The sequence below is a fragment of the Streptomyces sp. NPDC039462 genome (assembly GCF_055639375.1).
Genome location: NZ_JBVKAO010000002.1, coordinates 687,084 through 800,473, shown reverse-complemented (window position 1 = coordinate 800,473; position 113,390 = coordinate 687,084). Strand labels below are relative to the sequence as shown.

97 protein-coding genes (1 of these 97 only partly in view) are annotated in these 113,390 nt (G+C 70.9%); 59 read left to right on the top strand and 38 right to left on the bottom strand.

Annotation, left to right across the window (positions count from 1 at the left end; all coding sequences use genetic code 11):
• Window positions 1-63 precede the first annotated feature (63 nt).
• From ACZ7LU_RS14125 to ACZ7LU_RS14115, 3 genes are all read left to right on the top strand, one after another.
• Window positions 64-462, top strand: a complete 399-nt coding sequence (locus ACZ7LU_RS14125) for a (deoxy)nucleoside triphosphate pyrophosphohydrolase (protein WP_468087538.1) — start codon at window positions 64-66, stop codon at window positions 460-462.
• A gap of 151 nt (window positions 463-613) precedes the next feature.
• Complete coding sequence (locus tag ACZ7LU_RS14120) at window positions 614-1,030, top strand: ATP-binding protein (protein WP_398300787.1); 417 nt, start codon at window positions 614-616, stop codon at window positions 1,028-1,030.
• A 173-nt stretch (window positions 1,031-1,203) separates the two neighbouring features.
• The gene (locus ACZ7LU_RS14115; RefSeq protein WP_471916803.1) at window positions 1,204-3,837 is read left to right on the top strand and encodes a SpoIIE family protein phosphatase; all 2,634 of its coding nucleotides are present in this window, start codon (window positions 1,204-1,206) and stop codon (window positions 3,835-3,837) included.
• A 21-nt stretch (window positions 3,838-3,858) separates the two neighbouring features.
• Here the strand turns inward: ACZ7LU_RS14115 and ACZ7LU_RS14110 are convergent, their stop codons facing one another.
• The 6 genes from ACZ7LU_RS14110 to ACZ7LU_RS14085 all read right to left on the bottom strand — a co-directional run bounded on the left by ACZ7LU_RS14110 (window position 3,859) and on the right by ACZ7LU_RS14085 (window position 10,874).
• A complete protein-coding gene (locus tag ACZ7LU_RS14110; RefSeq protein WP_468087534.1) occupies window positions 3,859-4,572 on the bottom strand; it encodes a PspA/IM30 family protein in 714 nt (237 codons plus the stop codon).
• 56 nt (window positions 4,573-4,628) lie between these two features.
• The gene (locus tag ACZ7LU_RS14105; protein WP_471917073.1) at window positions 4,629-6,737 is read right to left on the bottom strand and encodes a TPM domain-containing protein; all 2,109 of its coding nucleotides are present in this window, start codon (window positions 6,735-6,737) and stop codon (window positions 4,629-4,631) included.
• Between the two features lie 141 nt (window positions 6,738-6,878).
• Complete coding sequence (locus ACZ7LU_RS14100) at window positions 6,879-7,652, bottom strand: succinate dehydrogenase/fumarate reductase iron-sulfur subunit (protein WP_470985422.1); 774 nt, start codon at window positions 7,650-7,652, stop codon at window positions 6,879-6,881.
• On the bottom strand, window positions 7,649-9,598 hold the full coding sequence (locus ACZ7LU_RS14095) for a fumarate reductase/succinate dehydrogenase flavoprotein subunit (RefSeq protein ID WP_398300798.1): 1,950 nt from the start codon (window positions 9,596-9,598) through the stop codon (window positions 7,649-7,651). Before ACZ7LU_RS14095 ends, ACZ7LU_RS14100 begins: the two co-directional genes overlap by 4 nt.
• Window positions 9,599-9,614: 16 nt before the next feature.
• Window positions 9,615-10,451 (bottom strand): hypothetical protein, encoded by an 837-nt coding sequence (locus ACZ7LU_RS14090; protein WP_471916802.1) that lies wholly within the window; start codon window positions 10,449-10,451, stop codon window positions 9,615-9,617.
• Window positions 10,452-10,556: 105 nt separating this feature from the next.
• Window positions 10,557-10,874, bottom strand: coding sequence for a hypothetical protein (locus tag ACZ7LU_RS14085; RefSeq protein WP_398300802.1), 318 nt, complete (start codon window positions 10,872-10,874; stop codon window positions 10,557-10,559).
• Window positions 10,875-11,196: 322 nt separating this feature from the next.
• Here ACZ7LU_RS14085 and ACZ7LU_RS14080 point away from each other — a divergent pair, with 322 nt between their 5' ends.
• The 7 genes from ACZ7LU_RS14080 (at window position 11,197) to ACZ7LU_RS14050 (ending at window position 21,983) form a co-directional block, all read left to right on the top strand.
• On the top strand, window positions 11,197-13,542 hold the full coding sequence (locus tag ACZ7LU_RS14080; protein WP_471916801.1) for an ABC transporter family substrate-binding protein: 2,346 nt from the start codon (window positions 11,197-11,199) through the stop codon (window positions 13,540-13,542).
• A gap of 245 nt (window positions 13,543-13,787) precedes the next feature.
• Complete coding sequence (gene typA / locus ACZ7LU_RS14075; protein WP_398300806.1) at window positions 13,788-15,695, top strand: translational GTPase TypA; 1,908 nt, start codon at window positions 13,788-13,790, stop codon at window positions 15,693-15,695.
• Window positions 15,696-16,174: 479 nt separating this feature from the next.
• Window positions 16,175-17,800, top strand: a complete 1,626-nt coding sequence (locus ACZ7LU_RS14070; protein WP_468087519.1) for a peptide ABC transporter substrate-binding protein — start codon at window positions 16,175-16,177, stop codon at window positions 17,798-17,800.
• 81 nt (window positions 17,801-17,881) lie between these two features.
• The gene (locus tag ACZ7LU_RS14065; RefSeq protein ID WP_468087517.1) at window positions 17,882-18,811 is read left to right on the top strand and encodes an ABC transporter permease; all 930 of its coding nucleotides are present in this window, start codon (window positions 17,882-17,884) and stop codon (window positions 18,809-18,811) included.
• Entirely contained in the window at window positions 18,804-19,766 is a 963-nt protein-coding gene (locus ACZ7LU_RS14060; protein ID WP_468087515.1) for an ABC transporter permease, read from the top strand. Before ACZ7LU_RS14065 ends, ACZ7LU_RS14060 begins: the two co-directional genes overlap by 8 nt.
• Before the next feature lie 11 nt (window positions 19,767-19,777).
• Entirely contained in the window at window positions 19,778-20,839 is a 1,062-nt protein-coding gene (locus tag ACZ7LU_RS14055; protein WP_471916800.1) for an ABC transporter ATP-binding protein, read from the top strand.
• Window positions 20,832-21,983: an ABC transporter ATP-binding protein gene (locus tag ACZ7LU_RS14050; RefSeq protein ID WP_471916799.1), complete on the top strand. Its 1,152-nt coding sequence runs from the start codon at window positions 20,832-20,834 to the stop codon at window positions 21,981-21,983. Before ACZ7LU_RS14055 ends, ACZ7LU_RS14050 begins: the two co-directional genes overlap by 8 nt.
• A 76-nt stretch (window positions 21,984-22,059) precedes the next feature.
• Here the strand turns inward: ACZ7LU_RS14050 and ACZ7LU_RS14045 are convergent, their stop codons facing one another.
• From ACZ7LU_RS14045 to ACZ7LU_RS14015, 7 genes are all read right to left on the bottom strand, one after another.
• Window positions 22,060-22,641 carry a hypothetical protein gene (locus ACZ7LU_RS14045; protein WP_468092126.1) on the bottom strand — a complete coding sequence of 194 codons (582 nt, stop codon included), beginning with the start codon at window positions 22,639-22,641 and terminating at the stop codon, window positions 22,060-22,062.
• Between the two features lie 329 nt (window positions 22,642-22,970).
• Window positions 22,971-23,507: a GNAT family N-acetyltransferase gene (locus tag ACZ7LU_RS14040; RefSeq protein ID WP_471916798.1), complete on the bottom strand. Its 537-nt coding sequence runs from the start codon at window positions 23,505-23,507 to the stop codon at window positions 22,971-22,973.
• 137 nt (window positions 23,508-23,644) lie between these two features.
• Window positions 23,645-24,685, bottom strand: coding sequence for an ABC transporter ATP-binding protein (locus tag ACZ7LU_RS14035; RefSeq protein WP_471916797.1), 1,041 nt, complete (start codon window positions 24,683-24,685; stop codon window positions 23,645-23,647).
• Between the two features lie 26 nt (window positions 24,686-24,711).
• Window positions 24,712-25,758, bottom strand: coding sequence for an ABC transporter ATP-binding protein (locus ACZ7LU_RS14030; RefSeq protein ID WP_471916796.1), 1,047 nt, complete (start codon window positions 25,756-25,758; stop codon window positions 24,712-24,714).
• An 18-nt stretch (window positions 25,759-25,776) separates the two neighbouring features.
• On the bottom strand, window positions 25,777-26,757 hold the full coding sequence (locus tag ACZ7LU_RS14025; RefSeq protein ID WP_471916795.1) for an ABC transporter permease: 981 nt from the start codon (window positions 26,755-26,757) through the stop codon (window positions 25,777-25,779).
• Window positions 26,758-26,842: 85 nt separating this feature from the next.
• Entirely contained in the window at window positions 26,843-28,627 is a 1,785-nt protein-coding gene (locus tag ACZ7LU_RS14020; RefSeq protein WP_471152151.1) for an ABC transporter substrate-binding protein, read from the bottom strand.
• 81 nt (window positions 28,628-28,708) lie between these two features.
• The gene (locus ACZ7LU_RS14015) at window positions 28,709-29,734 is read right to left on the bottom strand and encodes an ABC transporter permease (protein ID WP_471916794.1); all 1,026 of its coding nucleotides are present in this window, start codon (window positions 29,732-29,734) and stop codon (window positions 28,709-28,711) included.
• A gap of 370 nt (window positions 29,735-30,104) precedes the next feature.
• Here ACZ7LU_RS14015 and ACZ7LU_RS14010 point away from each other — a divergent pair, with 370 nt between their 5' ends.
• From ACZ7LU_RS14010 to ACZ7LU_RS13990, 5 genes are read left to right on the top strand one after another with little or no spacing between them, the layout of a single operon-like run.
• Window positions 30,105-31,742: a peptide ABC transporter substrate-binding protein gene (locus ACZ7LU_RS14010; protein WP_471916793.1), complete on the top strand. Its 1,638-nt coding sequence runs from the start codon at window positions 30,105-30,107 to the stop codon at window positions 31,740-31,742.
• An 18-nt stretch (window positions 31,743-31,760) separates the two neighbouring features.
• Window positions 31,761-32,684: an ABC transporter permease gene (locus tag ACZ7LU_RS14005; RefSeq protein WP_398300839.1), complete on the top strand. Its 924-nt coding sequence runs from the start codon at window positions 31,761-31,763 to the stop codon at window positions 32,682-32,684.
• Window positions 32,677-33,657: an ABC transporter permease gene (locus tag ACZ7LU_RS14000; RefSeq protein ID WP_398300841.1), complete on the top strand. Its 981-nt coding sequence runs from the start codon at window positions 32,677-32,679 to the stop codon at window positions 33,655-33,657. The genes ACZ7LU_RS14005 and ACZ7LU_RS14000 overlap by 8 nt, the downstream gene beginning before the upstream one ends.
• Window positions 33,658-33,663: 6 nt before the next feature.
• Window positions 33,664-34,710, top strand: coding sequence for an ABC transporter ATP-binding protein (locus tag ACZ7LU_RS13995; RefSeq protein ID WP_471916792.1), 1,047 nt, complete (start codon window positions 33,664-33,666; stop codon window positions 34,708-34,710).
• Window positions 34,697-35,734, top strand: a complete 1,038-nt coding sequence (locus ACZ7LU_RS13990; protein ID WP_468311396.1) for an ABC transporter ATP-binding protein — start codon at window positions 34,697-34,699, stop codon at window positions 35,732-35,734. Before ACZ7LU_RS13995 ends, ACZ7LU_RS13990 begins: the two co-directional genes overlap by 14 nt.
• A 33-nt stretch (window positions 35,735-35,767) precedes the next feature.
• Here ACZ7LU_RS13990 and ACZ7LU_RS13985 read toward each other — a convergent pair whose 3' ends face one another.
• Window positions 35,768-37,945 carry a S9 family peptidase gene (locus ACZ7LU_RS13985; RefSeq protein ID WP_471916791.1) on the bottom strand — a complete coding sequence of 726 codons (2,178 nt, stop codon included), beginning with the start codon at window positions 37,943-37,945 and terminating at the stop codon, window positions 35,768-35,770.
• 147 nt (window positions 37,946-38,092) lie between these two features.
• Here ACZ7LU_RS13985 and ACZ7LU_RS13980 point away from each other — a divergent pair, with 147 nt between their 5' ends.
• The 8 genes from ACZ7LU_RS13980 to ACZ7LU_RS13945 all read left to right on the top strand — a co-directional run bounded on the left by ACZ7LU_RS13980 (window position 38,093) and on the right by ACZ7LU_RS13945 (window position 45,751).
• Window positions 38,093-38,287 carry a hypothetical protein gene (locus ACZ7LU_RS13980; RefSeq protein WP_055569071.1) on the top strand — a complete coding sequence of 65 codons (195 nt, stop codon included), beginning with the start codon at window positions 38,093-38,095 and terminating at the stop codon, window positions 38,285-38,287.
• A gap of 22 nt (window positions 38,288-38,309) precedes the next feature.
• Complete coding sequence (gene mshB, locus ACZ7LU_RS13975) at window positions 38,310-39,290, top strand: N-acetyl-1-D-myo-inositol-2-amino-2-deoxy-alpha-D-glucopyranoside deacetylase (RefSeq protein WP_471916790.1); 981 nt, start codon at window positions 38,310-38,312, stop codon at window positions 39,288-39,290.
• Entirely contained in the window at window positions 39,287-39,769 is a 483-nt protein-coding gene (locus ACZ7LU_RS13970) for a DUF6113 family protein (protein ID WP_468311392.1), read from the top strand. The genes mshB and ACZ7LU_RS13970 overlap by 4 nt, the downstream gene beginning before the upstream one ends.
• A gap of 165 nt (window positions 39,770-39,934) precedes the next feature.
• Window positions 39,935-42,058, top strand: a complete 2,124-nt coding sequence (locus ACZ7LU_RS13965; RefSeq protein WP_471916789.1) for a hypothetical protein — start codon at window positions 39,935-39,937, stop codon at window positions 42,056-42,058.
• Window positions 42,059-42,190: 132 nt separating this feature from the next.
• Window positions 42,191-43,123, top strand: a complete 933-nt coding sequence (locus ACZ7LU_RS13960) for an ABC transporter ATP-binding protein (protein WP_398300855.1) — start codon at window positions 42,191-42,193, stop codon at window positions 43,121-43,123.
• Window positions 43,124-43,137: 14 nt separating this feature from the next.
• Complete coding sequence (locus ACZ7LU_RS13955; RefSeq protein ID WP_398301431.1) at window positions 43,138-43,878, top strand: ABC transporter permease; 741 nt, start codon at window positions 43,138-43,140, stop codon at window positions 43,876-43,878.
• A 59-nt stretch (window positions 43,879-43,937) separates the two neighbouring features.
• On the top strand, window positions 43,938-45,095 hold the full coding sequence (locus ACZ7LU_RS13950; RefSeq protein WP_471917072.1) for a sensor histidine kinase: 1,158 nt from the start codon (window positions 43,938-43,940) through the stop codon (window positions 45,093-45,095).
• A complete protein-coding gene (locus ACZ7LU_RS13945; RefSeq protein WP_471916788.1) occupies window positions 45,092-45,751 on the top strand; it encodes a response regulator transcription factor in 660 nt (219 codons plus the stop codon). The genes ACZ7LU_RS13950 and ACZ7LU_RS13945 overlap by 4 nt, the downstream gene beginning before the upstream one ends.
• 5 nt (window positions 45,752-45,756) lie before the next feature.
• Here the strand turns inward: ACZ7LU_RS13945 and ACZ7LU_RS13940 are convergent, their stop codons facing one another.
• The 3 genes from ACZ7LU_RS13940 to ACZ7LU_RS13930 all read right to left on the bottom strand — a co-directional run bounded on the left by ACZ7LU_RS13940 (window position 45,757) and on the right by ACZ7LU_RS13930 (window position 48,608).
• A complete protein-coding gene (locus tag ACZ7LU_RS13940; RefSeq protein WP_471916787.1) occupies window positions 45,757-46,611 on the bottom strand; it encodes a transglutaminase family protein in 855 nt (284 codons plus the stop codon).
• A gap of 66 nt (window positions 46,612-46,677) precedes the next feature.
• The gene (locus ACZ7LU_RS13935; RefSeq protein WP_398300861.1) at window positions 46,678-47,508 is read right to left on the bottom strand and encodes a transglutaminase family protein; all 831 of its coding nucleotides are present in this window, start codon (window positions 47,506-47,508) and stop codon (window positions 46,678-46,680) included.
• A 98-nt stretch (window positions 47,509-47,606) separates the two neighbouring features.
• Window positions 47,607-48,608, bottom strand: coding sequence for a GNAT family N-acetyltransferase (locus tag ACZ7LU_RS13930; RefSeq protein WP_468311380.1), 1,002 nt, complete (start codon window positions 48,606-48,608; stop codon window positions 47,607-47,609).
• 143 nt (window positions 48,609-48,751) lie between these two features.
• Between ACZ7LU_RS13930 and fdxA the strand changes: the two genes are divergently transcribed.
• Together fdxA and ACZ7LU_RS13920 are read left to right on the top strand one after the other, a co-directional pair.
• A complete protein-coding gene (gene fdxA, locus ACZ7LU_RS13925; protein ID WP_362917932.1) occupies window positions 48,752-49,072 on the top strand; it encodes a ferredoxin in 321 nt (106 codons plus the stop codon).
• Window positions 49,073-49,166: 94 nt separating this feature from the next.
• The gene (locus tag ACZ7LU_RS13920) at window positions 49,167-50,261 is read left to right on the top strand and encodes a bifunctional succinyldiaminopimelate transaminase/glutamate-prephenate aminotransferase (protein ID WP_471916786.1); all 1,095 of its coding nucleotides are present in this window, start codon (window positions 49,167-49,169) and stop codon (window positions 50,259-50,261) included.
• 114 nt (window positions 50,262-50,375) lie between these two features.
• Here the strand turns inward: ACZ7LU_RS13920 and ACZ7LU_RS13915 are convergent, their stop codons facing one another.
• Together ACZ7LU_RS13915 and ACZ7LU_RS13910 are read right to left on the bottom strand one after the other, a co-directional pair.
• Window positions 50,376-50,849 (bottom strand): ATP-binding protein, encoded by a 474-nt coding sequence (locus tag ACZ7LU_RS13915; protein ID WP_398300866.1) that lies wholly within the window; start codon window positions 50,847-50,849, stop codon window positions 50,376-50,378.
• Window positions 50,850-51,174: 325 nt separating this feature from the next.
• Entirely contained in the window at window positions 51,175-52,083 is a 909-nt protein-coding gene (locus ACZ7LU_RS13910) for a heavy metal transporter (protein ID WP_471916785.1), read from the bottom strand.
• A 62-nt stretch (window positions 52,084-52,145) separates the two neighbouring features.
• Here ACZ7LU_RS13910 and dapE point away from each other — a divergent pair, with 62 nt between their 5' ends.
• Window positions 52,146-53,225, top strand: coding sequence for a succinyl-diaminopimelate desuccinylase (dapE, locus tag ACZ7LU_RS13905; protein WP_468564101.1), 1,080 nt, complete (start codon window positions 52,146-52,148; stop codon window positions 53,223-53,225).
• A 109-nt stretch (window positions 53,226-53,334) separates the two neighbouring features.
• The gene (locus tag ACZ7LU_RS13900; protein WP_398300872.1) at window positions 53,335-54,111 is read left to right on the top strand and encodes an LOG family protein; all 777 of its coding nucleotides are present in this window, start codon (window positions 53,335-53,337) and stop codon (window positions 54,109-54,111) included.
• Window positions 54,112-54,154: 43 nt separating this feature from the next.
• On the opposite strand, the gene folP is transcribed toward ACZ7LU_RS13900, so the two are convergent.
• Window positions 54,155-55,015 (bottom strand): dihydropteroate synthase, encoded by an 861-nt coding sequence (gene folP, locus ACZ7LU_RS13895; RefSeq protein ID WP_398300874.1) that lies wholly within the window; start codon window positions 55,013-55,015, stop codon window positions 54,155-54,157.
• Between the two features lie 125 nt (window positions 55,016-55,140).
• Here folP and ACZ7LU_RS13890 point away from each other — a divergent pair, with 125 nt between their 5' ends.
• Together ACZ7LU_RS13890 and ACZ7LU_RS13885 are read left to right on the top strand one after the other, a co-directional pair.
• The gene (locus tag ACZ7LU_RS13890; protein ID WP_398300876.1) at window positions 55,141-55,521 is read left to right on the top strand and encodes a DivIVA domain-containing protein; all 381 of its coding nucleotides are present in this window, start codon (window positions 55,141-55,143) and stop codon (window positions 55,519-55,521) included.
• Window positions 55,518-56,108 carry a DNA-3-methyladenine glycosylase I gene (locus tag ACZ7LU_RS13885; protein ID WP_468564103.1) on the top strand — a complete coding sequence of 197 codons (591 nt, stop codon included), beginning with the start codon at window positions 55,518-55,520 and terminating at the stop codon, window positions 56,106-56,108. Before ACZ7LU_RS13890 ends, ACZ7LU_RS13885 begins: the two co-directional genes overlap by 4 nt.
• A 25-nt stretch (window positions 56,109-56,133) precedes the next feature.
• On the opposite strand, the gene chcB is transcribed toward ACZ7LU_RS13885, so the two are convergent.
• Window positions 56,134-56,934: a 2-cyclohexenylcarbonyl CoA isomerase gene (chcB, locus tag ACZ7LU_RS13880; protein WP_471916784.1), complete on the bottom strand. Its 801-nt coding sequence runs from the start codon at window positions 56,932-56,934 to the stop codon at window positions 56,134-56,136.
• Window positions 56,935-57,242: 308 nt separating this feature from the next.
• Here chcB and ACZ7LU_RS13875 point away from each other — a divergent pair, with 308 nt between their 5' ends.
• Window positions 57,243-57,410 carry a DUF3117 domain-containing protein gene (locus ACZ7LU_RS13875; protein WP_003966491.1) on the top strand — a complete coding sequence of 56 codons (168 nt, stop codon included), beginning with the start codon at window positions 57,243-57,245 and terminating at the stop codon, window positions 57,408-57,410.
• 223 nt (window positions 57,411-57,633) lie between these two features.
• Here the strand turns inward: ACZ7LU_RS13875 and ACZ7LU_RS13870 are convergent, their stop codons facing one another.
• Window positions 57,634-58,332, bottom strand: coding sequence for an O-methyltransferase (locus tag ACZ7LU_RS13870; RefSeq protein ID WP_398301434.1), 699 nt, complete (start codon window positions 58,330-58,332; stop codon window positions 57,634-57,636).
• A gap of 153 nt (window positions 58,333-58,485) precedes the next feature.
• On the opposite strand from ACZ7LU_RS13870, the gene sigE reads away from it, so the two are divergent.
• The 5 genes from sigE to ACZ7LU_RS13845 all read left to right on the top strand — a co-directional run bounded on the left by sigE (window position 58,486) and on the right by ACZ7LU_RS13845 (window position 64,065).
• Window positions 58,486-59,259 carry an RNA polymerase sigma factor SigE gene (gene sigE, locus ACZ7LU_RS13865; RefSeq protein WP_365358898.1) on the top strand — a complete coding sequence of 258 codons (774 nt, stop codon included), beginning with the start codon at window positions 58,486-58,488 and terminating at the stop codon, window positions 59,257-59,259.
• Complete coding sequence (locus ACZ7LU_RS13860; RefSeq protein WP_468311366.1) at window positions 59,256-60,230, top strand: anti-sigma factor family protein; 975 nt, start codon at window positions 59,256-59,258, stop codon at window positions 60,228-60,230. Before sigE ends, ACZ7LU_RS13860 begins: the two co-directional genes overlap by 4 nt.
• A gap of 601 nt (window positions 60,231-60,831) precedes the next feature.
• Window positions 60,832-62,700 (top strand): S1C family serine protease, encoded by a 1,869-nt coding sequence (locus tag ACZ7LU_RS13855; RefSeq protein WP_471917071.1) that lies wholly within the window; start codon window positions 60,832-60,834, stop codon window positions 62,698-62,700.
• Window positions 62,701-62,814: 114 nt separating this feature from the next.
• Window positions 62,815-63,276, top strand: coding sequence for a sec-independent translocase (locus ACZ7LU_RS13850; RefSeq protein ID WP_468092170.1), 462 nt, complete (start codon window positions 62,815-62,817; stop codon window positions 63,274-63,276).
• Window positions 63,277-63,396: 120 nt separating this feature from the next.
• On the top strand, window positions 63,397-64,065 hold the full coding sequence (locus tag ACZ7LU_RS13845) for a hypothetical protein (RefSeq protein ID WP_398300889.1): 669 nt from the start codon (window positions 63,397-63,399) through the stop codon (window positions 64,063-64,065).
• Window positions 64,066-64,172: 107 nt separating this feature from the next.
• Here ACZ7LU_RS13845 and ACZ7LU_RS13840 read toward each other — a convergent pair whose 3' ends face one another.
• The 3 genes from ACZ7LU_RS13840 to ACZ7LU_RS13830 are packed head-to-tail and all read right to left on the bottom strand — an operon-like array spanning window position 64,173 to window position 67,175.
• Window positions 64,173-65,306, bottom strand: a complete 1,134-nt coding sequence (locus tag ACZ7LU_RS13840) for an Mrp/NBP35 family ATP-binding protein (RefSeq protein ID WP_471916783.1) — start codon at window positions 65,304-65,306, stop codon at window positions 64,173-64,175.
• A gap of 44 nt (window positions 65,307-65,350) precedes the next feature.
• Window positions 65,351-65,908 (bottom strand): DUF1003 domain-containing protein, encoded by a 558-nt coding sequence (locus tag ACZ7LU_RS13835; RefSeq protein ID WP_398300893.1) that lies wholly within the window; start codon window positions 65,906-65,908, stop codon window positions 65,351-65,353.
• A complete protein-coding gene (locus ACZ7LU_RS13830) occupies window positions 65,898-67,175 on the bottom strand; it encodes a magnesium transporter MgtE N-terminal domain-containing protein (RefSeq protein WP_398300895.1) in 1,278 nt (425 codons plus the stop codon). Before ACZ7LU_RS13830 ends, ACZ7LU_RS13835 begins: the two co-directional genes overlap by 11 nt.
• Before the next feature lie 193 nt (window positions 67,176-67,368).
• Between ACZ7LU_RS13830 and ACZ7LU_RS13825 the strand changes: the two genes are divergently transcribed.
• Window positions 67,369-68,142 (top strand): hypothetical protein, encoded by a 774-nt coding sequence (locus tag ACZ7LU_RS13825; RefSeq protein ID WP_398300897.1) that lies wholly within the window; start codon window positions 67,369-67,371, stop codon window positions 68,140-68,142.
• Window positions 68,143-68,242: 100 nt separating this feature from the next.
• On the opposite strand, the gene ACZ7LU_RS13820 is transcribed toward ACZ7LU_RS13825, so the two are convergent.
• Both ACZ7LU_RS13820 and ACZ7LU_RS13815 read right to left on the bottom strand, forming a co-directional pair.
• On the bottom strand, window positions 68,243-68,755 hold the full coding sequence (locus ACZ7LU_RS13820) for a hypothetical protein (RefSeq protein ID WP_468092176.1): 513 nt from the start codon (window positions 68,753-68,755) through the stop codon (window positions 68,243-68,245).
• Between the two features lie 24 nt (window positions 68,756-68,779).
• Window positions 68,780-69,916 (bottom strand): magnesium and cobalt transport protein CorA, encoded by a 1,137-nt coding sequence (locus ACZ7LU_RS13815; protein WP_398300901.1) that lies wholly within the window; start codon window positions 69,914-69,916, stop codon window positions 68,780-68,782.
• Window positions 69,917-70,416: 500 nt separating this feature from the next.
• Between ACZ7LU_RS13815 and ACZ7LU_RS13810 the strand changes: the two genes are divergently transcribed.
• A complete protein-coding gene (locus tag ACZ7LU_RS13810; RefSeq protein ID WP_398300903.1) occupies window positions 70,417-71,001 on the top strand; it encodes a suppressor of fused domain protein in 585 nt (194 codons plus the stop codon).
• A gap of 18 nt (window positions 71,002-71,019) precedes the next feature.
• Here ACZ7LU_RS13810 and ACZ7LU_RS13805 read toward each other — a convergent pair whose 3' ends face one another.
• Window positions 71,020-72,273 (bottom strand): MFS transporter, encoded by a 1,254-nt coding sequence (locus ACZ7LU_RS13805; protein ID WP_471916782.1) that lies wholly within the window; start codon window positions 72,271-72,273, stop codon window positions 71,020-71,022.
• 173 nt (window positions 72,274-72,446) lie between these two features.
• On the opposite strand from ACZ7LU_RS13805, the gene ACZ7LU_RS13800 reads away from it, so the two are divergent.
• The 3 genes from ACZ7LU_RS13800 (at window position 72,447) to ACZ7LU_RS13790 (ending at window position 74,907) form a co-directional block, all read left to right on the top strand.
• Window positions 72,447-73,088, top strand: a complete 642-nt coding sequence (locus tag ACZ7LU_RS13800) for a DUF6758 family protein (protein ID WP_398300906.1) — start codon at window positions 72,447-72,449, stop codon at window positions 73,086-73,088.
• A 174-nt stretch (window positions 73,089-73,262) separates the two neighbouring features.
• Complete coding sequence (locus tag ACZ7LU_RS13795) at window positions 73,263-74,138, top strand: PHP domain-containing protein (RefSeq protein WP_468092182.1); 876 nt, start codon at window positions 73,263-73,265, stop codon at window positions 74,136-74,138.
• A gap of 163 nt (window positions 74,139-74,301) precedes the next feature.
• On the top strand, window positions 74,302-74,907 hold the full coding sequence (locus tag ACZ7LU_RS13790) for a MarC family protein (RefSeq protein ID WP_398300908.1): 606 nt from the start codon (window positions 74,302-74,304) through the stop codon (window positions 74,905-74,907).
• Window positions 74,908-74,992: 85 nt separating this feature from the next.
• Here ACZ7LU_RS13790 and ACZ7LU_RS13785 read toward each other — a convergent pair whose 3' ends face one another.
• Window positions 74,993-75,145: a hypothetical protein gene (locus ACZ7LU_RS13785; RefSeq protein WP_167359504.1), complete on the bottom strand. Its 153-nt coding sequence runs from the start codon at window positions 75,143-75,145 to the stop codon at window positions 74,993-74,995.
• A 195-nt stretch (window positions 75,146-75,340) separates the two neighbouring features.
• Here ACZ7LU_RS13785 and ACZ7LU_RS13780 point away from each other — a divergent pair, with 195 nt between their 5' ends.
• Window positions 75,341-76,282 carry an NYN domain-containing protein gene (locus ACZ7LU_RS13780; RefSeq protein ID WP_468092186.1) on the top strand — a complete coding sequence of 314 codons (942 nt, stop codon included), beginning with the start codon at window positions 75,341-75,343 and terminating at the stop codon, window positions 76,280-76,282.
• A 28-nt stretch (window positions 76,283-76,310) separates the two neighbouring features.
• Here ACZ7LU_RS13780 and ACZ7LU_RS13775 read toward each other — a convergent pair whose 3' ends face one another.
• Together ACZ7LU_RS13775 and ACZ7LU_RS13770 are read right to left on the bottom strand one after the other, a co-directional pair.
• Complete coding sequence (locus tag ACZ7LU_RS13775) at window positions 76,311-77,264, bottom strand: alpha/beta fold hydrolase (protein ID WP_471916781.1); 954 nt, start codon at window positions 77,262-77,264, stop codon at window positions 76,311-76,313.
• 538 nt (window positions 77,265-77,802) lie between these two features.
• Complete coding sequence (locus ACZ7LU_RS13770) at window positions 77,803-80,091, bottom strand: DEAD/DEAH box helicase (RefSeq protein ID WP_471916780.1); 2,289 nt, start codon at window positions 80,089-80,091, stop codon at window positions 77,803-77,805.
• A 464-nt stretch (window positions 80,092-80,555) separates the two neighbouring features.
• Between ACZ7LU_RS13770 and ACZ7LU_RS13765 the strand changes: the two genes are divergently transcribed.
• Entirely contained in the window at window positions 80,556-81,293 is a 738-nt protein-coding gene (locus ACZ7LU_RS13765) for a ferritin-like fold-containing protein (RefSeq protein WP_398300916.1), read from the top strand.
• A gap of 44 nt (window positions 81,294-81,337) precedes the next feature.
• Here ACZ7LU_RS13765 and ACZ7LU_RS13760 read toward each other — a convergent pair whose 3' ends face one another.
• The 4 genes from ACZ7LU_RS13760 to ACZ7LU_RS13745 all read right to left on the bottom strand — a co-directional run bounded on the left by ACZ7LU_RS13760 (window position 81,338) and on the right by ACZ7LU_RS13745 (window position 83,240).
• Complete coding sequence (locus ACZ7LU_RS13760) at window positions 81,338-81,607, bottom strand: hypothetical protein (protein ID WP_398300918.1); 270 nt, start codon at window positions 81,605-81,607, stop codon at window positions 81,338-81,340.
• Between the two features lie 216 nt (window positions 81,608-81,823).
• Window positions 81,824-82,051, bottom strand: coding sequence for a DUF3107 domain-containing protein (locus tag ACZ7LU_RS13755; protein ID WP_055565193.1), 228 nt, complete (start codon window positions 82,049-82,051; stop codon window positions 81,824-81,826).
• 139 nt (window positions 82,052-82,190) lie between these two features.
• Window positions 82,191-82,832, bottom strand: a complete 642-nt coding sequence (locus ACZ7LU_RS13750) for a TetR/AcrR family transcriptional regulator (protein ID WP_362999487.1) — start codon at window positions 82,830-82,832, stop codon at window positions 82,191-82,193.
• A gap of 189 nt (window positions 82,833-83,021) precedes the next feature.
• Entirely contained in the window at window positions 83,022-83,240 is a 219-nt protein-coding gene (locus ACZ7LU_RS13745; protein WP_398300920.1) for a hypothetical protein, read from the bottom strand.
• Window positions 83,241-83,432: 192 nt separating this feature from the next.
• Between ACZ7LU_RS13745 and ACZ7LU_RS13740 the strand changes: the two genes are divergently transcribed.
• From ACZ7LU_RS13740 to moeZ, 12 genes are all read left to right on the top strand, one after another.
• Complete coding sequence (locus tag ACZ7LU_RS13740) at window positions 83,433-84,434, top strand: alpha/beta fold hydrolase (RefSeq protein WP_398300922.1); 1,002 nt, start codon at window positions 83,433-83,435, stop codon at window positions 84,432-84,434.
• 86 nt (window positions 84,435-84,520) lie between these two features.
• A complete protein-coding gene (locus ACZ7LU_RS13735; RefSeq protein ID WP_471916779.1) occupies window positions 84,521-85,798 on the top strand; it encodes a DUF3152 domain-containing protein in 1,278 nt (425 codons plus the stop codon).
• An 82-nt stretch (window positions 85,799-85,880) separates the two neighbouring features.
• Complete coding sequence (locus ACZ7LU_RS13730; protein ID WP_317987152.1) at window positions 85,881-85,973, top strand: Ms4533A family Cys-rich leader peptide; 93 nt, start codon at window positions 85,881-85,883, stop codon at window positions 85,971-85,973.
• Between the two features lie 146 nt (window positions 85,974-86,119).
• Entirely contained in the window at window positions 86,120-87,844 is a 1,725-nt protein-coding gene (locus ACZ7LU_RS13725) for an ABC transporter substrate-binding protein (RefSeq protein ID WP_471916778.1), read from the top strand.
• Window positions 87,841-88,776: an ABC transporter permease gene (locus ACZ7LU_RS13720; protein WP_398300926.1), complete on the top strand. Its 936-nt coding sequence runs from the start codon at window positions 87,841-87,843 to the stop codon at window positions 88,774-88,776. The genes ACZ7LU_RS13725 and ACZ7LU_RS13720 overlap by 4 nt, the downstream gene beginning before the upstream one ends.
• Window positions 88,773-89,825, top strand: a complete 1,053-nt coding sequence (locus ACZ7LU_RS13715) for an ABC transporter permease (protein WP_471916777.1) — start codon at window positions 88,773-88,775, stop codon at window positions 89,823-89,825. Before ACZ7LU_RS13720 ends, ACZ7LU_RS13715 begins: the two co-directional genes overlap by 4 nt.
• Window positions 89,822-91,465, top strand: a complete 1,644-nt coding sequence (locus tag ACZ7LU_RS13710; RefSeq protein WP_471916776.1) for a dipeptide ABC transporter ATP-binding protein — start codon at window positions 89,822-89,824, stop codon at window positions 91,463-91,465. Before ACZ7LU_RS13715 ends, ACZ7LU_RS13710 begins: the two co-directional genes overlap by 4 nt.
• 201 nt (window positions 91,466-91,666) lie before the next feature.
• Window positions 91,667-93,421 carry a DUF3492 domain-containing protein gene (locus ACZ7LU_RS13705; protein ID WP_471916775.1) on the top strand — a complete coding sequence of 585 codons (1,755 nt, stop codon included), beginning with the start codon at window positions 91,667-91,669 and terminating at the stop codon, window positions 93,419-93,421.
• Window positions 93,418-94,782, top strand: a complete 1,365-nt coding sequence (locus ACZ7LU_RS13700) for a hypothetical protein (protein WP_471916774.1) — start codon at window positions 93,418-93,420, stop codon at window positions 94,780-94,782. The genes ACZ7LU_RS13705 and ACZ7LU_RS13700 overlap by 4 nt, the downstream gene beginning before the upstream one ends.
• 232 nt (window positions 94,783-95,014) lie before the next feature.
• Window positions 95,015-95,974, top strand: a complete 960-nt coding sequence (locus tag ACZ7LU_RS13695; RefSeq protein WP_398300936.1) for an NAD-dependent epimerase/dehydratase family protein — start codon at window positions 95,015-95,017, stop codon at window positions 95,972-95,974.
• Window positions 95,962-96,711 (top strand): spherulation-specific family 4 protein, encoded by a 750-nt coding sequence (locus ACZ7LU_RS13690; protein ID WP_471916773.1) that lies wholly within the window; start codon window positions 95,962-95,964, stop codon window positions 96,709-96,711. Before ACZ7LU_RS13695 ends, ACZ7LU_RS13690 begins: the two co-directional genes overlap by 13 nt.
• A gap of 63 nt (window positions 96,712-96,774) precedes the next feature.
• Window positions 96,775-97,953, top strand: coding sequence for an adenylyltransferase/sulfurtransferase MoeZ (gene moeZ, locus ACZ7LU_RS13685; protein WP_471916772.1), 1,179 nt, complete (start codon window positions 96,775-96,777; stop codon window positions 97,951-97,953).
• A 45-nt stretch (window positions 97,954-97,998) separates the two neighbouring features.
• Here the strand turns inward: moeZ and ACZ7LU_RS13680 are convergent, their stop codons facing one another.
• From ACZ7LU_RS13680 to ACZ7LU_RS13670, 3 genes are all read right to left on the bottom strand, one after another.
• Window positions 97,999-99,576, bottom strand: a complete 1,578-nt coding sequence (locus ACZ7LU_RS13680; RefSeq protein WP_471916771.1) for an alpha/beta hydrolase — start codon at window positions 99,574-99,576, stop codon at window positions 97,999-98,001.
• 71 nt (window positions 99,577-99,647) lie between these two features.
• Window positions 99,648-101,195 (bottom strand): alpha/beta hydrolase, encoded by a 1,548-nt coding sequence (locus ACZ7LU_RS13675; RefSeq protein ID WP_471916770.1) that lies wholly within the window; start codon window positions 101,193-101,195, stop codon window positions 99,648-99,650.
• 125 nt (window positions 101,196-101,320) lie between these two features.
• Window positions 101,321-104,116, bottom strand: coding sequence for a lysylphosphatidylglycerol synthase domain-containing protein (locus ACZ7LU_RS13670; protein WP_471916769.1), 2,796 nt, complete (start codon window positions 104,114-104,116; stop codon window positions 101,321-101,323).
• Between the two features lie 164 nt (window positions 104,117-104,280).
• On the opposite strand from ACZ7LU_RS13670, the gene ACZ7LU_RS13665 reads away from it, so the two are divergent.
• From ACZ7LU_RS13665 to ACZ7LU_RS13645, 5 genes are all read left to right on the top strand, one after another.
• On the top strand, window positions 104,281-104,703 hold the full coding sequence (locus ACZ7LU_RS13665; RefSeq protein ID WP_398301436.1) for an MGMT family protein: 423 nt from the start codon (window positions 104,281-104,283) through the stop codon (window positions 104,701-104,703).
• Window positions 104,704-104,870: 167 nt separating this feature from the next.
• Window positions 104,871-108,305, top strand: a complete 3,435-nt coding sequence (locus ACZ7LU_RS13660) for an ATP-dependent helicase (protein WP_471916768.1) — start codon at window positions 104,871-104,873, stop codon at window positions 108,303-108,305.
• A 135-nt stretch (window positions 108,306-108,440) separates the two neighbouring features.
• Window positions 108,441-109,136, top strand: coding sequence for a hypothetical protein (locus ACZ7LU_RS13655; RefSeq protein ID WP_471916767.1), 696 nt, complete (start codon window positions 108,441-108,443; stop codon window positions 109,134-109,136).
• Between the two features lie 82 nt (window positions 109,137-109,218).
• Window positions 109,219-112,806, top strand: a complete 3,588-nt coding sequence (locus ACZ7LU_RS13650) for a UvrD-helicase domain-containing protein (protein WP_471916766.1) — start codon at window positions 109,219-109,221, stop codon at window positions 112,804-112,806.
• 10 nt (window positions 112,807-112,816) lie between these two features.
• On the top strand, window positions 112,817-113,390 hold the beginning of the coding sequence (locus ACZ7LU_RS13645; RefSeq protein ID WP_398300951.1) for a dipeptidase. The gene runs 830 nt beyond the window's last position; 574 of the gene's 1,404 nt are visible here — the first part of the coding sequence; the start codon lies at window positions 112,817-112,819; its stop codon lies beyond the right edge, outside the window.

Sequence of the window (113,390 nt, the reverse complement as noted above, 5' to 3'; positions counted from 1 at the left end):
AGCGGTAGCGGCGGAGGACAGCGGACGGCGGGCGGCAGTGGACGCCCCATTAGGCTCCGCGGCATGAACGAACGCATTGTGGTGGGTGCCGCCCTGTACGACGACGGACGCCTGCTCGCCGCGCGGCGCAGCGCGCCCCCCGAACTCGCGGGCGGCTGGGAGCTGCCCGGCGGCAAGGTCGAGCCCGGCGAGCGGTGCGAGGACGCGCTGGTGCGCGAGCTCCGCGAGGAACTGGGCGTCGAGGCCGAACCGACCGGCCGGGTGCCGGGGGAGTGGCCGCTCGCCAAGGGGTACGTCCTGCGGGTGTGGACCGCCCGGCTTCTCTCCGGTGAGCCCCGGCCCCTGGAGGACCACGACGAGCTGCGCTGGCTCGCCCCCGACCAGGTCTGGTCCGTGGACTGGCTGACCGCGGACGTGCCCGCCGTCACGGCGACCCTCGCCCACGCGCACGCCGCCTCCTGAACCCCGCCATCTGAAGCTCGCCCACGACCCGCCTACGCCGTTCGAGCCGTTCGTGCCACAGTGCGCCCCGGTGCGCGGTAAATGAGCCCCGATATCGGGTATATGCCCACTATTCCCATGAAACCGGACGGGTTCAGCTACTGGTCTGGAAGTGATCGGCGTGATCGACACCGAAGGCGACTGCGCCGAGTGGGCCTTCCCCGCTGATCCCGGCGCCGTCCGCACCGCGCGCACCGTCGTCCGCGCACAGCTCGCCGACTGGGGCCTCGGATCCCTCGGCGACGTCACCGTGTTGCTCGTGAGCGAGCTGGTGACCAACTCCCTGCGCCATGCCTCCGGGCCCATCGGCGTACGTCTCGTACGTCCCGTGGACCCCCTCGGCACCCTCCTGGTCGAGGTGTCCGACCCGCTCCCCGACCCGCCCCTGGAGCGCATCGCCGCCCTCGACGACGAAGGCGGCCGCGGCCTCCAGCTGGTCTCCCGCTCGTCGCGGCGCTGGGGGACACGCCCGGGTCGTACGGGCAGAACGGGGAAGACGGTGTGGTTCGAGCTGGCGTTGCCGGGTTAGAAGACTGGCAGTGTGCGACAGACGTCCTGCACAAGGGCGGCACGGGCCAAAAAGCGTCGAGTCCGTGCTGTGATCGTGAACGCCGTGTGGCGCGGCACCGTAGTGCTGGATACTGCGGTCAGCCGTATGCGGTGACCGGTGCCGGACGCGGTGAGCTGGAGGGGACGGTTCGCGTGAGCGAGATACCAGCGAAGGCGACGGAGAGCGACGGTCCGTCGACCGACGAGACGTGGCAGAGCGACCCACCCGGTTCGATCTACGACTACATCAAGGTCGCCTCGTTCTCGATCGGCGCTGACGGGCTTGTCGACCAGTGGAGCGTGCGCGCCGAGCGGCTGTTCGGCGTGGCCGCGCGGGACGCGGTCGGCAAGGACCCCATCGAGGCCTTCGTGCCGCCCGAGCTGCGCGCCGGCGGTCACCGCAAGATGGCGGAGATCCTCGACGGACGGGAGTGGACGGGCGTCGTCCCCTTCCGGGTGCCCGACGGGGACGGCGCCGAAGGACGCGGCGCGGCACCTGGCACGGCATCCCGCACGGCACCCGGCACGGCATCCCGCATGGCACCCGGCACGGAGGGCATCGCCGAGGTCTACGTCATGCCGACCGAGACCGAGGAGGGCGAGCGGGCCGCGGTCTGCATCGTCGTCGACGTCCGGGTGCTGCGGCAGATCGAGACCGACCTCGCCGCCTCGCAGGCCATTTTCGGCCAATCTCCCTTCGGCTTCCTGCTCTTCGGCACGGATTTGAAGGTGCAGCGCGCCAACCGCCGGTTCGCCGACGTCTTCGGCGGCGGCGTCGAGGACCACCGCGGCCGCACCGTCCACGACTACCTGCCGCGCCACGAGGCCGACCGCATGTCCGCCGCCATGAAGCGGGTCCTGGAAACCGGCGATTCCGTGACGGACATGCAGATAGTGGGACCCGCGCCCGGCAGCAGCGACCGCAGGCACTGGTCCATCAACCTCTACCGCGTCCACAGCGGCTCGGGCCGCCCCATCGGCGTCGCGGGACTCGGCACCGACGTCACCCGGCGGCACGCCGCCGCCCGCGAGGCCGCCCACGCGCGGCGCAATCTGGCTCTCCTGAACGAGGCCGGGGCCCGCATCGGCAACTCCCTCGACCTGGAGACCACCGCGAGGGAACTGCTCGACGTCGCAGTCCCCGGCTTCTGCGACCTCGCCTCCGTCGACCTGTACCAAGGCCTCCTGGACGGCGACGAGACACCCCCGGGACTCGCCGACGGCAGCGCGGAACTGCGCCGGGTGGCCTTCGCGAGCGCCGTCGCCGACGCCCCGTTCCCGACCGGTGCCGGGCCCATGGACGTCGGTGCCGTACACCGGTTCGGATTCGCGTCGCCCTGCGCCGACGCCCTGCGCACCGCCCGCCCCCGGCTGATCACCGGGGAGGACGACGACTCCGCGAGCCGCCTCACCCGGGGCCTCGTCCAGTCGACGCTCGCCGTGCCGATGGTCGCCCACGACACCGTGGTCGGCCTCGCCCAGTTCTCCCGTACGAAGGGCAGCGAACCCTTCGGCGAGCGCGACCGGGCACTCGCCGTCGAACTGGCTGCCCGCGCCGCCGTCTGCATCGACAACGCCCGCCTCTACCGCCGCGAGCACGAGCGCGCGCTGATACTGCAACGATCCCTGCTGCCGCCCGGTGACCCCGAGGCGTCCGGCCTCGACATCGCCTGCCGCTATCTGCCGGGCAACGCCGCGACGGAGGTCGGCGGCGACTGGTTCGACGTCATCGAACTGCCGGGCCACCGCACCGCCCTCGTCGTCGGCGACGTCATGGGCCGCGGCCTGCGCGCCGCCGTCGCCATGGGGGAGCTGCGCACCGCCGTCCGCACCCTGGCGCTCCTCGACCTGGAACCCGCCGAGGTGCTCTCCGCCCTCGACGAGATCGCGCGCGGCCTCGGCAACCCCGCGGGACCCCAGCAGTCCAGCCGCGTGGCCCGCAAGGCGGCGGACGCGGACCTCAGCGAGGTCTACCTCGCCACCTGTGTCTACGCGGTCTACGACGCCGTCACGCGCCGCTGCACCTTCGCCAACGCGGGCCACCTGCCGCCCGTCCTCGTCGAACCCGGCGAGTCCGCGCTCATGCTCGACGTACCTCCGGGCCTGCCGCTCGGCGTCGGCGGCGAGCCCTTCGAGGACGTCGAGGTCGAGCTTCCCGAGGGCGCCCTCCTCGCGCTCTACACCGACGGCCTCGTCGAATCCCGCGACCACTCCCTGGACGAGGGCCTGAACGCGTTCGTACGCGCACTCAACGACGCCCCGCCCGCCCTGGAGGACGTCTGCGACCACGTCCTGAACACCCTCGACACCCACCACGGAGAGGACGACATCGCCCTCCTGATGGCGCGCGTCCAGGGGCTGCCCGCCGAGCATGTCGGCGACTGGACGCTGCCGCGCGACCTCAAATCCGTCGGCCGCGCCCGCGAACTGGCCTGCGACCAGCTGCGCGACTGGGACCTGGAGCGGCTCTGCGACACGGCGGAACTGCTGGTCAGCGAGCTCGTCACCAACGCCCTGCGGTACGGCGACGGCGACATCAGGCTGCGCCTCCTGCTGGACCGCACGCTGGTCTGCGAGGTGTGGGACGCCAGCTTCGTCCAGCCGCGCCGGCGCCGGGCGCGGGACACCGACGAGGGCGGGCGCGGACTCCAGCTCGTGGGGTTGCTCAGCGCCGCGTGGGGCTCGCGCAGGACGCCGCGCGGCAAGACGGTGTGGTTCGAACTGGCCCTGCCCGACGGTGACGCGGAGCCGATGGACGCGGCGGAGGCGCTGCTCAGCCTGTTCTGACGCGGCGACCTCGGGAAGGGGTCACGTGGTCGCTTTGAGAGCGGCGAGGCGGGCGGTGACCTCCGCCTCGTCGCCCAGGCTGTCCAGCTCCTCGAACTGCGCGTCGAGCGAGGACGCGGCCAGCTCCTGCTTGCCGAGCGCCCGCGCCTCCTCGCGCCGCACCTTGTCCTCGAAGCGGCTCAACTCGCTCGTCGGATCCAGGACGTCGATGTTCCTGGCCGCGTCCAGCATCTGGTTCTGCGCCTGCGCGGTCTTGGCGCGCGCCACCAACTGATCGCGCCGCGACTCCAGGTCGGACAGCTTCGTCTTCATCCGGTCGAGCCCGGACTTCAGCTTCTCCACGACCTCGGTCTGCGAGGCGATCGTCGGCTCGGCGTCCTTCGCCTCCCGCTCGGACCGCAGCTGCCGCCCGAGCGCCACCTTGGCGAGCCGGTCGAACGTGTCGGCCTCCGCGGCACTCCCGGCCGCCCGCAGCTCGTCCGCCTTCCTGCTCGCCGCGAGGGCCTTGCCGCCCCACTCGACGGCCGCGTCCTGGTCGGCCTTGTGGTCCTGCTCCAGCATCCGCAAATTGCCGATGGTGGTCGCGACCGCCTCCTCGGCCTCCCTGATGTTGTTCGAGTAGTCGCGGATCAGCTGGTCGATCATCTTCTGCGGGTCCTCGGCCTCGTCGAGGAGCGCGTTGATGTTCGCCTTGGCGAGCTGCGCGACGCGGCCGAGGATGGTCTGCTTCGTCATGGCCTTGAACTCCTGGATCTCGTACGTACGGAAGTTGCCGCTGATTGCCGACGGGTTCAGAACCTGCCGCCCCCGCCCCTGCGCCCCCGCGTGCCGCCGCCGCCGAAGCTGCCGGGACCACCGCCTCCGTAGCCACCGCCGCCGAAACCGCCCCCTCCGTAGCCGCCGCCTCGGCGGCCGCCCCCTCCGAAGAGCTCGCCCAGGATGATCCCGCCGAGCACCGCGCCGCCCACGCCGCCGCCCCGGCCGCCGGCCCCGCCCGAGCCGCCTCCGTAAGAGCCGCCGTAGGGATTGCCGTAGGGGTTGCCGTAGCCCCGCACGTCGCGCTCGGCGAGCTGCTGCGCCTGCCGGGCAAGACCGTCCGCCCGCTGGGCCGCGGCGAGCGCGGCGGTGGCGTTCTCGTCCTGGCCGGCCTCCGCCTCGGCGAGATGCCGTGCCGCCTCCGCGAGGCGGGTCCTCGCCTCGCTGCCGACGGCGCCGCGGTGCGTGGTGACGAAGTCCGTCGCCGCCCCGACGGCGCTGCGCGCGGTGAGCAGCGCCTGGGAGAGCAGGGTCCGGGAGCGGCGGTCGGTGACCTCGCGCTCACGGGCCCCCGCGAGCGCCTCGTCGAGTGCGGTGTCGGCCTCCTCGACGCGGCGCAGGGCGTCGATCGGGTCGTGGGGCCCCGCGGACATCCGGCCGCGCACGTCCGCGGCGACCGACTCCGCGCGGGCCACGCGGCCCCGCAGATCCGCTGTGGAGACCCCTTCCCCGGTGCCGGCCAGGAGGCCGCGCGCGTCGGCGAGGTCCGCCTCGGACTCCGCGAGGGCGCCGGGCAGCTTCTCGGCCGCCAGCGCGAGCTCGTCGGCCAGCCGGCCGACGGCATCCACGAACGTACCGGCCTGGTCCACGGCCCCCTCGGCGGCCCGCAGGTGGACGGCGGCCGCGCCGTTCTCGCCGCCCTCGACGCTCTGCCGGGCCTGCGCGAGCTGGGTGGCGGCGAAGGCCAGACGGTCCTTGGCCTGCTCGACGTGGCCGAGCACGGCGGCGGAGGCGGTCGCCGCGTACTTCCGGCGGAGGTCTTCGAGCGTGTCCTTCGCGGCGCCGGTACGCTCCTCGACCTGCCGGAAGGCCCTCTCCGCGTGCTCCAAGGCCTGCGGGGCGTTCTTCTCCAGGGCGCGCAGCTCGTCGAAGCCCGCGGTCTCGGCGTCCAGCCTGCGGCCCGCCTCCGTGCAGCGCGCGACGATCTCGTCCAGCATGCGGCGCCTGGTGGGGTCGTCCTCCGGGTGGGCGTCGTCGAGCTCCTGGCGCAGCCGGAACGCCGCGGTCAGCTCGGCCTGCGCGTACGCGAGGGCCGCACCGAAGGGCTTGGCCGCCTCCTCACCGAACTGCGCGGTGGCGAAGCCGAGCTCTTCGGTGCTGGTGCGGATCGCGTCGTCGGTCTCGACGAGAAGGAGCTGGCTCTGCTTCTCGAGCTCGGAGAGCGACGCGAGCTCCTTGCCCTTGTCGCGGGGCCCGCCCCCGCCAGGCGTGGTGCGGGTGGTGGCGCGCTTCCTGCGCCGCTTGTACGCGACCGTGGCCGCGATCCCGGCCGCGCAGGCCGCCGCGACGGGCAGCACGAGGTCGCCGGTCGTGGAGCCGGCGCCGCCCGGGTCGGCCGTGCCCGGTGTGACCGAAGGGGTGGGCACGGGTCGCCCCGCGAGCACCGCGCGGTAGCCCTCCGCCGCGCCGATGGCCGCCCCGGCCCAGTCGTTCTCGCGCAGGGCGGGCCGGATCGCGGTGGTCGCCACGTCCTGGAGCTGCGCGTCGGTGAGCCGCGAAGCCTCGTCCACGGAGTACGCGAACTGGCGGTCGTGCGTGGCCACGGCGAGCAGTACGTCATCGAGCCCGAGGCCGTTGCGGTCGGCGGTGGCGTCGGCCCAGCTCTGCGGGGAGCGGCCGGAGAAGTCACGTACGTAAACGACGAAGAGCTGCACGCCACGGTCGTCATAGAGCCGGTCCAGGGCCTGCTCGGCCGCGTCCTCACGCCCTTCGAGCGCGTTCGTACGGTCGGTGAGCTGACCCGTGCGGGAGAGCGTGACCGGGTCTTCGGCGAGCGCGGGCGACGGACTCAGCAAAGAGAACCAGCCGAGCAGCACGGCCACCGCGGCCGCTGCTGCCCGCACGGCCATCGGCGAGGGCGGCATCACATTTCGGAGCGTATGGGCGCATCACCCCCACCGCGACCCGGAAGCCGCCGCCGCCCTCCGCCCCGAGCCGGTCAACGCCCCCACACCAGCACCCCCGGCCCGTCCGCACGCCCCGGTACGTCACCCCTGGTCCGCCGCCTACTCCCCCTGCCGTCGCCGGATCTTGTTGCCCAGCCACACCAGCGGGTCGTACTTGCGGTCAACGGCGCGTTCCTTCAGGGGGATGAGCGCGTTGTCCGTGATCTTGATGCCCTCGGGGCACACCTCCGTGCAGCACTTGGTGATGTTGCAGTAGCCGAGGCCGTGGTCCTCCTGTGCGGTTCGTTTCCGGTCGAGGCCGGAGTCGGCCGCCGCGTCCAGCGGGTGCATGTCCAGTTCGGCGACGCGCATCAGGAAGCGGGGGCCCGCGAAGGCCTCCTTGTTCTCCTCGTGGTCGCGCACCACGTGGCACGTGTCCTGGCACAGGAAGCACTCGATGCACTTGCGGAACTCCTGTGGGCGGTCCACGTCCGTCTGCTGCATGCGGTACTCGCCGGGGCCGAGACCCGGGGGCGGCACGAAGGCCGGGACCTCGCGCGCCTTCGTGTAGTTGAAGCCGACGTCCGTCACCAGGTCGCGCACCACGGGGAAGGCGCGCAGCGGCGTCACCGTGATGACCTCGTCGCGGCCGAAGACCGACATGCGCGTCATGCACAGCAGCCGGGGCCTGCCGTTGATCTCCGCGGAGCACGAACCGCACTTGCCCGCCTTGCAGTTCCAGCGCACCGCGAGATCGGGTGCCTGGGTGGCCTGGAGCCGGTGGATGATGTCGAGGACGACCTCGCCCTCGTTGACCTCGACCTTGAAGTCCTCCAGGCCGCCGCCGCCGAGATCCCCGCGCCAGACCTTGAATCGCGCGTCGTACGAACTCACTCGTACAGCTCCTCTTCCGTCAGGTACTTGACCAGCTCCTCCTTCTCGAAGAGGGCGAGCAGGTCCGGGCGGATCGGTTCGGTGGACTCGCGGACGAGGTCGATCTGGCCGCGTACGGGATCGGTGGCCGCCAACCCGTCGCTCGGATCGGCCAGTCGGCAGAGCAGGTTGGCGCGGCGCCACTCGCGGTTCATCGTCGGGTGGTCCTCGCGGGTGTGGCCGCCGCGGCTCTCCGTGCGCTCCAGGGCGGCCCGCGCGACGCACTCGCTGACCAGGAGCATGTTCCGCAGGTCGAGGGCGAGGTGCCAGCCCGGGTTGAACTGGCGGTGGCCCTCGACGCCGGCCCGCCGTGCCCGCACCCGGAGTTCGGCGAGCTTCTCCAGGGCCTGCTCCATCTCCGCCTCCCGGCGGATGATGCCGACCAGGTCGTTCATGGTCTGCTGGAGCTCCTGATGGAGGGTGTACGGATTCTCAGGGGTCGCCCCGTCCTCCAGGCCCTCGGCGCTGAACGGCCGCAGCGCCTCCGCGGCCGCCGTGTCGATCTGCACCTCGTCCACCTCGGGCCGGACGGCGAGCCCCGCGGCGTACCGGGCCGCGTGCAGCCCGGCGCGCCGCCCGAAGACGAGCAGGTCGGAGAGCGAGTTGCCGCCGAGCCGGTTGGAGCCGTGCATGCCGCCCGCGACCTCACCCGCGGCGTAGAGCCCCGTCACCCGGCGCGCCGCCGCGGTGTCGGAGTCGACCGCGATGCCGCCCATCACGTAGTGACAGGTCGGCCCGACCTCCATGGCCTCCGCGGTGATGTCGACGTCAGCGAGCTCCTTGAACTGGTGGTACATGGACGGCAGCCGGCGCTTGATGACCTCGGCGGGCATGCGCGTCGACACGTCGAGGAAGACCCCGCCGTGCGGCGAGCCGCGGCCCGCCTTGACCTCGGAGTTGATGGCCCGGGCCACCTCGTCGCGGGGCAGCAGTTCGGGAGGACGGCGGTTGTGGTCCGGGTCCTCGTACCAGCGGTCGCCCTCCTCCTCCGACTGCGCGTACTTCTCCTTGAAGACGTCGGGAACGTAGTCGAACATGAACCGCTTGCCCTCGGAGTTCCTGAGCACCCCGCCGTCACCGCGCACGGACTCGGTGACGAGGATGCCCTTGACCGACGGCGGCCAGACCATGCCGGTCGGATGGAACTGCACGAACTCCATGTTGAGCAGCGGCGCCCCGGCGAGCAGCGCGAGCGCGTGCCCGTCACCCGTGTACTCCCACGAGTTCGACGTCACCTTGAAGGACTTGCCGATGCCGCCCGTCGCGAGGACCACGCTCGGCGCCTCGAGGACGAAGAAGCGGCCGGACTCGCGGTCGTAGCAGAAGGCGCCGCTGACCCGGCCGCCCTCACCGAAGCCCGCGCCCTCGTCCTTGAGCACCCGCGTGACCGTGCACTCCTGGAAGACCTTCAACCGGGCCTCGTAGTCCCCGTGTTCGCGGAAGTCCTCCTGCTGGAGGGAGACGATCTTCTGCTGGAGCGTGCGGATCAGTTCGAGGCCGGTGCGGTCGCCCACATGCGCGAGCCGCGGGTACTCGTGGCCGCCGAAGTTGCGCTGCGAGATGCGGCCGTCCGGCGTGCGGTCGAACAGGGCGCCCCAGGTCTCCAGCTCCCACACGCGGTCCGGCGCCTCGCGCGCGTGCAGCTCGGCCATGCGCCACTGGTTGAGGAACTTGCCGCCGCGCAGGGTGTCGCGGAAGTGGACCTGCCAGTTGTCGCCGGAGTTCACATTGCCCATGGACGCGGCGATGCCGCCCTCGGCCATCACCGTGTGGGCCTTGCCGAACAGCGACTTGCAGATCACGGCCGTGCGGGCGCCCTGCTCGCGCGCCTCGATCGCGGCCCGCAGCCCCGCGCCCCCGGCCCCCACCACGACGACGTCCCACTGCTGCCGTTCCACTTGTGACATCAGAAGGTCCTGTCCGTTAGAAGAAGCGCGGATCGTCGAAGGCACCGCTTGCGACCAGGTAGACGTAGAGGTCGGCGAGCGCCACGCTCGCCAACGACGTCCACGCGAGCAGCATGTGACGGTCCGTCAGCTTGCCCGTCCACTGCCACAGGCGGTACCGCACCGGATGCTTGGAGAAGTGCTTGAGCCTGCCGCCGATGACGTGCCGGCAGGAGTGGCAGGAGAGGGTGTAGATCCAGATCAGTACGACGTTGACGAGCAGGACGAGCGTGCCGAGCCCCATGTGGCCCCACTCGTAGTGCTCGTCGCGGAAGGCGAGGACGGTGTCGTACGTGAGGATGCCCGCGACCGGCACGGCGGCGTAGAAGAAGTACCGGTGGATGTTCTGCAGGATCAGCGGGAAGCGCGTCTCGCCCGTGTACTTCTTGTGCGGCTCGGCGACGGCGCAGGCGGGCGGTGACGCCCAGAAGCCGCGGTAGTAGGCCTTGCGGTAGTAGTAGCAGGTCAGCCGGAAGCCCAGCGGGAAGATCAGGATGAGCACCGAGGGGGACAGGCCCCACCAGCTGCCGAAGATCTCCCAGTTGGGTCCCGAGCGCATCGGCTCGCAGTTCTCGGCCAGGCACGGCGAGTAGAACGGCGAGACGTAGGGCGCCGCGTAGTAGTCGGCGTTCGCGAAGGCCCGCCAGGTCGAGTAGACGATGAAGGCGAGCAGCCCCGCGACGGATCCCGCGGGCGCCAGCCACCAGCGGTCGGTCCGCAGATGGGCAGCGGTGATCGCGGCGCGCGTACCGTCACGTACGCCGCCGCCGGGGGCCGGTCCGCTCTTCGGTTGGGGTTCCGTGCCGGTGGCCAACGAGGCTCCACTCCTTCGTCCTCGGGTCGGGGAGGCTCTGCGAGTGCGTGCTTGTCCGCGTGTGTGCGGCGTACGGCGTACGGCGTACGGCGTGCGGCGTACGGATCAGGGCGCGTGGCGGTCGCGGCCACCGAGGCCCTCGTCGTCGAGGTCTCCGGTGTTCGTCCACAGCGAGCTGTCGTACGGCGTATCGGGAATGGTCACGAAGTCGGGAGCGGGCGGCTCGGGGCGGGGCGAGGGCGGCGGCGAGGCCGCGGCGCGCAGCAGGGCCACGCTCTCGCGCAGATGGTCGGTGTCCGTACGCACCCGGCGTACGTCGACCCCCGCTATCTCGGTGCCGGCCTGCTGTTCCAGTCGGCCGACGGTCCGGACGAGGTCGTCCACGCATCGTTGAACAGCCGTCAATTCGTCGTGCAGAGCCATTACTTGCCCTCACTTCGGGGGTGCGGTGGCAACGCTCATGCGCCTGCGAGTGTCGCGCCTCACATCCCGGCTTGTGAAGAGATCTGCACCGATTGCCGGATCAGGAGGCGTGAATGCGCCGGATCACGCGCCGTCCCGCCCGTTGGGCCGCACGAGTGGGATATGAGCGCCACCGCGTCGTGTCGCCCCCGGGGCGCACGTCCCGTCACCTTCAGTGGGGCCATAGATGTGATCAGCTCCATATACCGCCAAACGTGATCAAACCCGGCCCGGTCCTGGTAGCGGGCGGCCGGGCGAGCCCCGGACCCCGGAGGTACCAGTCATGTCCCACGACCGCGCCAGAGTCAGATCTGTCGTGTTCCTCGCGACGGGGGTGCTGGCTCTGCCCGCCCTCGCCGGCTGCAGCTCGAACGACGAGGCCGGCCGGCCGACCGCGGGCCAGGACATCGCTCCCGCCGCCAGGGACCTGGTCGCCGACGGAGGGGCCATGAACTGGGCGGTCGACGCCCGCCCCGAGACGTTCAACACCTTCCAGGCCGACGCCGACGAGGCCACCGCACGGGTCGCCGGCGCGGTCCTGCCGTCCCTCTTCCGCCTCGACGCGCAGGGCAGGGCACAGCGCAACGCCGACTTCCTCGAATCGGCGGAGGTCGTCGAACGCGAGCCCCAGCAGGTCGTCCTGTACAAGCTGAACCAGCAGGCGGTCTGGAGCGACGGCCGGGAGATCGGCGCCGACGACTTCCTCGCCCAGTGGCGGGCCCTGTCCGGAAAGGACACCGCGTACTGGACGGCGCGCAACGCCGGCTACGACCGCATCGCGAAGATCGAGCGCGGCGCGAACAACCTGGAGGTGCGGGTCACCTTCGCCAAGCCGTACGCCGACTGGCGCTCCCTCTTCTCGCCGCTGTATCCGAAGCAGGTCATGGGCACCCCTGACTCCTTCAACGACGGCGCGCGCCGCAAGCTGAAGGTGACGGCGGGCCCCTTCGCGCTCGGGGCCGTCGACCGCAAGGCCGGTGACGTCACGCTGGAGCGCAATCCGCGCTGGTGGGGCCGCCCGGCCAAGCTCGACAGGATCGTGCTGCGCGAGGTGGCCCGCGCCGAGCGGACCGAGGCGCTCACCAAGGGCAAGGTCGACCTCGCCACGATCGACTCGGCGGAGGCCGGGCGGATCACCCGGGCCGCCCGGGAGGAGGGGGCAGGGGGCCCGTCGGCCCACGGCCCCGGCGCCGGGCTCACCCCCGGCAAGGCGCTGCGCTCCTGGGCGGTCGCCCACGGCTCCGACGAGGAGGCGGCCGACGCGGAGATCGAGGCCCGCGCCAGGACCGCCAAGGCGGTCAAGGAGTACGCCACCGAACAGGCGGGCCTGCGCGGCTACGTGGTCCGCAAGTCCCTGGAGCCGGCCTACACCCAGCTCGCGCTGAACGGCTCCGAGGGCCCGCTCGCGGACGACCGGGTGCGCCGCGCGGTCGCCCGCGCCCTGGACCGCAAGGAGCTGGCGAAGACCGTCCTCAAGCCGCTCGGCCTGCCCGCCGTGCCGGTCGGCAGCCACCTCGCCCTCGCGGGGCAGCAGGCGTACGCGGACAACAGTGGGGCCCTCGGCGAGCAGGACACCGCCGAGGCGCGGGCGCTGCTCGCGGACGCCGGCTGGACCCCGGGCGCCCTGCTCAAGGGCAAGAAGGACGAGACGGAGAAGGAGAAGGGCGAGAAGGGGGAGAAGGCGGCGGGCGGCGAGGCCGACGAGAAGGACGCCAAGAAGGCGGAGAAGGCCGACAAGGGCGACAAGGGGGCGAAGCCGGAGAAGGGGGAGAAGGGGAAGGCCGAGTCCTCGGACGACGGCACCTACATCGTCGGCGAGGAGGACGGCAAGCCCAGCGAGAACGGCACCTCCGTGCTCGCCCCCGCCCCCGCGGCGGCCTACCAGCGGGCCGTCCTGAACCGCCAGGCCGACGTCGTCGCCCTGCCCCGCGAGGCCGACAAGGAGAAGAAGCGGGAACCGGGCGACCACTCCAGGCAGCACGCCAAGGGCGGCGCCCCCGGCGCGTACGCCCCGAAGGGCACCGCCGCGCCCAAGGGGGCGGCGAAGGCCGCGGCCGGCCCGCTGGCCAAGGACGGCAAGCCCCTCACCCTCCGCTTCGTGCTGCCCTCAGGGGAGGGCTCGGAGTCGCTGCGCGCGGTGGCCGACCGGATCTCCCGGATGCTGCAGAAGATCGGCGTCCGCACGGAGACGGCGAAGGTCGCCGACGACAGCTACTTCAAGGACCACATCGCGTCCGGCCAGTACGACCTGGCCCTGTACTCGTGGCCCGCGTCCGCCTTCCCCGCCACCGACGCCCGCCCGATCTTCGCCAAGCCGGTGCCCGCCGCGGACGGCTCGCTGAACGTCGAGCAGAACTACACGCGCGTCGGCACGGACCACATCGACCAGCTCTTCGAGCAGGCCGTCGGCGAGCTGGACGAGGACGAGGCGCGCTCCCTGGTCAGGAAGGCGGACGCCCGCATCTGGGCCGAGGCGGGCTCCATCCCCCTCTACCAGCGCCCCCAGCTGCTGGCCGCCCGCCCGAACCTCGCGAACGCCGGAGCGTTCGGCTTCCAGGCCCCGCACTACGAGGACATCGGCTTCCTCAAGCCGGGCGCGAAGGCCTCCGCGCCGCCGTCCAAGAAGTAACGGCTCAGATTACGCTCAACTCTCTTGCCCGCCGGCCACCCCGGCGGGCAAGCTCGTTCTACCCATTGACCTGCAGTTTCCCCAGAGTTCCCAAGGCTTTCCCCACCCCTGCCAAGCCCCCGCGGAGGCTGCCTCCGCGAGGGACACGTAGACTGGGGTGAGGCCGTGGCGTGTCCAGCCCGGCAGGGTTCGCGTACTTCAGAGGTGCGTGTGACCATCCACTCACTCCAGGAGTACGCCGCACTATGGCCACGCGCCACGACATCCGTAACGTCGCCATCGTCGCTCACGTCGACCACGGCAAGACGACCATCGTCGACGCCATGCTCAAGCAGGCCGGTTCCTTCGCCGCGCACGCCGCAGAGTCCCTCGACGACCGCATGATGGACTCGAACGACCTGGAGCGTGAGAAGGGCATCACGATCCTCGCCAAGAACACGGCGGTGAAGTATCACCCCAAGGACGGCGGGGACCCGATCACGATCAACATCATCGACACCCCCGGCCACGCCGACTTCGGTGGCGAGGTCGAGCGCGGCCTGTCGATGGTGGACGCGGTCGTCCTGCTGGTCGACGCCTCCGAGGGCCCGCTCCCGCAGACCCGCTTCGTGCTGCGCAAGGCGCTGCAGCAGCGGCTGCCCGTGATCCTCTGCATCAACAAGACGGACCGCCCCGACTCCCGGATCGACGAGGTCGTCAACGAGACGTACGACCTCTTCCTCGACCTGGACGCGGACGAGGACCAGATCGAGTTCCCGATCGTCTACGCCTGTGGCCGTGACGGCGTCGCCTCGCTGACCAAGCCGGAGGACGGCACGGTCCCGGCGGACTCCACCAACCTGGAGCCGTTCTTCTCCACGATCCTGGAGCACGTCCCGGCCCCGACGTACGACGAGAGCGCCCCGCTCCAGGCGCACGTCACCAACCTGGACGCCGACAACTTCCTCGGCCGCATCGCGCTGCTCCGCGTCGAGCAGGGCGAGCTGCGCAAGGGCCAGACGGTCGCGTGGATCAAGCGCGACGGCACCATCTCGAACGTCCGCATCACCGAGCTGATGATGACCGAGGCGCTCACCCGCAAGCCGGCCGAGATGGCGGGCCCGGGTGACATCTGCGCGGTCGCCGGTATCCCCGACATCATGATCGGCGAGACCCTGGCCGACCCGGAGAACCCGATCGCGCTGCCGCTGATCACGGTCGACGAGCCGGCGATCTCCATGACCATCGGTACGAACACCTCGCCGCTGGTCGGCCGCGGCGGCACCGGCAAGGGCGCGGACGCCAAGTCCGCGGTCAAGGACCGCAAGGTCACCGCCCGCCAGGTCAAGGACCGCCTGGAGCGCGAGCTGATCGGTAACGTCTCGCTGCGCGTCCTCGACACCGAGCGCCCCGACGCCTGGGAGGTGCAGGGCCGCGGTGAGCTGGCGCTCGCCATCCTGGTCGAGCAGATGCGCCGCGAGGGCTTCGAGATGACCATCGGCAAGCCGCAGGTGGTCACCCGGCAGATCGACGGCAAGACCCACGAGCCGGTCGAGCGCATGACGATCGACGTGCCCGAGGAGCACATGGGCGCCGTCACGCAGCTCATGGGCGTCCGCAAGGGCCGCATGGACAACATGTCGAACCACGGCTCCGGCTGGGTCCGTCTGGAGTTCGTCGTGCCGTCCCGCGGCCTCATCGGCTTCCGTACGGAGTTCCTGACGCAGACCCGCGGCACGGGCATCGCGCACTCCATCCACGAGGGCCACGAGCCGTGGTTCGGCGAGCTGAAGACCCGTAACAACGGCTCTCTGGTCGCCGACCGCGCCGGCGCCGTCACCGCCTTCGCGATGACGAACCTCCAGGAGCGCGGCGTGCTGTTCACCGAGCCCGGCACCGAGGTGTACGAGGGCATGATCGTCGGCGAGAACTCCCGCGCCGACGACATGGACGTGAACATCACCAAGGAGAAGAAGCTCACCAACATGCGCTCCGCCTCCGCCGACTCCTTCGAGGCGATCGTGCCGCCGCGCAAGCTGTCGCTCGAGCAGTCCCTGGAGTTCTGCCGCGACGACGAGTGCGTCGAGGTGACCCCGGAGGCCGTGCGTATCCGCAAGGTCGTCCTGGACCAGAAGGAGCGCGGCCGCTCGGCGTCCCGCGCCAAGCACAGCTGACCCGCTGACGTAGGCGGTTGGCGGCACACAGCCGCTCACGAGGCCGATTTTCGCCGCTCCCGAGGGAGTTGGGCGGAAGTCGGCCTCGTGCGTTTCCGCTGACGGGTACGGTGTGGCCGATGCCGAGCGAGGGTCTCCCGGCAACCGGTTTTTGACCACGGAGCGTCCGCTATTCGGACGTCACTGACCGTTAGATGTGTAACACGTCCGTTTCGCAACCATCTATCTCGGATCGGTTTGTCCGGATTTTGGAAGTTGTACGTGCCAGGTGTGATTGAACCGAGACCAAAAGAGTGTGGTCGACCGGTACCGCATGGCTAATAGTTGACCGCGTATAGCTCGGGTCAATGGGTCACGCGCTGTGGGGAGCGCCGACTCACGAGCACACTGGGGTACTCGATCTTCGCCGTCAGGGGTGTCGGCGCGGTTGCACGTACCCCCTCTTGTAGTGAACAAGTGGACTCATGAGGAGGAACCCCATGCGTGGTGCCAAGAGCGCCAAGTGGGTCGCGATAGCCGGTGTTGTGGCGCTGACCGCCACCGCTTGTGGCGGCGGCGACAGTGACAGCAATGGCAGCGGAAAGGTCGACCCCAAGGGGATCGTCAGCTACGCCAATGGTGAGCCGCAGAACGCTCTGCAGCCGTCCAACACCATGGAGGCGTACGGCAGCGTCGTCATCGACTCGCTCTTCACGGGCCTGGTCCACTACGACAAGCAGGGCGAGATCACCTACGAGAACGCCGAGTCGGTCACCCCCGACAAGGCGAACAAGGTGTGGACCGTCAAGCTGAAGCCGGGCTGGAAGTTCCACAACGGCGAGGCCGTCACCGCCAAGTCGTACGTGGACGCCTGGAACTGGGCCGCCGACCCCGCCAACGCCCAGCAGAACAGCTCCTGGTACCGCGACATCGTCGGTTACGAGGACGTGCACCCGGAGAAGGGCAAGGCCAAGAAGAAGGCCATGTCCGGCCTGAAGGTCGTCGACGAGAACACCTTCACCATCACGCTGAAGAACGGCATCCCGTACTACGCGTACAAGCTGGTCTACAAGCCCTTCTTCCCGCTGCCCTCGGCCGCCCTGAAGGACCCGAAGAAGTACGGCGAGGCGCCGGTCGGCAACGGCCCCTACAAGTTCAAGAGCTGGGAGCACAAGAAGTCGATCCAGGTCACCGCCTGGTCCGGCTACAAGGGCGAGGACAAGCCCAAGAACGGCGGCATCAACTTCAAGGCGTACACGACGCCGCAGGCCGCGTACAACGACCTGCGCTCGGACAACGTCGACACGATGCCGCTGATCCCGGACAGCGAGCTCGCCAACTTCAAGCAGGACTTCGGCGACCGCGCCATCGAGCAGGACTTCTCGGCGATCAACACGGTCAACCCGGCGTTCTACAGCAAGACGTTCAAGGACATGGACGTCAAGGTCATCCAGGGCCTGTCGATGGCCATCGACCGCGAGACGATCGCCAAGCAGACGTTCGCCGGTACGCGTGAGCCCGCCAGCGGCTGGGTCGCCAAGGGCGTCAAGGGCTACAAGGCCGGCGCCTGTGGCGAGTACTGCAAGTTCAACCCGAAGAAAGCCAAGCAGTTCGTCAAGGACGGCGGCGGCGTTCCGGGCAACAAGCTCTCCATCCAGTACAACGCCGACCAGCCGCACGAGGGCTGGGTCACGGCGGTGTGCAACAGCATCACCAAGTCGACCGGCGTGAAGTGCGTCGGCGACCCGAAGACCGACTTCCAGGCCGACACCGAGGTGCGGGACAAGAAGCAGGTCAAGGCCATGTACCGGTCGGGCTGGGTGCTCGACTACCCGTTCAACGGCAACTTCCTCGCCGACCTCTACGGCACCGGCGTCGACGGCAACAAGGGCGGCTTCTCGGACAAGAAGTTCGACGCGCTGACCAAGAAGGCCGACGCGGCGAAGACGATCGACGAGTCCGCGAAGCTGTACCAGGAGGCCGAGAAGGAGCTGCAGAACAGCTTCCCGGGCATCCCGCTCTGGTACAACAAGACGCTCTCCGCGCACTCCAAGAACGTGAAGAACGTCGTCTTCGACCAGGCGGGCGACCCCATCCTGGCCGACATCGAGGTCTTCGAGAAGTAGTCGACGGAGGTCCGCTCCCGAAGCGACGCCCGGTCACCCCGGGCGTCGCTTCGGGCGGCTCCGGATTGGACGGAGGCACCAATGGGGCGCTACGTCGCGCGGCGACTGCTCCAGATGATCCCGGTCTTCATCGGGACAACCCTGCTTATCTTCCTCATGGTCAACGTGCTCCCCGGTGACCCCGTACGGGCGCTCTGGGGCGACAAGCCGCCGGACCCCGCACAGGTGGCGCAGCTGAAGCACGACCGTGGGCTGGACCTGCCGCTGTGGGAGCAGTATCTGCACTACATGCGCGGTCTGCTGCAGGGCGATTTCGGTAACACCATCGCGGGCAACCGGCCCGTGCTCGACGAGATTTCGCAGGCCTTCCCGGTCTCCATGAGGCTGGCCTCGATGGCCTGGACGTTCGAGCTCATCGTGGGCATCACCCTCGGTGTCCTGGCCGGTGTACGTCGTGGACGGTTCGTCGACAACACGGTGACGCTGTTCACTCTGCTGGTGATCTCCGTCCCGATCTTCGTGATCGGCCTGCTCTGCCAGCTGTTCTTCGGCAACGAACTGGGCTGGATCACACCAACGGTTCAGGACTCCGAGAACATGGGCCAGCTGATGGTGCCGGCCATCGTGCTCGGCATGGTCGGCCTCGCCTATGTGGCCCGCCTGACCAGGACGTCCATCGCCGAGAACCGGTCCGCCGACTACATGCGGACCGCGGTGGCCAAGGGCCTGCCGCGCCAGCGCATCGTCACCCGGCACCTGCTGCGCAACTCGCTGATCCCGGTCGTCACCTACCTCGGTACGGACATCGGCACCCTGATGGGCGGCGCGGTCATCACCGAGGGCATCTTCAACGTGACGGGTGTCGGCAACCTGCTGTTCACGGCGCTCGCCCACCGAGAGGGCTCGGTCATCGTCGGTGTCGTCACCGTCCTGGTGCTCGTGTACCTCGCAGCCAGCCTGATCGTCGACCTGCTTTACGCGGTCCTGGACCCGAGGATCCGTTATGCCTGACCTCACCAAGACCTCGACCACGGACGAGAAGGCCGCGGCCCAGGACGAAGTCGTGGCGGGTTCCGCGGTCTCCGCCACGCCGGCGCCGGGCAAGCCCCGCAGCCTCGGGGCGGACGCCTGGCGGGATCTGCGCCGCAATCCGCTCTTCATGGTCTCCGCGGTGCTGATCACGATTCTGCTCGTGGTGGCGGTCTTCCCGGGCCTGTTCACCAGCGTCGACCCGAAGAGCGCCGACCTGGCGAACGACTTCCTGAAGAAGCCCAACTACGGCCACCTCTTCCAGGCCGACTGGTTCGGATACGACCGGCAGGGCCGCAGCATCTACTCCCGCGTGGTCTACGGCACGCGCAACTCCATCACCGTCGGCCTCGGCGTGACCATCCTGGTCACCCTCTTCGGTGGTCTGATGGGCATGCTCGCCGGCTACTTCGGCGGCTTCTGGGACAGCCTCATCTCGCGTCTCACCGACGTGTTCTTCGGCATCCCGTTCCTGCTCGGCGCCATGGTCGTGCTGAACGCCTTCACCGACCGCACCGTGTGGGTCGTGATGGGCGCCCTGGCCTTCCTGGGCTGGACACAGATCACCCGTGTGATGCGCGGCGCGGTCATCACGACCAAGCACGCCGACTACGTGGTGGCGGCGCGGGCGCTCGGCGCCGGGACGAAGCGGATCCTGGTCCGCCACATCCTGCCGAACGCACTCGCTCCGGTGATCGTCGTGGCGACCATCTCGCTCGGCACGTACATCGTGGCGGAGTCGACGCTCTCGTATCTGGGTCTCGGCCTCGCCGACGACGCCATTTCCTGGGGCGGCGACATCTCCAAGGCGACGCAGGACATCCGGAACAACCCGCACACGCTGTTCTTCCCGGCAGGAATGCTGAGTATCACGGTGCTGGCGTTCATCATGATGGGTGACGCCGTACGCGAAGCCCTCGACCCGAAGCTGCGCTGAGGGAGGCGTACATGACCAGCATCGATCTCAAGACAGGCTCTCTCCCCGCCCCCCGCTCGGGCGAGGAGAAGAGCGGCCGCCTCCTCGACGTGCAGGACCTCCATGTCGAGTTCCACACCCGTGAGGGCGTGGTGAAGGCCGTCAACGGCGTCAACTACAGCGTGGACGCGGGTGAAACGCTCGCGGTCCTCGGCGAGTCGGGCTCCGGCAAGTCGGTGACGGCCCAGGCCATCATGGGCATCCTCGACATGCCGCCGGGCAAGATCCCGCAGGGCGAGATCCTCTTCCGCGGGCAGGACATGCTGAAGATGTCCGCCGAGGAGCGCCGGAAGATCCGCGGCCGGAAGATCGCGATGATCTTCCAGGACGCGCTGTCCTCGCTCAACCCGGTCCTCTCGGTGGGCTATCAGCTCGGCGAGATGTTCCGGGTGCACGAGGGCATGGGCCGCAAGGAAGCCAAGGCCAAGGCCATCGAGCTGATGGAGAAGGTCAAGATCCCGGCGGCCAAGGAGCGGGTGAACGACTATCCGCACCAGTTCTCCGGCGGGATGCGCCAGCGCATCATGATCGCGATGGCGCTCGCCCTGGAGCCGGATCTGATCATCGCGGACGAGCCGACCACGGCGCTGGATGTGACGGTGCAGGCCCAGGTGATGGACCTGCTCGCGGAGCTGCAGCGCGAGTACAACATGGGTCTGATCCTGATCACCCACGACCTGGGTGTCGTCGCCGATGTCGCGGACAAGATCGCGGTGATGTATGCGGGCCGGATCGTGGAGACGGCGCCGGTGCACGAGCTGTACAAGCGCCCCGCGCACCCCTACACCCGTGGCCTGCTGGACTCGATCCCGCGCCTGGACCAGAAGGGCCAGGAGCTCTACGCGATCAAGGGTCTGCCGCCCAACCTGCTGAAGATCCCCGGGGGGTGTGCGTTCAACCCGCGCTGTCCCAAGGCGCAGGACATCTGCCGCACGGAGATCCCGGCGCTGGTGCCGGTCACCGAGCAGGACGGCGCCCAGCTGCCGGGCCGCGGCAGCGCGTGCCATTTCTGGAAGGAGACGATCCATGGCTGAGCCGCTCAAGAAGTCCGGGGGGCCTCAGGACGAGACGCCGAACGTCTCCGCGGTGGAAACCGTCGAGGTGAGCTCCGCCGAGGAGGCCGTGGCGGCCATTGAGGCGCCGGTGGAGCGCGGTGAGCCGATTCTGCAGGTCCGCAATCTGGTCAAGCACTTCCCGCTGACCCAGGGCATCTTGATCAAGAAGCAGATCGGTGCGGTCAAGGCGGTCGACGGGATCTCCTTCGACCTGTACCAGGGCGAGACGCTGGGCATCGTGGGCGAGTCGGGGTGTGGCAAGTCCACGGTCGCCAAGCTGTTGATGACCCTGGAGCGGGCCACGGCCGGCGAGGTCTTCTACAAGGGCCAGGACATCACCAAGCTGTCCGGGCGGGCGCTGAAGGCGGTCCGCCGCAACATCCAGATGGTGTTCCAGGACCCCTACACCTCCCTGAACCCGCGGATGACGGTGGGCGACATCATCGGGGAGCCCTTCGAGATCCACCCCGAGGTGGCCCCGAAGGGCTCACGCCGCCAAAAGGTCCAGGACCTGCTGGACGTGGTGGGCCTGAACCCGGAGTACATCAACCGCTACCCGCACCAGTTCTCCGGCGGGCAGCGCCAGCGCATCGGCATCGCCCGCGGCCTGGCCCTGAACCCCGAGATCATCATCTGCGACGAGCCGGTCTCGGCCCTGGACGTCTCGGTCCAGGCCCAGGTCATCAACCTGATGGAGAAGCTCCAGGACGAGTTCAACCTCTCCTACCTCTTCATCGCGCACGACCTGTCCATCGTCCGGCACATCTCGGACCGGGTGGGCGTGATGTATCTCGGCAAGATGGCCGAGATCGGCTCGGACGAGCAGATCTACGAACACCCCACCCACCCCTACACCCAGGCCCTGCTCTCCGCGGTCCCCGTCCCGGACCCCGAGGCCCGCGAGGGCCGCGAGCGGATCATTCTGACGGGCGACGTGCCGTCCCCCGCGAACCCGCCCTCGGGCTGCCGCTTCCGCACCCGCTGCTGGAAGGCGGAGGACAAGTGCGCGAAGGAAGTCCCCCTGCTCGCGATCCCGGAGCGCTTCAAGGGCCAGGACACTCCGGCCGCCCATGAGTCGGCTTGCCACTTCGCGGAGGAGAAGAACGTCGTGCACGCGGCGTAATCGCTCGAGCATGGGCATGCCCCGCCGTGTACGAAACATGGCGGGGCATTCCCATAACCCCGGGGCGCGCCGGCTCCTACCGGTTGGGCTTGAGGTAGAACCAGAGCTTCGCCTTGGGGTGGCACCACGTGGGCTCGTTGGCGCCCGCGAGCTGGACGTGCAGCATGAAGTGCAAAGGCTTGTTCTTCGCGAACTTCACTGTCTTATTGATCTTGTACGTGCGCCACTCCTCCACACCCTTGGGGATGTACCACCCGTTCGCCTTGCGCCAGCGCTCGTGCTTGTAGCCGTCGTCCAGGTAGGCCGAGCCGACGTGCAGCTCGCGCTCGTTGTAGTAGCGGACGCGAATGCTCTTGATGCGCGCGGACTTCCGGGTCACCTTGCCGAGGTTCCAGACCACCTTTTCCATGGTGGAGGCGCCCGACTTGCACTCGCTCCAAGACTCCCTGTTGTAGCCGATGTTGGCCGAGTAGACCTTCTGGCTGCCGTTCTTGACCTTGGCCTTACTCGTCGTCGACTGAGGCATCTCGTCGCGGACGGACACGCCGTCGGCTGCCTTCTGTGGCTCTTCCGTGGCGGTCGCGGGGCCGGCGGCGGCCACTGTTCCGGCCAGTAGGGCCGCTGTGACCGTCAGGGCCGCAGTGGTGGGGGTGCGCATAAGTCAGCCACATCCTGTCGCTCATTGTGCGGAGTGATCAGCTTTCTGTGACCAACTTATGGATCCGTGGTATCTGAAGCTAGTGATTTGAGCGAGATATGAGGGTGTTTTGGCGCATGTGTCGCGGCGGGCCTGAGCGACGTGGAGCTGCACGCGAGGTTGGCGACGGACCGCTGTTGTGCGGGTCGGCTCGACGTGGCGCGCTCGGGGGAGGATCTACTTTGGCGAAGTTGTGAATCTGGTCCGCGTGCGCCCCGCTGTCGCGCCCCGAGCGCCTGGCCGCCCGGGACGTAGCGCGAGCACTTCTGTCGCTTGTCGCACCTCGCTTGTCACATGGGGAGTGACCGCAGTCGTACCGGCCCGTCGGGCCACCGCGCGTCCTCATGCAGGGGTGTCACCATCGTGCGTAGGGGCATGGTCACCACCCGGTCGCCGGGCTGTTCGACCTGTACCTCGGTGTCGAGTGCGTGCCAGCCCAGCTTCTCGTACAGGCTGACGAGCGGAGGGCGGCAGAAGAGCAGGGCGTGGGGTGGGCCCAGGGTGCGGGCGTGGGACAGGGCCGTCGTGAGGACCTCGCGAGCCAGGCCCCGGCCGCGTACGTCGGGGGCGACCGCCACGCCGCCGACCCCGATGACCTCCAGGTCGGTCCCGTCGACCGACAGGGGCAGGCGTCGCAGGCCCGCGTGGGCCACGAGTCGGCCCTCGTGACGTATGCCGAAGTGTTCCTCCTTCGGCAGCCAGGCCAGGCCGGTCTCAGCGACGCCGAAGGGGTCGTCGCCGGCGCCCAGGATCTCGTCCTGCTCGGTCCTCGTGTACTGGGCGAGCCGGACCGCGCCCGGCCGGTCGGACGTGTGGTGTGTGCTCATCTCCGCATGATCGCAGGCCCGGAACCGGCCCCGCCCCGCTCGGGTCAAGGGGGAGGGCGGGCCGGTTCCGGTGAGCGGGGCCCTGCCCGGAGGGGGAGGACTGTGGGCAGGGCCCCGGTCCGTTGAGTGCGGGGCGGTCAGAGCGACTTGCGGGCCGCGGGGACCGCAAGTTCCGTCGAGTCCTCCGGGTAGTGGCACGCCGTCAGGTGGCCTTCCCGGTTGCCGTCGATCTGGACCAGTGGCGGGTCCTCCGACGCGCACTTGTCCGTCGCCTTCCAGCAGCGAGTGCGGAAACGGCAGCCCGAGGGCGGGTTGACCGGGGAGGGGACGTCGCCCTTCAGCAGGATGCGCTCGCGGCGCGGCACGTCGTCCGCCGTCGCCTCCGGCACCGCCGACAGGAGCGCCTTCGTGTAGGGGTGGCGCGGGTTCCCGTACAGGCTCTCGCGGTCGGCGATCTCCACGATCCGGCCCAGGTACATGACCGCGACCCGCTGCGAGAAGTGGCGTACCACCGCCAGGTCGTGGGCGATGAAGAGGAACGCGATGCCCAGGTCCTTCTGGAGCTTCTGGAGCAGGTTCACCACCTGCGCCTGGATCGAGACGTCGAGCGCCGAGACCGGTTCGTCCGCGACGATCAGTTTGGGTTCGAGAGCGAGAGCCCGTGCCACGCCGATGCGCTGGCGCTGGCCGCCCGAGAACTCGTGCGGGAAGCGGTTGTAGTGCTCGGGGTTGAGGCCGACCGTTTCGAGGAGCTCGCGGACACGGGCTTCCCTGCCGCCCGCCGGGTTGATGTCGTTGACCTCCATCGGACCCGAGATGATCTTGCCGACCGTCTGGCGCGGGTTCAGCGACGCGTACGGGTCCTGGAAGATCATCTGGATCTCCGAGCGGACCGGCGCCAGCTGCTTGCGCGAGGCGTGCGTGATGTCCTGGCCGCGGTAGGAGATCTTTCCGCCGGTCGGCTCCAGGAGGCGCGTGATCAGGCGGCCCGTCGTCGACTTGCCGCAGCCGGACTCGCCGACCAGGCCCAGGCTCTCGCCCTCGCCGACGGTGAAGTCCAGGCCGTCCACCGCCTGCACGGCACCGATCTTCCGCTTGAACGGGAACCCGCCCATGACCGGGAAGTGTTTGGTCAGCCCGCTGACATCCAGGAGAGGAGTGGGAGTGGTGCTGCTCATCGTGGTGAAATCCCGTCTCTTGTACGTCAGTCGGCGGTACGCGCGCCGCGCCCGGCGTCGCCCGCGAAGTCCGCGAAGAATTCCGACCGCTGCTCGTCACTGAGGTGACAGGCCGCGCCCCGGCCCTCGGACAGCTCGAGAAGCGGCAGCTCGCCCGCGCAGCGCCCGCCCTCGACCTGCTCGGTGAACGCGCACCTCGGGTGGAAGCGGCACCCCGAGGGCAGGTTGAGGAGGCTGGGCGGCGAACCGGGGATCGGCGACAGCGGCACGTCCACCGGGCCGTCCAGCGACGGCATCGAGCCGAGCAGGCCCCACGTGTAGGGGTGCTGCGGCGCGCGCAGCACCTCCTTCTTCGTGCCGCGCTCCACACACCGCCCGCCGTACATCACCAGGACGTCGTCGGCGATGTCGGCGATCACGCCCAGGTCGTGCGTGATGAAGATGATCGCCGTGCCGAACTCCTGCTGCAGGTCCTTCAGGAGGTCCATGATCTGCGCCTGGACCGTCACGTCGAGGGCCGTGGTCGGCTCGTCCGCGATCAGCAGCGTCGGGTTGCAGACCAGCGACATCGCGATCATCGCGCGCTGGCGCATACCGCCGGAGAACTGGTGCGGATAGTCGTCCACGCGCAGGTCGGGCTGCGGGATGCCGACCTTCGTCAGCATCTCGATCGACCGGTCCCTGGCCTCCTTCTTGGAGGCGCCGGTGTGCTTGCGGTACGTCTCGCCGATCTGCCGGCCGATGGTGTGGTACGGCGACAGGGACGCGAGGGCGTCCTGGAAGATCATCGCCATCTTGTTGCCGCGCAGCTTCTCCAGCTCCCGCTCGGTGGCGGTCAGGAGCTCCTGCCCGTCGAGCAGGATCTCGCCGTCGATGGCGGTGCTGTCCTTGTGGTGCAGGCCCAGGATGGCGAGGTTGGTGACGGACTTGCCGGAGCCGGACTCGCCCACGATGCCGAGGGTCTTGCCCTTCTCCACCTCGAAGTCGAGACCGTCGACGGCCTTGACGATGCCGTCCTCGGTGGAGAAGTGGACGCGCAGGTCGCGTACGGACAGGAAGGGGGTGGTGCTCATCAGGTCTCTCCCTGAGCCCTAGGACAGCCGCACGCGCGGGTCGATCAGCGCGTAGAGGGCGTCGACGATGATGTTGAAGACGACGATCGCCGCGGCGGCGACCAGGACGACGCCGAGCAACAGAGGCAGGTCGCTGGTGTCGACGGCCTTCACGGAGAGCTCGCCGATGCCGTGCAGGGCGAAGGTCTTCTCGGTGATGATCGCGCCGCCCAGGAGCACGCCCACGTCGAGGCCGAAGATGGTGACGATCGGTCCCATCGCGCCGCGCCAGGCGAAGCGGAAGAAGACCGTGCGGCTGGAGAGGCCCTTGGCCCGGGCCGTGCGGACGTAGTCCTCGTTCATCGTCTCGACCAGTTGGGAGCGGGTCATACGCGTGTAGTTCGCGGTGAAGATGAGCGCGAGCACGAGCCAGGGGATCAGCAGCCCGGAGAACCACTTGGCGGGGTTCTCGGTGATCGGCGTGTACGTGGGCCGGTCCAGCAGGTGCAGCTGGTCGGTGAGGAGGTACACGGCGAAGACGCCGACGACGTAGATCTGCATCGAGGACGCGATGAGCGAGGCCGACGAGGCGATCTTGTCGAGGGCTTTGCCCTGCTTGATGGCGGCCAGCATGCCGGTGCCCACACCGAAGATGAGGAACACGACCGCGGCGCCCAGAGAGAGGGAGACGGTCGTCGGGAAGCGGTCGAGGATGGTGGCGAGGACGGGCTCGCGGTTGCGGAAGGAGTAGCCGAGGCAGGGCGCGTCACAGAAGCCGTACGTGTCGTAGTCGCGGCCGACGAACAGGCCCTCGAACCAGTGCCAGTACTGCATGGGCAGTGGGTCGGCGATCCCCAGGTTGTGCTTCACCAGCGCCAGCGTGTCGGGCGGGCAGACCTTGCCGCAGGCCAGGCGCGCGGGGTCGCGCGGGGCGGCGTAGAAGAGCAGGAAGACGATCGCGCTGATGATCAGCAGGATGACCGCGCCGCCGATGGTGCGGCGAATGAGGAAGCGGAGCATGACAGTTGGGATTCCTGACGGATGCCGTTAGGGAGGTGGGGGCCGGGGCGGGCGCACGCGGTGAGCCCGCCCCGGGGGCCGGTCGTCAGGCCTTGACGTAGGTCTTGTGCAGCAGCGTCGCGGCGAACTGCGGGTCGTGTATGGCGCCGCCGACCTTGGAGCCGTGCAGGTACCAACGGCGCTGGTAGGTCTCCGGAATGATCGGCACGACCTCCTTCATGATCCGCTTGTCGAGTGCGGCCCAGGCCTTGCCGGCTTCCTTCGGGTCCGAGATGACGGCGTTCTTCTTGATCGCCTCGTTGATCCAGGGGATGTCACACTGCGAGACGTTGTTCTGGCCGTCGCCGATGGCCGTGCCGTCGAGCATGGGCTGGATCATGGTGTAGGCAGTCGGCCAGTCGGGGGACCAGCCGAACCACATCACGTCGAACTTGTTGTCCAGGCGCTGTGCCTGGTCGTAGAAGTCCGTCGAGTTGAGCGGCTTGATGACCGGCTCGAAGCCCGCGGCCTTCAGGTTCTTCTCGATGACGATCTTGGTCTTGTCGTAGGTGGGGCGCCGCGGGAAGGCGTACACGATCTTCGTGCCGAGCTTGCCGGCCTTCTTCAGGATCTCGTGCGCCTTCTTCACGTCACCCTGCGGCATGTCCAGCTTGCCGTAGAGGTCGAACTTCTCGCGGCCGACGATGTCGGGGCTGAGGATCGTCGTGGCGTAGTCGCCCGCGGTGGTGCCGCCGTAGATCTTGCGGCTCTGCTCCAGCGGCCACGCGATGAGAAGGGCCTTGCGCACCTCGACGTCGGTGACGCGCTTCATGTTGATGGCGAAGTAGTAGGTGCCGGACGACAGACCGTTGAAGCTGCGCTTCTTGATGTCGGGCGTCGTGAGCACCTTCTGCATGCGCTCGGCCGGGATCGGCTCGTAGATGGCGACCATCTGCTGGTCCTTGCCCTGGTCCGCTATGAAGCGGTCGCAGGACTCGGGTCCGGTCGGTCCGAACTCGAACTCGAAGCTGTCCGGGTACGCGTTGCGGATCGGGTCGGTCTTCGGGTCCCAGTGCTTGTTGCGCGTCAGCGTCATCGACTTGTCGATGGTGCGGTGCTTGACGATGTAGGGGCCACAGGAGAAGGGGGCCTTGTCGTACTTCTCCTTGGTGTCGTGCTTCACGGGCGTCGCGGCGTACGAGTGCATCGCCAGCGTGAAGTTGAACTCCGGGCGGGCTTCCTTCAAGTGGAAGGTGATGGTCTTCTTCGCCTTGTCGGTGACGATCGAGTCCAGGTGCTTGCCCTTGTACGGGCCCTCGTACGCGTCACGCCACTTGGCGCCCTTGCCCGTCAGCGCCTGCTGGACGTAGATGGCGCCTTCGGTGACGAACGGGGCCCAGCCGCGCTCGAAGCCGTGTCGGACGTCGTCGACGGTGAGCTCGCTGCCGTCCTGCCACTTCAGACCGTCCTTCAGCGTGAAGGTCCAGGTCTTGTTGCCGTTGGAGGCCGTTCCGGTGTCGGTGGCGAGGTCACCGACCAGGGTCTGACGGCCCTTCATGTCGGTCTGGTAGCCGGTGAGGCAGCGTGCAAAGAGGTTGGCGATGGAGGAGTTGTACGCGAAGTAGATGCGCTGCGGGTCCAAGTGCGACACGTCGTCCTCGGCGACACCGTAGATCGTGCCGCCCTTCTTTCCGCCGGGCACCGCGGGCGCGGGCCCGGTCGAGTCCTCCTTGGTGCCCACCTTCACGGTCGCGTTCGTGTACTCCGTGGCACCGCCGTGCGATCCGCCCTCGCCTCCGCCCGCGTCGCCGCTGCTGCACGCGGACAGGACGAGCGAGCCGCCTGCCGCCACGGATGTCGAGATGAGGAGGTTTCTGCGGGAGATTGACATGTGGCTACCAACCCTGTGTGAAGGAAAAGAGCGGAGAGCGAACCGTTACGGCCCCGTCGCGCGTGCCGGTCCTGGGGAGTGTCAGCGTTTGGTCTTCGGGTCGAGCGCGTCGCGCACCGAGTCACCGAGGAGGTTGAAGGCCACTACGAAGATCACCATGGCGAGGCCGGGGAACACCATGAAGGTGATGTCGTCCTGGTAGTACTTCGAGCCGTTCTGGATCATCACTCCCCAGTCCGGCGTCGGCTCCTCGAGCCCGACGCCCAGGAAGGCGAGGCCCGCCTCGGCGGTGACGAACAGCGGCAGCAGGAGGGTCGCCTGGATGAGGATCGGCGTCCACAGGTTCGGGAGGAGTTCCTTGAAGATGATGCGTGCCGGGGAGGCTCCGGTGACCTTGGCCGCTTCCACGAACTCCCGCTCACGCAGCGCGAGTACCTCGCCGCGCAGCAGTCGTGCCATAGGAGCCCAGCCGAAAGCGGTCATCACCGTGATGAGGCTGGTGATGGTGAGCCACTGCGGGATCTTGTCCTCGGGGCTGACCAGGACCGAGATCATCACCGGGAAGAACGCGATGTAGAAGAGCGTGGACGGGAAGGCCAGGAGGATGTCGATGACCCGGCCGATGAGGTAGTCCGTCTTGCCGCCGATGTACCCGGCGGTGAGGCCGATGGTGATGCCGAGCAGGGTGACCAGGATCGTCGTCGCGGCCGCGATCAGCAGGGAGTTGCGGATCCCGTACAGGAGGAAGGTGAAGACGTCCCTGCCGAGCACCGGCTCGATACCGAACCAGAAGTCCCCGTCGATACCGCCGTTCGGCTTGACCGGGTAGTTGAAGTCGTTGAGCAGCCCTGGCTGGTCGAGTCCGTAGGTGTCGTACGGATTCTTGCCGTACGCCATGGAAATCAACGGCGCACACAGCGCGACAACAAAGAAGAACAGCACGACACACGCGGCGACAACGCCGGACTTGTCCCGCTTGAACCGGGTCCAGGCGAGCCGGCCCGGCGAACGGCCCTTGCTGCCCTGGTCCTTGGGCGAAGAAGGCGTGCCGGATGCCGCGTCCGTCACTTCAAGCGTGGCGGCGGCAGCGGGAGTTGGCGAGGTCATGGCGCTCCAGGCCCGGAGGGGTCATCAGGAATCCGCAGGACAACCAGCACCCACGGGCTAGGCGCGACTTTCGCAAGGCGTTTCCCACGCGGTCAATGAATCGTCAGGCGCCTTGGGCCGCTCTTGGGTTTCTTGATCAAGACTTTGCGTGAACATGGGCATGCCATTGCCTTGGCGTAATCATGCGTGATGGACAAGGCGGGGCGATCCCGGGCGACCCCGGCAATGAGTCCGATATGCGGGCGCCAACGTCTCGGAATGCGTACATCCGGATGGGCTCGTACTCGTACGGCCGGGGTAAATGTGCGATTCATGCAGATTGAGGCGATATTTGGCGGTACGCGAGACACCCGGACAACAGGAGGACTCCATGCGCGGAGCCACGCACGCCAAGTGGGCCACATGTGCGGTGGCGGTCGCTCTCGCGGCGACGGCCTGCGGTGGCGGGGGAAGCGGCGGTGGCGGCGGTGGCGGTGACGGCTCCGGCATCGTGAGCTCCTCCTGGGGCGACCCGCAGAACCCGCTCGAACCGGCGAACACCAACGAGGTCCAGGGCGGCAAGATCCTCGACATGATCTTCCGGGGGCTCAAGCGGTACGACCCGAAGACCGGCGAGGCCAAGGACATGGTCGCCGAGTCGATCGAGACCAAGGACGCGCAGAACTTCACGGTCAAGATCAAGGACAACTGGAAGTTCAGCAACGGCGAGAAGATCACCGCCAAGTCCTTCGTGGACGCCTGGAACTACGGCGCCCACCTGAAGAACAACCAGAAGAACGCCTACTTCTTCGGCTACATCGACGGGTACGACAAGGTCCACCCCGAGAAGGGCGACCCGAGCGCCGAGACCCTCTCCGGACTGAAGGTCGTCGACGACAAGACCTTCACCGTCAAGCTCAGCCAGAAGTTCTCCACCTGGCCCGACACCCTCGGCTACCCGGCCTTCGCGCCGCTGCCCAAGGCGTTCTACGACAACCACGACGCCTGGCTCTCCAAGCCCGTCGGCAACGGCCCGTACACCGTGGACTCGTACACCAAGGGCTCGCAGATGTCCCTGCGCAAGTGGGCCGGCTACCCCGGCAAGGACAAGGCGCGGAACGGCGGTGTGGACATGAAGGTCTACACCGACAACAACACCGCCTACACCGACCTGATGGCCGGCAACCTCGACCTCGTCGACGACGTCCCCGCCTCGCAGCTCAAGAACGCCAAGAACGACCTCGGCGACCGCTACATCAACACCCCCGCCGGCATCATCCAGACCCTTGCCTTCCCCCTCTACGACAGCGAGTGGAAGAAGAAGGGCATGGAGAAGGTCCGCCGGGGCCTGTCCATGGCCATCAACCGCGAGCAGATCACCGACACCATCTTCCAGAAGACGCGGACGCCCGCCTCCGACTGGACCTCGCCGGTCCTCGGCGACAAGGGCGGCTTCAGGAAGGGGCTGTGCGGCGACGCCTGCACGTACGACGCCGAGAAGGCCAAGAAGCTGGTCGAGGAGGGCGGCGGCATCCCCGGCGGCACCCTCAAGGTCACGTACAACGCGGACACCGGCTCCCACAAGGAGTGGGTCGACGCCGTCTGCAACTCCATCAACAAGGCCCTCGACCAGGACAAGGCGTGCGTCGCCAGTCCCGTCGGCACCTTCGCGGACTTCCGCAGCAAGGCCTCCAAGCAGGAGCTCGACGGGGCCTGGCGCGCGGGCTGGCAGATGGACTACCCGCTGATCCAGAACTTCCTGGAGCCGGTCTACTACACGGACGCCCCGTCCAACGACGGCAAGTTCTCCGACGACGAGTTCGACAAGCTCGTCAACGAGGCCAACGGAGAGACGGACACCGGCAAGGCCACGGCCAAGTTCCAGGACGCCGAGAAGATCCTCACCCGCGACATGCCCGCCATCCCGCTCTGGTACCAGAACGGCAGCGCCGGCTACTCGGACAAGGTCTCCGACGTCTCCCTCAACCAGTTCAGCGTGCCCGTCTACAACGAGATCAAGGTCGACTGAGACGCCGGGAGCCCCGCCATGGGACGTTATGTGATCCGGCGTCTGCTGCAGATGATCCCCGTCTTCATCGGCGCCACGCTGCTGATCTTCCTGATGGTGAACGTGATGGGCGATCCCGTCGCGGGGCTCTGCGGGGACCGCAGGTGCGACCCCGCGACGGCCCTCCGCCTGAAGAAGGAGTTCGGCCTCGATAAGCCGGTGTGGCAGCAGTACCTGACGTACATGGGCAACGTCTTCACCGGCGACTTCGGCACCGCGTTCAACGGCCAGAAGGTCACCGAGCTGATGTCGGCCGCCTTCCCCGTCACCATCCGCCTGACCCTCGTCGCCATCGTCTTCGAGATCGTCATCGGCATCACGCTGGGCGTCCTCACGGGCCTGCGGCGCGGGCGTCCCGTCGACACCGCGGTGCTGCTGCTCACGCTCGTCGTGATCTCCATCCCCACCTTCGTCACCGGACTCGTCCTGCAACTCCTCCTCGGCGTCCAGTGGGGCGTCATCAAACCCTCCGTGTCGAGCGAGGCGCCCTTCAACGAACTGCTGATCCCGGGGCTCGTGCTCGCCTCCGTCTCACTGGCGTACGTGACCCGCCTGACCCGCACCTCCATCGCGGAGAACCGGCGCGCCGACTACGTCCGCACCGCCATCGCCAAGGGCCTGCCCCGGCGCCGCGTCATCACCCGCCACCTGCTGCGCAACTCACTGATCCCGGTGGTCACCTTCATCGGCACCGACGTGGGCGCCCTGATGGGCGGCGCGATCGTCACCGAGCGGATCTTCAACATCCACGGCGTCGGCTTCCAGCTCTACCAGGGCATCCTCCGCCAGAGCACCCAGACCGTCGTCGGCTTCGTGACCGTCCTCGTCCTGGTCTTCCTGGTGGCCAACCTCATCGTCGACCTCCTGTACGCCGTACTCGACCCGAGGATCCGCTATGCCTGAACCGCAGGAGCCGGAGCGCGCCATGGCCGCCACCGGCATGGGCGGCGCGATGGACCTCGCCACCAGCGAGGCGACGTCCCTGGAGAAGACGGCGGCGGGCGGCCCCGACGGCAGCGGCCCCTCGGCGCCGGCCCGCAGCCTGTGGTCCGACGCCTGGCGGGACCTGCGGCGCAACCCGGTCTTCATCGTCTCGGGCCTGATCATCCTCTTCCTCGTCGTCATCTCCCTCTGGCCCTCGCTCATCGCCTCCCGCAACCCGCTCGACTGCGACCTCGCCAACGCGCAGAAGGGCTCGGCGCCCGGCCACCCCTTCGGCTTCAACGAGCAGGGCTGCGACGTCTACACCCGGGTCGTGTACGGCACCCGGGTCTCGGTCACCGTCGGCGTCTGCGCCACCCTCGGCGTCGCCGTCATCGGCAGCGTGCTCGGCGGGCTCGCCGGGTTCTTCGGCGGCGCGTGGGACGCGGTCCTCTCCCGCATCACCGACATCTTCTTCGCCATCCCCGTCGTCCTCGGCGGCCTGGTGCTCCTGTCCGTGGTCACCAGCTCCACCGTCTGGCCGGTCGTCGGCTTCATGGTGCTGCTCGGCTGGCCGCAGATCTCCCGCATCGCGCGCGGCTCCGTCATCACCGCCAAACAGAACGACTACGTCCAGGCGGCGCGGGCCCTCGGCGCCTCCAACTCCCGGATGCTGCTCCGCCACATCACCCCGAACGCCGTCGCGCCGGTCATCGTCGTCGCGACCATCGCGCTCGGCACCTACATCGCCCTGGAGGCCACGCTCTCGTACCTCGGCGTCGGCCTGAAGCCGCCGACGGTCAGCTGGGGCATCGACATCTCGGCCGCCTCCCAGTACATCCGCAACGCCCCGCACATGCTGCTCTGGCCGGCCGGGGCCCTCGCGATCACCGTGCTCGCGTTCATCATGCTCGGCGACGCGGTGCGCGACGCCCTCGACCCGAAGCTGAGGTAGGCGCCCATGGCAACCGTGGCATCCGAGGCCCCCGCACCCAAGGAGCCCCAGGCCTCCAAGCTGCTCGAAGTCCGCGATCTGCACGTGGAGTTCCGGACCAGGGACGGGGTCGCCAAGGCCGTCAACGGCGTCGACTACAGCGTCGCCGCGGGCGAGACCCTCGCCGTCCTCGGCGAGTCGGGCTCCGGCAAGTCCGTGACCGCCCAGGCCGTCATGGGCATCCTCGACATGCCGCCCGGGCAGATCACCAAGGGGGAGATCCTCTTCCGGGGCCGGGACCTCCTCAAGCTGAAGGAGGAGGAGCGGCGCAAGGTCCGCGGCGCCGGAATGGCGATGATCTTCCAGGACGCGCTGTCCTCCCTGAACCCGGTGCTGAGCGTCGGCGAGCAGCTCGGCGAGATGTACGTCGTGCACAAGGGCATGTCGAGGAAGGACGCGAAGGCCAAGGCCGTCGAGCTGATGGACCGGGTGCGCATCCCGGCGGCCAGGGAGCGCGTCGGGCAGTACCCGCACCAGTTCAGCGGCGGCATGCGCCAGCGCATCATGATCGCCATGGCGATGGCGCTCGAACCCTCGCTGATCATCGCCGACGAGCCCACCACCGCCCTCGACGTGACGGTCCAGGCGCAGGTCATGGACCTGCTCGCGGAGCTCCAGCGCGAGATGAACATGGGCCTGATCCTCATCACCCACGACCTCGGCGTCGTCGCGGACGTCGCCGACACCATCGCCGTCATGTACGCGGGCCGCATCGTCGAGCGGGCCCCCGTCCACGAGATCTACCGGGCGCCCGCCCACCCGTACACCCTCGGCCTGCTCGAATCCATCCCGCGCCTGGACCAGAAGGGCCAGGAGCTCTACGCGATCAAGGGCCTGCCGCCCAACCTCATGAACATCCCGCCCGGCTGCCCCTTCCACCCCCGCTGCCCCATGGCCCAGGACATCTGCGTGACCGACGATCCACCGCTCGCGAAGGTCACGTACGAGGGACTGACCGCCGACCGCAGGAGCGCCTGCCACTTCTGGAAGGAGACGCTCGATGCGTCACGGTGACGGCGGCGAGCCGATCCTCCGGGTCCGCGGCCTGGTCAAGCACTATCCGCTGACCCAGGGCATCGTCATCCGCAAGCAGGTCGGCGCGGTCAAGGCCGTCGACGGCGTCGACTTCGACCTGGCGCGGGGCGAGACGCTCGGCATCGTGGGGGAGTCCGGCTGCGGCAAGTCGACGGTCGCGAAGATGCTGGTCAACCTGGAACGGCCGACCGCGGGCGAGATCCGCTACAAGGGCGAGGACATCACCAAGCTGTCCGGGCGCGCGCTGAAGGCGGTCCGCCGCAACATCCAGATGGTGTTCCAGGACCCCTACACGTCCCTGAACCCGCGCATGACGGTGGGCGACATCATCGGCGAGCCGTACGAGATCCACCCCGAGGTCGCCCCGAAGGGCTCGCGCCGCCGGCAGGTCCAGGAACTCCTTGACGTGGTGGGTCTCAACCCCGAGTACATCAACCGCTATCCGCACCAGTTCTCCGGCGGCCAGCGCCAGCGCATCGGCATCGCCCGCGGCCTCGCGCTGCGGCCCGAGGTCATCGTCGCCGACGAACCGGTCTCCGCGCTCGACGTCTCCGTACAGGCGCAGGTCATCAACCTCCTGGACAAGCTGCAGAACGAGTTCGACCTGAGTTACGTCTTCATCGCCCACGACCTGTCGATCGTGCGGCACATCTCCGACCGCGTCGGTGTGATGTACCTCGGGCGGATCATCGAGATCGGCTCGGACGAGGAGATCTACGAACACCCCACGCACCCCTACACCCAGGCCCTCCTCTCCGCCGTGCCGGTCCCCGATCCCGAGGCGCGCGAGCACCGGGAGCGGATCATCCTCGCCGGAGACGTGCCGTCGCCCGCCAACCCGCCCTCGGGCTGCCGGTTCCGCACCCGCTGCTGGAAGGCGCGGGAGCGCTGCGCCCTGGAGGTCCCGGCGCTCGCGGTGCCCGCGGAGTTCCGGTACGAGGACGGGCCCGCGGCGCACGACTCGGCCTGCCACTTCGCCGAGGAGAAGCAGGTCGTGCCGTAGACGCGGGCCCGCGGAGTGATCTGAGCGGAGCGGTCAGAGCCCCAAGGAGCGCTTCAGGAAGTCGACCTGGAGCAGCAGCAGGTTCTCCGCGACCTGCTCCTGAGGCGTCATGTGCGTGACACCGGACAGGGGCAGGACCTCGTGCGGGCGGCCCGCGGCGAGCAGCGCCGAGGAGAGCCGCAGCGAGTGCGCCACCACTACGTTGTCGTCGGCGAGGCCGTGCACGATCAGCATCGGGCGGTGCGGTTCGGCCGCTGCGACGAGTCCGTCGTCCCAGATGAGTGAGTTGTACCGGTACGTGTCCGCGTTGCGGGCCGGGTCGCCGAGGTACCGCTCCTCGTAGTGCGTGTCGTAGAGCCGCAGATCCGTCACCGGGGCGCCGACCACCGCCGCGTGGAACACGTCGGGGCGGCGCAGCGCGGCCATGCCGGCCAGGTAGCCGCCGAAGGACCAGCCGCGGATCGCCACCCGGCCGAGGTCGAAGGGGAACCGGTCGGCGAGCGAGTGGAGCGCGTCGATCTGGTCCTCGAGCGTCAGGGTCTTGTCGTACTTGATCGACTTCTCCCAGCCGGGGGAGTGGCCCGGCGTGCCGCGGCCGTCCGCGACGAGCACCGCGAAGCCCTGATCGGCGAACCACTGCGAGGTCAGGAAGATGTTGTGGGCGCGCTGGACGCGCTGGCCGTGCGGGCCGCCGTACGGATCGAGGAGTACCGGAAGGGGCCCGTCCGTGTCCTTGTAATCAGTGGGGAGCAGGACGGCGCACGGAATCCTCCGCGTGCCCCCTTCGGTGAGCGTCACGCGCGGAGTGAGCCCCGGGCGCTGGGCGTGTGAGGCGACGGTCGCCACCTGCTTGCCCTCGCGCAGCACCTGGACCTGAGCGCCGGGACGGTCGAGTGTGGCGGACACCAGGACGGTCAGGCCGCCGCGGCCGCCCCCACGGACCGCGGAGTGCACACCGGGCTCCTGGGACACGCGCCCCACGCCCAGTTCGTTGACGCGGTACACATGGATCTCACCGGTCTCCGGGTCGGCCGCCGCCGCGCCCGCCGACGCCGAGATCAGAATGTCCTCCTCCGTCACGTCCAGGACCGCCCTGACGTGCAACTGCGGCCCGGTCAGCGGCCGTTCCCCCCACGCGAGGACGCGCGCGCCGCCCTCGTCGGCGATCCGCACCAGCTTTCCGCTGGGCGACCAGCACGGCACTCCAGGGAAAAGTTCAAGCCATTCTGGATCCTCCTCCGCGTGCACCATCCGCGTCGACCCGCCGTCCGGATCCACCGCCAGATACAGCTGGCTGCCCTGGTCGCGCGACTGCACGAGCAGCAGCGGAGCGCCGTCCGCCGACCAGTGCACGCGCGCGAGATAGGGGAAGCGGGCGCGGTCCCAGACCACCTCGGTGCGCGACCCGTCCAGGCCCAGGACGAACAGCCGTACGTCCGCGTTGGGCGTGCCCGCGGCCGGGTACGCGACCCGCTCGGGCTCGCGCTCCGGATGCGCCGGGTCCGCGATCCACCAGCGCTGTACGGGAGCGTCGTCCACCCGCGCGACGAGCAGCCGGTCCGAGTCCGGCGACCACCAGAAGCCCCGTGAACGCCCCATCTCCTCGGCCGCGATGAACTCCGCGAGGCCGTAGGCGACCGTCGCCTCCTGGCCCGGCTCCGGCGCCGCCAGGGCCCGGTCGCCCGCACCGTCGGCGCCCATGACCCGCAGGGCGCCCCGCGCCACGTACGCGACGTGCCGCCCGTCCGGCGAGGGGCGCGGGTCGATCACCGGGCCCGGCGCGGGCAGTTCGCGAGCCGTGCCCGCGCGCAGCTCCGCCGCGAAGAGCCGGCCCGACAGCGCGAACGCCGCCAGCTCCACCGCCGCGTCCGTCGCGTACCCCACGATGCCCGCGCCGCCCTCTCGGCTGCGCTCCCGCCGTGCGCGCTCCTCGGGCGACAACCGCTCGGCGGCGCCGCCCAGGAGCACGTGCGGATCGGCCGCCACGCGCTCGCCGCCGCCGTCCGACACGTCCAGGACCCACAGCCGGTTCGCGCGGTCCGTGCCGTCGGACGAGCGCAGGAAGACAAGGCGTGAACCGTCCGGCGCCACCGTGAACGCACGGGGCGCGCCGAGGGTGAAGCGTTGCGTGCGGGCGTGCTGACGCGGGAAGGAGAGCCGCTGCGCCGGGCTCTCGTCGGGCCTGGGATTTCCGGGGTTCTCGGTGGTCATCCCCCGAGCCTATGGCTCATGCGCCCCCCTGTGCTGCCGTGCTCCGAGTCATGCGTCCGCACGGATAGTTATGATCCGTAGCGCTTGGTGGGTATGTACCTGCTGGCGTCCGCACTGGGTTTCGTCAACGACTTGGAGGTGACCGCCGTGGCACTCTCGATTTCGGCGGTGGTGCTGCTGGCGATCATCGTCTTCCTGTTGGTCAAGAAGTCAGGGCTGAAGGCCGGGCACGCGGTCGTCTGTACGCTGCTCGGCTTCTACCTCGCGAGCTCGTCCGTCGCGCCGACCATCAACGAGCTGACGACGAACGTGGCAGGGATGATCGGCGACATCAAGTTCTGACCGGGGCTCGTAGGGTGGTCCCATGACGGAACTGCCCGCCCGGCGCCTGCTGCTCGTGCACGCGCACCCCGACGACGAGTCGATCACCACCGGCGCGACCATGGCCAAGTACGCGGCCGAGGGCGCCCACGTCACCCTGGTGACGTGCACGCTCGGCGAGGAGGGCGAGGTCATCCCGGCCGAGCTCGCCCATCTCGCCGCCGACCGCGAGGACGCCCTGGGCGCCCACCGCATCGGGGAACTGGCCGCCGCCATGAAGGAAGTAGGGGTCACCGACCACCGCTTCCTCGGCGGCCCCGGGCGCTACCGCGACTCCGGAATGATGGGCACCGAGCAGAACGACCGCCCCGGCGCCTTCTGGTCGGCCGACCTCGACGAGGCGGCCGCCCACCTGGTCGAGGTGGTCCGCGAGGTGCGCCCGCAGGTCCTCGTGACGTACGACCCCGACGGCGGATACGGCCACCCCGACCACATCAAGGCGCACCGCGTCGCCATGCGCGCCGCCGACCTCGCGGCCGATCCGGCCTTCCGCGCCGACCTCGGCGCGCCCCACGCCATCGACAAGATCTACTGGAACCGCGCCCCGCGGTCCGTGGTCGAGGAGCGCTTCCGCTGGATGTCGGGAGCGCTCGGGCACTCGCCGTTCGGCACGCCCGCCGCCGTCGACGACGTGCCCGGCGTCACGGACGACGAGCGGATCACGACCGAGATCGACGGCAGGGCCTTCAAGAGCGCCAAGACGGCGGCGATGGCGGCCCACGCCACCCAGATCACCGTGAGCGGCCCGCTCTTCGTCCTCTCCAACCAGCTCGCCCAGCCCATCTTCGATGTGGAGTACTACGAGCTGGTGCGGGGAGAAGCGTCGACAGAGGGATCTTCGGGTTCATCCGAGGGATCATCAGAGGGGTCATCAGAGGGGTCATCAGAGGGGTCGTCCCGTGAGACGGATCTCTTCGCGAGACTTGAAAGGGTGACGGATGTGGCGGAGGTGACCGCGCTGTGAGTACGCGATCCCGTGCGGCGTCCGGTTCCGGTTCCGGGGCCGCGGCCGGCAGACCCGCGTCCTCCGGCGCGGCCGCCGCCCCCGCCGGCGGCAGCTTCCTCGCGCAGCCCCTCAGGGCGGGGCGCCTCGCCGCCTACGCCGGGCTCTTCGTGTTCGGCGCCGTCGTCGGCGCCGCCGGAGCACTCGTCCAAGGCGGCTTCTTCCCCGCCGGGTTGCTGCTCGCGCTCGTCGGCGCCGCCGGTGCCTTCTACGGCGGGGCACGGGCGGTCGGCACCAAGGCGGGGGCCGTCGCGCCCGCCGCCGGCTGGCTCGTCGTGGTGATGCTGCTCACCGCCACCAGACCCGAGGGCGACTTCCTCTTCGGCGCGGATCTCGGCTCGTACGGCTTCCTGCTCGGCGGAATGGCCGTCGCTGTGATGTGCGCCACGCTCGGGCAGGGGTCGCAACCGAGCGCGCCCGCCGCCCGACTTGGCAAGTGACGTACCACTTCGGACCGTGTCCCGCAGGGGTTTGACGCCGGTCACGGAATGAGTGCCGACGGCGGCCAGTATGGTGGTGCGGCCGCCGAGCCTCCCCCAACCTCCGGCCGGGGGGACCCCGGACGAGGTCGAGACGGGCGGCGGAGTCAACCAGGAGAACCTGCCTTGAGTCGTGAAACTGACAGTTCGTCCTCCGGGCCCCAGGGGCGCGGTGGAGCCGCATACCCCTCGGGGACGCCGCCGTACGGCTCCCCGGCACAGGGCGCTGCCGCCGACGGCGGCGCGGACGGCGCGCGGCGGCCCGACGAGCCCGAGACCCAGACCACGCTGACCACCCGCATCCGGATCAACATTCCCGGTTCGCGGCCCATCCCGCCGGTCGTCATGCGTACGCCCGTCGGTGACGAGGGCTCGCACGGGGACTCCTCATCCGTGGACGACGACAGCCGCAGGGACGGTGCCGCACCGGGTGCTCCCGGCGCGGGAGACGCGGGCGGGGCGACGGGGGCCGGAGCCCCGGCCTCCCCGGCTTCCTCCGGAGCTGGTTCCGGTTCAGGTTCCGGTTCCGCGTCGGGTGAGGGCGGCCAGGGGGCCTCCTCCTCGGCCTCCCCTTCGCAGTCCTCGGCCGACGAGAAGACGAGCGACTGGTTCGCGCCGCGCAAGCCCGCCCGGAGTGACACCGGGAGCGGTTCGGGTGTCCCCGGGGCGAATGGTCCGGGGGCGAACGGCCCGGGGGCCAACGGTTCCGGTACGGGGCAGTTCGACGTGTCCGGCGCCGTCGCGTCGGGCCCCCTCGGCTCGGGCGGCCCGCAGAGCGACCCGCACCGCGGCGACCTGCCGTACTTCTCCGGCGGTATGGGCGGCTCCGGGGACTCCCGGCCCGCAGGACCGACCGGCGGCCCCGTCACGGGCGACAGCCCGCTGGCGCCTCCGGGCCGCCACAGCGCTCCTGGCGCACCCGGCGGCCCCGCCGACTCCGGTGCGCGGCCGCCCCGTTCCGGCGTCATGAGCGACGACACCGCGATCCTCACGCCGCAGAAGTCCGGCCCGGTCCCGCCGCCCGGCGGTCCGCGTCCGCCCGTCGGCGGCGGCCAGGTGCCCGGCGGACCCGGTGCTCCGGGCGGCCCCGGCGGCCCCGGTGGCCCCGGCGCTCCCGCGCCCGGCGCCAACGTCTCCGGCGAGACCCTCACGAGCGGCATCCCCGTCGTGCCGCCCACGCAGGACAACTCCCCGTTCGCGCCGGGCCCGCAGGGTGAAGGACCGGTTCCGCACACCCCGCCGAAGCTGCCCGACCCGGTGCGCTCGGACGTGCCGCCCGCCGCTGCCGCGCCGAAAAAGAAGAAGGGCCGCAACAAGCTGGTCCTCCTCGCGGCCGCCGTCGTGGTCGCGGGCTGCGGGGCGTACGGCGCGGGCCTGTTGATGAACCACGCCGACGTCCCGAAGGGCACCACCGTGCTCGGCGTCGACATCGGCGGCGGCACCCGTGACGAAGCCGTGAAGAAGCTCGACGCGGCCCTCGACGCGCGCGTCACCAAGCCGCTGAAGCTCTCGGTGGGCGGCGACACGGTCACGCTCAAGCCGGACCAGGCGGGCCTCACCCTGGACAGCCAGGCCACTGTCCGCGAGGCCGCGGGCAGCGACTACAACCCCGTCTCGGTGATCGGTTCGCTCTTCGGCGGCCAGCGTGTCGTCGAGCCCGTCATGCCCGTGGACGAGGAGAAGCTCGCGGCCGCCCTGGAGCGCGCGGCGGGCGGCTCGGGCACGGCGCAGGAGGGCACGGTCAAGTTCGTGCCGGGCAAGGCCCAGCCCGTCTACGGCAAGGTCGGCAAGGGCATCGACCCGCAGGCGTCGACCGCTTCGGTCGCCGACGCGTACAAGAAGCAGGTCGAGACGGGCAGCGCGGGCGCGGTCCAGGTGCCGGTCACCACGCGCAAGCCGACCGTCTCCAAGGCCGAGGTGGACAAGTTCATGACCCGGTTCGCCAAGCCGGCCATGTCCGCCAACGTCACGATCAAGGCGGGTGCCAAGTCGATCCCCTTCGGCCCGGAGAAGTCGCTGCCGAAGATCCTGGAGACGAAGGCCCTCAAGGACGGCACCCTTCAGGTGCACTACAACCTCGAAGAGCTCAAGAAGCTGTACGGCAACGTCTTCGACGGCGTCCTGATCCAGCGCGGCGACGGCTCCAAGACGCCGGTCCAGCCGACCGACGTGGCCGCGGCGATGGGCAAGGCGCTGGTCGGCAAGACGCCCGCCGAGCGGATCGGCGTCATCGAGACCAACGCGAGCTGATTCCCGCAGGCCGGCGGAGGCCGGACGGTTCACCCGGGTGAACCGTCCGGCCTCCGGCATGACATCTGTCATCCCGTAGTCACCACATCCGACACTGCCGCCGTGACCTGCGGTTTTGTGACGATGGTGCACATGACGACGACCACAGCACCGCCCGTCACCAGCGCGGTGAGCTTCGAGCGGGTGACCAAGAACTACGGCGACGTCCGCGCCGTCGACGGCCTGACCCTCGACCTCCACCCGGGCGAGACGGTGGCGCTCCTCGGGCCGAACGGCGCGGGCAAGTCCTCCACCCTCGACCTGCTGCTCGGCCTGCGCAGCCCGGACAGCGGAACCGTGCGGGTCTTCGGGACCGAGCCGCGCGAGGCGATCACGGCGGGCCGGGTCGGCGCCATGCTGCAGAGCGGCGGACTGATGGGCGAGGTCACCGTGCGCGAGCTGGTGACGCTCGCCTGCGAGCTGCACCCGAGACCCCACCGCGTCAACGACGTGCTCGCCCACGCGGGCATCACCCAGATCGCGGACCGCAAGGCCGACAAGCTCTCCGGCGGCCAGGAGCAGCGCGTCCGCTTCGCGCTCGCCACGGCCGGCGCCTCTGACCTGATCGTGCTCGACGAGCCGACCACCGGCATGGACGTCACCGCGCGCCAGGCGTTCTGGGCCACCATGCGGGAGCAGGCCGATCAGGGGCGCGCGGTCCTGTTCGCCACGCACTATCTGGAGGAGGCCGACGCGATCGCCGACCGCGTCCTGGTCCTGCACCGCGGCCGGCTCCTCGCGGACGGCACCGCGGCCGAGATCAAGGCGAAGGCGGGCGCCCGCAAGGTCGCGTTCGACCTGGAGCGGATCGACCCGGAGCTCGCGCGACGGCTCCGCGCGCTGCCCTTCCTCACCACCCTCGACATCGCGGGCCACACGGTCCGCCTCCAGTCGACGGACGCCGACGCCACCGTGCACGCGCTGTACGGGCTCGGCGTGTACCCCCGCAACCTCGAAGTCGCCGGGCTCGGCCTGGAGCAGGCCTTCGTGGCGATCACCGAGGCCGAGGAGGCCAGGACCGCATGAAAGGCACCCACGGCATGAACAGCCTCATCAAGCTCGAGATCACCCGCGCCCTGCGCAACCGCAAGTTCCTCTTCTTCTCCGTCATCTATCCGTCGATGCTCTTCCTGATCATCGCGGGCACCCAGAACGGCGCCGACCAGGTCCCCGACACGGGCCTGTCCGTCCCCGCGTTCATGATGGTCTCGATGGCGTCCTTCGGCGCCCTCACCGCCGTACTCATGGGGAACAGCGAGCGCATCGCCAAGGAGCGCGAGAGCGGCTGGGTGCGGCAGCTGCGCCTGACGGCGCTCCCCGGGCGGGGGTACGTCCTGGCGAAGACGGCGAGCGCGGCCGTGGTCAGCCTGCCGTCCATCCTCGTGGTCTTCGCGGTCGCCGCGATCTTCAAGGACGTCCGCTTCGACGCCTGGCAGTGGCTGGCGCTGACCGGCGCGATCTGGGCGGGCAGCCTCTGCTTCGCCGCCCTCGGCGTGGCCATCGGCTACCTCGCGTCCGGCGACGCCGTGCGCCCGATCACGATGATCGTCTACTTCGGGCTCTCCATGCTCGGCGGCCTGTGGATGCCGGTGACGACGTTCCCGCACTGGCTCCAGGAGGCGGCGTCCTGGCTGCCCACCCACGCGTACGCCGCCCTCGGACAGGCCATCGAGCTGGGCGACGCACCGCACGCGAAGGACCTCACGCTCCTGGTCGCCTACTTCCTTCTCTTCGCGGGCGGCGCGGCGTGGCTGTACCGGAAGGACACACTGAAGGCGTGAGTACGAGCCAGGGCGCCGAGCACGCCCAAGAGACCGACCTGTACGACGACAGCCACCCGATGCAGACCTTCGGGCAGCCGGTCATGGGCCGCCGCCAGATCCTCACGAAGGCCGTCTGGATCGGCATCTGGCTGGTCTTCCTGACGAGCCCCGTCCACGACCTCGTGGTGACCGAGCGGAGCGCCACGGCCACCGCCCTCGGCTCGCTGGGCCTCGCAGCCTTCGTGGCCTGCTATCTCTCCCTCGTCTTCCGCTACACGACCAAGGTGCTCGACTGGCGCGCGGTGTACGTGGCGTTCGCCGCGCAGTTCACGCTCGCCGTGGTCCTCACGCTCTGCTTCGGCACCCAGTGGCTCGGGCTCTTCGTCTACGTCTCCGTGTCCGCCGGCGCCGTGCTGCCGATGCGGTACGCGGCCCGGGTCATCCCCGCGGTCACCGGCGTGATGGTCGCGATCGGCCTGCGCACGGACAGTCTGCGGGACCTCCTCGGCAACCTGGTCGTGCTCAGCGTGCTCGTGGGGTTCGCGATGGCCGGGGTGCGCCAGCTGGTCCGTACGACGATCCAGCTGCGGCAGGCCAGGGCCACCGTCGCCCAACTGGCGGCCAACGAGGAGCGGCTGCGGCTCGCCCGGGACCTGCACGACCTGCTCGGCCACTCGCTCTCCCTCATCACGCTCAAGAGCGAGCTCGCGGGACGGATGCTGCCCGACCACCCCGATCAGGCGGCCCGGCAGGTCGCCGACATCGAGCAGGTCAGCCGCCAGGCCCTGGTGGACGTGCGCGAGGCCGTCTCCGGCTACCGCAGGCGCACCCTGGCCGGTGAGCTGGCCGGCGCCCGCACCGCGCTGACCGCCGCGGGCATCGAGGCCGACGTGCCGCTGGAGCCGCCCGCCGAACTGCCGGGGGAGGAGGCGGAGGCGGCGCTGGCGTGGGCGCTGCGGGAGGCCGTGACCAACGTCGTGCGGCACAGCGGGGCCTGCCGGTGCACGGTGGCGTTCACGGCACGGAAGACGCTCGGCGGACCGCTGCTCGAACTCACGGTGGAGGACGACGGAGTCGGCAGTTCCGGTGCCGCGGCGGGGAACGGCCTGACGGGCCTCGGCGAACGCGTGGAGGCCGTCGGCGGCATCCTGGAGACGGGCCCGGGCACCCGCCGCGGCTTCCGTCTGGCGGTCCGGGTGCCGCTGGCGGAGGCGACCGTAGGATCCCCCTCATGAGCAGTGGGAACAGCGGGACCAGCACAGGCAGTGGTACCAGCGGGAGCGGTGTCATCAGGGTGCTGTTGGCCGAGGACCAGTCGATGGTCCGTGAGGCTCTCGCGGCGCTGCTCGGTCTGGAGCCGGACATCGAGGTCGTCGCCCAGGTGGCCCGCGGCGACGAGGTGCTCGCGGTGGCCCGCGCACACGCCGTGGACGTGGCGCTGCTCGACATCGAGATGCCCGGCATGACCGGCATCGAGGCGGCCGCCGAACTGCACGCCGCGCTCCCAGCCCTGAAGATCGTCGTGCTGACCACCTTCGGGCGCCCCGGCTATCTGCGCAGCGCCATGGAGGCGGGCGCCGACGCGTTCCTCGTCAAGGACGCCCCCGCGGCCCAGCTCGCCGCGGCGGTGCGCAGGGTGCTCGCGGGGGAGCGGGTCATCGACCCCACGCTGGCGGCGGCCGCCCTCGCGGAGGGCGCGAACCCCCTGACGGACCGGGAGCGCGAGGTGCTGCGCGCGGCCGCGGGCGGCGCCACCAACGCCGAGCTCGCCAAGACCCTGCACCTCTCCCAGGGCACGGTCCGCAACTACCTCTCGACGGCCATCCAGAAGCTCGCCGTCCGCAACCGCGCGGAGGCGGTCAGCACCGCCAGGGACAAGGGCTGGCTCTGAGCCCGTCAGTTCAGCATCGCCCGCGCCCCCAGCGCCTGCCGCCGGGCCCGGTCGGCCGTCGCCGGGTCCCGGGCGGCGACGAAGTCGGCGTACGTGTCCAGCTCCCGCGCACCCGCCAGGAACTCCCCCTTGTGCACGAGGAGTTGGGCGCGCTCGTAGTGCAGCCGGGGCGGCGGTGACGGCAGGAGGAGACAGAGGTCGACCGCCCAGAGCGAGACATCGGCGCGCTCGGGGCGGGGCGCCGCCCAGGCGCGGATGTTGTTCAGGATGCGCGCCACGATGTCCAGCGGGCTCGCGGGGCTCAGCATCGACGGTACGGGCGGGGACCCCGTCGCCGCCGCCACGAGCAGCTCCACGTCGGTCCCGGTGAGCAGCCGGCCGCCGTCGAAGGGATCGGCGAGGACCTGGTCGTCGCACGCTCCGAAGCCGACCACGAAGCGCCCGGGGAGCGCGACGCCGTGGACGGGGGCGCCCGCACGCCGCGCGACTTCCATCCAGACGACGGAGAGCAGGATCGGCAGGCCTCTGCGGCGGCGCAGGACCTGGTGCAGGAGCGACGAGTCGAGGCGCTGGTAGTCGCCGGGCCTGCCCTTGAAGCCGCAGCGCACACCGAGGAGCTCGGCCAGGGCGGCGGCCCAGGCGCGCGGGTCGTCGGCGCGGCGGGCGCGGCGGCCGAGCACGGCCTGTTCCGCGAGCCGGTCGAGCAGGCGCCGTGCGGCGTGCAGGTCCGCCTCGTCGAGCGAGGGGTCGGCCTCGGTGCCGATCAGCAGGCACAGCAGCGCCAGATCGGGCCGCGCGGACTCGGCCTCGGCCGCGAACAGCCGCCGCCACTCGGTGGTTCCGGGGGGTCGGGGGTGCATACGTCCGTGGTGCCCGGTCGCCTCGATCGATACGTCCGTCCGGGCGGGCCGCGTCCCCCGGACCGGTCAGTTCAGCATGGCTCGCGCGGCCCGCGCCTGCTGGCGCACCCGGTCCGCCGTGGTCGGCTCCACCGGAGTGACCACATCCGCGTACGCGTCCAGCTCCGCCGCGCCCCCCAGGAAGTCGCCGCGCTGGACGAGGAGTTGGGCCCGTTCGTAGCGGAGCCTGGCCGGGTGGGCGGGCAGCAGGAGCGACAGCTCCAGGGCCCACAGGGCGACGTCGGACCGCTCGGGCCGTGCGGCGGCCCAGGCGCGGATGTTGTTGAGGATCCGCTGCACGATGTTCAGCGGGTCCGCGGGCGTCAGCATGGACGGCTGGATGCCCGTGCCCGCGGTCCCGGCCACCAGCAGCTCCGCGTCGGTGCCGGTGAGCAGCCGGCCGCCGTCGAAGGGGTCGGCGAGGACCTGGTCGTCGCGTGGTCCGAAGCCGACGACGAAGTGTCCGGGGAGCGCGACGCCGTAGACGGGGGCGCCCGCACGCCGCGCGACTTCCATCCAGACGACGGAGAGCAGGATCGGCAGGCCCCTGCGGCGGCGCAGGACCTGATGCAGGAGCGAGGAGTCGAGCCGCTGGTAATCGCCCGGTGTCCCCTCGAACCCGCACTGTTCACCGAGGAGTTCGGCCATCGCGGTCGCCCACGCGCGCGGCCCGCCGGGCCGGAACGGCAGCAGCCCCGCCAGGCGGTCGAGCTCGATCTCGGCGGCGTCGATCCCCGCCTCGTCGAGTGAGGGATCCGCCTCGGCGCCGATCAGTAGGCACAGCGGCGCGAGACCGGGCCGCTCCGACCGCGCCTCTTCGGCGAACCGCCGCCGCCATTCGCCGGACTCCGCGTGCATACGTGCCTCGTGTCTGCCCTCGCCGGGCGCTGTCTCCGTGCCGTGCTCTGCTCTGTCGTGCTTGCCGTGCCGTGCTCCGTCGGGCCCGCCGCTCCCGCTCAGGCAGGGCCGTACCGGTAGTGGTGATAGGCGTGATGAGCGGCGAAACCCATCCCGCCGTACAGCGCCCGCGCGCTGTCGTTGCCGTCCTCGACCTGCAGCCAGGCCGCCGAAGCGCCCTCGGCCAGGGCCTGCCGGGCCAGTGCGGTCATCACCGCGGTGGCGAGCCCCCGGCGCCGGTGCTCCGGGTCCACCTCGACGGCCATGAAGCCCGCCCAGCGCCCGTCCACCACGCACCGCCCGATGGCGGCCGGGACGTCACCGCTCCCGGGCACGGAAGCGAACCATACCGAGGGCCCGCCCGCCAGCACCTCGAGCACATGCGGTCCGGGTACCCCGAACCGCTTGTACCGCCGCAGCCACGGCTCGTCGAAGGAGCGGGAGAGCACGACACGGTCCACGTCCGCGGCCAGGTCCCCGACCGGGGCGAGCCCGCCGACGTGCAGCTCCGCGCTCCCCTCGCGCACCCAGCCGCGCTCCTCCAAGCCGGCGCAGAGCAGTTCCTGCGTGCCCTCGGCGCCGGTCGCGGTCTGCACGTACGGGGGCAGGCCACGGGCCGCGTACCAGTCACGGACGTACGACAGGGCCTCGTCCAGCGGCCGTCCCGGATCGCCCAGCGGCAGCACGGAGTTGGCGCGCCGGGTGAACCCCGCCGCCGACCGCAGCTCCCACTCGCCGAGCCGCTCGCTCTCCACGGGCCGCCAGGCCCGGGCGGAGACCCGCGCCAGCTCCTCGTACGAGGCGGCGGGCCCCCGGCGGCGTGCGGGCGCGGCCGGCACGACCTTGCCCGCCACCAGGGAGTGTTCCGGAATCCGGACGCTCTCACCGTTCCGTCGTGTGATGAGCACCACACCGTCGTCCCACGATGTGAGAACACCAACCGTGTCGGTGAACTTCTCCGTCGGCGCGGAAGCGCCGCTCAAGCGACGGATCGAGACTCGTTTGCCCACGTCAGCAGGGGTGATGCGGACCTCGAGTCGTCCGCCGCCGGTGATTTCCACAGCTCTGCAAGCCCCTCCTGTTCGGATCATGCCCGGGAACGGAGATACTAGGGGCGGGCATCGACGACGCCGCGCTCCCGCGCGCCAGGCGAGCGGAGCCTGAAGACGGCCCGCCAACGCCCGTATCGAGGAGGAACGACAGCGTGACCTACGTCATCGCGCAGCCTTGTGTCGACGTCAAGGACAAGGCGTGCATCGAGGAGTGCCCGGTCGACTGCATTTACGAGGGCCAGCGGTCCTTGTACATCCACCCGGACGAATGCGTCGACTGTGGAGCCTGCGAACCGGTCTGCCCGGTCGAGGCGATCTTCTACGAGGACGACACTCCTGAGGAGTGGAAGGACTACTACAAGGCGAACGTCGAGTTCTTCGACGAGCTCGGTTCGCCCGGTGGCGCGAGCAAGCTCGGCCTGATCGAGCGCGACCACGCCTTCATCGCCGCCCTGCCGCCGCAGAACCAGTAACGGCAGCCTGAGCGTCGCCCCGGTCCCGTACGGCATCTTCGCCGCACGGGACCGAGGCATACGCAACGACCAGCACCAGCACGGGAGTCAACACGTGTCCGCAGTCTCCGACCGGCTTCCCACCTTCCCCTGGGACAAGCTCGAGCCGTACAAGGCCACGGCGGCCGCCCACCCCGGCGGCATCGTCGACCTGTCGGTCGGCACCCCGGTGGACCCGGTTCCCGAGCTGATCCAGAAAGCGCTGATCGCCGCCGCGGACTCGCCCGGCTATCCGACGGTGTGGGGCACGGCCGAGCTGCGCGACGCGCTCACCGGCTGGTGCGGACGGCGCCTCGGCGCCCGGGACCTCACCCACCGCAACGTCCTGCCGATCGTCGGCTCCAAGGAGCTCGTGGCCTGGCTCCCGACGCAGCTGGGCCTCGGCCCGGGCGACGTGGTGGCCTACCCGCGGCTCGCCTACCCGACGTACGAGGTGGGCGCGCGCCTGGCCCGTGCGGAGTACGTCGCCTACGACGAGCCGACCCGGCTGGACCCGACGAACCTCAAGCTCCTCTGGCTCAACTCGCCCTCGAACCCCACCGGTCGCGTCCTGTCCAAGGAAGAGCTGACCCGTGCCGTCGCCTGGGCCCGGGAGCACGGCGTGCTGCTCGTCAGCGACGAGTGCTACCTGGAGCTCGGCTGGGAGGCCGATCCGGTCTCCGTCCTGCACCCGGACGTGTGCGGCGGTTCGTACGAGGGCATCGTGGCCGTCCACTCCCTCTCCAAGCGGTCCAACCTGGCGGGGTACCGCGCGGCGTTCGTCGCCGGTGACGCGGACGTCCTCGGGGACCTGCTGCAGATCCGCAAGCACGGCGGCATGATGACCTCCGCGCCGACCCAGGCCGCCGTCGTGGCGGCGCTCGGCGACGACGGGCACGTGCGCGAGCAGCGCGAGCGGTACGCGGCCCGGCGCACGGCCCTGCGCGACGCCCTGGTGAAGCACGACTTCCGCATCGAGCACAGCGAGGCGAGCCTGTACCTGTGGGCCACCCGCGACGAGTCCTGCTGGGACACCGTCGGCCACCTCGCGGGCCTCGGCATCCTGGTGGCGCCCGGCGACTTCTACGGCCCGGCGGGCGACCGGTTCGTGCGCGTGGCGCTGACGGCGACGGACGAGCGGGTCGCGGCGGCGGTCGAGCGGCTGGCGTGACGCGGCTGGTGTGACGCGGTTGGCTGGTATGACGCGGCGCTGAACCGTCGCTTCCGAGTACGGCGAAGGGCCCGGAGCCAATGGCTCCGGCCCCTTCGTGCGCATGCCCCGCGATCAGCCCAGCGGCAGGCTCTTGACCGGCAGCTGGTCGGTCGGCAGGCCGCCCTTGGTCAGCGAGTCGGTGGGCAGGCCCTGACCCAGCGCGCCGTCGGTCGGCAGCCCGCCCTCGGTGGCCGAGTTCGCGGTCTCGCCGAGCACCTCGCCCGTGCTGCCCGCGACTTCGCCGGCGGCCCTCTGCGCGGCGGGGGTCGCCGTCTTGCCGGCCCGGCCGATGGCCTTGGTCGCGGCCGGGACGGACTTCTTCACGGCCTTGCTGCCGGTGTCACCCGCGAGGTTGCCGACGTTCTGAGCCGCGTCGTCGACGGTGTTGCCGAGGCTGTCGCCGTCCACGGCGGACACTCCGCCCAGGTCGGGGCCGGCCGGGAGGTCAACGGCGCTCGCGGAGCCGGCCGCACCGACCACGGAAGCTGCACCCGCTGCGCTCAGCAGCGCGGCACGGGCGATCCGGCGGGTCAGGGGGAGGGACATGGTGCTCCTTCAGACGGGAGAGAACGTTGGGTTGTCCGGCCGGATCGGCTCCGGCGTCGCGCCGGACGGCTTCCGGCGATCAGACGCAGTGACTACCGCTCGAAGCCCCCGAAGGTTGCGGTGCGCCAACGTAAAGAGTTGGCAATGCGTCGCATTATCGGCTGCGGAGAAAAGGGGGCAAACGGCTTACGGGCCAATTCGCTGCAGAATCCTTCATCCTCCGCGTCCACAAGGGATTCGGGGATTGTGCGGAGCGTGGGCGGAAAACTCGGACACGGTCTCGCCCCGTCACGCCCGGCGTGCCCCGGACGAGTGAAGCGCCGTACTACTGCCCAGTGACGATTCGAACCTCGCCCGCAGCCCGGCCCGCACCCGCGGCGCCGGGCGCCCGCGCCTTCCGCCACTCGCCGGAGCCTCCGGCGCGCCACTCCCTGCCGTCGTACGAGACCCGCTCGATGTGCAGCGCCGAGGACTGCGCCACGGCCCAGTGCGCCAGCTCCCAGCCGCGGCGCGACGCCCGGTCGTCGGCCGGGCGGGCGGGCGCGGGAACCGTCACCGTGCGCCCCTGGCCGCCGCTGGGGCGCACCTCGCGGCCGAAGTCGCGGGTCAGAGCGGCCCGCACCCGCGCCGGGTCCGCGGGGACGGTGCCGGCGGCGGGGCGGCCCTCGCAGCCGAAGGTCGCGGGCCCGCGGCCGGTGAGCGCGGCGGCGAGCAGCGCGGCGTCCGGCTCGTGCTTGGCGTAGGCCTGCGGAAAACCGCTGCGCTGCACGCGCTGCGCGGCGACCGTGAGGGGCAGGCGCGAATAGCCGGGGACGTCGGCCAGATGCTCGTAGAACCGGGCGGCGGAGTACGCCGGGTCCATGATCTGCCGCTCGTCGCCCCAGCCCTGCGAGGGGCGCTGCTGGAAGAGGCCGAGCGAATCCCGGTCCCCGTGCGTGATGTTGCGCAGGCCGGACTCCTGCAGAGCGGTGGCCAGGGCGATGGTGACCGCGCGCTCCGGCATCCCGCGCGAGGTGCCGGCCGCCGCCACCGTCGCGGCGTTCTCCGCCTGTTCGGCCGTGAAGGTGTACGAAGCGCCGTCGCCCTTCCCCGACACGACCGTGCACCGCGGCTCGCGCTTGCCCCCGTACACGTACTGGAGCGCCACATAGCCCACGACGGCGAGCAGCACGGCGGCCGCGGTCCCGATACGCAGGAGACGGCCGTGCCGGACGAGGGTGGCGGGCTCAAGCACGCGTCCAAGGTACTGGAGACCTCTGACAGGCCCGCGCGCCCGCTGGCGTTAGGGTCGTCGGCATGCCTCAGACACCGCTTGACCTCACGCTCGACGCCGCGGAGCTGACCGCGCGGCTGGTCGACTTCCCGTCCCCGAGCGGCGAGGAGAAGGCGCTCGCCGACGCCATCGAGACGGCCCTGCGCGCCCTGCCGCACCTCACGGTCGACCGGCACGGCAACAACGTGGTGGCCCGCACGAACCTCGGACGCGCGGAGCGGGTCATCCTCGCCGGGCACATCGACACGGTGCCGATCGCGGACAACGTACCGTCCCGCCTCGACGAGAACGGCGTCCTCTGGGGCTGCGGCACCTGCGACATGAAGTCGGGCGTCGCCGTCCAGCTGCGCATCGCCCAGACGGTGCCCGAGCCCAACCGCGACCTCACCTTCGTCTTCTACGACAACGAAGAAGTGGCCGCCCACCTCAACGGCCTCGGGCACGTCGCCGAGGCCCACCCCGACTGGCTGGCGGGCGACTTCGCCGTCCTCCTGGAGCCGACCGACGGCCAGGTCGAGGGCGGCTGCCAGGGCACCCTGCGGGTCCTCCTCAAGACCAAGGGCGTGCGGGCGCACTCCGCGCGCGCGTGGATGGGCTCCAACGCCATCCACGCGGCCACCCCCATCCTCCAGAAGCTCGCCGCGTACGAGCCCCGCAAGCCGATGGTGGAAGGCCTCCAGTTCCACGAGGGCCTCAACGCCGTCCGCATCGAGGGCGGCGTCGCCACCAACGTCATCCCCGACGAGTGCACCGTCACCGTCAACTTCCGCTACGCCCCGGACCGCACCGAGGAAGAGGCCCTCGCCTTCGTCCGCGACTACTTCGCGGACTGCGGCGTCGACGAGTTCGTCGTCGACGACCACACGGGCGCGGCCCGCCCCGGCCTCACACACCCGGCGGCAGCGGCCTTCATGGCGGCCGTCGGCGGCGAGGCCCGCCCCAAGTTCGGCTGGACGGACGTCTCCCGCTTCAGCGCCCTCGGCGTGCCCGCGGTGAACTACAGCCCCGGCAACCCGCTGCTCGCCCACAAGATCGACGAGCGCGTCGAGGCGTCGCTGATCCCGGTGGCGGAGGAGAAGCTGCGGGCCTGGTTGACGTCGTAGGCAGGTGAGGCACCCGGTGCCGCTCCCGGTACCGGACATCCCGAGGTCCCTCGGACGTAACCCGCGTAGATCTACGCTGTGGGTCACGTACGCATGGAGGGAGCAGACGATGAGCCACCCCGACAACAGCGCCGAGCGCGCTGCCCACGCTGCCAGGAAGCGTCCTGAGGAGCAGCGGCTCGGCCCGGTGCTGCGCAGGCGGGACAAGGTGCAGGCCGGTACCACCGACCAGCGTCTCCTCGACTCCGACGGTCCCTCCGAGTGGGTGCACACGGACCCCTGGAGAGTCCTGCGCATCCAGTCCGAGTTCATCGAGGGCTTCGGCACCCTCGCGGAACTCCCGCCCGCGATCAGTGTCTTCGGCTCGGCGCGCACGGGGGAGGGCTCTCCGGAGTACGCGGCCGGCGTCGAGATCGGCAAGGCGCTCGTGGAGGCCGGCTTCGCCGTGATCACGGGCGGCGGGCCCGGCGCGATGCAGGCCGCCAACCAGGGCGCCGTCGAGGCGAAGGGCACCTCCGTCGGCCTCGGCATCGAGCTCCCCTTCGAGCAGGGCCTCAACCCCTACGTCGACATCGGCGTGAACTTCCGCTACTTCTTCGTCCGCAAGACGATGTTCGTGAAGTACGCGCAGGGCTTCGTGGTCCTGCCCGGCGGCCTCGGCACGCTGGACGAGCTCTTCGAAGCGCTCACCCTCGTCCAGACGCGCAAGGTCACGCGCTTCCCCATCGTCCTCTTCGGCTCGCAGTACTGGGGCGGCCTGGTCGACTGGCTGAAGAACACGGTCATCGCCCAGGGCAAGGCCTCAGAGGCGGACCTCCTCCTCTTCCACGTCACGGACGACGTGGACGAGGCGATCTCGCTGGTGACGAAGGAAGTCGGGAAGTAGCCCGGAAGGAGAACTCCCCGAAGGGGAGTTCACCGCGCGCGCCTCAGGCAAGCCCCCGACGGGCGACCGCCGGGGGCCGGTGCCCGGCGATCGTCGCCACCATGTCCAGCACCTGCTTGGTCTCGGCGACCTCGTGCACGCGGTAGACCTGCGCGCCCAGCCACGCCGATACCGCCGTCGTCGCCAGGGTGCCGAGGACGCGTTCCTTGACCGGCTTGTCGAGGGTCTCGCCCACGAAGTCCTTGTTGGACAGGGAGACCAGGACGGGCCAGCCCGTGTCCACCATCTCGCCGAGCCTGCGGGTGGCCTCCAGGCTGTGGCGGGTGTTCTTGCCGAAGTCGTGGCCAGGGTCGATCATCACGGACTCGCGCGGGACGCCCAGCTCCACCGCGCGTTCGGCCAGGCCGAGCGTCACGCGCAGGATGTCGGCCATCACGTCGTCGTACGTGACGCGGTGCGGCCTGGTGCGCGGCTCGGCGCCGCCCGCGTGCGTGCAGACCAGACCCACCCGGTACCGCGCGGCAACCTCCGCGAGCTTCGGATCGACACCGCCCCAGGCGTCGTTGAGTAGATCGGCACCCGCCTCGCAGACCGCCTCACCGACGTCGTGCCGCCACGTGTCGACGCTGATCACCACGTCGGGGAACCGCTTGCGGACCTCGGCGACGAAACCGACCGTGCGGCGCGCCTCCTCCTCGGCGGTCACCTCCTCGCCCGGACCCGCCTTGACCCCGCCGATGTCGACGATGGCGGCGCCCTCGGCCACGGCCTGCTCCACGCGCGCGAGCGCGGGTTCGTCGCGGAAGGTGGCCCCCTGGTCGTAGAAGGAGTCCGGGGTCCGGTTGACGATCGCCATGATCACCGGCTCGTGCGCGTCGAACTCGCGCCTGCCAAGCCTGAGCATCCCCTGTGGCCCTCCTGGGTCCTTGTCGCGGTTCGGCCGCCTGCGACCTTAACTGTCACAGGCGCATGGCACGATCGGACCCTGACAGTTTGAGCACGGGCAGTCGAGCGTGAGGGCCTGAAGAGATGGTCTTGTTCTTGTTCCTGGTCATCGCCCTCGTCGTGGTGGTCGGCGCGGTGACCCTCGCCGTGATCGGCGGCGGCGAGAGCGGCGCGCTGCCCGACGCCGCGCCCGAGCGGTTCACCGACCCGCTGCCCCTGGACCGCCCCCTGCGCCGCGCCGATGTCGACGCGGTGCGCTTCCCGATGACCCTGCGCGGCTATCACATGGCGGAGGTGGACGAGGTGCTCGGCCGCCTCGGCGCCGAGCTGGCCGAGCGGGACGCCCGCATCGCCGAGCTGGAGGCTGCTCTGGCCGGCGCGCAGGCCACTGCGGTCGCGGGCCGCTCCCTCTTCGAGGGGTATGAACCACGCGGGCCCGAGGAGAAGAAGGGCGACGACCAGTGAGCACGGAGAGCGGCGCGGTTCCGGGCCCGGACGGCGGCCTCCGCTGCCCCTGGGGCCTGTCCACCGCGGACTACGTGGCGTACCACGACGACGAATGGGGCCGCCCGGTCCACGGCGACGACGCGCTGTACGAGCGGCTCTGCCTGGAGGCCTTCCAGTCCGGCCTGTCGTGGATCACGATCCTGCGCCGCCGCGAGGGGTTCCGCGCCGCCTTCGCCGGCTTCAGGATCGCCTCGGTCGCGGAGTTCACCGACGAGGACCGCGAGCGGCTCCTCGCCGACCCGGGGATCATCCGCAACCGCGCCAAGATCGACGCCACCCTCGCCAACGCGCGCGTGCTCGCCGACTGGCCCGAGGGCGAACTGGACTCCCTGATCTGGTCGTACGCACCGGATCCCGCGACCCGCGAGGCCCCCCGCACCATCGCCGATGTGCCCGCGATCACCGACGAGTCCATGGCTCTGTCGAAGGCCCTCAAGAAGCGCGGCATCCGCTTCGTCGGCCCCACCACGGCGTACGCACTGATGCAGGCCTGCGGTCTGGTCGACGACCACCTCGCGGACTGCGTGGCCCGCGAGGCGGCGTAAGGAGCCGGCTCTCCGGATGTCGCGGTCAGCGTCCCAGGTACTTCGGCTTCTCCTTGGCGATGAAGGCCTGCACGGCGATGGCGTGGTCCTCGGACGCGCCCGCCCTCGCCTGCAGCTCGTCCTCCTTGTCCAGCGCCTCGTCCAGGGAGTGGCCCGCCGCGTAGGCGAGGGACTCCTTGAGCGCCGCGTAGGCCAAGGTGGGGCCCTCGGCCAGGGCGCGGGCCACCTGCGCGGCCTCGTCGGCGAGGTCGTCGGCGGGCACGATCCGGTTCGCGATGCCCAGCTCGTACGCCTCCTGCGCGGAGATGTTGCGGGGGAAGAGCAGCAGGTCGGCGGCCCGGCCGGGACCGATCACGCGCGGCAGCGTCCAGGAGACCCCGGAGTCGGCGGTCAGGGCGACACCCGCGAACGACGTGTTGAACTTGGCGGTGTCCGCGACCACGCGGTAGTCGGCGGCGAGCGCGAAGCCGAGGCCCGCGCCGGCGGCGACGCCGTTGACCCCCGCCACGACCGGCTTCGGCATGCTCGTCAGCGCCCGCACGATGGGGTTGTAGTGCTCTTTGACCGTGCTCATGGTCTGCCCGGTGCCCGCCTCGCGGTCCGCCGCGAGGGAGCCGATGTGCTCCTTGAGGTCCTGGCCCACGCAGAAGGCACGGCCCGTCGCGGTGAGCAGGACCGCGCGCACGGCCTCGTCGGCGGCGGCCGACCGCACGGTCTCCCGGAGGGCGACCTTGGCCTCGGTGTTCATGGCGTTCATCGCCTCGGGACGGTTGATCGTGATCGTCGCGAGTCCGTCGCTCACCTCGTAGAGCACGCTGTCGGCCATGGTGGTCCCCTCCGCTGGTCCAGTACGTAGAAGCTCAGCATGACGGAGATCATCGGGCTCCGGCATGCGCCCGGTCATGTGACCTGCGTCAAAGAATTTCGGGCCCACGGGGCGTATGGGACGGCGAAGTATCGCAGCCACATCGCCGAAATGAGGGGTTTTGCGGGCGCGCGTTGCCCAAGCGATGCCGACCGATGTTGGTCATCGGGTCCTGCCATGCGGGATAATGACCTGGAAGCAATGTGTTCGATGCCGGTGACACCTGGGTTGTCGGCTGCGATGAGCTGGTTTCAGGAAGGGGAACGAGCATGGCGGCCATGAAGCCGCGGACGGGCGACGGCCCGCTCGAGGTGACCAAGGAGGGGCGGGGCATCGTCATGCGCGTTCCGCTCGAAGGCGGCGGACGACTTGTCGTCGAACTGACTCCGGACGAGGCCGACGCGCTCGGCGACGCCCTGAAGAAGGTCGTCGGCTGACGCGGAAGCGCGCACAATTTTCCACTGCCCCGGCATCGTACGACGAGCCGGGGCAGTGCTGTGTCCGGGCCCCGGGGCCTTTATGGGGACGCGGCCGGGGGACCTTTACGGGCCGGACCAGGGGAGCTTTTAAGGGGCGCGGGGAACTGCGCGCCCAGCCACAGCGCACCCGCACAAGAAAAACCGCCCAAGCCAGCGCAGCGCAGTGCAGCGCGGCGCACCGCTACCGTTTCACGGCACAGAGGAGACCGTCTCCCACAGGGAGCAACGACGGCACCAGGTCAGGACTCTCCCGCACCGCCCGCAGCAGCTCGCGCAGGTGCAGGACCTCGACCGGCTGCGGCCCGGAGTCCACGGTCCTGCCGTCCGCGAAGACGCCCTCGAAGCAGACGAGCCCGCCGGGCCGGAGCAGGCGCAACGATTCAGCGAGATAGTCGAGCGACTCCAGTCGGTCCCCGTCACAGAAGACGAGGTCGTAGCCGCCGTCCGCGAGGCGAGGCAGGACGTCGAGGGCCCGGCCGGGGATGAACCGCGCGCGGTTGCCCGCGAAGCCGGCCGCGCGGAAGGCCTGACGGGCGAACTGCTGGCGGTCCGGCTCGGGGTCGACGGTGGTCAGTACGCCGTCGGGCCGCATGCCGTGCAGCAGGTGGATGCCCGACACCCCCGTGCCCGTGCCGATTTCGGCCACCGCTTTCGCGTCAGCCGTGGCGGCGAGCATCCGCAGCGCGGCGCCGGTGCCGGGCGACACCGAGGGCAGGCCTGCCTCCCGGGCCCGGTCCCGGGCCCAGCGCAGTGCCTCGTCCTCGGCGACAAAGGCGTCGGCGAACGCCCAGCCCGTCTGCCGGTTGCCGGTAATGGCCCTCTCCTGTCCCCGTGGTTGCCTGGCCGTGACTGTATCCGTTGGGGGCGGGAACCCGCAGATGAGGCCGGGCGTTTATAGGGGGTGGGAGCACAGCGGGGGTAACGGATGGATCAAGACCTGAAGCGGACGGCTCGCAGGGGCAGGACACCTGCAGAGAAGCCCGTACCAAATTCACGTAAAAACGCTTATCCGGAGCTAACGGGCGAGGTGGTTATGGTAGGGGCTCCACTGGACACCACCAGAGCCGACAGGGGAGGTGCGGCTGCGTCTGCGAATCGGGGAGGAGCGCTCCGGCGTTTTCTCGGATTGGCGGGTGAGCCGAAATCCGTGACCGACACCGCTGACCGCATCCGTGCCAACGACTCCGCTCAGACCGCGACCTTTGCCGCTGACGCGGAATCGCAGGCGTGGACTCCGCCCACCTGGGAGGAGATCGTCAGCACGCACAGCGGCCGCGTGTACCGCCTGGCGTACCGCCTGACCGGCAATCAGCACGACGCCGAGGATCTCACGCAAGAGGTCTTCGTCCGTGTCTTCCGGTCCCTGTCGACCTACACCCCCGGCACGTTCGAGGGCTGGCTGCACCGCATCACCACCAACCTCTTCCTGGACATGGTGCGCCGCAAGCAGCGCATCCGCTTCGACGCGCTCGGGGACGACGCCGCGGAGCGGCTGCCGAGCCGCGAGCCGTCGCCGCAGCAGGTCTTCAACGACACGCACTTCGACGCTGACGTCCAGCAGGCACTCGACACCCTCGCGCCGGAGTTCCGCGCCGCGGTGGTCCTCTGCGACATCGAGGGCCTTTCGTACGAGGAGATCGCAGCGACCCTCGGCGTCAAGCTCGGCACGGTCCGCAGCCGTATCCACCGGGGCCGCTCGCAGCTGCGCAAGGCCCTCCAGCACCGCTCTCCCGAGGCCCGCGCCGAGCGTCGCTCGCTCGCGGTCACCGGGGCCGTGGCGCTGGGAGGAGGGGGCGCGACCGCGTGAGTGGATCACGGTCGAATCCTGCCGAACGGCAACTAGCCGAGGCCGAGCAGCACCTGGGGGACCGGCTCGCCGCGCTTGTGGACGGCGAGTTGGGCCATGACGCGCGCGAGCGCGTCCTCGCGCATCTGGCGACCTGTCCGATGTGCAAGACCGAGGCCGACGCGCAGCGTCGCCTGAAGAGCGTCTTCGCGCAGGCGGCCCCGCCGCCGCCCACCGAGAGTTTCCTCGCCCGCCTCCAAGGTCTTCCAGGAGGCGGTTCCGGGCCGTCCGGAGGGCCCGGCGCCGACGACGGATTCGCCACCGGAGCCACCGATTCCGCCGGACTGCCGCGGAACGGGATCTTCGGCGTGAACCCCGACCCCTTCGTGGAGTACGTCCCGGCGGGCGCCCACGCCGCGGTGCTGCCCAGCGAGCACCGGGGCTTCCGCATCCATGACGTCACGCGGCACGACGGAGAGAGACCGACCTGGCGCGGTCGCCGCTTCGCGTTCGCGGCGGCCGGCGCGGTGTCGCTGGCCGCCATCGCGCTGGGCGGGGTCACGGTCGGCGTCCCCGCCGACTCGGGCGACACCCGCGCGGGCGGCTCCGGCAGCAATGTGACCCCGCAGCGCTCCCAGGGCTCCGGCACCGCCGTGACCCCCGACTCCGTGCGCCGCCGGGGCAGCGGCAATCCCCTGTCGGTGCAGGGCCAGCGGCCCGGCGTCCTGACGGCACCGGTCGCGCCGACCGAGGTGACGGGACCCCTGCTGCCCGGGGCACCCACCCACCCGATGCGCACCCGCGACTCCGTGCACCAGCTGACGGCGCCGATGCTTGCGGGCGCCGCCGCGATCTCCCCGCTGATACGCCCGGCGCCGCCCGGCCGTCACATGGCGGAGGACCGCCTGATGCCGGGAGACGCCGATCCAGTGCGGACCACCGCCGCCCCACCGGGCACCGGACCGCTGCAGGGCACGTCGCAGATGCGCTGACACGACGGTGCCCTCCGCTTTCCCGGGGGAACCTGGTTGAATCCTCGGTGGGCCGTGCCCGCCGAGGAACCGGCGAGCGCGGGGTTGAGCATGCAAACGGCGTCCGCCGCGGGCCAGTTGTGGGGAGAACATGGACGAGGGGAAGCCCGCGAAGGCGAATTGGTGGAGCCGCCCCCGGCCCAAAACGCCGGGCACACAGGACCAGCCTTCGGCCCCCCAGCCCCCGACACCGGCCGCTCCCGGCGCCTCGGCGCAGGCCCCGGACACTTCCGCGCAGGGCGCGCTGGTCCCGGGACGGCCCGTGGAGGCCCCGGCCACCTCGGGGCAGGCGGTTGAGGCCCCGGCCACGCACCAGGCACCCACCGCGGCCCCGCACGGCACCACGCCGACTGAGCCCGGTGCCCCGTCGCAGGCCTCAGCCGCGCACCAGGCACCTACCGCCGCTGCCTCGCACGGCACCATGCCAGGGGCTGAGCCCGGGGCTCCGGCGCAGGGAGCGGACTCCGCGGCCCCGCACGGCACCACGTCGGCCGAGCCCGATGCCCCGGCGCAGGCCCCGGTCGCGTCCGCGCAGGGTCCGGATGCTTCCGCGCAGGGCGCGCTGGCTCCGGGACGGCCCGTGGAGGCCCCGGCCACCTCGGGGCAGCCCGTTGAGGCCCCGGCCACCTCGGAGCAGCCTGGGGAGGCCCCGGCCACCTCGGGGCAGTCCGTGGAGGTCCCGGCCGCGCGTCAGGCACCTATCGCCGCTGCCTCGCACGGCACCGTGCCAGTGGCTGAGGCCGGGGCTCCGGCGCAGGGCGCGGAATCCGCGGCCCCGCACGGCGCCACGTCGGCCGAGCCCGGGGTCGCTGCTGCCTCGCGCGGAGCGGCGCCGGCTGAGCCCGGTGCCCCGGTGCAGGACACCTCCGTTCCGGGCCCGCATGGCTCGGTGGGCGGGGAGTCCATATCGGTTGGCGGAGGGGACGCTGCGGAGCGGCCTCGGCCGTTGCACGATCCGGATCCGTATGGGACCCCGCCCTACGGTGAGCCCGGTCCCTGGGCGCCCGCGCCTCCGGTGCAGCACCCCGCGGCGACCCCGGCCCACGGCACCCCGTTCTCCACGGCCCCGCAAGGTGGCTCGCCCGTCTACGGGACACCTGCTCAAGGAACCCCCGCTCACGGCACCGAAGGTCCAGGGGCCCACCACGGTGGGACGCCTCCGCACGGCACCCCCGGTGCCGCCCAGGCACCCGCCCCGGATCCGTACAGCGGGGCCTCCCCGCACCCGGCGCCGGGGGAGACCCGGCCGGCGTACGACCCGTGGAACGTGCCGCTGCAGCAGATCGGGTCGTTGCCCCCGGAGACGCAGGAGAAGCGGCAGAAGCGGGGGCGGCGGGTGCTGCTCGTCGGGGTCGCGCTGATCGCCCTCGTCTCCGGGCTCATCGGCGGCGCGACCGGCGCGTATCTGGAGCGGAACGGCACGGGTGACGTCGAGCTCCGGCAGCCGGACGCCGACGAGTCCAAGGACCGCCCCAAGGGCAGCGTCGCGGGCATCGCCTCCGCCGCCCTGCCCGGCGTGGTCACCCTGCACGTCAGCGGCGACTCCGCACAGGGCACCGGCACCGGCTTCGTCCTCGACGGCAAGGGCCACATCCTCACCAACAACCACGTCGTCGAGCCCGCGGGCACCGGCGGCGAGGTATCGGTCACGTTCAGCGGCGGCGAGACCGCCAAGGCCGAGGTCATCGGGCGCGACTCCGGGTACGACCTCGCGGTCGTCAAGGTGTCCGGCGTCCGCGGCCTGCGGCCCCTGACCCTCGGCAACTCGGAGAACGTCCAGGTCGGCGACCCCGTCGTGGCCATCGGCGCCCCCTTCGACCTGGAGAACACCGTCACCTCCGGGATCATCAGCGCCAAGGAGCGGCCCATCACCGCCGGCGGCGAGAAGGGCGACGGGAGCGACATCTCGTACGTCGACGCCCTGCAGACCGACGCGCCCATCAACCCCGGCAACTCCGGCGGCCCGCTCGTCGACTCCAAGGCACGCGTCATCGGCATCAACAGCGCCATACGCTCCGCGAACGAAGGTTCGGACGCGGACCGGGGCCAGGCCGGCTCCATCGGCCTCGGCTTCGCCATCCCGATCAACCAGGGCAAGCGCGTCGCCGAAGAGCTGATCAACTTCGGCAGGGCGACGCACCCCGTGATCGGTGTCACGCTCGACACCCGGTTCAACGGCGACGGCGCCCGCATCGCCGACAAGGGCAAGAACGGCGGCCCCGCCGTCAACGAGGACGGTCCCGGCGACCGGGCCGGCCTCAGGCCGGGCGACGTCATCACCGAGGTCGACGGCCGTGCCGTGCACTCCAGCGACGAGCTGATCGTCAAGGTCCGCGCGCACCGCCCGAAGGACCGCCTGCGCCTCACGGTCGAGCGCGACGGCGACGAGCGCGAGGTGACCCTGGTGCTCGGCTCGGCGGCCAGTGACTGAGTAAAGGACTGGCCACGGTGGTCCGCGTTGTCGTGCAGCGGCTACCGGACGGACATCCGCGCCGGGTACCGTGGTCACGGTCCAGACCACGGAGGACATCGCAAGGAGCTCTAGGTGTTCAATGACATTGGCGCACTCGAGATAGTGGCGCTGGTCGTCCTCGCCGTGCTCATCTTCGGTCCGGACAAGCTGCCGAAGGTCATTCAGGACATCTCCCGCACGATCCGCAAGATCCGCGAGTTCTCCGACAGCGCGAAGGCGGACATCCGCGAGGAGCTGGGCCCGGAGTTCAAGGACTTCGAGTTCGACGACCTGAACCCGAAGAAGTTCATCCGCAAGCAGCTCGACAACGACGAGCTCGGGCTCAAGGAGATCCGCAACGGCTTCGACCTGAAGAAGGAGATGAACGAGGTCGCGGACGCCGTGCACGGCCGCGACAGCGACTCCTCGGACGGCGGCTCGGCGGCCCCGGCTGCCTCGGGTGGCGGAGCCCGCGTCGACATGCAGAAGAAGTCCGTGGAGGCCGAGAAGCTCGACGCCGGCGACCGTCCGCCGTTCGACGCGGACGCCACCTGAGCCCTCTCCTGAACTGCCGCCGCCAACGGGTGTGGCTATCCTGCCTTGTTGTCCGGCGTGAGGACGCCCGAGGGGGGCGGGCCGCTCCGGACACCCGAGAGCGAGGAGGCGGCCGGGTACATGGAGACGACAAGTCGGGTAGGCGCACAGGTGCAGACCGCGGACGGCGCCGCACAAGCGGTGCCCTCCGCCCGGCGCACGGTCGACGGCTACCTGCTGGCGCCCTTTCCCTGGTACGGCCTCGACGAGGCCTACACGGGGCCGCGCTGGCTGATGCAGGTCGGCGCGTCGGCGGACGGTGCCGTGGAGCACGGTTCGATCGGCCACGGCGACGAGCCGTCGGTCCGTGCCGAGGGCACCCTCGGCAACAGCGACAAGGAGCGCTTCGCGGTCGTGGTGACCGTCGCGGCCAACCCGGTGCGGCGCAGCGCGGACGGCACGGGTGTCCTGGAGGCCACCTCGGTCTCCTCGGCGGCCTGGCTCGCCGGGGTGGGCCTGCTGTCCTTCACCTGGCCGGGCCAGATGGACCACACGCTGCGCGACGACTGGCTGGACCAGCAGACGGAGACGGCCTGGTTCCTCGCCGACGACCTGGAGGGTGACGACTGGTCGTCGCTGTCGCTGCCGGTGGACGGGGTGCCGACGCCGTTCCACTACCGCGAGTCGGAGTACGGCTGGGTGCTCGCGGGCTCCACGAAGGAGGGCGTGCACCTGGGGGCGTACGGGCGCGGCATGAGCGCGTACGGGCTGGGCTTCTCCGTCATCAAGGACATCGGCGCGTACGCCTAGCACTCCGTGGGGCGCGTGGCCGTCTGCGGGCTCGCTGTGGCTGGTCGCGCAGTTCCCCGCGCCCCTGGAGGGCGCGCCCCTCACGGGGCGGCCCTCTCAGCGCGTGCTCAGAACTTGTTGCGGGGCGTGATGCCCAGGGACATGCCCGAGAGGCCGCGCTGGCGGCCGCCGAGCTTGCCCGCGATGGCGCGGAGCGCCGCACCCGCCGGGGACTCCGGGTCGGTCAGGACGACCGGCTTGCCCTCGTCGCCGCCCTCGCGCAGGCGGACGTCGATCGGGATGGAGCCGAGGACGGGCACCGTCGCGCCCGTCGTCTTCGTGAGGCCCTCGGCGACCTTCTGGCCGCCGCCCGTGCCGAACACGTCGACCATCTCGTCGCAGTGCGGGCAGGGCAGCCCCGACATGTTCTCGACGACGCCGACGATCTTCTGGTGGGTCTGCACGGCGATGGAGCCGGCGCGCTCGGCGACCTCGGCCGCCGCCTGCTGAGGCGTCGTCACGACCAGGATCTCGGCGTTCGGCACCAGCTGCGCCACGGAGATCGCGATGTCGCCGGTGCCCGGCGGCAGGTCGAGCAGCAGCACGTCGAGGTCGCCCCAGAAGACGTCCGCGAGGAACTGCTGGAGCGCGCGGTGCAGCATCGGGCCGCGCCACACGACCGGCGCGTTGCCGGGGGTGAACATGCCGATGGAGATGACCTTCACGCCGTGCGCGGACGGCGGCATGATCATGTTTTCGACCTGGGTGGGCTTGCCGTCGGCGCCCAGCATGCGCGGCACGGAGTGGCCGTAGATGTCGGCGTCGACGACGCCGACCTTCAGGCCGTCCGCGGCCATCGCGGCGGCGAGGTTCACCGTCACCGAGGACTTGCCGACGCCGCCCTTGCCGGACGCGACGGCATAGACCCGGGTCAAAGAGCCGGGCTTGGCGAAGGGCACCTCGCGCTCGGCGGTGCCGCCGCGCAGCGCGGACGCCAGCTCCTTGCGCTGCTCGTCGCTCATCACGTCCAGCGTCACGTCGACGCGCGTGACGCCTTCGACGGCCGCGACCGCGTCGGTCACGTTCTTCGTGATGGTCTCGCGCATCGGGCAGCCGGAGACCGTCAGGTACACGGTGACCGCTACTGCCCCATCGGCGGAGATATCCACCGATTTGACCATTCCCAACTCGGTGATGGGTCGCTGGATCTCGGGGTCGTTCACCGTCGCCAGTGCTTCACGCACCGCGTCTTCCGTAGCCATAGGACCGATAGTACGGCGCGGTAACCCCGCCCCGGAAAGGTCTGTCAGCGGTCGCCTACATCACTCCGGCGCGAGCCGTCCGCCGGGAATACCGCGCGGTGCTCCTCCAACTCCTTGACCAGGTCCTGGAGCTCGGAGCGGATCCAGTCGCGGGTCGCCACCTCGCCGAGGCCCATGCGCAGCGAGGCGATCTCGCGGGTGAGGTATTCGGTGTCCGCGATGGACCGCTCGTTCTGCTTGCGGTCCTGCTCCAGATTGACGCGGTCGCGGTCGTCCTGACGGTTCTGCGCGAGGAGGATCAGCGGGGCCGCGTACGACGCCTGCAGCGACAGCATCAGGGTGAGGAAGATGAAGGGGTACTGGTCGAAGCGCAGGTGGTCGGGGGCCGTGACGTTCCACACCACCCACAGGATGATGACGACCGTCATCCAGACGATGAACCTGCCGGTGCCCAGGAACCGCGCGATCCGCTCCGAGAGCCGCCCGAAGGCCTCCGGGTCGTAGTCGGGCAGGAGCCTGGGGCGCGGGTTCCTCGGCTGGTCGAGACGGAATCGGGGGCTCCGCGACTCGGCGCGGCTCTCGCGCTCGCGGTCAGCTGCCATGGTCCGCCTCTTCCTCCTCCAAGTGGAACTCCGTCTCGCGCCAGTCGTCGGGCAGCATGTGGTCGAGCACGTCGTCGACGGTGATCGCCCCGAGCAGCGAGCCGCCCTCGTCGACGACGGGCGCCGCCACCATGTCGTACGTCGCGAAGTACCCGGCGACGACGGGCAGTGTGGTGCCGGGCGCGAGCGGCAGCAGATCGTCGTCGAGGATCGAGCCGACCAAGGTGTACGGCGGGTCGCGCAGCAGCCGCTGGAAGTGGACCGTGCCCAGGTACTTGCCCGTCGGCGTCTCGTCCGGCGGCCGGCACACGTACACCTGCGCGGCGAGCGCGGGGGAGAGGTCCTGCTGGCGGACGCGCGCGAGGGCGTCGGCGACCGTCGCGTCGGGCCGCAGCACGATCGGCTCGGTCGTCATCATGCCGCCGGCCGTGCGCTCCTCGTACGCCATCAGACGCCGCACGTCGGCCGCGTCGCTCGGCTGCATCAGGGTGAGCAGCCGTTCCTTGTCGTCCTCGGGCAGCTCGGCGAGGAGGTCGGCGGCGTCGTCGGGGTCCATGGCCTCCAGGACGTCGGCGGCGCGCTCCTCCTTGAGCTTGCCGAGGATCTCGATCTGGTCGTCCTCGGGGAGCTCCTCCAGGACGTCGGCGAGCCGGTCGTCGTCGAGGGCCGCGGCGACCTCGGCCCGTCGCTTGGGGGTGAGGTGGTGCAGGACGTTGGCGAGGTCGGCGGGGCGCAGCTGTTCGAAGGTGGCGAGGAGGGTCTCGGCGCCCTGGCCGTGCTCCTCCACGGAGAAGCCGTCGAGGGCGGACCATTCGACGGTGAGGGTCTCCCCCTTGCGGCGGAACGTTCCGCCCTTTCCCTTGCGGGCGAAGACCCGGTCGATCTCCCAGTCGCGGCGGGCGGGGAGCTGCTGGACCGACACGTCGAGGACGGTGACCTCCTCGCCCGTCTCGATGAGCCGCACCCGCCGGTCCAGCATCTCGCCGAGGACGAGCCGCTCGGTGGGCCGCTGCTCGAAGCGCCGCACGTTCAGTACGCCGGTGGTGATGACCTGGCCCGACTCGATGCCGGTGACGCGGGTCATCGGCAGGAAGATGTGGCGCCGGGTGGCGAGCTCGACGACGAGGCCGAGCAGCCGGGGCGGCCGTCTGGCCACCCTGAGCATCGCCACCAGGTCGCGCACCCGGCCCACCTGGTCGCCGTTCGGGTCGAAGACGGGGATGCCGGAGAGGTGCGAGACGAAGACCCTGGGGGCGCCTGCCGCCATGCGCGCGCCTCCTTCTGGTCGTGGTTTACATGCTGGTTCGTCCGTCAATACGGGCTTCAGGCTAGCCCGTCCCGGTCGGACACGCCCCGGCGGAGGGTCCGGAAGGACTGCCGCCGGTTGACTCGGCCGGCACAGGTACGCTGCCGTACTGCCGTAGCCGTAGAGGTCGTCCGCACGAGAGGCAGCGCCACCTGTGACCGCACTTCCCCTGGCCAGCCGCGCCCGCAGGACAGCCTTCGTGAGCGCGATGTGCGCGGGCCTGGTCGCGGCGGCCACGAGTCTGACGGGCTGCAGCAGCGGCGAGGATCCGGACGCGGGCACGAACGGCGTCGGGAAGCTCTCCGCGGCGAAGATCCAGGGCAAGGCGGGCCGGGCGGCCGACGCGGCGTCGGCGGTGCGGCTCTCCGGCACGGTGGTGAGCAAGAACCACACGTACACCCTCGACATGCGCCTCAAGGGCGAGGGCGGCACGGGCTCGGTCACCTCGAAGGGGCAGACGTTCCAGCTGCTGCGCATCGGCGAGGAGCTCTACCTGAAGGCGGGGTCGGAGTTCTGGACGCACGACAGCGGCAAGACCGACGGCAAGCCCGGGCAGTCCGACGAGACGGCCGCGGCCAAGCTGGACGGCAAGTACGTGAAGGTCCCCGAGGGTGACCCCGCCTACCAGCAGCTGAGCGGCTTCACGGACAAGGACAAGCTCCTCGACGGCATGCTCACGCTGCACGGCACGCTCGCCAAGGGCGACCGCGGCACGACGGGCCGGCTCCGCAGCATCAAGATCACCGGCGACGAGGGCGCGGGCGGCACGCTGTCCGTCTCCCTGGAGGGCAAGCCCTACCCCCTGCGCCTGGAGCGCGGCGGCCACGCGGGCACCCTCAAACTCACCGACTGGAACAAGGACTTCCCGCTCCAGGAGCCGGGCAAGGACGAGATGGTCGACTACGGAAAACAACTCCCGACGTCCTGACGAAACCCGCGTGAGGCAAGCCCCGAAGGGGCAAGCCTCAGGGGCGCGGGGAACTGCGCGAGCAACCACGACGCACCCGCAGAGCAAGGAGACACAAACCTCAACGGCGCTTGCGCCGGAAGAGCAGCCGAGGCAGCCCGCCGGGCAGCGGCTCACGCGTGGTAGCCCCCGTGGGGAGGGGCGGGGCCGCCAGCGACCCGGAGGGCAGCTCCGTCGTCACCTCACGCGGCGTGAGCCGGACCACCCGACACTCCTCGGCCCACCGCACGGTGACCCGCTCCGCGTCCGGCGCGTTCAACCGCTTGCCCTTCAGCTCACCGACAGCGGCCTCCCACTCCTCGGAGCCGGCCGCCAGCTCGCGCACGTCCGCGGTCCAGGCGACGACCCGCCCGCCCTTGTCCTTGCTGCGCACGGTCACCTCGGCGAGCCCCCCGTCGACGAGCCCGGGCAGGGGCTGCTCGCCGGGCCCGTCGCCGACGAGGTGCACGGCACCCTCGTACCAGACGTGCCAGAGCGCCCGGGCGGGCGAACCCTCGCCCCGGACCCAGATGAGGCCGGACTTCTTGGTGGCCTCCTCGACGAGGGCGCGGTCGAGCAGCGGGTCAGCAGTCATGGACGGCAGCCTACCGAGTGGGGGTCACAGCCAGCCGTTGCGCTTCAGGGTCCGGTGGATCGCGAAGCAGACGCCGCCGATGAAGGCGAGCACCATCGGGTAGCCGTACCGCCAGCGCAGCTCCGGCATGTGGTCGAAGTTCATGCCGTAGACCCCGCAGACCGCCGTCGGCACGGCGATGATGGCCGCCCACGAGGTGATCTTGCGCATGTCCTCGTTCTGCGCGACGGCGGCCTGCGCGAGATTGGCCTGGAGGATCGAGTTGAGCAGCTCGTCGAAGCCGATGACCTGTTCCTGGACGCGCGTGAGGTGGTCGGCGACGTCCCGGAAGTACTTCTGGATGTCGGGGTCGACGAGCCGCATGGGCCGCTCGCTGAGCAGCAGCATGGGCCGCAGCAGCGGCGATACGGCGCGCTTGAACTCCAGGACCTCGCGCTTGAGCTGGTAGATCCGTCCGGCGTCGACGCCGCGCGAGCTGCCCTTGCCCTTGCTCGGCGCGGAGAACACCTCGCTCTCCACGTCGTCGATGTCGTCCTGCATGGCGTCGGCGACCGCGATGTAGCCGTCGACGACGTGGTCGGCGATGGTGTGCAGCACGGCGGAGGGGCCCTTGGCGAGCAGCTCGGGGTCCTCCTGGAGGCGGCGCCGCAGGGCGCGCAGCGAGCCGTGGCCGCCGTGCCGGACGGTGATGAAGAAGTCCCGGCCGGTGAAGCACATCACCTCGCCGGTCTCGACGACCTCGCTGGTGGCGGTGAGCTCGGCGTGCTCGACGTAGTGGATGGTCTTGAAGACGGTGAACAGTGTGTCGTCGTACCGCTCCAGCTTGGGGCGCTGGTGGGCGTGGACGGCGTCCTCGACGGCGAGCGGGTGCAGCCCGAACTCGGCGGCGATACCGGCGAATTCGGCCTCGGTCGGCTCGTGCAGGCCGATCCAGGCGAAGCCGCCTTGGCGGCGCACCTCCAGCATCGCCTCGTGCGGGCTGAGGGTGTCGGCGCACTCCAGGCGCCGCCCTTCGCGGTAGACGGCGCAGTCGACGACGGCCGACGCGGCGTCACGGGTCGCGTCGTAGGTGTCGTACGAGGCGGGGGAGGAGGGGTAGGCGGTGCCGTCCTTGCGCAGCGAGGGGCGGACGGCGGCACGAAGGTCGCGGATCATCGACATGGGCAGGCTCCTTCGAAGGAGGCCGCCTGCGACGGTTGGAACTGCCCGGAATGGGGACGTCCTACTGCGTAGATGTTTGGCACGTCCACAAAGCGGGGAGCACCGCACCGTCGCGGTGGCAGCTTCGCTACTGACACAGATCAGGAAACTCAGACAGATCAGGTGGGAACGAAGTGCTCTTCCGTCGCACACGGCACGAACAGTGCTCGCCGTGCGTGTGTGTGCTTGCGCAGCTGTCGAGCTGCGAAAATCACCGGGCGGAAGAGCGGGTGGTACTGCACGGTCGACTTCGGTCCATTGCAGCCCCACCTCCTCCGGCCGGTCCCCCGTAAGGGAAGTCCCATGCGCCCTTCACGCCAGTGGCGCAAAGTCAGTGTCTGTCTGCAGGGCTTGAAAGCGACGCTTCTGCGTGCTGCCCTGAGCCAGCGGCCAACACTATCAGCCGACTGAAGTGTCAAGCCCCCGCTTTGCCGTTCCCTGACGAGTTCTATGCTCGCGTCATGGCTGATGTTCTTGCGCTGGTCGAGGCCCGTCTCCGTACTGGCCTGGGGGAACCGGACGCGCGCGCCGCGGTGACCTTCCTCGGGACGGACCGCTTCGAAGTGCTGCGGTTCACGGACGGCGACGTGCTGCGCTATGCGACGCTCGGCATGTCCGCCCAGCCGATGGCCGACCCCACCGCCGTGCTCGCCGATCCGGTCAAGGGTCCGCGCGCCGAGCTGGTGTTGTCGGTACGAGGGGGCCGCGCCGACACGGACAAGGTGCTGCGGCCGCTCGCGGTCCTCGCCGCCTCACCGCAGGTGGAGGGGCTGATCGTGGCGCCCGGCGCGTCGCTGGACGTGGGCGAACCGCTGTGGCCCGGCGCGCCGTTCACCTCGGTGCTCGTCGCGGAGCCCGGCGGCCTGGTCGAGGATCTCGACCTCGACGCTCCCATGGAGCCGGTGCGGTTCCTGCCGCTGCTCCCCATGACGCCGAACGAGGCGGCCTGGAAGCGGGTGCACGGCGCGGCGGCGCTGCGGGAGCGCTGGCTGAACAGCGGAACGGACCTGCGCGATCCGCTGCGCAAGTCCGTACCCCTGGACTGAAGTCCCTTCTGGGAAGGCTCAGTTGGCGAAGACGCCGACTCCGTCCTCGGTGGCGTGCCGCGGCTCCAGCTCCTCGGCCTGGTGTGTGAGCGAGGCCCTGCGCACCCAGATCACACCTGCCCCGATCACCGCGGTGACGGCCGCGACCACGAACGGGATGTGGATGTCGCTCCACTCCTCGATCTTCGGCGCGAAGAAGGGCGCCGCGGCGGCCGCGAACCACCGCACGAAGTTGTAGCCGGCGCTGGCCACCGGTCGCGGCGCGTCGGAGACCCCGAGGGCGAGCTCGGTGTAGACGGTGTTGTTCACGCCGATGAAGGCGCCGGACAGGATCGTGCAGACGACGGCCGTGGTGTGGTCGCCGTAACCGAGTACGAGCACGTCGGCGGCGAGCAGCACCAGGGAGCCGCCGAGCACCTTCAGCGAGCCGAGGCGCGCCTGCAGCCGAGGGGCGACGAGCACCGAGAACACCGCGAGCAGCACGCCCCAGGCGAAGAACACCGCGCCCGATTTGTACGGCGACATGTTCAGCACGAACGGCGTGAACGCCAGCACGGTGAAGAACGTGTAGTTGTAGAAGAAGGCGGAGGCGGCCGCGGAGGCGAGCCCGCCGTGGCCGAGCGCCTTGACGGGGTCGAGCAGGGACGTCTTCCGCGCGGGCTTCGGCTGTTCCTTGAGGAACGCGGTGATGCAGAGGAAGCCGATCGCCATCAGGGCCGCGGTGCCGAAGAACGGATAGCGCCAGCTGGCGTCGCCGAGCACCGCGCCGACCAGGGGCCCGCACGCCATGCCGAGGCCGAGCGCCGACTCGTACAGCAGGATCGCGGCGGCGCTGCCGCCGGCCGCGGCGCCGACGATGACGGCGAGGGCGGTCGACACGAAGAGCGCGTTGCCGAGTCCCCAGCCCGCCCGGAAGCCGACCAGTTCGCCGACCGAGCCGGAGGTGCCGGAGAGGGCCGCGAAGACCACGACGAGCGCGAGGCCGAGCAGCAGGGTCTTCTTGCCGCCGATGCGGCTGGAGACGAAGCCGGTGACCAGCATCGCGATGGCGGTGATCAGGAAGTACGAGGTGAAGAGGAGGGAGACCTGGCTGGCGCTCGCGTCCAGGCCCTCGGCGATGGAGGGCAGGATCGGGTCGACGAGCCCGATGCCCATGAAGGCCACGACGGATGCGCCGGCCGTCGCCCATACGGCCTTCGGCTGCCGCAACAGGCTGCCCGCCCCGGCGTCGAACGGGTCCCCTTCGGCGGGACCCCCTGTGCTGCTGTTCATTCAGCCGCTCCTTCACTGCCGTATCCGTGTCCGACGGAGGTCGTTGACGTATGCATATATTAAGTTAGCAAGGCTAACTGATGCAAGCTACATCTAGTTTTCCCTGGTGACAGGGCCACCGGACGGGTGATCGTCCTTGACGGAGCGGCGGCCGGGGAGGACCGTTGGGCGCTATGAGGGGCGAACCCAGTTGCCCGAAGTGTGGTGGCCGGGTCAGGGCTCCCGGTCTCTTTGCCGACTCCTGGCAGTGCGATGTGCACGGCACCGTGCACCCGCTGCAGCCCGTGATCCCGCCCAGCGTCGAGGCTCTCCAGGTCGTGGTGCACCGGGCGCAGGTCCCGGTGTGGATGCCGTGGCCCCTGCCGGTCGGCTGGCTGTTCACGGGCGTGGCCTGCGCGGGGGACGACAGGAGCGGCGGCCGTGCGACGGCGGTGGCCTGCTCCGGTCCCGCGCCGCTCGGCGGCGTCGGCGAGCTGGTGCTCGTCGCCGAGGAGCTCGGCGTCGGCCTCGGCGCGCGGTACGCCGGCATCGACGGCCCCGACCCGGGCCCTCACATGAGCGTCGAGAAGCCACCGCAGACCAAGGTCCTCGCCGCGGGCCGGCCGACGCCGCTGTGGCACGTCTCGGGGACGCCGGACGACCGCGCGGTCTTCGCGGGCGAGGCGCGCGGACTGTGGCTGTGGGCCATCGCGTGGCCGGAGCAGTCGGGTCTGTTGATGTACGACGAGCTGGTCCTCACCGATCTGCGGGACGCGGGCGCGGAAGTGGATCTGCTGCCGTGCGGGGCGCTGTCACCGCGGCTGCTCACGCCGTGAGCGACGCCGGGGGGGGCGGGGCTCAGGGGCGGGAGCAGGGACAGAGGGAAGAGAGGGGCGAGAGGCTCCCGTGCCGTGAGGGACGCCTCTTCGGGAGCGGGCCGAGAAGCGGCCTGCGCCCGTTATCCTTGAGCGTCCCCCTCGTCCGCCCGTCAGAGCACTGGAGCCAGCGTCGTGCGCATCGATCTGCACACCCACTCCACCGCGTCCGACGGCACGGACACCCCGGCCGAGCTGGTCCGCAACGCGGCAGCGGCCGGTCTGGACGTCGTCGCGCTGACCGACCACGACACCACCCGGGGCTACGCCGAGGCGAAGCGGGCCCTGCACGAGCTGCCGACGGGGCTGACCCTCGTGACCGGCGCCGAGCTCTCCTTCAACCTCGACGGCATGGGCCTGCACATGCTGGCCTACCTCTTCGACCCCGAGGAGCCCGAGCTCGCCCGCGAGTGCGAGCTGGTCAGGGACGACCGGGTGCCGCGCGCGAAGGAGATGATCGGCAAGCTCCAGGAGCTGGGCGTGCCGGTGACCTGGGAGCAGGTCGCGCGGATCGCGGGCGACGGTTCGGTCGGCCGTCCGCACATCGCCGAGGCGCTCGTCGAGCTGGGCGTCGTGCCCACCGTCTCCGACGCCTTCACGCCCGAGTGGCTCGCCGACGGCGGCCGCGCGTTCGCCGACAAGCACGAGCTCGACCCGTTCGACGCGATCCGCCTGGTCAAGGCGGCCGGCGGCGTCACCGTCTTCGCGCACCCCGGCGCCAGCAAGCGGGGCAGGATCGTCTCCGAGTCCGTCATCGCCGAGCTGGCGGCCGCGGGCCTCGACGGCATCGAGGTCGACCACATGGACCACACGCCCGAGACCCGCACGCGGCTGCGCGCGCTCGCGGGGGAGCTGGGCCTGCTGGTCACCGGATCCAGCGACTACCACGGCAGCCGCAAGACGTGTGTGCTCGGGGAATTCACGACCGACCCCGAGATCTACGGCGAGATCACGCGCAGGGCGACGGGGGCGTTCCCCGTGCCGGGCGCGGGCGGACGCCCGGCCGCCTAGCGGTCGGTCCCACCGCACTCGACTCCGCGCTCCGCGCACTACTCCGCACTCCGCGCCTCTCTTCACCGCGTTCCGCTGCCACTTCACCGTTCCGTGGTGGTGGTCGCCGTGCGCGTGCGTGCACCGCTCACCCCTTCGTACGACTCTCTGCAAGGCCATCACTGTGTTCGACGTCGCCGTTTTCGGATCCCTCTTTCTCACGCTTTTCGTGATTATGGACCCCCCTGGTATCACCCCGATCTTCCTCGGTCTGACCGCGGGCCGGCCCGCCAAGGTGCAGCAGCGGATGGCCTTCCAGGCCGTGTGCGTCGCCTTCGGCGTGATCACGGTCTTCGGCGTCGTGGGTCACCAGATCCTCGACTACCTGCACGTCTCCGTCCCCGCGCTGATGATCGCGGGCGGTCTGCTGCTGCTCCTGATCGCGCTCGACCTGCTCACCGGCAAGACGGACGAGCCGAAGCAGACCAAGGACGTCAACGTCGCGCTGGTGCCGCTCGGCATGCCGCTGCTCGCGGGGCCCGGCGCGATCGTCTCGGTCATCCTGGCCGTCCAGGACGCGGACAGCGTCGGAACGCAGCTCTCCGTCTGGGCGGCGATCGTGGCCATGCACGTGGTGCTGTGGCTGGTGATGCGGTACTCGCTGCTGATCATCCGGGTGATCAAGGACGGCGGCGTGGTGCTCGTGACGCGGCTCGCGGGCATGATGCTCTCCGCGATCGCGGTGCAGCAGATCATCAACGGCGTCACGCAGGTGATCAAGGGCGGCTGAGTGCCGTGAGCGCGGGCCCTCAGTGGCCCCGGACGCACGAAGGGCCCCCGTACGGCTTCCGTACGGGGGCCCTGCGACGTCTGCGTTATGAGGCCGAGGTGTCGGCCGGGCGGATGTAGATGCGCTGGCCGATCGCTGCGGCCTGCTGCACGATCCGATTGACGGAGGCGGCGTCCACGACGGTGCTGTCCACGGCGGTGCCGTCGACGTCGTCGAGTCGCATGATTTCGAAGCGCATGAGGGGCTTCTCCCTTCGTCTGGTCATCCTCCTGCAAGGAGAACTGCTGGTTCCTGCGGTGTCTTCCTGACGGGTACAACGAGTTGCCTCGTGCAAACATTCCCTACGCTAAAGAAATTTTTCGCGAACCTAATTACTTGCGAGTAGCGAGAGCAGTTGTGTTCGCAGCGTGACGGGCGGGAGACTGGGAACGATATGAACGACGCCGACCCCAGCGCAACGGATTCCGACGCCACGGATATCAGCGCAGCGGACATCAGCGCTCAGCTGGAGCGCACCAACAGCCTGCTCGAGCGCATGCTCGCCGAGGTGGCGAAGACCCCGTCCACGCACGCGATCTTCGTCGACGCCGGGTATCTGTACGCGGCCGCGGGCCGGCTCGTCACCGGAACCACCGAGGACCGCCGGTCCTTCGACGTCGACGCGGAGGGTCTCATCGAGGCGCTCATCGACAAGGCCCGCACGATCTTCGCGGACAGCAGGCTGCTGCGCGTGTACTGGTACGACGGGGCGAGGCGCCGCATCCACACGACCGAACAGCAGTCCATCGCCGAGCTGCCCGACGTCAAGGTCAGGCTCGGCAACCTCAACGCCAACAACCAGCAGAAGGGTGTCGACTCCCTGATCCGGAGCGACCTGGAGTCACTGGCCAGGCACCGCGCCATCAGCGACGCGGCGCTCATCGGCGGTGACGAGGACCTGGTCTCGGCGGTCGAGGCTGCGCAGGGGTACGGCGCGCGGGTCCACCTGTGGGGCATCGAGGCGCCCGACGGTCGCAACCAGGCGGAGGCGCTGCTCTGGGAGGTCGACAGCCAGCGCACGTTCGACCTCGACTTCTTCAAGCCGTACGTCACACGCCGCGTCGTCACGCCGCACGAGGCGGGCGCCGCCGCGCACCGCCCCACCCGCGAGGACGTCCGCTTCGTCGGCGCGCAGATCGCCGCGAAGTGGCTCGGGGCGCGGGGCCGCGAGGCGCTGGTGGGCCTGCTGCCCGGCCACCCCTATCTGCCCGGCTCGGTGGACCAGGACCTCCTGGTGGAGGCGGAGCGGCTGTTGCAGTACTCGCTGCGCGGCCAGTCGGATCTGCGGAGGGCGCTGCGGGACGGCTTCTGGGAGCACTTGCAGGCGCAGTACTGAGGTCCGCCTCAGCTCTGCCCCAGTGTCCTCAGTGCCGGTTCCAGAAGTCGATCAGGGCTGCCGCCGTCTCCTCGGGGCGGTCGGTGTTGGGGGAGTGCTCGGCGCCGTGGATCACCGTGCGGTGGGCGGCCAGGCGCTCGGCCATGTCGTCCAGGAGGGGGACGGCCCAGGTGTCGTCGCGCTCGCCCGAGATCACGTGCTTGGGCAGCGGCAGAGCGGCGAGCTCGGCCACGCGGTCCGGCTCGGTGGACAGCTGTCTGCCGGTGGCGATGAGCTGGGCGGGGCTGTGCCGCAGCCAGCGGGCCCGCAGAGCCTCGCTGTCATCCTCGACACCCTGCTCGTCCGCCGTGGTCCCGTCCCCCGTCTGCGTGTTCCCCGTCTCTGCGTTCCCTGTCTGCGCGTCCTGCGGGGGTGGCGGCTCCATGGCCTGCATCGCCTGCCACACCTCGTCCATGGACAGCACCGCGACGGCGTCCGCCAGCATCTTGGCGCGCTCCTGCTGTACGGGGGCGATGGCGGCGGGCCCCGAGGACATGAGGGTGAGGGTGGCGAAGGGGCGGGGATCGAGCAGCACGGCGGCCCGGGCGATCTGACCTCCGAGGGAGTGGCCGAGGAGATGCAGGGTGCGGGGGCGGGAAGGGGGCTCGCTGACCCCGCTGTCCGCCAGGAGCGCCGCCGCCTGGGCCAGGACATCGCGCGCCAACTCGCCCTGGGCGTACGCTGATTCGTCGTCCGGACCGGGCGTCTCGTACTGGCCGCGACCGTCCACGGCCACCGCGCGGTAGCCGGCGTCGGCGAGCGGCTCGAGGAGGGCGATGAAGTCCTCCTTGCTGCCGGTGAACCCGGGAAGCAGGAGGACGGTTCCTCTGCGCCGGACGCCCGCCGTCGGCGCCGCGTCGAGCACGGCGAAGTCTCCACGGTCGGTACGGAGGGCGTGCGCGGTCGCACACGGGGGCGGTACGAAGGTCGGGGGCCTGCTCATGAGCCGAGGCTAACGGGTCGGCAGAACCGGACGACAGCGAGTGCGGCGCCGACGGGGGCACGGGCTGTGGTCGGGCGCCGACTTGGACTTTCCGGGTCGGTGCCCGGTGCCCGGTGGCTGCGGGCCGACTGGCACGGTCCCGTCCGCCCGGGGGCGGTCCCCCCGTTGGGCCGGGGCCTGCTGTCCGGCCGCTCGACCACCGCTGGCAGGGCGCCATTCGCTGGGCCCTGCCAGGTGTCGGGTCCTGGCTCACCGTGGGGACCGCTCATGTCCGGCCTTGAGGGCTGCGGCAAGGCCGGGCCGGCTTGCCGCTTGGCCGCCGTTGGCTGGGCGGCTGTGGCTCCTGGGCCGGTACCGGGCCCTGCGCGGGTGTCGGGTCTTGGTCGACCGTGGGGTCTGCGTACGTCCGGGCTCGGGGGCTGTGGCAGGCGGCTGATGCGGGTTGCTGGCGGGTGGGGTGGGTGGTGTGTTGCGGGTGGGGACGCGCGAAGGCCCGCCCCCGAGTGGGGGCGGGCCTTCGGCGTGGGTCGGCTGTGCGTCAGCTGTCCGCTGTCTCCACCGGCTCTGCCTTCTTGCGCGTGCGGCGGCGCGGGGCCGGGGTCTCGGCCTCGGGCGCGTCCACGGAGGTGGCCGCGGCCTTGCGCGTACGACGGCGGGGCTTGGGCTCCTCCGTCGCCTGGGCCGGGATACCGGCCTCGATGGTGTCGGCGACCTTGGCCGCCGCCGTCTTGCGGGTCCGACGCTTCGGCTTCTCGGCCTCGGCCTCGGGTGCGTCGGCCTCGGGGGCCTTTTCCGCAGCCTTGCGGGTGCGGCGCTTCGGCTTTTCGGCGTCAGCCTCCGGCACTGCCGCCTCGGCGACCTTCTCCGCTGCCGTCTTGCGCGTGCGGCGCTTGGGCTTCTCGGCCTCGGCCTCGGGGGCGGTGGCCTCGGGGGCCTTTTCCGCAGCCTTGCGGGTGCGGCGCTTCGGCTTTTCGGCCTCGGCCTCCGGCACTGCCGCCTCGGCGACCTTCTCCGCTGCCGTCTTGCGGGTGCGGCGCTTCGGCTTCTCGGCCTCGGCTTCCGGGGCCTCGGGGGCCTTCTCCGCCGTCTTGCGCGTGCGGCGCTTCGGCTTCTCCGCCTCGGGCGCGACCGTCTCGGGCAGGACAGCCTCGGGTGCGACCGTCTCAGGTACGACTGCCTCGGTTTCGGGCGTCGGCTCCGCGGCCTTGCGGGTGCGGCGGCGCGGCTTCGTGGCCGGGGGCTCCACCTCGGCGACAGGAGCCGGGGCCGGGGCCGGGGCCTCCGCCTCGGTCGGCGTGGCCTCGGCCGTCGCCAGGGACTCCGACGCGGCGCCGGCACGCGTCCGCCGACGGCGGCGCGGGGTGCGCGGTTCGGTCGCCTCGGTGGCTACCGGGGCGGCCTCCGTGACCGGGGCGGCCTCGGCCACCGGAGCGGCGGGAGCCGTCGCGGCCGGGGCCGTGGTCGTGGCCGTGTCGAGCGGGGTGCCACCGCGCGTACGGCGGCGACGACGCGGCGTGCGCGCCGGGCGCTCACGCTCGGCGGTCGCCGGGGCCGAGCGGTCACGGTCCCGACCACGGTCGCGGTCGCGATCCTGCGTACGACCGCCGCCGGAGCGGCCACCACGGCCGCGTCCACCGGTCTCGCCGAGGTCCTCGATCTCCTCCGCGCCCAGACCCGCACGGGTCCGCTCACCGCGCGGCAGAACACCCTTCGTGCCCGCCGGGATGTTCATCTCCTCGTACAGGTGAGGGGAGCTGGAGTACGTCTCGACCGGGTCGTTGAAGCCCAGGTCGAGGGCCTTGTTGATCAGCTGCCAGCGCGGGATGTCGTCCCAGTCGACCAGCGTGATCGCGATGCCCTTGGCGCCCGCGCGGCCGGTGCGGCCGATGCGGTGCAGGTACGTCTTCTCGTCCTCGGGGGACTGGTAGTTGATGACGTGCGTGACGCCACCGACGTCGATGCCGCGCGCGGCGACGTCCGTGCAGACGAGCACGTCCACCTTGCCGTTGCGGAACGCGCGCAGCGCCTGCTCGCGGGCGCCCTGGCCGAGGTCACCGTGCACGGCGCCCGAGGCGAACCCGCGCTTCTCCAGCTGCTCGGCGATGTCGGCGGCGGTCCGCTTCGTACGGCAGAAGATCATCGCGAGTCCGCGGCCCTCGGCCTGGAGGATGCGCGAGACCATCTCGGGCTTGTCCATGTTGTGCGCGCGGTACACGAACTGCTTCGTGTTGGCGACGGTCTGGCCCTCGTCGTCCGGCGCGGTGGCGCGGATGTGCGTGGGCTGCGACATGTAACGACGGGCGAGGCCGATGACGGCGCCCGGCATGGTCGCCGAGAACAGCATCGTCTGGCGCTTCGCCGGAAGCATGTTGATGATCTTCTCGACGTCGGGCAGGAAGCCGAGGTCGAGCATCTCGTCGGCCTCGTCGAGGACCAGGCACTTGATCTGCTTGAGGTCGAGCTTGCGCTGACCCGCGAGGTCGAGCAGCCGGCCGGGGGTGCCGACGACCACGTCGACGCCCTTCTTGAGGGCCTCGACCTGCGGCTCGTAGGCACGGCCGCCGTATATGGCGAGCACGCGGACGTTACGCGCCTTGCCGGCGGTCAGGAGGTCGTTCGTCACCTGCTGGCAGAGCTCGCGGGTGGGGACGACGATGAGGGCCTGCGGCGCCTCGGTCAGCTGCTCGGGAGTGGCGCGGCCCGCCTCGACGTCGGCCGGGACGGTCACGCGCTCGAGGATCGGCAGACCGAAGCCGAGCGTCTTGCCGGTGCCGGTCTTGGCCTGGCCGATGACGTCCTTGCCCGAAAGGGCGACGGGGAGCGTCATCTCCTGGATGGGGAAGGGGTTGATGATGCCGACGGCTTCAAGGGCTTCGGCTGTCTCGGAAAGAATCCCGAGCTCTCGGAAAGTCGTAGTCAGGGCTATGCCTCTTCTGTGAGACGCGGCGTGAGGCGAACGCAGGGGGTCGTGACCGTGCCACTACCGCCGGACGCTTGGGGGGCGTGCCGGGGGCGCGGGACCACTGCCGGCGCTCGAGCGCTCTTACCGCTGAGGTTCCCTCCTCGTGCCGTACGCATCCTGTGCGCACCGCCCGGAGGGCTGTCGGGTCGGAGCCGATCGGGCCACCGACCGGGCATCCTCATTCGTACGGCCCGTCGAATATTCGGCGGGCGCATTACCACTGTACCGCTAAATCTCGCATGTGTGTCCGGCGAATTCGTCACATGGTCGTCGTCACAGTCACTGACCAGGGCCTTACGCGTTCCCGCAGGCGGGCTATTGTGCGCTTCATGGAGACGCCTGACACCGCCGCTGAATCCGCCGCCGAACCCACCGGGATCGCCGCCCAGGACTGGGCGAAAGCTTCCGCCGAGCCCCAGTACCGCGCCGCGGTCGTGGACCTTCTCGGCGCGCTCGCCTACGGGGAGCTCGCGGCGTTCGAGCGGCTCGCGGAGGACGCGAAGCTGGCGCCGACGCTCGGCGACAAGGCGGAGCTGGCGAAGATGGCGTCGGCGGAATTCCACCATTTCGAGCAGTTGCGTGACCGTCTTTCGGCGATCGGCGCGGAGCCGACCGAGGCGATGGAGCCGTTCGTCGCCGCGCTCGACGGCTTCCACCGGCAGACCGCGCCGTCCGACTGGCTGGAAGGCCTCGTCAAGGCGTACGTCGGCGACTCGATCGCCAGTGACTTCTACCGCGAGGTCGCGGCCCGGCTCGACTCCGATACGCGGGAACTCGTGCTCGGCGTGCTCGACGACACCGGGCACGCGAGCTTCGCCGTGGAGAAGGTGCGCGCCGCGATCGAGGCGGACCCGCGCGTGGGCGGGCGGCTGGCGCTGTGGGCGCGGCGGCTGATGGGCGAGGCGCTCTCGCAGTCGCAGCGGGTGGTCGCGGACCGCGACGCGCTGTCGACCATGCTGGTCGGGGGCGTGGCGGACGGCTTCGACCTGGCCGAGGTCGGACGGATGTTCTCGCGGATCACCGAGGCGCACACCAAGCGGATGGCTGCGCTGGGCCTGGCGGCGTAGGTCTGCTCGACGGGGCGCTCCTACGCCGTCTCGACGGGACGCTCCTACGCCGTCGCCGAGCGGCGCAGGTGGTTCCGGGTGGGGCGGAGCAGCAGTGACAGCAGAGCAGCCGAGACCGCTGTCGCTCCCACGAGCGTCGCCGGGGTGTGGCCGGAACCGAGCGCCATGTGCGTGATGAAGGCGCCGATCAAGGCGCCCGCGGGGCCTGTGGACAGGACCAGGCTGCGCGCGGGCAGCCGGTGGCCGAAGCGGTGCGCGGTGGCCCAGGCCAGGGCCAAGCCGAGCAATGTGGAGCCGAGTGCTTCCAGAATCACGGTGGTGCCCTCCCTCGCGGCCAGGTGCAAATCGGTCGTAGCCGGTGTACCCCGGGCCGCCGGAATGCAACCCTCCATGATCGGGTGACGCCGAAGTCCCCTCGTACGACACACGCGTACAGCGCACACATGAAGCGCATGCACGGCGCACGAGAACGGCCCGGTGGTTGGAGGTCCAACCACCGGGCCGTTCTCTGAAGATCCACCAGAAGCGTCCTACAGGGCGCTGAATCCCACCTTGCGCGCGGTCGGCTCGCCCAGCTCCACGTACGCGAGGCGGTCGGCCGGAACCAGGACCTTGCGGCCGTGGTCGTCCACGAGGCTCAGCAGCGGCGACTTGCCGGTCAGCGCCTCGGACACCGCGTGCTCGACTTCCTCGGCGCTCTGGCCGCTCTCCAGCACGATCTCGCGGGGCGCGTACTGCACGCCGATCTTGACCTCCACGGCTTTGTCCCTCCGACGGTCAGTCTGTGCGCGGCCGTCCGCGCCGTACCCAGCACACATTAGCCCGGTGAGGGGACGGGAACGGACGCGGCCGTGCACGCCGGTAGCGAACACGGGACGGGAACAAAAACGCGAGGGCTCAGTGGCCTTCCGTGCCGTGCAGCGGGAAGCCGGCGATGCCGCGCCAGGCGAGCGACGTGATCAGCTGGACCGCCTTCTCGCGCGGGACCGTGCTGTCACTGGCCAGCCAGTACCGGGCGACGACCTGGGAGTACCCGCCGAGGCCCACGGCGAGGAGCATCGCCTCGTCCCTGGGCAGGCCGGTGTCCTCCGCGATGACCTCGCAGATCGCCTCCGCGCACTGGAGCGTGACGCGGTCCACGCGCTCGCGCACCGCCGCCTCGTTCGTCAGGTCCGACTCGAAGACCAGGCGGAACGCGCCGCCCTCGTCCTCGACGTACGCGAAATAGGCGTCCATCGTCGCGGCGACGCGGAGCTTGTTGTCCGTGGTGGACGCGAGCGCCGTGCGCACGGACTGCAGGAGCGACTCGCAGTGCTGGTCGAGCAGGGCGAGGTAGAGGTCGAGCTTGCCCGGGAAGTGCTGGTAGAGCACGGGCTTGCTGACGCCGGCGCGCTCGGCGATGTCGTCCATCGCCGCGGAGTGGTACCCCTGCGCGACGAATACTTCCTGGGCCGCCCCCAGGAGCTGGTTGCGTCGGGCACGGCGCGGCAGCCGTGTGCCCCGCGGGCGCGCCGCCTCTGTCTGCTCGATGGCTGTCACGCCGCCTCCCAAATGGTCCGATGTGCGGTGAGCGCCGCGCCGCCATCGTACTTTTCGGTAACAGTGATGTGCGCGGTGCGAACGCAGAATTTCACGGACTGGACGACCGCAGAAGGCCTGTCCAACGGTGCGTAGCCGGGCAAACACGGTCGAGCCGACGGTGCCGTCCCGGCCGGCTGCCGGGCTCTGTCAGCGGTAGTCGTCCTCGTCGAGTTCCACGACGCGGGCCTGTTCCGCCACGTCGGCTTCGTTGGCGACGATCGGATCGACCTCTTCGAGGGCGTCGTCCCGACTGGGGGTGAGATCGGTCTGCTGCTCCGCCGCGTCCGCCTCCGGGGCCTCGACGCCGGGCTCCTGCGGGCTGTCGTCCGTCTCGAAGGTCTCGGGGTCACTCGGGTCGACACTCATCTATGGCTCTCTTCCCTTGCGGTACGTGGTGGCCCTTATGGGGCGAGTGCCCTGTACCCCCGATTTCCATCACTCTTCATGGCGATCTGGTTCGAGCCTAGAAGAGACCCGTACGGGGCGCTACGCGATCCGTGTGCGGTCTGTGACAGCGAACACGTGAACTACCGCGTGATCGTCTCGTAACATTGCCGCATGTCTTCGACCGAGCTGCCGAACCTGCTGGCCTCCGCCGCCGCGCCCAAGCCGGGTGCCGTGGCGGTCGCGGAGGGGGAGCGGCTCGACTCGGTGGCCCTGCCCGGCCTCTCGCTGACCGTGCGTTCCCGGCCCTCGACCGGCCCCGGCCTGCCGCCCGCGCTGTACGTGCACGGGCTCGGCGGCTCCTCGCAGAACTGGTCGGCCCTGATGCCGCAGCTGGCGGACGTCGTCGACTGCGAAGCGATCGACCTGCCGGGTTTCGGGGACTCCCCGCCACCGGACGACGGCGACTACTCCATCACCGGGCACGCCCGCGCGGTCATCCGCTATCTCGACGCGCGCGACCGCGGCCCCGTCCACCTCTTCGGGAACTCGCTGGGCGGCGCCGTCACGACGCGCGTCGCCGCGGTCCGCCCCGACCTGGTCCGCACGCTGACGCTGGTCTCGCCCGCCCTGCCGGAGCTGCGCGTGCAGCGCACGGCGGTGCCGACGGGGCTGCTCGCGGTGCCGGGCGTCGCCGCGCTCTTCACCCGCCTCACCAGGGAGTGGACGGCCGAGCAGCGGGTGCGCGGCGTCCTCGGCCTCTGTTACGGCGACCCGGGCAGGGTCACGCCGGAAGGTTTCAGCGCGGCGGTCCGCGAGATGGAGCGCAGGCTCCAACTCCCCTATTTCTGGGACGCGATGAGCCGCACGGCGCGCGGCATCGTGAACGCGTACACGCTGGGCGGCCAGCACGGACTGTGGCGGCAGGCGGAGCGGGTGCTCGCGCCGACCCTGCTCATCTACGGCGGGCGCGATCTGCTCGTCTCCTTCCGCATGGCCCGCAGGGCGGCCGCCGCGTTCCGCGACTCGCGGCTGCTCACGCTGCCCGACGCGGGTCATGTGGCGATGATGGAGTATCCGGAGAGCGTGGCGCTCGCGTTCCGTGAACTGCTCGTCGACACCGGTGAGTTGAGCGGCCTGGGCCGCGGTGGCTCGCGCACGGGTTCGGGGAGCTGAGGCGGCGCGTGGGACGTCACAGCCGCCGCGGTCCGGCAGACACGACTGACAACACCAGCACCTCGGGCACACCGGCTTCGCACGGTGTGGGACCTCAGGCCACGCCCGGTACGGGGCGGCGGCGCAGGCGGGAGGCGCCGGACGGCACGCCTCCGCACGGCATCCCCGCTGCGGACGGCACTCCTGCGCACGGAATCCCCGCTGCGGATGGCACCCCTCCGCACGGCACCCCCGCCGACGGAGTGCCGCACGTCCGCGGTGGGCACCCCGAGCAGCGGGAGCCCGGTGGGGGCTGGGGTGATGTCACCGGCACCGGTGGCGGGCCCCGGATCCGGGGCGGGCACGGTGTGCCCGGACCCCGCCAGGACTACGTGGCCGCGTTCCCCGACGACGAGGGCGACTTCGGTGCCGCGGGCGAGCCGAAGCAGGCCCCGCAGCCGCCCCCTCCCCGCGACCCGTACGCCTCCGTCACCGACTGGGACGCCGTTCCCGAACCCGCCGACGGCGGCGACGGTGACCGCGACGGCAAGAAGCGCGGCCGCAACCGCGCGCTCGCCGGCGTCGCGGCCGCCGCGATGACCACCGTCCTCGCGGTCGTCGTGGCGGGCCAGGTCGCAGGCGGTGCGAAGGGTTCCGACACGCGGACCAAGGCCGCCCCGGGCGGCGCCCGCGACACGGACGACCCCGCATCCCGCTCGGACCGCCGCCCGACGCCCGCCGAGGCGAAGGACGAGCCCCCGGCGACGTACGAGCAGAAAATGGGCGAGAAGAACCCGATGGACGCGAAACTGAAGGCGTCCGGCGACTTCGCGGCCATCTCCGGGTTCGAGAAAGCGCCCGGCAAGGGACAGCTGTTCCGGTATCGCGTCGACGTGGAGAAGGGCCTCGGCCTGGACGGTGAGCTCTTCGCGCAGGCCGTGCAGAAAACCCTGAACGACAACCGGAGTTGGGCCCATGACGGGGCCCGCACCTTCGAGCGCATTTCCTCGGGGAAGCCCGATTTCGTCGTCACGCTCGCGAGCCCGGGAACGACCGCCGCCTGGTGTGCGAAATCCGGTCTCGACACGACCCAGGACAATGTGTCATGTGATTCCGCGGCGACGGAACGCGTGATGATCAACGCCTATCGGTGGGCGCAGGGCGCGAAGACCTACGGCGACGCCGTCCAGAAGGAGTTCGGCAGCGCGATCTTCCCGTACCGGCAGATGCTCATCAATCACGAGGTCGGGCACCGGCTCGGCTTCAACCACACGGACTGCACGAAGGACGGCGGCCTCGCGCCGGTCATGCAGCAGCAGACGAAGTTCCTGAACCACGACGGCATCAAGTGCAAGGCCAACCCCTGGGCATTTCCGAAGGGTTGAGGCCCAGCGGTGGCGTCCTCCGGAGCCCGTCACTCCGGTGGCCGCTTTGACATCTGTCGGAAGTTCGTTCATATTTCTCCGCATGTCGAACAGTCACGCCCCGTCGAGCGCCGCCATTGAGCTGGCGCTGTTCGGCGTGACCGCGCTCTGCGTGGCCGACATCCACTGTTGCTGACGCCCGCCCCGGCGAGTGCGTCGCTTTTTCCCGGCTTTCGGCTGACATCGTCCTGAGCATCCGTATGCCGTCGTGTCCCGCACCTTTCCCGGGGTGAGCTCTGTCGCTCCCATTTCGCCTTTGCGTCCCCGAGAGGTCTCTTTCCGATGCGTCGATCGTCCGTCATATCCCGCCGCGTGGCAGCGGCATCCGTCAGCCTGGTCCTGGCCTCGGGCGTCGTCGCCTGCGCGGGCCCGAAGGACAACGACGCCGGGAGCGGCGGTGACGGCAAGCCCGCCAAGGGCGGCACGCTCACCGTCCTCAACCGCGACCCGCAGACCGACTTCGACCCCGCGCGGCTCTACACCTCCGGCGGCGGCAACGTGCCGAGTCTCGTCTTCCGCACGCTGACCACGCGTAACCGTGAGGACGGCGCCAAGGGGACGGAGGTCGTCCCCGACCTTGCCACCGGCCTCGGCAAGCCGAGCAAGAACGCCACCGTCTGGACGTACACCCTGAAGAAGGGGCTCAAGTACGAGGACGGCTCGCCGATCACGACCGCCGACATCAAGTACGGCATCGAGCGGTCCTTCGCCGCCGAACTGTCCGGCGGCGCGCCCTTCTTGAGGGACTGGCTGATCGGAGGCGCCGACTACGAAGGGCCGTACAAGAGCAAGGGCGGCCTGGACTCGGTCGAGACGCCGGACGATCGGACGATCGTCTTCCATCTGAACAAGCCCGTGGGCGATTTCGACTACGTGGCCACCCAGACGTCGTTCGCGCCCGTGCCGAAGGCCAAGGACAAGGGCACCAAGTACGAGGAGCACCCGATCTCGTCCGGCCCCTACAAGGTCGTCGAGAACCAGAACGACGGAGAGCGGCTCCGCCTGGAGCGCAACCCGCACTGGTCCGCGAAGAACGACACCGAACGGAAGGCCTACCCCGACGTCATCGACGTACGGTCCGGGCTCGACTCGTCCGTCATCAACCAGCGGCTCTCCGCGAGCCAGGGCGCGGACGCCGCCGCCGTCACCACCGACACCAACCTCGGCCCTGCCGAGCTCGCCAAGGTCACCGGCGACAAGGAGCTCGCCTCGCACGTCGGCACCGGCCACTTCGGCTACACGAACTACCTCGCCTTCAACCCGAAGGTGAAGCCGTTCGACGACCCGAAGGTGCGCCAGGCCATCTCGTACGCCGTGGACCGCTCGTCGGTCGTCAACGCGGCGGGCGGCTCCTCGCTCGCCGAGCCCGCCACCACCTACCTGCCGAACCAGAAGTCCTTCGGATACACGAAATACGACCACTTCCCGGCAGGCCCGTCCGGCAACCCGAAGAAGGCCAGGGAGCTCCTGAAGGAAGCCGGTCACAAGGACGGGCTCACCATCACGCTCACGCACTCCAACGCCAAGGACTTCGAGACCAGTCCCGAGATCGCCACCGCGATCCAGGACGCGCTCAAGAAGGCCGGCATCACCGTCAAGCTCCAGGGCCTCGAGGACAACGACTACAAGGACAAGACCCACAGCGCCAAGAACGAGCCTGGCCTCTTCCTCGCCCACTGGGGCGCCGACTGGCCCTCCGGCGGCCCCTTCCTCGCCCCGATCTTCGACGGCCGGCAGATCGTGAAGGACGGCGCCAACTTCAACTCCGGCTTCCTGAACGACAAGTCCGTCAACGACGAGATCGACGAGATCAACAAGCTGACCGACCTGAAGGCCGCCGCGAAGCGCTGGGGCGCCCTCGACAAGAAGATCGGCGAGAAGGCGCTGACCGTGCCGCTCTTCCACCCGGTCTACAAGCGGCTGTACGGCAAGGACGTCAAGAACGTCGTCATCAGCGACTGGACCGGCGTCCTCGACGTCTCCCAGGTCGCGGTGGAGTCGTCGTGACGGTCCGCACGCTCTTCTGGAGGCGGCTGCGCGAGCAGCGCGCCGCCCTCGTCGCGGCGGGCTTCGTCGCGCTGCTCGTCCTCGTGGCGCTCGCCGCGCCGCTGCTCACCGCCCTGGAAGGGCAGGACCCCACCACGTACCATCCGGATCTCGTCGACTCGGCGCGCGGCGGCGTGCCGGTCGGCCCCCTCGGCGGGATCAGCGGCGAGCACTGGCTCGGTGTCGAGCCGCAGACCGGGCGCGACCTCTTCGCGCGGCTCGTGTACGGCGCCCGGGTCTCGCTCGGTGTCGCGCTCGCCGCGACCGTCGTCCAGGTGTTCATCGGGGTCGCGGTCGGAATCGCCGCCGGCTTCGGCAGCCGCTGGGTCGACCAGGTGCTCAGCAGGGCCACCGACGTCATCGTGGCGCTGCCGCTCATGGTCCTCGCGCTCGCGCTGATGGCGGTCGTGCCCAGCGGCTTCCCGCGGCCCGTGCTCGTCGCCCTCGTCATCGGCCTCGTCGCCTGGGGCAGCATGGCCAAGCTCGTGCGCGCCCAGACCGTCACGCTCAAGGAGCTCGACCACGTGGCCGCCGCGCGGCTCAGCGGCTGGAGCTCCCTGCGGATCGCCCGCAGGGAACTGCTGCCCGCACTCGCCGCACCTGTCATCACCTATGCCGCGCTCCTCGTCCCCGGCAACATCACGGTCGAGGCCGCGCTCTCCTTCCTCGGCGTCGGCGTGCAGCCGCCGACGCCGTCGTGGGGACAGATGCTCACCGCCGCGGACGTCTGGTATCAGGCGGCACCGCAGTACCTGCTGTACCCGGCGAGCGCGCTGTTCGTGACCGTGCTCGCGCTCACCGTCCTCGGCGACGGCGTGCGCAGGGCGCTCGACCCGCGGGCCGGCTCGCGGCTGCGGATCGGGACGGGCCGGAAGCAGGAGGCCCGGGCATGACCAGCTCCTCCCGCTTCTCTGGTTTCTCCCGGTTCTCCGGTTTCTCCGGGCTCTCCGGCCTCTCCGGGTTCCTGCTGCGGCGCTTCGTCGGCGCGGCCGTCACGCTCCTCGCCATCTCCGTGATCATTTACGTGGTGTTCTACGCCGCGCCGGGCGACGTCGCCCAGATCACCTGCGGCCCCCGCTGCTCACCCGCCCAAATCCAGCAGGTCGCCGAGCAGTTGCGGCTCGACGACCCGCTGTACGCGCGCTACTGGGACTTCCTCCAGGGCATCGTCGTCGGCCACGACTACTCGACCGGCACCGGCACCGAGCACTGCGCCGCGCCCTGCCTCGGCGTCTCCTACCAGAGCGACCAGCAGGTCACCGCGCTGATCCTGGCGAAGCTGCCGGTCACCGGGTCGCTCGCGCTGGGCGCCATGGTGCTGTGGCTCGCCCTCGGCGTCGGCACCGGCGTGCTCTCCGCCTGGCGGCGCGGCCGGCTCGGCGAGCGCGTGCTGACCGCCGTCACGCTCGCGGGCACCGCCACACCCGTCTTCGTCATCGGCCTGCTGCTCATGATCGTGGTCTGCGGCCAGCTCCAGTGGCTGCCCTTCCCGCAGTACGTCGCCTTCGCGGACGACCCGACGCAGTGGGCGTGGAACCTGCTCCTGCCGTGGCTGTCGCTCGCCCTGATCGAGGCGGCCAAGTACGCGCGCCTGACCCGCTCCTCGATGCTGGAGACGCTCGCCGACGACCACGTGCGGACCTTTCGCGCGTACGGCGTGGGGGAGCGGTCGATCATCGGGAAGCACGCGCTGCGCGGCGCCGTCGCACCCGTCATCGCCCTGACCGCCAACGACTTCGGGTCGATGTTCGGGGGTGCCGTGCTCAGCGAGACGCTGTTCGGCCTGCCCGGCATCGGGCGCGAGCTCGTGCACGCGGTCAAGGTCGTCGACCTGCCGGTGGTCGTCGGGATGGTCATGGTCACCGGCTTCTTCGTGGTGCTCGCCAATGCCGTCGCGGACGTCCTGTACGCGGTGGCCGACCGACGGGTGGTGCTGTCGTGAGTCTCGTCCAAGTCACCGATCTGACCGTCGAGTTCGGGTCCGGCGCGGGTGCGGGCGCGGGTTCCGGGGTGCGCGCGGTCGACGGGGTCTCCTTCACGCTGGAGGCGGGCGGCGCGCTCGCCCTCGTCGGCGAGTCGGGGTCGGGCAAGTCCACCGTGGCGTCCGCGCTGCTCGGCCTCCACCGGGGCACGGGCGCGCGGGTCGGCGGGACCGTGCGGGTCGACGGTGTCGACGTACAGGAAGCGTCCGACGCCGAACTGCGGCGGCTGCGCGGCGGCAAGGCCGCGATGGTCTTCCAGGACCCGCTCTCCTCCCTCGACCCGTACTACGCGGTGGGCGACCAGATCGCCGAGGTGTACCGCGTGCACACGGGCGCGTCCCGGCGTGCGGCACGCGCGCGTGCCGTGCAGGTGCTCGACCGGGTCGGCATCCCCGACGCGGCACGCCGCTCCCGCTCGCGCCCGCACGAGTTCAGCGGCGGCATGCGCCAACGGACGCTCATCGCCATGGCGTTGGCGTGCGAGCCCGCGCTGCTGGTCGCCGACGAGCCGACCACCGCGCTCGACGTCACCGTCCAGGCGCAGATCCTCGACCTGCTCCACACGCTGCGCGCCGAGACCGGCATGGGACTGCTCCTGGTCACCCACGACGTGGGCGTCGCCGCGGAGAGCGTCGACGAGATCCTGGTCATGCGGGGCGGACGGGTGGTGGAGCGCGGGGCGGTCCGCGAGGTGCTCGGGGCGCCCCGGGAGGCGTACACGCAGGAGCTGCTCAAGGCCGTGCCGCGGGTGGACTCGCCGCTGCCGCCCTCGCACGGGGGCGAGGGCGATGGCGATGGCGATGGCGAGATCGTTCTCGAAGCGGTCGGGCTGCGGCGGGAGTTCGGGCGCGGCAAGCGTGCCGTCACCGCCGTCGACGACGTCTCCCTCACCGTCCGCCGCGGGGAGACCCTCGGCGTGGTCGGGGAGAGCGGCAGCGGCAAGACCACGCTCGGGCGGATGCTGGTGGGGCTCCTGGAACCGACCGCGGGGCAGCTCCGCCACGGGGGTGCGGAGAAGCCCGGTGGACGGGTGGTGCCCGGTGTGCAGATGGTGTTCCAGGACCCCGTCTCCTCGCTCAATCCGCGGCGGTCCATCGGTGAGTCCGTCGCCGATCCGCTGCGCGCGCGGGGTGAGACCGACTCCTTCGTACGGAGGAGAGTGCGCGAACTCCTGGAGCGCGTCGGCCTCGACCCCGCGCACTACGACCGCTACCCGCACGAGTTCAGCGGCGGACAGCGCCAGCGCGTCGGCATCGCGCGGGCGCTCGCCGCCGAGCCGCGGCTCATCGTGTGCGACGAGCCGGTGTCGGCGCTCGACGTGACGACGCAGGCGCAGGTGACCGCGTTGCTCGCCGAGCTGCAGCGGGAGCTGGGGATCGCACTGGTCTTCGTCGCGCACGACCTGGCCGTGGTGCGGCAGGTCAGCGACCGGGTCGCGGTGATGCGGCAGGGAAGGATCGTCGAACACGGGCCTGTGGACGAGGTCTACGGCTCGCCGCGGCACCCGTACACGCGACGGCTGCTCGCCGCCGTGCCCGCGCTCGACCCGGAGGCGGCGGCGCGGCGCCGAGAGGCCCGCAGGGAGCTGGCCGCAGCCTGACCGTCCGTGACGAAAGGGGGCTTCCGGGCCTCTATAGCGCGACGGAACGCTACCGGCGCGAGAAAGTTACTGCCGTTCACCCCTTCTGGTGGCGCGACGGACAACCGTCCGTCGCGCCACCTGCATGACCGCATACGTTCGTCCCGCTGCAAGCCGCCGGTCCAACGGCGGCTCACCGAACGGGAGATCGGGGGTGTGCTCGTGCGCGTCGGACTGCTTACGGAGGGTGGCTATCCGTATGTGAGCGGTGAGGCGAGGCTCTGGTGCGACCGGCTCGTACGTGGGCTCGGGCAGCACGAGTTCGACATCTACGCGCTCAGCCGCAGCGAGCGGCAGGAGGCGGAGGGCTGGGTCGCACTCCCGCCCCAGGTCGGCCGGGTGCGCACGGCGCCGCTGTGGACCGCCGACGACGAGGCGCTGCGTGCCGCGGGACCGCGCGGGGGGCGCGGACGGCGCGCGCGGCGGAGGTTCGCCGAGTGCTTCGGGGAGCTGGCGGGGGCGGTGTGCCGTGGGGGAGCGGGAGGCTCGGGAGACGGCCCCGGCGATGTGGCGGACCGTTTCAGCAACGCTCTGTACGGGCTCGCCGAACTCGCCCGCGACGAGGGCGGACTGGTCGGCGCACTGCGTTCCGAGTCCGCCGTCCGCACGCTGGAGAGCGCGTGCCGCGCGCCCGGCGCGCTGCGCGCCGCCCACGCCGCGCGGGTGCCCGACCTGCTCACCGTCGCGAGCCTGATGGAGCGCGCGCTGCGGCCGCTCTCCCTCGACTGGTACGGCGCGGACGGCCTCGGCGCCGTCGACCTCTGCCACGCCACGTCCGGCGGCCCCGCGGCGCTGCCGGCTCTGCTGGCCGGGCACTTCGCCGGCGTGCCGTTACTCGTCACCGAGTACGGCGCGCAGCTTCGGGCGCGCCATCTCCCCGCGGACGACACGGACCTCGGCGCGCCGGCCCGGGCGCTGCTCGCCTCCTTCCACGGCCTCCTCGCCGCAGAGGTGTACCGCGGGGCCACGCTCGTCACCCCCGGCGACAGCCACGCCCGGCGCTGGCAGGAGCGCTGCGGCGCCGACCGCGCCAAGCTGCGCACCGTCCACCCCGGCATGGAGGCCGACCGCTTCTCGGAGATCGGGGAGCGGGGTTACGACGACTTCGCCGCCGGTCCCGACACCCTCCTGTGGGTCGGCCGTGTCGAGCCCGCCAAGGACCTGGTCTCGCTGCTCCACGCCTTCCGGGAGATCCGCGAGGAGGTGCCGGGGGCGCGCCTGCGGATCGTCGGGCCCCCTGCGGAAGGGCCCGTGGCGGGGGCGTATCTCGCGCACTGCCGGGCCCTCGCTGCCGAGCTTTTCCCCGATGAGGCGGCGAGCGCGCACTCCGCGGGCGACAACCCCGTCTCCTTCGAGGAGGACGGAGGGCCCGACGCGCCGAGATTCGCGGAGGCGTACGCCGCCGCGGGCGTCGTCGTCCTGTCGAGCGTCGCCGAGGGCTTTCCGGCCGGCCTGGTCGAGGCCATGTTCTGCGGGCGCGCGACCGTCTCGACGGACGTCGGAGCGGTGGTGGAGGTCATCGGCGGCACGGGGCTCGTCGTGCCGCCACGCGATCCGCGGGCGCTCGCGGAGGCGTGCGTGACGCTGCTGCGCGACCCCGAGCGCTGTGCGCGCCTGGGCGCGGCGGCGCGGGCGCGAGCCCTCGAACTCTTCACCGTCGAGCAGAACGTCACAGCGTTCCGAAGCATTTACCTGGAGATCGTCTCGCACTGCCCGGTGCGCAGGGACGCGGTGGACGAGGCGGGCGAGCCGGTGCCGTTCGCGAACCCGGCGGAGGCGTATCTCCCGGGGCGCTGGGCGGTCGCGGCCGGCCGGGCGCCCGCTGTGGAGCCGGGGGCCGAGGGCGGCGGGGTGCCGAGGTGGGCCGCGTCGGAAGAGGCGGCAACACACGCGGAGTTGAGGGAGGCCGCCGTATGAGTCGCACGCAGCGACAAGAGGGTGTTAGGGCGTTCAGCGACAGCGCAGCCGGTTCCGACAGTGCAGCCGGTTCCGACAGCGCAGCCCGTTCCGGGGGCGCCGTCAGCGGTGACGACGGCGACAGCGGCTGGGACGCGCGCGGCAAGCCCCCGCGCCGCGCTACCGCCGACCCCGTGAAGGCCCTCCTGCACCACCACCGCGAGCTGTGCGAACGCGCCGTCGACCCGCTGGAGATCGCCGCGGGCCTGGAGGCACACGGCATCACCGACCGGGCGGCCGCGCGCTTCCGGCACCGGGACGTGTTCGCGCTGGCCGAGGAGATGTACGCGCGCGTGCCTCATGCGGACGCCGGGGGCGCGACCACCGGGGGCGTGACCTCTAGGGGCACGGATACGGATACGGGTACGGGCAGCGGCCCGCGTCACCTGCCCGAAGTACCGCCCGGCTGGGCCCTGTTCGCCCTGCTGCCCGGCACCGTATGTGCGGCAGCCGTGGTCGCACTCGGCATCAGTGAGGGAGGCGCGCGGTTCGTGATCGCGCCCCTCGGCGCACTCGCCGTAGGGGTGGCCCTGCGCATCGCCCTGCGGTACGGGCCGTTGCGGGCCGTCGGCCGCCAACCGAGGGCCACGCGTGCGTGGATGTGCTGGCTTCTCGCGTACGCCCTGCTCGGTGACGGCCTCCTTGCGGGTGTCGTCGCGGGCGGGCCGGGCGGATCGGGCGGACCGGGCGGGCCCGGCGACCTCTGGGACCCGGCGGTCGCCGCGCTCCTGGGCCTCGCCCTGGCCGTCGCGCCCGCGATCTGGTGCGCCCGCCTCTTCGCGGTACGGGCCGCGGGACGGCTCGCCGCCAGCCGCGGGCTCGATGAGTTCGCCGCCTCCGTGAGGCCGCTGCTGTGCGGCGTGTTCGCACTCTTCCTGGGGGCGCTCGTGGCGCTGCTCGCGCTGACGTACGCGCTGCTCGGCGCGGCGGAGGCCGAGCCGGGCGCCGGTCTGAGTGCCGACCTGAGCGCCGGTCTCAGCGCCGGCCCGGACGGCGGGGCGGTGACCCTCGTCGGGGCCGCCGCCCTCGGCGCGCTGCTGCTGCTCGCGCGGCTGCTCGGCGTGTACGGCTTCCGCCGCGCCCCCGCCCTCCTGCTCGGCGCCGCCGGTGCCTCCGAAGCGGCCGCCCTGGCCCTGGTGTTCGCGGGCCGGCTGCCCGGCTGCGACGCGCTGGCCGTGCCCGTCGCGGGCGCCGTCGACGCGTGGGGACCCGGCGTCGTACCGGCCGCCTCCTGCGGTGGCGCCGCCCTCGTCCTCCTGGTCCACGCGGCCAGGACCCTGACCCTGGCCTCCGCGCACGCCGGCGCCCGTGATGCGCCGTGAGCGCCGCCCACAGACCGGCACGACCGGCACGACTGGCACGCCCGGCACGACCGGCGAGACCACCAGGGCCTCCACCACCACTCAGGCCCCCCGAGATCACCCGGACCACTCTCCCGCGGGGCCGACACCGCGGGCCCGACCCCGTGCACCACGGCAACCCTCCCGAAGGAGAAAGACAGATGACCACCCGCAGCCGTCTCCGCCGCCGAGCGGCCACCCCGGGAGGCGCCCGATGAGGGTGCTGCTGATCGGAGCCAACGGATACCTCGGCCGGTTCGTCGCCGACCGGCTGCTCGCCGACCCGGCGGTGCAGCTCACCGCACTCGGCCGCGGCGACGACTCGGACGTACGGTTCGACCTCGCCAGCGGAAGCCCCGGCGCGCTCACGCGCTTCCTGGACGCCGTGCACCCGGGCGTCGTCATCAACTGCGCCGGCGCGACCAGGGGCGGCGCCCGCGACCTGACCCGGCACAACACCGTCGCCGTCGCCACCATCTGCGAGGCCCTGCGGCGCAGCGGCTGCGGGGCGCGCCTCGTGCAGCTCGGCTGCGGCGCGGAGTACGGGCCGAGCCAGCCGGGCTCCTCGACGGCCGAGGACGCGGTGCCGCGGCCCGGCGGGCCCTACGGCGTCAGCAAGCTGGCGGCCACCGAGCTGGTGCTCGGTTCCGGGCTCGACGCCGTCGTCCTGCGGGTCTTCTCGCCCGCAGGGCCCGGCACGCCCGCCGGATCGCCGCTCGGCCGGCTCGCGGAGGCCATGCGGCGCGCGATGCAGGCGGGGGACGGCGAGCTGAAACTCGGCGGGCTCGGCGTGCAGCGGGACTTCGTCGACGTACGCGACGTGGCGCGCGCCGTGCACGCCGCCTCGCTCTCCGCCGCGCAGGGCGTCGTGAACATCGGCGCGGGCCGGGCCGTGCGCCTGCGGGACGCGGCCGCCGTGCTGGCCCGCGTCGCCGGGTACGGCGGAGCGCTCCACGAGCTCGACCAGGTGCCCCTGCGGACATCCATCGGCCACCCCCGCGGCGAATCCGAGCACGGACTGCCGGCCGCCGCCGCGTACCCCTACCCGGACGGCTGCGGCAGCTGGCAGCAGGCCGACGTGCGCACCGCACGCGACCGGCTCGGCTGGCGGCCCCGCATCAACCTCGAAGAGTCACTCGCCGACATCTGGATGGAGGCCGCATGCCGCATCTGACCAGAACCAGCAGGGGCACCGCGAGCACCGAGGTACGCGTCGGCTTCGGCATCCCCGGCTTCGCCCACCCGCTCGTCGCCCCCGGCGAATGGTCCCGGCTCGCCCGGCCAGGCACCCCTTTGAAGTGGGTTGTGCTGAATGTGGCGAACGGCCCGGGCGAGCGGCCCGACCCGCACTGCCTGGAGGCGGCGGGCCGACTGCGGAACGCGGGCGTCCGGGTCCTCGGCCACCTCGATACGACGTATGGAGCCCGCTCCTTCGGAGAGCTGGTCTCCGACGCGCACCGCTACCTCGACTGGTACCAGGTCGACGGCTTCTCCCTGGACCGCTGCCCGACCGAGCGGGCCGCGCTCCCGGAGGTGCGCAGGACGGTCACGACCCTGCGCGCGATGATCGACGACGCGCACATCGTGCTCGGCCACGGCACCCACCCGTACCCCGGATACGCCGAGACGGGCGACCAGTTGGTGACCTTCTCCGGCCCGTGGAGCGACTACCGCTGGTCACAGGTGGCCGAGTGGACCGCCGACTATCCGCCCGAGCACTTCTGCCACTTCGTGCACGGCATGCCGCGCGGCCACCTCGACGAGGCGCTGCGCATCGCGCGCTGGCAGGGCGCCTCGACGATCTACTTCACGGACCGCGTGGACGGCGGCTGCCCGGGCGACCCCTGGGAGTCCATGCCCGGTTACTGGGACGAAATCGTCTCGCGTATCGGAACGGGTGTCTCGGAATGAAGAAGGGCGTGGCAGTGTTACTTGCAGAACAACCGTTCCGCATTACCGACCAACGGAGTCCCCGTGTCGCTGCCACCCCTGGTCGAGCCCGCATCCGAGCTCACCGTCGATGAGGTTCGCAGGTACTCCCGCCACCTGATCATCCCCGACGTCGGGATGGACGGGCAGAAGCGGCTGAAGAACGCCAAGGTGCTGTGTGTCGGCGCCGGTGGCCTCGGGTCGCCGGCGCTGATGTACCTGGCCGCGGCCGGTGTGGGCACGCTCGGCATCGTCGAGTTCGACGAGGTCGACGAGTCCAACCTGCAGCGCCAGATCATCCACAGCCAGGCGGACATCGGCCGCTCCAAGGCGGAGTCCGCGAAGGACTCGGTCCTCGGCATCAACCCGTACGTGAACGTGGTCCTGCACGAAGAGCGGCTAGAGGCCGACAACGTGATGGACATCTTCGCCCAGTACGACCTGATCGTCGACGGCACGGACAACTTCGCGACCCGTTACCTGGTCAACGACGCGTGCGTGCTCCTCAACAAGCCGTACGTGTGGGGTTCCATCTACCGCTTCGACGGCCAGGCGTCCGTCTTCTGGAGCGAGCACGGTCCGTGCTACCGCTGCCTCTACCCGGAGCCCCCGCCGCCCGGCATGGTGCCCTCCTGCGCCGAGGGCGGCGTGCTCGGCGTGCTGTGCGCGTCGATCGGCTCCATCCAGGTCAACGAAGCCATCAAGCTCCTCGCGGGCATCGGCGAGCCGCTCGTCGGCCGCCTGATGATCTACGACGCCCTGGAGATGCAGTACCGCCAGGTCAAGGTCCGCAAGGACCCCGACTGCGCGGTCTGCGGCGAGAACCCCTCCGTCACCGAACTCATCGACTACGAGGCCTTCTGCGGCGTCGTGTCCGAGGAGGCCCAGGAGGCGGCGGCCGGTTCGACGATCACTCCCAAGCAGCTCAAGGAGTGGATCGACGCGGACGAGAAGATCGAGATCATCGACGTCCGCGAGCAGAACGAGTACGAGATCGTCTCGATCCCCGGCGCCAAGCTGATCCCGAAGAACGAGTTCCTGATGGGCACCGCCCTCCAGGACCTGCCCCAGGACAAGAAGATCGTCTTGCATTGCAAGACGGGTGTCCGCAGTGCGGAAGTCCTCGCGGTGCTGAAGTCCGCGGGCTTCGCGGACGCGGTGCACGTGGGTGGCGGCGTGATCGGCTGGGTCCACCAGATCGAGCCCGAGAAGCCGGTCTACTGACCTGTTGAGAAGGCCCCGCTCACCCTCGGTGAGCGGGGCCTTTTCTCATGAGCAGACCTTGCCGTCCTTCGGGGCCTTGCCGTCCAGCAGGTACGTGTCGATCGCGCCGTCCACGCAGGAGCTGCCGTTCCCGTACGCCCCGTGGCCCTCGCCCTTCCACGTCAGGTGGACGCCGACGCCCTTGCCGAGCTCGTCCGCCATCTTGCGGGCGCCCTCGTAGGGGGTCGCCGGGTCGCCGGTGTTGCCGACGACGAGGATCGGGGCGGCGCCGGGCGCGCTCACCTCGGGGGAGTCGTGCAGTCCGGCCACCGGCCACTCGTGGCACCAGCCCGCCGTGTCCCAGCCCAGGAACTCCCCGAAGACCGGCGATATCCCGCGGAACCGGTCCAGGCGCTTCTTCGCCTCCTCCGGAGTGGTCCGTGCCTTGGCGTCCAGGCAGGAGATCGCCCGCTGGGAGTGGCCCTGGGTGCTGTAGCGGCCCGAGGCGTCGCGTTCGTTGTACGCGTCGGCGAGCTGGAGCAGGGCCGAACCGTCGCCCTTCTCGGCGTCCTCCAGGCCGCGGGTGAGCGCGGGCCAGGTCTGCTTGCTGTAGAGGGTGACCAGGATGCCGGTGTGCGCGAGGGACTCGGTGAGCTTCCGGTCGCCCGAGGTGCGCATCGGCTCGGCGTCCAGGCGCTCGAACAGCTTCTCTATCTTCACGGAGCCCGCCTTCGGGTCCTGGCCGCGGGACTTGAAGTAGTTGTCGAGGGCGCGCTGGAAGCCCCTCGCCTGGTTCTCCGCGTGACCGATCGAGTCCGCGCTCGGGTCGACGACCGCGTCGAAGACGGCCCGGCCCACCTTCTTCGGGAACAAGTGTGCGTAGACGCCGCCGAGTTCGGTGCCGTACGAGACGCCGAAGTAGTGCAGCTTGTCGTCGCCGAGGACCTGGCGCATGACGTCCATGTCACGGGCCGCGTCCTCCGTCGAGATGTGCCCGATGAGCTTCTTCGAGCCCTGCGCGCAGCCCGCACCGAAGTCCGCCGCGTCCTTGAAGTAGGCCTTCTCCTCGGCCGGGGTGTCCGGTGTGAGGTCGACCTTCTTCTCGGCTGCCTGGGTCGCCTTGTCGTCACGGCAGCGCACGCCCTCGCTCGCCGCGACCCCGCGCGGGTCGAAGCTCACCAGGTCGTACCGCTTGCGCAGCGCGTCGTACGAGTCGGCGAAGGACGGGAGCCCGGAGACGCCGGAACCGCCGGGGCCGCCGAAGTTGAAGAGGAGGGAGCCGATGCGGTCGCCCTTGCCCGTGCTCCTGGCGCGGATCAGTGCGATGCCGATGGTCTCGCCGTCCGGCTTGGCGTAGTCCAGCGGGACCTTGAGCGTCGAGCACTGCCACTCGGCTCCCGGCGCGCTGCCTCCCTCGGGCGCCTCGCAGCGGCCCCAGTCCAGCTTCTGGGAGGTCACCGAGGCAGGCAGGGTCGAGGAGGGATCCGGCTTCGGCCGTGGCTCGGGAGCGGTCGCCGAGGGGCCCTTTCCGTCGCTCCGGTCCCCGTCACCGTCGCCGTCGTCGGACGACCCACACCCGGCGGCCAGGCCCGCCACCAGCACTCCGGCGGCGGCCAGGGCCGCGGACCGTACAAAACGCTGCATAGAAGCGCTTCCCCCCTCGGAAGACAGTTCAGGCCATAGTAGGTGGGGCCTCTGACAGCGGTTCGAGCCGGTCAGGAGCAGACCGTCCCCGCCTTCGGGACCGTGCCCTTCAGCAGGTAGCCGTCCACGGCGTCCCGCACGCACTTGTTCTTGCTGTCGTACGCCCCGTGCCCCTGGCCCTTGTACGTCAGCTCGACACCGACGCCCTTGCCGAGCGCCTGTGCCATCTTGCGGGCGCCCTCGTACGGCGTGGCCGGGTCGCCGGTGTTGCCGATGACGACGACGGGCGGCGCGCCCTCTGCGCTCACGTCGGGGTGGTCGGCCTGGCCCTCGACCGCCCAGTCGGTGCACCCGACCATGCCCCAGGCCAGGTAGTCGCCGAACAGCGGTGAGGCCCTGCGGAACTCGGGCAGCCTCTTCTCGACGTACTCCGTGGAGTAACGCGCCTTGTCGTCCGCGCAGTTGATGGAGACGTTGGCGGACTGGATGTTGTTGTACTCGCCGTCCTCGTTGCGTCCGTTCATCGAGTCGGAGAGTGCCATCAGGATCTTGCCGTCACCCTCGTAGGCCTCTTCGAGGCCCTGGGTGAGGTACGGCCAGAAGTCCTTGGAGTACAGGGACTGCGCGATGCCGTTGGTCGCGGCGGTCTGCGTCAGTTCGCGGGGCGGCAGGCCGGTGATCGGCTTGCTGTCCAGGTCCTTCAGGAGCTTCGCGATCCGGTCCTTGACGTCCTGCTCGGTGTCGCCGACCGGGCAATCAGCCTCCTGGGAGGTGCAGTCCTTCGCGAAGTTGTCGAGCGCCAGCTGGAACCCCTCGGCCTGGCCGAGCGAGCCCTGCTCGGCGTTCTGCGTGGGGTCGACGACCGCGTCGAAGACGGCCCGGCCCACCTTCTTCGGGAACAAGTGTGCGTAGACCCCGCCGAGTTCGGTGCCGTACGAGATGCCGAAGTAGTGCAGCTTGTCATCGCCGAGGACCTGGCGCATCAGGTCCATGTCGCGGGCCGCGTCGGTGGTGCGGACGTGCGGGAGGGTGTCGCCGGCGTTCTTCTCGCAGCCGTTGTTGAAGGTCTTCACGTTGTCGATGAGCTTCTTCTTCTCGGCCTCGTCGTCCGGCGTGGAGTCCTGCTGGAAGTACGTGTCGAGCGCGTCGTCGTCCTCGCACTCGATGCCCGCGCTGCGGCCGACGCCGCGCGGGTCGAAGCTCACCAGGTCGTAGCGGGTGCGCAGCTTGGCGTACTCCGCACCGAAGGCGGGCAGCGTGGTGATGCCCGAGCCGCCCGGGCCCCCGAAGTTGAAGACGAGGGATCCGATGCGGTCCTTCTTGTCGCCGCTCGTCGCCGCCTTGATCAGCGCGATGTCGATCGTGTCGCCCTTGGGCTTCGCCCAGTCGAGAGGCGCCTTCATGGTGGCGCACTGCCACTCTGCGCCGCCCGGCAGCGGCGACGGGGCGTCACCGCCGCCCTCGGAGGCGGCGGGCGCGGGGCAGTCCTTCCAGCTCAGCTTCTGAGCCGACAGGTCCTCGTCCTTGGAGTCGCTGCCGCCGCACGCCGCGAGCGTGGCGGACAGAAGCAGGGTGGCGGCGGCCAGAGCGGTGGCGCGCGGCTGGGACAGTGTGGGCATGTGCTCATCCTGAAGGGGGACCCGACGGGACGCTCGGGGCGCGGGCCGTGTGGGTGAGAAATCGGCCACAGGCCCGGAGCCCCCGACATGCCTAAGAGGGGCCTCAGAGACGCCTCAGAGACGCCTCAGAGCAGTCCCTTCCTTGTCAGGTGGTTGAAGAACAGCCACCCCGGAAGCACCGGCAGCCACAGCGTCAGGAGCCGGTAGAGCAGCACCGCGGGCGCGGCCACGTCCTTGGGCACACCCACCGCGATCAGGCCGAGGGTAAGCGTCGCCTCGACCGCGCCCACACCGCCGGGCGTCGGCGCCGCCGATCCCAGGGCGTTGCCCGCGAGGAAGACGACCGCGACGCTCGCGAGGCTCAGCGACGTCATCTGTTCGTTGCCGAAGGCCCGCACCGAAGCGTCCAGACAGAGCACGAACATCAGGGTGAGCAGCAGCATCCCGCCGATGCCCGTGAGCAGCTTCTGCGGCCGCTGCAGCACGTCCAGCATGCGCGGCACGACACCGGCGAAAAGCGACCTCACGCGCGTGACGACGAATTTCCGCAGGAACGGGATGGCCGTCACCACGAGGACCAGCACCGCGACCGACAGCAGCCCTGCGATGACGGTGCGGGACGGCGTGAACGACGGCGTCTTCTCCGTCCCCGTCAGATAGCCGAAGACCAGCAGCAGCAGGATGTGCGAACCGAGCCCGAACAGCTGCGAGGCGCCGACGCTCGCCACCGCGAGCCCCGAGCGCACTCCGGACCGCTGGAGGAACCGGGTGTTCAGCGCGACACCGCCGACCGCCGCGGGCGCCACGATCTTCACGAACGAGCCGGCGACCTGCGCCGCCACCGCCCGCAGGAACGGCACCCGCTCCGGCACGAAGCCGAGCAGACTCATCGCCGCCGCGAAGTAGCTCAGCGCGGAGAAGCCCACGGCCGCCGCCACCCAGCCCCACTCGGCCTCCTGGAAGAGGGTGCCGAATTCGACGTGCGTGAGCTGCGACAGCAGGAAGTACGCGCCGATGGCACCGGCGATGAAACTGATCAGCGTGCGCGGCCTGATCCGCTCCAGCTGCGCGGGCTCGACCGGTGCCGTCGGGCGGATGAGCAGCACCTGGTGCCGGATCTGGGTGAGCAGATCCTCCTCGCGGGCCTGCTCCAGGGCGTCGTCTATGGCCTGTTTCTCGGCCTGCCGTTCCTGCTTGGCCGCCTGCTTCTCCTGCTTCTGGGCCTGCTTGTCCGTCCGGCCGTCCGCGGCCACCTGCGCGCGCACGCTCTGCCGGGACTTGCGGGAGGCCTCCAGGACGGCCTCGCGCTCGCGCTGTGACCGCTCCCTGGCCAGCCTGGCCAGCGTGGAGCGGGTGGAGCGGGTGAGGGCGATGGGCTGGAGCAGCGGCAGGCAGTCGGCCACCGCGTCCGGGCCCAGGATCTCGACGGCGGCGGCGACCGCGCGCTCGGCGCCCACCCGCAGGCCGAGGGCGGTCAGGAGCTGGGCGATGTCGATGCGCAGGACCAGGTCGCCCGCGGCGATCTCGCCGCCGCGCAGATCCGTGAGGATCACGGTGCCGGAACGATCCACCAGAATCGCGTCGCCCGCGAGTCTGCGGTGCGCGATACGGCGGGACTGCAGCGCCTGCACCTGCCGCCAGGTTTCGCACAGCAGTTCGTCGGTGATGGCCTCGTCCGGCAGGGAGTCCAGGGAGCGGCCGCCCGTGTGCTCGTAGACGAGCATCACGGCGTCGGGGCCGAGCTCGGAGGTGGCGATCAGCTTGGGCGCGTTCGCGCCGGCCGCGATGGCCGCGTACGCGAGCAGTGCCTCCTGCTCCAGGGCCTGGCGCAGCGACTGCAGGCTGCGCCGCTGGGTGATGCCCCGCAGGGTGAGCCTGCGCCAGACGCGGTAGAAGAAGCCCTGCGCCTGCTGCTCACGGTCGATGACCGTGACGTCCAGGGGCGGGCCGTCCTCCAGGGTGACGAAATAGCGGCGGCCGCGGTCGCCGTGCTCGCTGTCCGGTGCCTCCTCGCGGGCGGCGCTCACAGGGTGGAAGCCGACGTGCCGCAGGCCCACGAGCAGGGTCTGCCCGGTCGGCCGTACGTTCGGCGAGCCGACCGCGTAGAGCGTTCCGTACGCCACGGCCCAGCCGATGAGCACCGTGAGGATGATCGAGAACGGCGTCGTGTAGCCGGTCACGAGCATCGTGAACGCGTCGAGCAGCAGCACCACGAACAGCACCAGGCGCCAGCGCGGCCTGCGGGACATGCCGACGGCCGTCATGTACGCGATGACGGGCGCGAGATAGCCGTGCACCGGATCGGTGAACGCGTGGAGGTCCGCCGGGGACGGCTTGGTCAGCGCGTCCTGGATGGAGCCGGGGGCGGCCTTCGCGACCCAGAGGTCCGTGGCCAGCGTCACACCGTGCGCGAGCACGGCGGCCAGCACGCCGTCCGCGATGCGGAGCCCGTCCCGTTTGATCAGCCGCTCGATCGCGAACGCGACGGGGACGAGCAGCACACCGATGCTGGCGACCAGGCCCGCGACCTTGATCAGCAAATCGGGCGCCTGCTCCGTGCCCTTGTCGATGTCCTGTTCGAGCCCGGACGTCGTGCCATGTGCGAACGCGGCGATGGCCAGGAGCACCGCGATGGCGAGGACGCCGACGAGGAGCCGCATGAGGTCGGAGGGGCGGTGCACGCGCGCGGCGAGGAGCGGTTCGTCCCCGGCGACGCGGTCGGTGTGCGCCCCGGATTCGGCGCAGTCGGACCCCTGGCCGAGGTCGTGGCCCGCGTCGTTCTCGACGTCCTGCTTTTGCTCGTTCTCGCTGGTCAATGCGGGTTCACCGGTGTCCGGGTGTGACTCGGACGCAGAGGTGCCCGCCTTCTCATCGGGATGCACGCCCTGCCGCTCCGTCGTCTCTTCTTGATCTCGTATCACCAGTCACCGCCCGCACGATGGTGGCATGTCCTGCTCGTGGAGGGAGGCATCAGGGGGCAACGCGAGGCTGCGAAGTGGTCACGAAACGACACTTTGCGCCGTGCCGCGCAGGCCACGGCACGCCCTGTGCCGGGCCCGTCACCATGTCGGTGGGGTACGGCAGGATGGTCCGGATGAGCGAGTTGCCGGAGTACGCGGAACGGGTCCTCGAGGTCGCGGAACTGATCCCTCCGGGTCGGGTGATGACCTACGGAGACGTGGCCGAGTGGCTGGAGGAGGGCGGCCCGCGACAGGTCGGACGCGTGATGGCCCTCTACGGAGGAGGCGTTCCGTGGTGGCGCGTGGTGCGCTCGGACGGCGTGCTGCTGCCCGGGCACGAGCTGCGGGCCCTGGAGCGGTACCACGAGGAGGGCACACCGCTGCGCCAGGCGTCGCGCGCCGCCCAGGGGCATGTCCCGAAGCTCGACATGCGGCGGGCCCGGTGGGACGGCGGCCCGGAAGGCGCGGCTGACAGCGCTGCGGGTGGTGGGGACGCTGTGGGGCACACGGGCCCGCAAGGTCCGCCGGCTCCGGAGGCTCACACCTGACAGCTTCCGGCATCCGCCGGCACGGCGGGGGACCGGTGGCCCGTACGGGGGAAGCCACGCGTCCTCCGCGCCCACTGGCGTAGCGTCGACAGCACGCGTCCCCTTCACCCCGCGGCCACCGCGCGGCCGCCCATCGACCAGCACACCCACCAGGACCGGCGACCCACGTGAGCTCCCCCTCTTCCACTCGGCACATCCGGCACCCGTCGCACCACCAGGTACGACAGGGGACCCGGGACGTCTACCGACTGGTGCGCACACCGCCGGCCCCGTTGGATCCCCCTCGCTTGGACGCAGGTCAGCGGGGTGTGGTTGACCACAAGCATGGACCGCTGCTGGTCCTGGCGGGGCCCGGCACGGGCAAGACGACCACCCTTGTGGAGGCCGTCGCCGCGCGTGTCGCCGAGGGCGGCGACCCCGCGCGGATCCTGGTGCTCACCTTCAGCCGCAAGGCCGCGGTGGAGCTGCGCGACCGCATGGCGCTGCGCATAGGGGCGGCGAACGCCCCGCAGGCCACCACGTTCCACTCCTTCTGCTACGCCCTCGTCCGCGCCCACCAGGACGCCGAGCTGTTCCAGGAGCCGCTGCGGCTCCTGTCCGGACCCGAACAGGACGTGGCGGTACGCGAACTGCTCGCGGGCCAGATCGACCTCGCGCAGGAGGGCCACGGCCACATCCGCTGGCCGGACGAGCTGCGCGCCTGCCTCACCACCCGCGGCTTCGCCGACGAGGTCCGCGCGGTCCTCGCCCGCAGCCGTGAGCTTGGCCTCGGCCCGGACGCCCTGGACGCCTTCGCCCGCCGCAGCGGACGGCCCGACTGGGGCGCGGCGGCGGCCTTCCTCGCCGAGTACCTGGACGTACTCGACCTGCAAGGAGTCCTCGATTACGCGGAACTGGTGCACCGCGCGGTGCTGCTCGCGCACCGTCCCGAGGTGGCGCGGGCGCTCGGCGCGCAGTACGACGCGGTCTTCGTGGACGAGTACCAGGACACCGACCCGGCCCAGGTACGGCTGCTGCACGCGCTGGCCGGCGGCGGACGCACCCTCGTCGCCTTCGGCGACCCGGACCAGTCGATCTACACCTTCCGGGGCGCCGATGTGAACGGCATCCTGGAGTTCCCGCACGACTTCCCGCGCGCGGACGGCAGCCCGGCGCCGGTCGAGGTCCTGACGACGTCCCGCAGGTCGGGCGCGCAGCTCCTCGCGGCCACCCGGCTGCTCACCCGGCGCATGCCGCTGACCCGGCTGCCCGCGGAGAAGGTGCGGGCCCACCGGGAGCTTTCGCCGGTCAGGGACGGCGGCCGCGTCGAGGTGTACACGTACCCGACGGCCGGCACGGAGCTCGACAACATCGCGGACATCCTGCGCCGCGCGCACCTGGAGGACGGTGTCCCCTGGGGAGAGATGGCGGTCCTGGTCCGTGCGGGCGCCCGCACGATCCCCGCGGTGCGTCGCAGCCTCAGTGCGGCCGGTGTCCCCCTGGAGATCGACGGCGACGACATCGCCCTGCGCCACGAGCCGGCGGTGACGCCGTTGCTGACGGCGCTGCGGGTGGTGGCGACGGCGGTCGTTTCGGAGACGGCTGATTCGGAGGTGGCTGCGGTGGCTGCTTCGGAGACGGCTGATTCGGGGGCGGTCACTCCGGAGACGGCTGATACGGCTACGGCTGATGCCGATGATGCCGATGGAGAGACGGGTGCTCGGGAGGGCGCGGAAACCACCACCCCCGCCTGGCTCGACACCGAGACCGCCCTCGCCCTCCTCACCTCGCCCCTGGCCGGGATGGACGCCGCCGACCTGCGGCGCCTGGGCCGCGCCCTGCGCGAGGAGGAGCGTGAGGCCGGAAACCACCTGCCGCCGCCCTCCGACGTACTCCTCGCCCGCGCCCTCGCCGAGCCGGAGCGGCTCGTCGCGCACGACCCGACGTACGCCCGAGGGGCCCAGCGGCTCGGCGCGCTGCTCCGCAAGGCCCGTGAGCGCCTCGCGGGCGGCGGCACCGCCGAGGAGGCGCTGTGGGAGCTGTGGGACGGCACGCCCTGGCCCACGCGCCTGGAGCGCACCGCGCGCCGCGGCGGCGCGGCCGGCCGGAACGCCGACCGCGACCTCGACGCGGTGTGCGCCCTGTTCGCCGCGGCGGCCCGCGCGGAGGAGCGCACAGGCGGACGCGGCGCCCTGAACTTCCTGGAGGAGACCGAGGCGCAGGACATCGCCGCGGACACCCTCACGCGCCGGGCGGCACGCCCCGACGCCGTACGGCTGATGACGGCGCACCGCTCCAAGGGCCTGGAGTGGCGGCTCGTCGTGGTCGCGGGTCTCCAGGAAGGCCTCTGGCCCGACCTGCGCCGCCGCGGGTCGCTCCTGGAGGCCGACCGCATCGGCCGCGACGGCCTCGCCGAACCGCTCACACCCGGGGCGCTCCTCTCCGAAGAACGCCGCTTGTTCTACGTGGCCGCCACGCGCGCGCGTGAACGCCTCGTCGTGACCGCGGTGAAGGCGCCGGCGGACGACGGCGACCAGCCGTCCCGCTTCCTCACCGAGCTCGGCGTCGAGCCGAAGGACATAACAGGCCGCCCGCGCCGCCCCCTCTCCGTCGCCGCGCTCGTCGCCGAGCTGCGCGCCACCACGGTCGACCCGAGGGTCTCCGAGACCCTGCGCGAGGCGGCGGCCCGGCGCCTGGCCCGCCTCGCGGCGCTCAGCGACGCCGACGGCCGCCCGCTGGTGCCGGCCGCGCACCCCTACCGCTGGTGGGGCATGTACGAACCGACGGCGAGCGAGGTCCCCCTGAGGGACCGCGACAAGCCCGTCGTGCTCTCCGGGAGCGCGCTCGACCAGCTCGCCAACACCTGCTCCCTGCAGTGGTTCCTCGGCCGCGAGGTGAAGGCGGACGCCCCCGCGACCGCCGCCCAGGGGTTCGGCAACGTGGTGCACGTCCTGGCCGACGAGGTGGCCTCCGGGCGCACCCCCGCCGACCTCGCCGTCCTCATGGAGCGCCTCGACTCGGTGTGGGACGCGCTCGCGTTCGACGCGCCCTGGAAGTCGGCGCAGGAGAAGGAGCACGCGCGCGTGGCGCTCGAGCGCTTCCTCCAGTGGCATGTGATGGACCGTGCGAGCCGCACCCCCGTCGCCAGCGAGCACGACTTCGACGTGACCCTGGAAGCCGGTCCCTACGAAGTGCGCGTACGGGGCTCCATGGACCGCGTCGAACAGGACGCGGAAGGCCGTGCCTACGTAGTCGACTTCAAGACCGGCAAGCACTCCCCGACCGCCGCCGAGGTCGCCCGCCACCCGCAGCTCGCCGTCTACCAACTGGCGGTCCGCGAGGGCGCGGCGGACGAGCTCTTCGAAGGAGTACGCCCCGAACCGGGCGGCGCCGAACTGGTGCAGCTGCGCCAGGCCGCCGCCAAGAAGAACGGCGGTGACGCCCTCCCCAAGGTGCAGGCCCAGGAAGCCCTCTCCGGAGAGTGGATCGGCGACCTCCTCGCGACGGCCGCGGGCAAGGTCCTCGACGAACGCTTCACGCCCACCACGGGCCAGCACTGCACGCACTGCGCTTTCCGCGCCTCGTGCAGCGCACGCCCGGAGGGCCGTCATGTGGTGGAGTGACCCGGCCGTCGCACCCGTGGTCATTGTCACGTCGCGTCACCCGAGGGCATAGCAGTCCCGGGAGCAATCTAAAGTCTCCGTAAAGACATGCTGTGCACCGGCTGAGGGTGCACCTTTTCGAGGAGATGCACGTATATGGCAGCCAACCGGAAGCTCCTGGCCGTGGCCGCGGCGTGTGCCGCCGCCGTCATCGGCGTCACCGGCTGCGGCGGCGACGGCGGCGACAAGGACCCCTTCGACGGGATGAGCGCCGACAAGATCGCCGACAAGGCCTCCAAGGCTTCCAAGGACGCCGGTTCCTTCACGATGAAGGGCCAGACGAAGAAGGACGGCGAGGTGAACAACATCGAGTTCGCCGTCGCCGAGTCCGGCGACTGCAAGGGCACGATGGGCTCGCCGAAGTCGGGCACCGCCGAGTTCCTCTCCGTCGGGACGACCTCGTACGTCAAGGCCGACGACAAGTTCTGGGAGGGCAAGGGCGGCGGCACGGCCGAACTCCTCAAGGGCCGCTGGGTGAAGTCCCCCGGCAAGGAGGACAGCGTCTGCAACCCGGACGACATGTTCAAGTCCGACAAGCTCAAGAACCTGAAGCGTGAGGACGACGCCGAGGTCGACGGCAAGAAGGCCGCCGTCCTCACCCAGAAGAAGGGCAAGGAGACCACCACCTTCTACGTCGCCATGGAGGGCAAGCCCTACTTCCTGAAGGTCGAGAACAAGGGCAGCGAGGACCCGGGTTCGGTGACCTTCGGCGGCTACGGCAAGCCCGTCGACGTCAAGGCCCCGCCGGCCAAGGACGTCGTCGACCCGAAGAAGCTCTCCGCCGGTTCCTGACCCGCGCATCCCATGAGCGCGCGGTGGCCACTCACGTCCGGGTCCGCCCCGGATGTCAGTGGCCACCGCTAGCCTCTCTGACGTGTCACCTCGCATCACCGACCCCGAGCAGCTCAAAGAGCTCCTCGGCATCCCGTTCACCCCGGAGCAGACGGCCTGCATCACCGCGCCGCCCGCCCCGCAGGTGATCGTGGCCGGAGCGGGCTCGGGGAAGACGACGGTGATGGCGGCCCGCGTCGTGTGGCTGGTGGGCACCGGCCAGGTCGCCCCCGAGCAGGTCCTCGGCCTGACGTTCACGAACAAGGCGGCGGGCGAGCTCGCCGAGCGCGTGCGCCAGGCGCTGATCAGGGCGGGCGTCACCGACCCCGACGCGGTCGACCCGGACAACCCGCCGGGCGAGCCGGTCATCTCGACGTACCACGCCTTCGCGGGCCGCCTCCTGACCGACCACGGCCTGCGCATCGGCCTGGAGCCGACCTCCCGCCTCCTCGCCGACGCCACCCGCTTCCAGCTCGCCGCGCGCGTGCTGCGCGAGGCCCCCGGCCCCTATCCCGCGCTGACCCGGTCCTTCCCCGACCTCGTCAGCGACCTCCTCGCCCTCGACAGCGAGCTCGCCGAGCATCTCGTGCGGCCCGAGCGACTCCGCGCGTACGACACCGAGCTGCTGCGCGCCCTGGAAGGCGCCAAGCTCACCAACCCCGACCTGCGCAAGGTCCCCGAGGCGGCCGCGGCCCGGCTCGAACTGGCCGAGCTCGTCGGCCACTACCGCGCGGCCAAGCGCTCCCGCGACCTCCTCGACTTCGGCGACCAGATCGCCCTCTCCGCGACGCTGGCCCGCACCCGCCCGGAGGTCGGCGAGATCCTCCGGGACGAGTTCCGCGTCGTTCTCCTCGACGAGTACCAGGACACGTCGGTCGCCCAGCGCATCCTCCTGTCCGGCCTGTTCGGCGGCGGCACGGGCCACCCGGTGACCGCGGTCGGCGACCCCTGCCAGGCCATCTACGGCTGGCGCGGCGCCTCCGTGGCGAACCTCGACGACTTCCCCGAGCACTTCGCGTACGCCGACGGCCGCCCCGCCACCCGCCACGCGCTCAGCGAGAACCGCCGCAGCGGCGGCCGCCTCCTCGACCTCGCCAACGGCCTCGCGGAGGCGCTGCGCGCCATGCACGCGGGCGTGGAGGCCCTCCGGCCCGCGCCGGGCGCCGAGCGCGACGGCGTGGTGCGCTGTGCCCTGCTGCGCACGCACGCCGAGGAGATCGACTGGCTCGCCGACTCGATCGGCCACCTCGTCCGCACCGGCAAGGCGCCCGGCGAGATCGCCGTCCTGTGCCGCACGGCCACGGACTTCGCCGAGATCCAGTCCGCGCTGGTCGCCCGCGACATCCCGGTGGAGGTCGTCGGCCTCTCCGGACTGCTGCACCTCCCCGAGGTCGCCGACCTCGTCGCCGTCTGCGAAGTCCTCCAGGACCCGGGGGCGAACGCCTCCCTGGTGCGGCTCCTGACCGGCCCGCGCTGGCGCATCGGCGCCCGCGACCTCGCCCTCCTCGGCCGCAGGGCCCGCCTCCTCGTCCGCCCCGGGCACACCGCTCCCGACGACCCGGACCGCCGCCTCGCCGAAGCCGTCGAGGGAGTCGACCCGGCCGAGGTGATATCGCTCGCGGACGCGCTGGACACGTTCCTGGAGTCCCCCCTCGACCCGGACGACACCTCCGGACGGGACGACGGACTGCCCTTCTCGGCGGAGGCCAGGGTGCGCTTCGCCCGCCTCGCCGCGGAACTGCGCGAGCTGCGCCGGTCACTGGCCGACCCGCTGATGGACGTGCTGCACCGCGTGCTCGCCGTGACCGGCCTGGAGGTCGAGCTCTCCGCGTCACCCGGCGCCCTGGCGGCCCGCCGCCGCGAGACCCTGTCGAACTTCTTGGACGTCGCCGCCTCCTTCGCGGCGAACGACAGCGGTGCGTCACTCCTCGCCTTCCTCGGCTTCCTGCGCACCGCCGCGCAGTACGAGAAGGGCCTCGACAACGCCCTGCCGGGCGGCGAGAACACCGTCAAGGTGCTCACCGCCCACAAGTCCAAAGGCCTGGAGTGGGATGTCGTCGCCGTCCCCGGCCTGGTCACCGGCACCTTCCCGAGCGCCCAGGGCCGCGAGAAGTGGACCGCGCAGGCCAAGGTGGTGCCCCACGAACTGCGCGGCGACGCGGCCACGCTGCCCGACATCGAGGCGTGGGACGCCAAGGGCATGAAGGCCTTCCACGAAGCGATGAAGGACCACCAGCGCACCGAGGAGCTCCGCCTCGGCTACGTGACCTTCACCCGCCCCCGCTCCCTGCTGCTCGGCTCCGGCCACTGGTGGGGGCCCTCCCAGAAGAAGCCGCGCGGCCCCTCGGACTTCCTCCAGGCCCTGCACGACCACTGCGCGGCCGGCCACGGCGAGATCGAGGCCTGGGCGGACGCGCCGGCCGAGGACGAGGAGAACCCCGCGCTCCACGAGGCGACGGCCGACCAGGCATGGCCCCTCCCGCTGGACGATGCCTCCCTGGCTCGCCGCCGCGCCGCCGCACAGACGGTCCTCGCCCACCTGGACCGCCTGACGGGAGAGGGCGCACCGGAGCCCGCCCGCTCCCACGAAGAGACCCACCCGTCGGCGCACGACGACGTGCCCCCGGCCGAAAACCCCGACTGGCCACCCCCTCCGGAGGACGACGAACCTCCCTACGAAGACCTCGGCCACCCCGACGCCGACCCGGCGGACTGGGACTCGCTGGCCACCGAGCGCCCGACGGCCCCGCACCCCGCGGACTCACCGGGCGGGGACGGCCACGCACGCGTGCCGCACCCCGCCCCCGCGCCCGACGCCCGCCCGCACCCCGCCGACCGCGTCCCGGACAGCCGCCCCGCCCCGGAGGAGCCGGGCCTCCGCCTCACCCCGGAAGAGGCACGCACCCTCGCCTCCTGGGACCGCGATCTGGACGCCCTGACCGGAGAGCTCCTGCGCGCCCGCGAAACGGTCAGGGACATCCCCGTGCCGCCCTCGCTCACCGCGTCCGAGCTGATGCGCCTGGCCGCCGACCCCGAGGGCTTCGCACGGGACCTCGCCCGCCCCATGCCGCGCCCGCCGCAGCCCGCCGCCCGCCGCGGCACCCGCTTCCATGCCTGGATCGAGTCCCGCTTCGAAGAGCTCACCCTGCCGATGCACTTCCCGGAGGACCTGCCGGGCGGTGGCCCGGACGAGGCCGAGATCGCCGACGAGCGGGACCTGGAAGCCCTCAAGGAGGCGTTCGAGCGCACCGAGTACGCCCACCGCGCGCCCTACCGCGTCGAGGTCCCCTTCCAGTTCGTGATCGCGGGCCGCGTCATCAGGGGCCGCATCGACGCCGTCTACAAGGAAGGTGACGGCGCGGACACGACGTACGAGATCGTCGACTGGAAGACCAGCCGCACCCGCACCGCCGACCCCCTCCAGCTCGCCGTGTACCGCCTCGCCTGGGCCGAGCAGCAGGGCGTCCCCCTGGAATCGGTGAAGGCCGCCTTCCTCTACGTACGCAGCGGGGAGGTCGCCCGCCCGAGGGACCTCCCGGGCCGCGCCAGGCTGGAGCGCCTCCTCCTGGAGGAGCCGGCCGGCGTCCCGGGTGACGAGCCACCGGACGAGCCCGCCCCGGATGGCGGATAGGCTCGTGACCATGAGCGAGACACCGGACAGCGCCGTCCGCACGTACATCGAGAACCACCGTGCCGCCTTCCTCGACGACCTCGCCGAGTGGCTGCGCATCCCGTCCGTGTCGGCTCAGCCCGACCACGCCGGGGACGTGCGCCGCAGCGCGGACTGGCTCGTCGCGGCGCTCAAGGAGACCGGCTTCCCGACCGCGGAGGTCTGGGAGACGCCCGGGGCACCCGCCGTCTTCGCGGAGTGGCCCTCCGACGACCCGCAGGCCCCCACCGTCCTCGTCTACGGCCACCACGACGTGCAGCCCGCGGCCCGCGAGGACGGCTGGCACACCGACCCCTTCGAGCCCGTCGTCCAGGGAAAGCGCCTCTACGCGCGCGGGGCGGCCGACGACAAGGGCCAGGTCTTCTTCCACACCCTCGGCGTCCGCGCCCACCTCGCCGCCACCGGCCGCACGGCGCCCGCGGTCAACCTCAAGCTGCTCGTCGAGGGCGAGGAGGAGTCCGGCTCCCCGCACTTCCGCGCGCTCATCGAGGCCCACAAGGACCGCATCGCCGCCGACGCGGTGATCGTCTCGGACACCGGCATGT

What these genes read in the sequence shown, in the direction of transcription:
- ACZ7LU_RS14125 (WP_468087538.1), top strand. Translation starts at nt 64, where the DNA reads ATGAACGAACGCATTGTGGTGGGTGCCGCCCTGTACGACGACGGACGC.
- ACZ7LU_RS14110 (WP_468087534.1), bottom strand. Translation starts at nt 4,572, where the DNA reads ATGACGAAGCAGACCATCCTCGGCCGCGTCGCGCAGCTCGCCAAGGCG.
- ACZ7LU_RS14105 (WP_471917073.1), bottom strand. Translation starts at nt 6,737, where the DNA reads ATGCCGCCCTCGCCGATGGCCGTGCGGGCAGCAGCGGCCGCGGTGGCC.
- ACZ7LU_RS14095 (WP_398300798.1), bottom strand. Translation starts at nt 9,598, where the DNA reads ATGTCACAAGTGGAACGGCAGCAGTGGGACGTCGTCGTGGTGGGGGCC.
- ACZ7LU_RS14085 (WP_398300802.1), bottom strand. Translation starts at nt 10,874, where the DNA reads ATGGCTCTGCACGACGAATTGACGGCTGTTCAACGATGCGTGGACGAC.
- ACZ7LU_RS14080 (WP_471916801.1), top strand. Translation starts at nt 11,197, where the DNA reads ATGTCCCACGACCGCGCCAGAGTCAGATCTGTCGTGTTCCTCGCGACG.
- typA (WP_398300806.1), top strand. Translation starts at nt 13,788, where the DNA reads ATGGCCACGCGCCACGACATCCGTAACGTCGCCATCGTCGCTCACGTC.
- ACZ7LU_RS14070 (WP_468087519.1), top strand. Translation starts at nt 16,175, where the DNA reads ATGCGTGGTGCCAAGAGCGCCAAGTGGGTCGCGATAGCCGGTGTTGTG.
- ACZ7LU_RS14065 (WP_468087517.1), top strand. Translation starts at nt 17,882, where the DNA reads ATGGGGCGCTACGTCGCGCGGCGACTGCTCCAGATGATCCCGGTCTTC.
- ACZ7LU_RS14060 (WP_468087515.1), top strand. Translation starts at nt 18,804, where the DNA reads ATGCCTGACCTCACCAAGACCTCGACCACGGACGAGAAGGCCGCGGCC.
- ACZ7LU_RS14055 (WP_471916800.1), top strand. Translation starts at nt 19,778, where the DNA reads ATGACCAGCATCGATCTCAAGACAGGCTCTCTCCCCGCCCCCCGCTCG.
- ACZ7LU_RS14050 (WP_471916799.1), top strand. Translation starts at nt 20,832, where the DNA reads ATGGCTGAGCCGCTCAAGAAGTCCGGGGGGCCTCAGGACGAGACGCCG.
- ACZ7LU_RS14045 (WP_468092126.1), bottom strand. Translation starts at nt 22,641, where the DNA reads ATGCGCACCCCCACCACTGCGGCCCTGACGGTCACAGCGGCCCTACTG.
- ACZ7LU_RS14040 (WP_471916798.1), bottom strand. Translation starts at nt 23,507, where the DNA reads ATGAGCACACACCACACGTCCGACCGGCCGGGCGCGGTCCGGCTCGCC.
- ACZ7LU_RS14035 (WP_471916797.1), bottom strand. Translation starts at nt 24,685, where the DNA reads ATGAGCAGCACCACTCCCACTCCTCTCCTGGATGTCAGCGGGCTGACC.
- ACZ7LU_RS14030 (WP_471916796.1), bottom strand. Translation starts at nt 25,758, where the DNA reads ATGAGCACCACCCCCTTCCTGTCCGTACGCGACCTGCGCGTCCACTTC.
- ACZ7LU_RS14025 (WP_471916795.1), bottom strand. Translation starts at nt 26,757, where the DNA reads ATGCTCCGCTTCCTCATTCGCCGCACCATCGGCGGCGCGGTCATCCTG.
- ACZ7LU_RS14020 (WP_471152151.1), bottom strand. Translation starts at nt 28,627, where the DNA reads ATGTCAATCTCCCGCAGAAACCTCCTCATCTCGACATCCGTGGCGGCA.
- ACZ7LU_RS14015 (WP_471916794.1), bottom strand. Translation starts at nt 29,734, where the DNA reads ATGACCTCGCCAACTCCCGCTGCCGCCGCCACGCTTGAAGTGACGGAC.
- ACZ7LU_RS14010 (WP_471916793.1), top strand. Translation starts at nt 30,105, where the DNA reads ATGCGCGGAGCCACGCACGCCAAGTGGGCCACATGTGCGGTGGCGGTC.
- ACZ7LU_RS14005 (WP_398300839.1), top strand. Translation starts at nt 31,761, where the DNA reads ATGGGACGTTATGTGATCCGGCGTCTGCTGCAGATGATCCCCGTCTTC.
- ACZ7LU_RS14000 (WP_398300841.1), top strand. Translation starts at nt 32,677, where the DNA reads ATGCCTGAACCGCAGGAGCCGGAGCGCGCCATGGCCGCCACCGGCATG.
- ACZ7LU_RS13995 (WP_471916792.1), top strand. Translation starts at nt 33,664, where the DNA reads ATGGCAACCGTGGCATCCGAGGCCCCCGCACCCAAGGAGCCCCAGGCC.
- ACZ7LU_RS13990 (WP_468311396.1), top strand. Translation starts at nt 34,697, where the DNA reads ATGCGTCACGGTGACGGCGGCGAGCCGATCCTCCGGGTCCGCGGCCTG.
- ACZ7LU_RS13985 (WP_471916791.1), bottom strand. Translation starts at nt 37,945, where the DNA reads ATGACCACCGAGAACCCCGGAAATCCCAGGCCCGACGAGAGCCCGGCG.
- mshB (WP_471916790.1), top strand. Translation starts at nt 38,310, where the DNA reads ATGACGGAACTGCCCGCCCGGCGCCTGCTGCTCGTGCACGCGCACCCC.
- ACZ7LU_RS13960 (WP_398300855.1), top strand. Translation starts at nt 42,191, where the DNA reads ATGACGACGACCACAGCACCGCCCGTCACCAGCGCGGTGAGCTTCGAG.
- ACZ7LU_RS13955 (WP_398301431.1), top strand. Translation starts at nt 43,138, where the DNA reads ATGAACAGCCTCATCAAGCTCGAGATCACCCGCGCCCTGCGCAACCGC.
- ACZ7LU_RS13950 (WP_471917072.1), top strand. Translation starts at nt 43,938, where the DNA reads ATGCAGACCTTCGGGCAGCCGGTCATGGGCCGCCGCCAGATCCTCACG.
- ACZ7LU_RS13945 (WP_471916788.1), top strand. Translation starts at nt 45,092, where the DNA reads ATGAGCAGTGGGAACAGCGGGACCAGCACAGGCAGTGGTACCAGCGGG.
- ACZ7LU_RS13940 (WP_471916787.1), bottom strand. Translation starts at nt 46,611, where the DNA reads ATGCACCCCCGACCCCCCGGAACCACCGAGTGGCGGCGGCTGTTCGCG.
- ACZ7LU_RS13935 (WP_398300861.1), bottom strand. Translation starts at nt 47,508, where the DNA reads ATGCACGCGGAGTCCGGCGAATGGCGGCGGCGGTTCGCCGAAGAGGCG.
- ACZ7LU_RS13915 (WP_398300866.1), bottom strand. Translation starts at nt 50,849, where the DNA reads ATGTCCCTCCCCCTGACCCGCCGGATCGCCCGTGCCGCGCTGCTGAGC.
- dapE (WP_468564101.1), top strand. Translation starts at nt 52,146, where the DNA reads ATGCCTCAGACACCGCTTGACCTCACGCTCGACGCCGCGGAGCTGACC.
- ACZ7LU_RS13900 (WP_398300872.1), top strand. Translation starts at nt 53,335, where the DNA reads ATGAGCCACCCCGACAACAGCGCCGAGCGCGCTGCCCACGCTGCCAGG.
- folP (WP_398300874.1), bottom strand. Translation starts at nt 55,015, where the DNA reads ATGCTCAGGCTTGGCAGGCGCGAGTTCGACGCGCACGAGCCGGTGATC.
- ACZ7LU_RS13890 (WP_398300876.1), top strand. Translation starts at nt 55,141, where the DNA reads ATGGTCTTGTTCTTGTTCCTGGTCATCGCCCTCGTCGTGGTGGTCGGC.
- chcB (WP_471916784.1), bottom strand. Translation starts at nt 56,934, where the DNA reads ATGGCCGACAGCGTGCTCTACGAGGTGAGCGACGGACTCGCGACGATC.
- ACZ7LU_RS13875 (WP_003966491.1), top strand. Translation starts at nt 57,243, where the DNA reads ATGGCGGCCATGAAGCCGCGGACGGGCGACGGCCCGCTCGAGGTGACC.
- sigE (WP_365358898.1), top strand. Translation starts at nt 58,486, where the DNA reads ATGGTAGGGGCTCCACTGGACACCACCAGAGCCGACAGGGGAGGTGCG.
- ACZ7LU_RS13845 (WP_398300889.1), top strand. Translation starts at nt 63,397, where the DNA reads ATGGAGACGACAAGTCGGGTAGGCGCACAGGTGCAGACCGCGGACGGC.
- ACZ7LU_RS13840 (WP_471916783.1), bottom strand. Translation starts at nt 65,306, where the DNA reads ATGGCTACGGAAGACGCGGTGCGTGAAGCACTGGCGACGGTGAACGAC.
- ACZ7LU_RS13835 (WP_398300893.1), bottom strand. Translation starts at nt 65,908, where the DNA reads ATGGCAGCTGACCGCGAGCGCGAGAGCCGCGCCGAGTCGCGGAGCCCC.
- ACZ7LU_RS13830 (WP_398300895.1), bottom strand. Translation starts at nt 67,175, where the DNA reads ATGGCGGCAGGCGCCCCCAGGGTCTTCGTCTCGCACCTCTCCGGCATC.
- ACZ7LU_RS13820 (WP_468092176.1), bottom strand. Translation starts at nt 68,755, where the DNA reads ATGACTGCTGACCCGCTGCTCGACCGCGCCCTCGTCGAGGAGGCCACC.
- ACZ7LU_RS13815 (WP_398300901.1), bottom strand. Translation starts at nt 69,916, where the DNA reads ATGTCGATGATCCGCGACCTTCGTGCCGCCGTCCGCCCCTCGCTGCGC.
- ACZ7LU_RS13810 (WP_398300903.1), top strand. Translation starts at nt 70,417, where the DNA reads ATGGCTGATGTTCTTGCGCTGGTCGAGGCCCGTCTCCGTACTGGCCTG.
- ACZ7LU_RS13805 (WP_471916782.1), bottom strand. Translation starts at nt 72,273, where the DNA reads ATGAACAGCAGCACAGGGGGTCCCGCCGAAGGGGACCCGTTCGACGCC.
- ACZ7LU_RS13800 (WP_398300906.1), top strand. Translation starts at nt 72,447, where the DNA reads ATGAGGGGCGAACCCAGTTGCCCGAAGTGTGGTGGCCGGGTCAGGGCT.
- ACZ7LU_RS13785 (WP_167359504.1), bottom strand. Translation starts at nt 75,145, where the DNA reads ATGCGCTTCGAAATCATGCGACTCGACGACGTCGACGGCACCGCCGTG.
- ACZ7LU_RS13780 (WP_468092186.1), top strand. Translation starts at nt 75,341, where the DNA reads ATGAACGACGCCGACCCCAGCGCAACGGATTCCGACGCCACGGATATC.
- ACZ7LU_RS13775 (WP_471916781.1), bottom strand. Translation starts at nt 77,264, where the DNA reads ATGAGCAGGCCCCCGACCTTCGTACCGCCCCCGTGTGCGACCGCGCAC.
- ACZ7LU_RS13770 (WP_471916780.1), bottom strand. Translation starts at nt 80,091, where the DNA reads ATGACGCTCCCCGTCGCCCTTTCGGGCAAGGACGTCATCGGCCAGGCC.
- ACZ7LU_RS13765 (WP_398300916.1), top strand. Translation starts at nt 80,556, where the DNA reads ATGGAGACGCCTGACACCGCCGCTGAATCCGCCGCCGAACCCACCGGG.
- ACZ7LU_RS13745 (WP_398300920.1), bottom strand. Translation starts at nt 83,240, where the DNA reads ATGAGTGTCGACCCGAGTGACCCCGAGACCTTCGAGACGGACGACAGC.
- ACZ7LU_RS13740 (WP_398300922.1), top strand. Translation starts at nt 83,433, where the DNA reads ATGTCTTCGACCGAGCTGCCGAACCTGCTGGCCTCCGCCGCCGCGCCC.
- ACZ7LU_RS13730 (WP_317987152.1), top strand. Translation starts at nt 85,881, where the DNA reads ATGTCGAACAGTCACGCCCCGTCGAGCGCCGCCATTGAGCTGGCGCTG.
- ACZ7LU_RS13725 (WP_471916778.1), top strand. Translation starts at nt 86,120, where the DNA reads ATGCGTCGATCGTCCGTCATATCCCGCCGCGTGGCAGCGGCATCCGTC.
- ACZ7LU_RS13715 (WP_471916777.1), top strand. Translation starts at nt 88,773, where the DNA reads ATGACCAGCTCCTCCCGCTTCTCTGGTTTCTCCCGGTTCTCCGGTTTC.
- ACZ7LU_RS13700 (WP_471916774.1), top strand. Translation starts at nt 93,418, where the DNA reads ATGAGTCGCACGCAGCGACAAGAGGGTGTTAGGGCGTTCAGCGACAGC.
- ACZ7LU_RS13695 (WP_398300936.1), top strand. Translation starts at nt 95,015, where the DNA reads ATGAGGGTGCTGCTGATCGGAGCCAACGGATACCTCGGCCGGTTCGTC.
- ACZ7LU_RS13690 (WP_471916773.1), top strand. Translation starts at nt 95,962, where the DNA reads ATGCCGCATCTGACCAGAACCAGCAGGGGCACCGCGAGCACCGAGGTA.
- ACZ7LU_RS13680 (WP_471916771.1), bottom strand. Translation starts at nt 99,576, where the DNA reads ATGCAGCGTTTTGTACGGTCCGCGGCCCTGGCCGCCGCCGGAGTGCTG.
- ACZ7LU_RS13675 (WP_471916770.1), bottom strand. Translation starts at nt 101,195, where the DNA reads ATGCCCACACTGTCCCAGCCGCGCGCCACCGCTCTGGCCGCCGCCACC.
- ACZ7LU_RS13665 (WP_398301436.1), top strand. Translation starts at nt 104,281, where the DNA reads ATGGTCCGGATGAGCGAGTTGCCGGAGTACGCGGAACGGGTCCTCGAG.
- ACZ7LU_RS13655 (WP_471916767.1), top strand. Translation starts at nt 108,441, where the DNA reads ATGGCAGCCAACCGGAAGCTCCTGGCCGTGGCCGCGGCGTGTGCCGCC.